Origin of the sequence: Halomonas sp. AOP7-B1-5 (genome assembly GCF_052353045.1) — a bacterium.
In the GTDB taxonomy this organism is placed as follows: domain Bacteria; phylum Pseudomonadota; class Gammaproteobacteria; order Pseudomonadales; family Halomonadaceae; genus Vreelandella; species Vreelandella colorata.
Map to the genome: position 1 here is coordinate 1 of NZ_JBQTDC010000013.1, position 95,173 is coordinate 95,173.

Annotated in this window: 83 protein-coding genes and 1 tRNA gene; 48 read left to right on the forward strand and 36 right to left on the reverse strand. The window is 57.2% G+C overall.

Annotated elements, in window-relative coordinates:
* Nucleotides 1–329: 329 nt before the first annotated feature.
* Genes ACT3XD_RS08530 through ACT3XD_RS08545 form a run of 4 tightly spaced genes read right to left on the reverse strand, consistent with a single transcriptional unit; the run spans nt 330 to nt 6,713 of the window.
* Entirely contained in the window at nt 330–1,199 is an 870-nt protein-coding gene (locus ACT3XD_RS08530; RefSeq protein ID WP_192538631.1) for a DUF7281 domain-containing protein, read from the reverse strand.
* On the reverse strand, nt 1,196–2,425 hold the full coding sequence (locus ACT3XD_RS08535; protein ID WP_192538630.1) for a hypothetical protein: 1,230 nt from the start codon (nt 2,423–2,425) through the stop codon (nt 1,196–1,198). The genes ACT3XD_RS08530 and ACT3XD_RS08535 overlap by 4 nt, the downstream gene beginning before the upstream one ends.
* Complete coding sequence (locus tag ACT3XD_RS08540) at nt 2,422–3,051, reverse strand: hypothetical protein (protein ID WP_087106585.1); 630 nt, start codon at nt 3,049–3,051, stop codon at nt 2,422–2,424. Before ACT3XD_RS08540 ends, ACT3XD_RS08535 begins: the two co-directional genes overlap by 4 nt.
* The gene (locus ACT3XD_RS08545; RefSeq protein ID WP_192538629.1) at nt 3,048–6,713 is read right to left on the reverse strand and encodes an ATP-binding protein; all 3,666 of its coding nucleotides are present in this window, start codon (nt 6,711–6,713) and stop codon (nt 3,048–3,050) included. Before ACT3XD_RS08545 ends, ACT3XD_RS08540 begins: the two co-directional genes overlap by 4 nt.
* A 192-nt stretch (nt 6,714–6,905) precedes the next feature.
* Between ACT3XD_RS08545 and ACT3XD_RS08550 the strand changes: the two genes are divergently transcribed.
* The 3 genes from ACT3XD_RS08550 to ACT3XD_RS08560 all read left to right on the forward strand — a co-directional run bounded on the left by ACT3XD_RS08550 (nt 6,906) and on the right by ACT3XD_RS08560 (nt 14,786).
* Nucleotides 6,906–8,015 (forward strand): pyridoxal phosphate-dependent aminotransferase, encoded by a 1,110-nt coding sequence (locus tag ACT3XD_RS08550; protein WP_192538628.1) that lies wholly within the window; start codon nt 6,906–6,908, stop codon nt 8,013–8,015.
* A gap of 171 nt (nt 8,016–8,186) precedes the next feature.
* Nucleotides 8,187–12,971, forward strand: a complete 4,785-nt coding sequence (locus tag ACT3XD_RS08555; protein WP_192538627.1) for a GLUG motif-containing protein — start codon at nt 8,187–8,189, stop codon at nt 12,969–12,971.
* 144 nt (nt 12,972–13,115) lie between these two features.
* Complete coding sequence (locus ACT3XD_RS08560) at nt 13,116–14,786, forward strand: ShlB/FhaC/HecB family hemolysin secretion/activation protein (protein ID WP_192538626.1); 1,671 nt, start codon at nt 13,116–13,118, stop codon at nt 14,784–14,786.
* A 35-nt stretch (nt 14,787–14,821) separates the two neighbouring features.
* On the opposite strand, the gene ACT3XD_RS08565 is transcribed toward ACT3XD_RS08560, so the two are convergent.
* The 13 genes from ACT3XD_RS08565 to ACT3XD_RS08625 all read right to left on the reverse strand — a co-directional run bounded on the left by ACT3XD_RS08565 (nt 14,822) and on the right by ACT3XD_RS08625 (nt 26,991).
* The gene (locus ACT3XD_RS08565; protein WP_192538625.1) at nt 14,822–16,702 is read right to left on the reverse strand and encodes a sensor histidine kinase; all 1,881 of its coding nucleotides are present in this window, start codon (nt 16,700–16,702) and stop codon (nt 14,822–14,824) included.
* Nucleotides 16,703–16,704: 2 nt separating this feature from the next.
* Nucleotides 16,705–17,415, reverse strand: coding sequence for a response regulator transcription factor (locus tag ACT3XD_RS08570; RefSeq protein ID WP_192538624.1), 711 nt, complete (start codon nt 17,413–17,415; stop codon nt 16,705–16,707).
* Nucleotides 17,416–17,536: 121 nt separating this feature from the next.
* Nucleotides 17,537–18,505 carry a branched-chain amino acid transaminase gene (locus ACT3XD_RS08575; RefSeq protein WP_192538623.1) on the reverse strand — a complete coding sequence of 323 codons (969 nt, stop codon included), beginning with the start codon at nt 18,503–18,505 and terminating at the stop codon, nt 17,537–17,539.
* A complete protein-coding gene (locus tag ACT3XD_RS08580) occupies nt 18,489–19,604 on the reverse strand; it encodes a class II histone deacetylase (protein WP_192538622.1) in 1,116 nt (371 codons plus the stop codon). Before ACT3XD_RS08580 ends, ACT3XD_RS08575 begins: the two co-directional genes overlap by 17 nt.
* Nucleotides 19,601–20,632: a histone deacetylase family protein gene (locus tag ACT3XD_RS08585; protein ID WP_192538621.1), complete on the reverse strand. Its 1,032-nt coding sequence runs from the start codon at nt 20,630–20,632 to the stop codon at nt 19,601–19,603. Before ACT3XD_RS08585 ends, ACT3XD_RS08580 begins: the two co-directional genes overlap by 4 nt.
* Nucleotides 20,633–20,659: 27 nt before the next feature.
* Nucleotides 20,660–21,928: a TRAP transporter large permease gene (locus tag ACT3XD_RS08590; protein WP_192538620.1), complete on the reverse strand. Its 1,269-nt coding sequence runs from the start codon at nt 21,926–21,928 to the stop codon at nt 20,660–20,662.
* Complete coding sequence (locus ACT3XD_RS08595; RefSeq protein WP_192538619.1) at nt 21,925–22,470, reverse strand: TRAP transporter small permease; 546 nt, start codon at nt 22,468–22,470, stop codon at nt 21,925–21,927. Before ACT3XD_RS08595 ends, ACT3XD_RS08590 begins: the two co-directional genes overlap by 4 nt.
* A gap of 71 nt (nt 22,471–22,541) precedes the next feature.
* Entirely contained in the window at nt 22,542–23,615 is a 1,074-nt protein-coding gene (dctP, locus tag ACT3XD_RS08600; protein WP_192538618.1) for a TRAP transporter substrate-binding protein DctP, read from the reverse strand.
* A gap of 125 nt (nt 23,616–23,740) precedes the next feature.
* Nucleotides 23,741–24,685 (reverse strand): ornithine cyclodeaminase family protein, encoded by a 945-nt coding sequence (locus ACT3XD_RS08605; protein ID WP_192538617.1) that lies wholly within the window; start codon nt 24,683–24,685, stop codon nt 23,741–23,743.
* Nucleotide 24,686: 1 nt separating this feature from the next.
* Nucleotides 24,687–25,043: a RidA family protein gene (locus tag ACT3XD_RS08610; protein ID WP_018918116.1), complete on the reverse strand. Its 357-nt coding sequence runs from the start codon at nt 25,041–25,043 to the stop codon at nt 24,687–24,689.
* A gap of 142 nt (nt 25,044–25,185) precedes the next feature.
* Entirely contained in the window at nt 25,186–25,953 is a 768-nt protein-coding gene (locus ACT3XD_RS08615; protein WP_192538616.1) for a helix-turn-helix transcriptional regulator, read from the reverse strand.
* Between the two features lie 117 nt (nt 25,954–26,070).
* A complete protein-coding gene (locus ACT3XD_RS08620) occupies nt 26,071–26,727 on the reverse strand; it encodes an exopolysaccharide biosynthesis protein (RefSeq protein ID WP_225736208.1) in 657 nt (218 codons plus the stop codon).
* Between the two features lie 177 nt (nt 26,728–26,904).
* Nucleotides 26,905–26,991: transfer RNA gene (locus ACT3XD_RS08625), tRNA-Leu, on the reverse strand.
* A 112-nt stretch (nt 26,992–27,103) separates the two neighbouring features.
* On the opposite strand from ACT3XD_RS08625, the gene queA reads away from it, so the two are divergent.
* From queA to secF, 5 genes are all read left to right on the forward strand, one after another.
* Nucleotides 27,104–28,135 (forward strand): tRNA preQ1(34) S-adenosylmethionine ribosyltransferase-isomerase QueA, encoded by a 1,032-nt coding sequence (gene queA, locus ACT3XD_RS08630; RefSeq protein WP_192538615.1) that lies wholly within the window; start codon nt 27,104–27,106, stop codon nt 28,133–28,135.
* A 79-nt stretch (nt 28,136–28,214) separates the two neighbouring features.
* On the forward strand, nt 28,215–29,333 hold the full coding sequence (gene tgt / locus ACT3XD_RS08635) for a tRNA guanosine(34) transglycosylase Tgt (RefSeq protein WP_441676193.1): 1,119 nt from the start codon (nt 28,215–28,217) through the stop codon (nt 29,331–29,333).
* A 112-nt stretch (nt 29,334–29,445) separates the two neighbouring features.
* Nucleotides 29,446–29,772 carry a preprotein translocase subunit YajC gene (yajC, locus tag ACT3XD_RS08640; RefSeq protein WP_018918121.1) on the forward strand — a complete coding sequence of 109 codons (327 nt, stop codon included), beginning with the start codon at nt 29,446–29,448 and terminating at the stop codon, nt 29,770–29,772.
* 134 nt (nt 29,773–29,906) lie between these two features.
* Nucleotides 29,907–31,760, forward strand: a complete 1,854-nt coding sequence (secD, locus tag ACT3XD_RS08645; RefSeq protein ID WP_192538613.1) for a protein translocase subunit SecD — start codon at nt 29,907–29,909, stop codon at nt 31,758–31,760.
* Between the two features lie 79 nt (nt 31,761–31,839).
* Entirely contained in the window at nt 31,840–32,766 is a 927-nt protein-coding gene (gene secF, locus ACT3XD_RS08650; protein ID WP_192538612.1) for a protein translocase subunit SecF, read from the forward strand.
* Between the two features lie 190 nt (nt 32,767–32,956).
* On the opposite strand, the gene ACT3XD_RS08655 is transcribed toward secF, so the two are convergent.
* Complete coding sequence (locus ACT3XD_RS08655) at nt 32,957–33,751, reverse strand: inositol monophosphatase family protein (protein ID WP_192538611.1); 795 nt, start codon at nt 33,749–33,751, stop codon at nt 32,957–32,959.
* A gap of 171 nt (nt 33,752–33,922) precedes the next feature.
* Here ACT3XD_RS08655 and trmJ point away from each other — a divergent pair, with 171 nt between their 5' ends.
* The 16 genes from trmJ (at nt 33,923) to ACT3XD_RS08735 (ending at nt 49,428) form a co-directional block, all read left to right on the forward strand.
* Nucleotides 33,923–34,663 (forward strand): tRNA (cytosine(32)/uridine(32)-2'-O)-methyltransferase TrmJ, encoded by a 741-nt coding sequence (gene trmJ, locus ACT3XD_RS08660; RefSeq protein ID WP_192538610.1) that lies wholly within the window; start codon nt 33,923–33,925, stop codon nt 34,661–34,663.
* A 128-nt stretch (nt 34,664–34,791) separates the two neighbouring features.
* Nucleotides 34,792–35,685, forward strand: coding sequence for a serine O-acetyltransferase (gene cysE, locus ACT3XD_RS08665; protein ID WP_263974114.1), 894 nt, complete (start codon nt 34,792–34,794; stop codon nt 35,683–35,685).
* A 78-nt stretch (nt 35,686–35,763) separates the two neighbouring features.
* The gene (iscR, locus tag ACT3XD_RS08670; protein WP_192538608.1) at nt 35,764–36,231 is read left to right on the forward strand and encodes a Fe-S cluster assembly transcriptional regulator IscR; all 468 of its coding nucleotides are present in this window, start codon (nt 35,764–35,766) and stop codon (nt 36,229–36,231) included.
* A 53-nt stretch (nt 36,232–36,284) separates the two neighbouring features.
* Complete coding sequence (locus tag ACT3XD_RS08675) at nt 36,285–37,460, forward strand: aminotransferase class V-fold PLP-dependent enzyme (RefSeq protein ID WP_192538607.1); 1,176 nt, start codon at nt 36,285–36,287, stop codon at nt 37,458–37,460.
* Nucleotides 37,461–37,491: 31 nt separating this feature from the next.
* Entirely contained in the window at nt 37,492–37,818 is a 327-nt protein-coding gene (locus tag ACT3XD_RS08680) for a HesB/IscA family protein (protein ID WP_192538606.1), read from the forward strand.
* Nucleotides 37,819–38,002: 184 nt separating this feature from the next.
* A complete protein-coding gene (gene ndk, locus ACT3XD_RS08685) occupies nt 38,003–38,428 on the forward strand; it encodes a nucleoside-diphosphate kinase (protein ID WP_018918130.1) in 426 nt (141 codons plus the stop codon).
* Between the two features lie 85 nt (nt 38,429–38,513).
* A complete protein-coding gene (gene rlmN / locus ACT3XD_RS08690; RefSeq protein WP_192538604.1) occupies nt 38,514–39,698 on the forward strand; it encodes a 23S rRNA (adenine(2503)-C(2))-methyltransferase RlmN in 1,185 nt (394 codons plus the stop codon).
* Between the two features lie 141 nt (nt 39,699–39,839).
* Entirely contained in the window at nt 39,840–40,574 is a 735-nt protein-coding gene (gene pilW, locus ACT3XD_RS08695) for a type IV pilus biogenesis/stability protein PilW (protein ID WP_192538603.1), read from the forward strand.
* Nucleotides 40,575–40,614: 40 nt separating this feature from the next.
* Nucleotides 40,615–41,580 carry a RodZ domain-containing protein gene (locus ACT3XD_RS08700; protein ID WP_192538602.1) on the forward strand — a complete coding sequence of 322 codons (966 nt, stop codon included), beginning with the start codon at nt 40,615–40,617 and terminating at the stop codon, nt 41,578–41,580.
* Nucleotides 41,581–41,588: 8 nt separating this feature from the next.
* Nucleotides 41,589–42,704 (forward strand): flavodoxin-dependent (E)-4-hydroxy-3-methylbut-2-enyl-diphosphate synthase, encoded by a 1,116-nt coding sequence (gene ispG, locus ACT3XD_RS08705; protein WP_192538601.1) that lies wholly within the window; start codon nt 41,589–41,591, stop codon nt 42,702–42,704.
* A 45-nt stretch (nt 42,705–42,749) separates the two neighbouring features.
* Nucleotides 42,750–44,045: a histidine--tRNA ligase gene (gene hisS / locus ACT3XD_RS08710; protein ID WP_192538600.1), complete on the forward strand. Its 1,296-nt coding sequence runs from the start codon at nt 42,750–42,752 to the stop codon at nt 44,043–44,045.
* Nucleotides 44,046–44,126: 81 nt separating this feature from the next.
* Nucleotides 44,127–44,783, forward strand: a complete 657-nt coding sequence (locus tag ACT3XD_RS08715; RefSeq protein ID WP_192538599.1) for a YfgM family protein — start codon at nt 44,127–44,129, stop codon at nt 44,781–44,783.
* The gene (gene bamB / locus ACT3XD_RS08720) at nt 44,780–45,949 is read left to right on the forward strand and encodes an outer membrane protein assembly factor BamB (protein ID WP_192538598.1); all 1,170 of its coding nucleotides are present in this window, start codon (nt 44,780–44,782) and stop codon (nt 45,947–45,949) included. The genes ACT3XD_RS08715 and bamB overlap by 4 nt, the downstream gene beginning before the upstream one ends.
* Nucleotides 45,946–47,349 (forward strand): ribosome biogenesis GTPase Der, encoded by a 1,404-nt coding sequence (gene der, locus ACT3XD_RS08725; RefSeq protein WP_018918138.1) that lies wholly within the window; start codon nt 45,946–45,948, stop codon nt 47,347–47,349. The genes bamB and der overlap by 4 nt, the downstream gene beginning before the upstream one ends.
* A 366-nt stretch (nt 47,350–47,715) precedes the next feature.
* A complete protein-coding gene (locus ACT3XD_RS08730; protein WP_192538597.1) occupies nt 47,716–48,330 on the forward strand; it encodes a hypothetical protein in 615 nt (204 codons plus the stop codon).
* Nucleotides 48,331–48,624: 294 nt separating this feature from the next.
* Nucleotides 48,625–49,428, forward strand: a complete 804-nt coding sequence (locus tag ACT3XD_RS08735) for a M48 family metallopeptidase (protein ID WP_192538596.1) — start codon at nt 48,625–48,627, stop codon at nt 49,426–49,428.
* Between the two features lie 70 nt (nt 49,429–49,498).
* Here ACT3XD_RS08735 and aroE read toward each other — a convergent pair whose 3' ends face one another.
* The 6 genes from aroE to ACT3XD_RS08765 form a co-directional block, all read right to left on the reverse strand.
* Complete coding sequence (gene aroE, locus ACT3XD_RS08740) at nt 49,499–50,320, reverse strand: shikimate dehydrogenase (protein ID WP_192538595.1); 822 nt, start codon at nt 50,318–50,320, stop codon at nt 49,499–49,501.
* 93 nt (nt 50,321–50,413) lie between these two features.
* Complete coding sequence (hemF, locus tag ACT3XD_RS08745) at nt 50,414–51,331, reverse strand: oxygen-dependent coproporphyrinogen oxidase (RefSeq protein ID WP_192538594.1); 918 nt, start codon at nt 51,329–51,331, stop codon at nt 50,414–50,416.
* Nucleotides 51,332–51,417: 86 nt separating this feature from the next.
* The gene (locus ACT3XD_RS08750; protein WP_192538593.1) at nt 51,418–52,260 is read right to left on the reverse strand and encodes an oxygenase MpaB family protein; all 843 of its coding nucleotides are present in this window, start codon (nt 52,258–52,260) and stop codon (nt 51,418–51,420) included.
* Between the two features lie 2 nt (nt 52,261–52,262).
* A complete protein-coding gene (locus ACT3XD_RS08755) occupies nt 52,263–52,820 on the reverse strand; it encodes an L-threonylcarbamoyladenylate synthase (RefSeq protein WP_192538592.1) in 558 nt (185 codons plus the stop codon).
* Nucleotides 52,821–52,875: 55 nt separating this feature from the next.
* Nucleotides 52,876–54,057 (reverse strand): DNA-processing protein DprA, encoded by a 1,182-nt coding sequence (gene dprA / locus ACT3XD_RS08760; protein WP_192538591.1) that lies wholly within the window; start codon nt 54,055–54,057, stop codon nt 52,876–52,878.
* Nucleotides 54,058–54,095: 38 nt separating this feature from the next.
* Nucleotides 54,096–54,989 (reverse strand): peptidoglycan-binding protein, encoded by an 894-nt coding sequence (locus ACT3XD_RS08765; RefSeq protein WP_192538590.1) that lies wholly within the window; start codon nt 54,987–54,989, stop codon nt 54,096–54,098.
* Nucleotides 54,990–55,153: 164 nt separating this feature from the next.
* On the opposite strand from ACT3XD_RS08765, the gene def reads away from it, so the two are divergent.
* From def to ACT3XD_RS08805, 8 genes are all read left to right on the forward strand, one after another.
* Entirely contained in the window at nt 55,154–55,669 is a 516-nt protein-coding gene (gene def / locus ACT3XD_RS08770; RefSeq protein WP_018918148.1) for a peptide deformylase, read from the forward strand.
* A gap of 219 nt (nt 55,670–55,888) precedes the next feature.
* A complete protein-coding gene (gene fmt, locus ACT3XD_RS08775; RefSeq protein ID WP_192538589.1) occupies nt 55,889–56,872 on the forward strand; it encodes a methionyl-tRNA formyltransferase in 984 nt (327 codons plus the stop codon).
* On the forward strand, nt 56,869–58,218 hold the full coding sequence (gene rsmB, locus ACT3XD_RS08780) for a 16S rRNA (cytosine(967)-C(5))-methyltransferase RsmB (RefSeq protein WP_192538588.1): 1,350 nt from the start codon (nt 56,869–56,871) through the stop codon (nt 58,216–58,218). Before fmt ends, rsmB begins: the two co-directional genes overlap by 4 nt.
* 38 nt (nt 58,219–58,256) lie before the next feature.
* Nucleotides 58,257–58,463 (forward strand): dodecin, encoded by a 207-nt coding sequence (locus ACT3XD_RS08785; protein ID WP_192538587.1) that lies wholly within the window; start codon nt 58,257–58,259, stop codon nt 58,461–58,463.
* 199 nt (nt 58,464–58,662) lie between these two features.
* The gene (gene trkA / locus ACT3XD_RS08790; RefSeq protein WP_444280553.1) at nt 58,663–60,036 is read left to right on the forward strand and encodes a Trk system potassium transporter TrkA; all 1,374 of its coding nucleotides are present in this window, start codon (nt 58,663–58,665) and stop codon (nt 60,034–60,036) included.
* A 15-nt stretch (nt 60,037–60,051) separates the two neighbouring features.
* On the forward strand, nt 60,052–61,500 hold the full coding sequence (locus ACT3XD_RS08795) for a TrkH family potassium uptake protein (RefSeq protein WP_018918152.1): 1,449 nt from the start codon (nt 60,052–60,054) through the stop codon (nt 61,498–61,500).
* A 36-nt stretch (nt 61,501–61,536) separates the two neighbouring features.
* The gene (locus tag ACT3XD_RS08800; protein ID WP_192539109.1) at nt 61,537–62,790 is read left to right on the forward strand and encodes a TraB/GumN family protein; all 1,254 of its coding nucleotides are present in this window, start codon (nt 61,537–61,539) and stop codon (nt 62,788–62,790) included.
* 2 nt (nt 62,791–62,792) lie between these two features.
* A complete protein-coding gene (locus ACT3XD_RS08805; protein WP_192539134.1) occupies nt 62,793–63,692 on the forward strand; it encodes a DMT family transporter in 900 nt (299 codons plus the stop codon).
* Nucleotides 63,693–63,695: 3 nt separating this feature from the next.
* On the opposite strand, the gene ACT3XD_RS08810 is transcribed toward ACT3XD_RS08805, so the two are convergent.
* Nucleotides 63,696–64,448: a tRNA-uridine aminocarboxypropyltransferase gene (locus tag ACT3XD_RS08810; protein ID WP_192539135.1), complete on the reverse strand. Its 753-nt coding sequence runs from the start codon at nt 64,446–64,448 to the stop codon at nt 63,696–63,698.
* A gap of 155 nt (nt 64,449–64,603) precedes the next feature.
* Here ACT3XD_RS08810 and bioB point away from each other — a divergent pair, with 155 nt between their 5' ends.
* From bioB to bioA, 6 genes are read left to right on the forward strand one after another with little or no spacing between them, the layout of a single operon-like run.
* Nucleotides 64,604–65,677 (forward strand): biotin synthase BioB, encoded by a 1,074-nt coding sequence (gene bioB / locus ACT3XD_RS08815; RefSeq protein ID WP_192539110.1) that lies wholly within the window; start codon nt 64,604–64,606, stop codon nt 65,675–65,677.
* Entirely contained in the window at nt 65,664–66,809 is a 1,146-nt protein-coding gene (bioF, locus tag ACT3XD_RS08820) for an 8-amino-7-oxononanoate synthase (protein ID WP_192539111.1), read from the forward strand. Before bioB ends, bioF begins: the two co-directional genes overlap by 14 nt.
* Nucleotides 66,806–67,522, forward strand: coding sequence for an alpha/beta fold hydrolase (locus tag ACT3XD_RS08825; RefSeq protein ID WP_192539112.1), 717 nt, complete (start codon nt 66,806–66,808; stop codon nt 67,520–67,522). Before bioF ends, ACT3XD_RS08825 begins: the two co-directional genes overlap by 4 nt.
* Nucleotides 67,519–68,313 (forward strand): methyltransferase domain-containing protein, encoded by a 795-nt coding sequence (locus ACT3XD_RS08830; RefSeq protein WP_192539113.1) that lies wholly within the window; start codon nt 67,519–67,521, stop codon nt 68,311–68,313. The genes ACT3XD_RS08825 and ACT3XD_RS08830 overlap by 4 nt, the downstream gene beginning before the upstream one ends.
* On the forward strand, nt 68,310–68,999 hold the full coding sequence (gene bioD, locus ACT3XD_RS08835; RefSeq protein WP_192539114.1) for a dethiobiotin synthase: 690 nt from the start codon (nt 68,310–68,312) through the stop codon (nt 68,997–68,999). The genes ACT3XD_RS08830 and bioD overlap by 4 nt, the downstream gene beginning before the upstream one ends.
* Complete coding sequence (gene bioA, locus ACT3XD_RS08840) at nt 68,996–70,267, forward strand: adenosylmethionine--8-amino-7-oxononanoate transaminase (RefSeq protein WP_192539115.1); 1,272 nt, start codon at nt 68,996–68,998, stop codon at nt 70,265–70,267. Before bioD ends, bioA begins: the two co-directional genes overlap by 4 nt.
* A gap of 37 nt (nt 70,268–70,304) precedes the next feature.
* Here the strand turns inward: bioA and ACT3XD_RS08845 are convergent, their stop codons facing one another.
* The 5 genes from ACT3XD_RS08845 to ACT3XD_RS08865 all read right to left on the reverse strand — a co-directional run bounded on the left by ACT3XD_RS08845 (nt 70,305) and on the right by ACT3XD_RS08865 (nt 76,659).
* Nucleotides 70,305–71,015, reverse strand: coding sequence for an SIR2 family NAD-dependent protein deacylase (locus tag ACT3XD_RS08845; protein ID WP_192539116.1), 711 nt, complete (start codon nt 71,013–71,015; stop codon nt 70,305–70,307).
* A 24-nt stretch (nt 71,016–71,039) separates the two neighbouring features.
* Nucleotides 71,040–72,794 (reverse strand): bifunctional isocitrate dehydrogenase kinase/phosphatase, encoded by a 1,755-nt coding sequence (aceK, locus tag ACT3XD_RS08850; protein ID WP_192539117.1) that lies wholly within the window; start codon nt 72,792–72,794, stop codon nt 71,040–71,042.
* A gap of 90 nt (nt 72,795–72,884) precedes the next feature.
* On the reverse strand, nt 72,885–74,321 hold the full coding sequence (eat, locus tag ACT3XD_RS08855; RefSeq protein ID WP_192539118.1) for an ethanolamine permease: 1,437 nt from the start codon (nt 74,319–74,321) through the stop codon (nt 72,885–72,887).
* A gap of 102 nt (nt 74,322–74,423) precedes the next feature.
* Nucleotides 74,424–75,254 carry an ethanolamine ammonia-lyase subunit EutC gene (gene eutC, locus ACT3XD_RS08860; protein WP_192539119.1) on the reverse strand — a complete coding sequence of 277 codons (831 nt, stop codon included), beginning with the start codon at nt 75,252–75,254 and terminating at the stop codon, nt 74,424–74,426.
* Entirely contained in the window at nt 75,244–76,659 is a 1,416-nt protein-coding gene (locus tag ACT3XD_RS08865; protein ID WP_192539120.1) for an ethanolamine ammonia-lyase subunit EutB, read from the reverse strand. The genes eutC and ACT3XD_RS08865 overlap by 11 nt, the downstream gene beginning before the upstream one ends.
* Before the next feature lie 241 nt (nt 76,660–76,900).
* Here ACT3XD_RS08865 and ACT3XD_RS08870 point away from each other — a divergent pair, with 241 nt between their 5' ends.
* Together ACT3XD_RS08870 and zigA are read left to right on the forward strand one after the other, a co-directional pair.
* The gene (locus ACT3XD_RS08870; RefSeq protein ID WP_192539121.1) at nt 76,901–77,176 is read left to right on the forward strand and encodes a TIGR03643 family protein; all 276 of its coding nucleotides are present in this window, start codon (nt 76,901–76,903) and stop codon (nt 77,174–77,176) included.
* Nucleotides 77,177–77,269: 93 nt separating this feature from the next.
* On the forward strand, nt 77,270–78,496 hold the full coding sequence (gene zigA / locus ACT3XD_RS08875) for a zinc metallochaperone GTPase ZigA (protein ID WP_192539122.1): 1,227 nt from the start codon (nt 77,270–77,272) through the stop codon (nt 78,494–78,496).
* A 78-nt stretch (nt 78,497–78,574) separates the two neighbouring features.
* Here zigA and ACT3XD_RS08880 read toward each other — a convergent pair whose 3' ends face one another.
* A complete protein-coding gene (locus tag ACT3XD_RS08880) occupies nt 78,575–79,969 on the reverse strand; it encodes a PepSY-associated TM helix domain-containing protein (protein ID WP_318782774.1) in 1,395 nt (464 codons plus the stop codon).
* Nucleotides 79,970–80,241: 272 nt separating this feature from the next.
* Between ACT3XD_RS08880 and ACT3XD_RS08885 the strand changes: the two genes are divergently transcribed.
* Together ACT3XD_RS08885 and ACT3XD_RS08890 are read left to right on the forward strand one after the other, a co-directional pair.
* Nucleotides 80,242–80,814: a DUF2946 domain-containing protein gene (locus tag ACT3XD_RS08885; RefSeq protein ID WP_192539123.1), complete on the forward strand. Its 573-nt coding sequence runs from the start codon at nt 80,242–80,244 to the stop codon at nt 80,812–80,814.
* A 336-nt stretch (nt 80,815–81,150) separates the two neighbouring features.
* On the forward strand, nt 81,151–82,266 hold the full coding sequence (locus tag ACT3XD_RS08890) for a metallophosphoesterase (RefSeq protein WP_192539124.1): 1,116 nt from the start codon (nt 81,151–81,153) through the stop codon (nt 82,264–82,266).
* Here ACT3XD_RS08890 and ACT3XD_RS08895 read toward each other — a convergent pair.
* The 5 genes from ACT3XD_RS08895 to ACT3XD_RS08915 all read right to left on the reverse strand — a co-directional run bounded on the left by ACT3XD_RS08895 (nt 82,247) and on the right by ACT3XD_RS08915 (nt 87,303).
* Nucleotides 82,247–84,247 carry a RecQ family ATP-dependent DNA helicase gene (locus tag ACT3XD_RS08895; RefSeq protein WP_192539125.1) on the reverse strand — a complete coding sequence of 667 codons (2,001 nt, stop codon included), beginning with the start codon at nt 84,245–84,247 and terminating at the stop codon, nt 82,247–82,249. The two genes, ACT3XD_RS08890 and ACT3XD_RS08895, sit on opposite strands and share 20 nt — an antisense overlap.
* Nucleotides 84,248–84,335: 88 nt before the next feature.
* Nucleotides 84,336–85,244 carry an MBL fold metallo-hydrolase gene (locus ACT3XD_RS08900; RefSeq protein WP_192539126.1) on the reverse strand — a complete coding sequence of 303 codons (909 nt, stop codon included), beginning with the start codon at nt 85,242–85,244 and terminating at the stop codon, nt 84,336–84,338.
* A 131-nt stretch (nt 85,245–85,375) separates the two neighbouring features.
* Nucleotides 85,376–85,594, reverse strand: coding sequence for a DUF1653 domain-containing protein (locus tag ACT3XD_RS08905; RefSeq protein WP_192539127.1), 219 nt, complete (start codon nt 85,592–85,594; stop codon nt 85,376–85,378).
* Nucleotides 85,591–86,514: a tRNA cyclic N6-threonylcarbamoyladenosine(37) synthase TcdA gene (tcdA, locus tag ACT3XD_RS08910; RefSeq protein ID WP_225736260.1), complete on the reverse strand. Its 924-nt coding sequence runs from the start codon at nt 86,512–86,514 to the stop codon at nt 85,591–85,593. The genes ACT3XD_RS08905 and tcdA overlap by 4 nt, the downstream gene beginning before the upstream one ends.
* Before the next feature lie 15 nt (nt 86,515–86,529).
* Nucleotides 86,530–87,303: a pseudouridine synthase gene (locus ACT3XD_RS08915; protein WP_018918207.1), complete on the reverse strand. Its 774-nt coding sequence runs from the start codon at nt 87,301–87,303 to the stop codon at nt 86,530–86,532.
* 194 nt (nt 87,304–87,497) lie between these two features.
* Here ACT3XD_RS08915 and sodC point away from each other — a divergent pair, with 194 nt between their 5' ends.
* From sodC to ACT3XD_RS08945, 6 genes are all read left to right on the forward strand, one after another.
* Complete coding sequence (gene sodC, locus ACT3XD_RS08920; RefSeq protein ID WP_192539128.1) at nt 87,498–88,031, forward strand: superoxide dismutase family protein; 534 nt, start codon at nt 87,498–87,500, stop codon at nt 88,029–88,031.
* Nucleotides 88,032–88,295: 264 nt separating this feature from the next.
* The gene (locus ACT3XD_RS08925) at nt 88,296–89,762 is read left to right on the forward strand and encodes a carbon starvation CstA family protein (protein ID WP_192539129.1); all 1,467 of its coding nucleotides are present in this window, start codon (nt 88,296–88,298) and stop codon (nt 89,760–89,762) included.
* 207 nt (nt 89,763–89,969) lie between these two features.
* Entirely contained in the window at nt 89,970–90,800 is an 831-nt protein-coding gene (locus ACT3XD_RS08930; protein ID WP_192539130.1) for an ATP-binding cassette domain-containing protein, read from the forward strand.
* On the forward strand, nt 90,801–91,712 hold the full coding sequence (locus tag ACT3XD_RS08935) for an ABC transporter ATP-binding protein (RefSeq protein WP_192539131.1): 912 nt from the start codon (nt 90,801–90,803) through the stop codon (nt 91,710–91,712).
* A gap of 122 nt (nt 91,713–91,834) precedes the next feature.
* Nucleotides 91,835–93,373: an ABC transporter substrate-binding protein gene (locus tag ACT3XD_RS08940; RefSeq protein ID WP_192539132.1), complete on the forward strand. Its 1,539-nt coding sequence runs from the start codon at nt 91,835–91,837 to the stop codon at nt 93,371–93,373.
* Nucleotides 93,374–93,386: 13 nt separating this feature from the next.
* A complete protein-coding gene (locus ACT3XD_RS08945) occupies nt 93,387–95,150 on the forward strand; it encodes an ABC transporter permease subunit (RefSeq protein WP_192539133.1) in 1,764 nt (587 codons plus the stop codon).
* Nucleotides 95,151–95,173 lie beyond the last annotated feature (23 nt).

Genomic DNA, 95,173 nt, shown 5'->3' on the forward strand with positions numbered 1-95,173 from the left:
CTAGGCGATCCTGCTGACTTTCCGAAATCATAAGATATCCTTAGTTTTTTATGGACTGGTACGATTTATTTCCTAAAAGTGACTATACGGAAGGCAGCATAACCTTAATAAACGCGATAACACGTTGTTTGAGGTTATGCTGCCCCCAAAAAATAGAATCTACCCCATTTTTTCTGCTGAGAGCAAAGCAAAATTTGGCTACATACCCAAAGTTCGCGTGCCTACGCGTTTTGCCGGTTTCGATCATACTGACGCATGCTCATTACCCGGCGATGCGCATGCGGTTGAAGAGCACAATAGCGTGGGCCTCGCGACAGATAGATAAACAATTACACCAGCCCCACACAAACCATCTCCCCATCTAACCACTGCTGCTTAAGCCCCCGCTGCTTCTCTAACAACAGCATTAGGTAATCACGCAAAGGATGAACGGAAGGCAGCGCGGCAAGGTGCTTACGAAGCCTGCGCTGGTAAAGAAACTGCTCAGTAGGCACATGCAGCGGCGTGGCATTCTGGGTAAGCCATTCGATAGTAGGTAGTAGCAAGTGGGTGGCGTTGCTATCAAGCGCGAGCGTGACGCCTTTAACATCGAAATCACCGGCGTAAATATGCGGGCGTTGGGTTTTATGCCATGCCTCGGCCAGTAAGGCAAAGCCGCCGCCGTAGTGGCTGTCGCCACGGTAGACGACTAGTGGGTTAACGTAGCCGCTTAGCGCTGGAATATCCGGCGAAAACTCATAGAAGCTGTCCAGGTTTTCGACCTGAATCATGGCGCTGAATGCGCTCAGCTTTAGTGTCTGTACATCCACATCGCGAATAGCGCGTGACTCGATGGCAAGCCCGGCTATTGGCTGAGGGGGAAAGCTTACGAGCACTCGCCGTGCGCGGGGGCTTTCGCGGTTGGCTTTATCTTCTTCTAAGCCCTCCTTGGCCTGGGCGCTGCTGGGCAGGCCGCGGAGTGAGCGGCCTAGCGGTGCTATGCGGGCGCTGTCTAATATATCGTTAATCTGCGCCAGCAACGCGGCATCAAAACGCAGTGTTTTACTGTTTATTCGCGTGGCCAGGTCAATGTCGTGCTGGTGGCACCAGGCCACTACATCGTCTACCCACTGGCGGCGGGGCTTCTCCACCGTGGGCTGGCGGAGCAGTTCGCGGGCTACACCATTCAGCCCATTACGCGCGCGGCTGGGTAGGTTCATACAACAAGCTGCAGTTCAACGTCGTGGATCAGGCGCAGGTGATTGAAGGCGCTCGCTTGAGACTCCTGCTGTTTAAGGCGAAACGCGCGCTGGTCGTTGCGCGGCAGGCCCTGGTATTCGGAAATCACCTGGAACAGCCAAATTTCATCCGGCCACTCCAGCGGGCTTTCGTGCAGGTAAGTAAGGGCGCTGACCGGCTCTGCCTGGGGCTGGTCGATCACGCTTAAATAGAAGTGTTCAACATCCTGCTTGAGCGCCTGCTGGCGAGCGGCGGCCAGGCTGCTCTCTTGCGCTTGGGCAGGTGCGGCGGCTTCCACTGTTTGCGTGGTGTGGCGCGGCTGAGGCAGTTGATGCAGCAGGTCGGCGAGTACCTGGCACTCCAGATTGCGGTCTAGCGCTGGGGCGGCCGCGGCGTTTAGCGGGGCGGCTTGGTTGACCAGCGCGGGCACCTCGCTGCGCCGGGCGTAGTTGCTGGGCACAAAGCCTGGGTGTTCGCGCATAAACGCAGCCATGCCGCTGATCAAGCGGCTGCGCGCCTGCTGCTTGCGAAAGCGCGCCATCAGCTCGATCAAGCGCCGCTGCACTTCGCGCAAACCGGTGTAGTGGTGGCTTAACTGCTGCTGAAGCTGGCTGATCAACAGTTTACGCAGGCTGCCGTCGCTACCTACCAGCTCTATCAGCTCGTCAAAGTTAATCAGCGCCAGGCCATCCAGCAGCCTTGCGATCTGCTTCTGGGCGCGGTCGTTTTCGCGGATTTTATCGTTGAGCTGGCTGACGAAACCGAAATCGCTATTTAACCGCTGCCAAAGGCTATCAATGGCATCGGCGAAGCGGCCGTTAAGGTCGTCAACTTCCTGGCGCAGGCGCATTAGCTGCTGCTCCAGCTTCCAGTGCTCGCCACGGCTGCGCGCCTCCCGGTAGCTATGTACCAATGAGCGAATCAGCTCCAGGGTTTCCGCTACGTCGGCGTTCACATGGCGGCGGGTTTCATCGGCGAGCATTTCGGCGATCAGTTCGCGCACCTTGGGCGAAAGCTTCACACCGCTCTGCTCGTCCGGGCGCCACAGAATGCGCGCTGCCAGCATCTTGCGTAGCGCGCTATCGCTGAGTGATTCCAGCGGCACTTCATCACGGGTGTAGGCCTGCATCAGCGCTTCAGAATGCTTACCCAATAGCGCCAAGCGCTCAGCGCCTGTTTTGAGCAGACGACTCTCCAGCTCGTTCACAAGAGGGCCTCCTGTGTGCCCTCTTCTCCTTCGGCATCAATCGGCAGGTTCTCTTCATCGCGGATAAAGCGCACCAGGTCCACCAGGTAATCAATCTTGCCAGTGATCACAAATACCTGGCGCTCGGAATGCGGCTGAAGCAGGTAGCCGTGCTCTTTCAGGCGTTTGAAGACCTGCTTTACTTGGGCATCCAACTGGTCACTTTGCGAGCCAAAAAAGCTGTCGGTGGCCAGGCGTTCCAGGCGCTCGCGCAGGCTTTGGTTGTCTTCACACTTGGCGCTGAATTCGGCCGGTTTGAGCACATCGCCGGGGGCCGCCAGGGTATCGCGGCCCAGCGCTTCTTGAACCAGCTGCAGCCATTCCAGCAGCGGCAGCAGGCTGTTGAGCGTCTCACCCAGTTGGCGCGAGAGCTGATCCCGAGCGCTGTCATTGAGCTGTCGCCAGGCCAGAAAATACACGCTGCCCTCTTCGTTGCTTGCCAGCCGCCGGTTAAGTGGGCGCAGGTAGGTGTCGATCTCCTCGCGGGTCTCTGCATTGCTCAAGTGGCGATAGCCGCTTTCATCACTCACCGGACAGACAAATTCCCCGGCGAGTAACCGCTCAAGCAGTGGGCCATGTTCGATCATACCGTCACCTCCTGCTGACGTTCCTGGAGCCGCTCGGCCAGGCGGCTTAGGCGCGGTTCAATACGTTTTAACACCCGCTTATTGGCGTTAGCGCTATCGCGGTCAATCAGGTAGCGATTGGCAAACAGCAGCAACACGTCGGACTCGGGGTTAGGGAACGCGCCGACGATGTGAATGCGGTTGCTGTCACAGGCGTCGAACAGTTTTTCGACGTTGTGGTAGGCCAGCGTGCCGATCTCATCAATCGGCCAGTGAATGGCGATATCCGCATCACCACGCAGCAGGCGGGTAAATGCGAGCAGGAATTTGCACAGAATCAGATAGGCCATGCCGTGGCTGGAGGACTCCAGCAGCTGGCGGTCGTTCTTGATCACCAGGTCCGTGCCGCCTTCGTTTAAGTGCAGCTCCAAACGCAGCAGGCTTTCAAAGCTGTACTGCTGGTCGCTGCGCAGCAAGTCGACCACGTCCGCCAGGGTGTTCAGGTAGTCGTCGCTGGGCAGTGTCTGGCCGGATTCGCGCCACTCTTTATAGCGCTGAGCGAACAGCTTCAGCGGCTCCCAGAAGCCCAGCTCATCGATGGTGGACTGAATACGCACTTCGGCTTTGGTGATGCCTTCCAGGCGCAGGTCGTCGGCGACTTCTTCCGAAAGCCGACGGCTCTGGGCGCTGATGCGGCGGTTCAAATCGCGGAATACGGTAAAGAACTTATCCAGGTCGTCGCTCAGGTTGCGGCCTTCCTGAATCAACTGCTGCTGTTGGTCTTCGAGCAGTTTGAGCATGTCGCGCAGTAGCGGCAGCTGTAGGCGCGGGTTGTCGCTTTGCAGCTTGCTGCGCTCGCTCTCTAGCGCTTCGGCAAAGCCGCTGCTGGCGTCCTTGATCAGTTGGCTTTCAACCTCCAGGCAGCCACGGCGCAGCTGTTCGATCAACTGGTGGCGATTGCCCAGCGCCTGGCGGGCGCGCTCAATGCGCTCGTCTACATCGCCAAGCGGTGCCGCCGGGGCCTGGCCGTCGGGCTCAATGGCGAGGCCTTCCAACTGTGTCAGCAGAGGCTTTAAGGCTTCCAGGCTGGCGTGTTCACTCTCGCGCTGCGTTTTAAGCGTACTTACTGTGCTTTGGTGGGTTTTGCGCGCGGCCTGAAAGTCGTTTTTCAAGCGCTCTTTATCGCGCTGAAGCTGCTGTTCAGTTTGCTCCAGCTCGGCCTCTTGGGTGACCAGCTGCGGCTTATGCTGCCCCCACTCCACGCGCATAAAGCGGGTGTATTCGGTAAGTTCATCCTGACGGGCGGCGGTAACGCGGATGCGCTCCTCCTGGCTTGCCAGCCGCGCCTTGGTATCTTTTAGCTTGGCGGGGTCAACGCCCTGTTCGGCCAGTTCCTGGCTGAAGGCCTCTTCCAGCTCCGCCCGTTGGCGCTGGTGTTCTGCGTTGGCGTCGCTTAACTGCTGCTTATACTGGCGCAGCTGAGCATCCAGGCTGTCCAGCTGGCTTTGGCCATCGGCTTTTAGCTCTAACAACTGGCTTTGATGGGTTTCACCCAGCGCGTTAAGGGCTTGCTGTTTCTCTTCACGCAGCTCAGCTTGTGCCTGCTCCTGGCGAGCTAACGCGGCCTGGTGCGTGGCACGGCGCTCCTGTTGATGCTTGGCGTGGCGCTCTTGCTGTTGGCGGCGCGCTTCAAGGGCAAACTCAACTTCCTGCTCGGCACGCTTATGGGCCATACGGCCTTTGTCTTGAGCTTCATCGGCTTTTTGGACGCGCTCGTTATGCTGTTTAAGCGCTTTCTCGGCCGCTTGGCACTCTGCCTGCACGCGCCGTTTGGCGCTATCCGCTTCTTCAATGGCGGCGAGCAGCGTGGCTTCGTCCTGGGCGTAATCGGGCAAGGCAATGGCCGAAAGATCCAGCGCCAGCCCAAACAGGTCATCGCTGCCGCCGTCGGCTAGTTGAGGTGCTAAATCGCGCCGCTCCAAAAGCTCCGGGGCAATCACTTTGCCTAACTGCTGCTCCCAACCGGGGCGGTGGTAGCGCAGAAAATGGCGCAGGCTGCCCTGTTCGGGGTCACGCTGCTGGTAGAGCGCGTAGCTGCGCTGTTCGGCGCGCTCAAGCTGTTGGCGAAGCTGAACCAGTTGCTGCTCGGCGTCGTCCCGGGCGCGGCGGTTACTTTCAAACTCGCGGCGCAGGCCGTCTAGCGTGGCGGCCGATGCGTTACGTTCTTGCTGGGCTTGATCCAGGCGCGCCTGGGCAAGCTCAGCATCAGAAGCTTCTTCAGCGGTTTGTGTTGAAAGTGAGAGCTGGGCTTTAAGCTCGGCCAGCTGCTCAACGCCCAGCTCAAGCTGGGCCTGATACTCGCCTTCCAGGCGTTGGCGCTCTTGCTGGTAGCGCTCGTTAAGCTGCTGTTCAGATTCCCACTGCTGCTCTCGGCGCAGGGCTTTCTCTTCCACCAGGGCATCAATCAGCTCTTGGGCTTCGCCGGTCTGGCGGGCCAGCGCCTCGGAAAGTTCACGCAGGCGCCCATCAAGCCGTGCCTGGCTCTCTTTTACCGCATCCTGCATCACATTTAGGTGGGCACGCAGCTGATCGCGCTGCTCGCGCCATTGGGGCAGCGCATTGATATCGCGCTCCAGGGCGGGCATATCCGCCTCGAAATAGTGCTCGTACTGGGTTTGCAGATCATTGAGGCGGCGCTGGGTCTGCTGTAAATCGCTGACCACTTCGCTGTGGCGATCGTTGAGTTTGTCCCGCGCCTGGGCGTAATCGCTTTCCCGCTGCTGAAAATCGCGCTGATGGCGGGCAAGCTCGGCGTCCACATCGGCCATGCGCCGCTCGGCCTGCTGGCGGTCATCTTCAAGCTGGGGCTTAAGCTGCCAGAGGGTGGCATCCAAATGGGCAAGCTCTCGATCAATCCCGGCAAGCCGGGCGAGCGACGCCTGCAATGGTTCCAGGCGCATGGATTGGCGCATCTGGGCAATCCATTCACGCGCCTTGGTGTTACGAATCCGTGTGACCGGCAGCTCAACGCCATCCTCTTCGAAAATCGCTGCCAGCATGGTTTTGAGGGTATCCATCTTGCCCTCTTTGGCATGCACCGCCGACACCAACTTTTCAATATGGCGAATGCGCCGCTCGGGTTTGACCAGGCTGAACTGCGCGGCGATCTGGCGCAGCTTGAGGCCATCGCGGCTATTGCCGTGCAGCTGGGTAAAGTCGTTCTGGATAACCGAGCGGAATTCAGACGTAGCACCGAGCTTAGGCGACACCGGCGTGCCGCTTCGGCGCAGGCCACTGGCCCACTGGGTGTAGTCGAGTGCGGCCACGCCCGCCTCGCTCTCCACCAGATAATCTTCCGGCTGATAAGGCCCACCCACAAAGCGATACTCCACCCCGCCTTCGGCTTTGCGGGTCAGCACCGCTTGGCAGATGTTGCCAGCCTCGCGGCGGTATTCATAAACGAGGTAGCTGTTGCGATGCGGCAGGTAAAACGCATCAAACTTCATGCGCGTTTTGGGCACCACCTTATTGGGTAGTTCGCCGTAAAACACCGGCACCAGGCGCTGAAGCGTGGTTTTACCCGAAGCGTTAGTGCCGCAAATATTGGTGTGGCCGTCCACACTGAGTTCAACCACGCCTTCCAGGTGGCCGTGAATCATCACGATGCGTAGCAGGTGGGCCATGCCGTGTCCTTGATCGATAGAAATTCGAAAGCGACTATCTTGCCAGACACGATGCAAAGCGACACCTACTGGATGACTCGACTCACCGATTCACTCTGCCAAACGCTTTATGTAATCATTAACCCACTAGCGACTTAAACGCTCAGCGATTACATTCACGCCCACGCTTCACTTTCATTGCAGGAAACCGCTATGCCCCGCTACCCCGAGCACCTTACCGGCGAAGGCCCGGTTAACCCCTTTCCGGGAATTAAAGTACTTGAACGCCGCCTGGGCCGAGCGATTCCTCATCAGTTGGGTTCCAACGAAGGGCTGGACATGCCTCATCAGGCGCTGCGCGAACACTTTGGTGATGCACTGGCGGCACACGCTTACGGCTATGGTGATGCCGAGGCGTTTGGCGTGCGTACCCGGTTAAGCGCCCAGCTGGGCACGCCTTTTGATCATTTGTTGGTTGATGCGGGTGCCGATAGCCTGATTGCGCTGGCACTACGCACTACCTGCGAGCCCGGCGCTACGGTGGTATGCACGGCGGGCACCTATCCCACGTTTGGCTACTTTGCGAAAGGCCAAGGCTGCCGCCTGATTGAACCTGGCTACCATGAAGCACCCGGCGTGCTGGCACCGGACCTGGAAGCGCTGGCCGCCGCCGCGCAACAGGAAAACGCCCGCCTCGTCTACCTGGCCAATCCGGATAACCCCAGCGGCCACCTGCACAGCGACAGCGCCATTATCAAACTGCGCAAGGCGCTGCCGGATACCTGCTGGCTGCTGTTGGATGAAGCCTATGGCGATTTTCGTGATGATGCGGGAAGCGCGTTTTCGGCTAACGCGCTGCCCGGCGTGATTCGCCTGCGCACGCTTTCCAAAGCCCATGGTTTGGCGGGGCTGCGCATTGGCTACGCCATTGCAGAACCGGCGGTGCTGGCCATGATGATGAAGGTGCGTATTCACTACGCGGTATCCGCGCTGACGCTGGCCGCCGCCGAAGTAGTGCTCGACCACCCTGAAGAAGTGAACCAGCACGTCGCTGATGTAAAAGCGCGCCGAGAGCAGTTGGCCGAGCACTTTCGCTCTTTAGGGGCCGACGTACTACCGAGCGCCACCAACTTTATCGGCATTCGCCTGCCCAGTGAGGAACTGGCCACCCACGTACATCAGCAACTTCTTTCAGAAGGTGTGTTGGTGGCACGGCTAGCGCACCCGGCGCTTTCCAACGTAATACGCATTACCGCCGTAGCGGACGCCTTGGTGCCGGGGCGGCTGGCGACACTTGAGCAGGCAATCGCCACATCGACTTGATTCAAACCTAAACCTCAATATACCTAATTACAGGGATAGCGGTAGACGAGCGCACTTGCTTAAATTCTACAGGCATGGAAGCGGAATTTATAAGTACCTCTCTTAACCGTTATCCCCGTTCTTCATACACCGCGATGATGAACCACGGGAACCCATTTGGAAGCCGTGTTTATGAATCGTTGTTATCGTATCGCCTGGAACCATCGCAAGGGTGTTTGGCAGGCCATCTCGGAGGCAGGAACGCCTCCCAAGGCACGGGGCAACGCGAGCCGCCTGGCCATTGGCACAGCACCGGCAGCAGCCGCGCTGGGGCTTTCACTTATCGTTTCCCCTGTGTACGCCGAGCTGCCCAGTGGTGGTGCGGTGGTGGCCGGCGAGGCGGCCTTCAGCCCGCAAGGCACCACGCTGACCATTGACCAAACCAGCCAGAACACGGCGATCAACTGGGAGCGTTTTTCCATTGGTGAAGGCCATCACGTTCACTTTAACCAGCCCAATGCTGATGCCGCCGCCCTAAACCGGGTCACCGGCAGCGAGGCATCCTCTATCCGCGGTGCGCTAAGCGCTAATGGCCGGGTATTTCTGGTTAACCCCAACGGCGTACATTTCTCTTCGACAGCGCGGGTGGATGTGGGGGCGCTGGTCGCCTCGACGCTGGATATTTCGACCGAAGACTTCATGGCTGGCAACTACACCTTCGAGGGCGGCAGCGGCAACGCGGTCATCAACGCCGGGAATATCACCAGCGTTGCCGGGGGCCATGTGGCGATGATCGCCGCCGAGATCATCAACACGGGCAGCATCGAAACGCCCCAGGGCAGTACCCTGATGGGCGCGGGTAGCCGCGTTACCCTGGACCTGGGCGGCCCGGTCAAGATTGAGGTGGAAGAAGCGCGCCTGGCCACCCACATCGAACAGGGCGGTGCGATTCGCGCCGACGGCGGCCTGGTGTACCTCACCGCCGGGGCGGCCAGCGACCTTACCGCCAGTGTGATTAACCACACCGGCATTACCCAGGCCCGCACCCTGGCCAGCGGCGAAGATGGCCAAATTATGCTGATGGGCGATATGCAATCAGGCCGTGTCGAAGTAGCAGGCACCCTGGACGCCTCGGCGCCGAAGGGCGGCAACGGCGGCTTTATTGAAACCTCGGCGGCCAGAATCAGTATTGCCGATGAGGTGCACGTGACAACCCACGCCGCCGATGGCGACACTGGCGAGTGGCTGATTGATCCCACCGACTTTTACGTCAACGCCGGTGGCGCCACGAAAACCGACAGCGGTATCGGCGCCGACACATTGAGCAGCAACCTGGCCACCACCAGCGTTACCCTGGCAACCGTGGCCACCGGGAGTGAGGACGGGGATATCCATATAAACGCCGCCATTAACTGGGATGCCGGCACCCGCCTCACCCTGGATGCCCACAACGATATCAATATCAACCAGTCCATTACCGCGCAAAACGGCACCTTGGCACTTTATGCTGTTGGCGATATCACCAGCGCCGGTGCCATTGACGTTGGTGTCTTCGACTTGGCCTACGGCTCCTGGCGACAAAACAGCGTCAACCTGCCCGCTTTCACAGCCCGTGACTTCCGCATTGAATACATCGCCAGTTTCCTACGCACATTGGGGGGCAGCGGCAGCGCTTCCGATCCTTATCAACTCACCGATGTCTACGGTTTGCAAGGCATGGCATCCCTTCGCCTGCTGGGCAATGACTTCGTACTAGTAAGCGATATCGATGCCAGCGGCACCGCTGGCTGGAATGCAGGAGCAGGCTTTGATCCCATTGGTGATATTAGCGGTTTTAGTAGCGGCTTCATCGGCAGCCTCGATGGCCGTGGCCATGTGGTCAGCGATCTCACCATCAAGCGGCCGAGGGAAAAGTACGTTGGCCTGTTCGGTGCCACCCACTTAGCCAGCCTGACCGGCATCGGTTTGGTCTCGGCAGATATTACAGGGGGGGAAAGAACGGGTGGCCTGGTGGGACTCCAAAGACGCAGCACCATCAGCGAAAGCCATGTCTCAGGTGACGTAACTGGCGGCGAAAATGTCGGCGGCCTCGTGGGAGAAAATCAGGATGGTTTTATCAGCCAAAGCTACGCCACCGGGGACGTAAGTGGCGCTTACGTTGTCGGCGGCCTCGTGGGAAACCTAAGCGGCACTATCAGCCAAAGCTATACTGCCAGCAATGTCGCTGGTAATGATCAGGTCGGCGGCCTAGCGGGGTCTAACAATGGTGGTTCTATCCGCCAAAGCTATGCCACCGGCGACGTGAGGGGTAATAAAGTGGTGGGCGGTCTGGTGGGGGCCAGCTGGAGCACCTTCAACACCATTGAAAACAGTTTTTTTGCCACTACCGATGCGGCAGGCGCCCCCATCAATCACGGTCTCGATCCGGTAGGTTTAAACGATCACGGCAGAAAGACCAACACCAGCGGCAAATCCCACACCGAGTTGCAACGGTTGTCAACCTTTGACAGTTGGGGCACGGATATCGACGCCGAAGGTGGCACCGGTAGCGTATGGCGTATCTATAAGGGTTTATACGATGGTTTCACCACTCCGCTGCTACGCGCTTTTCTAACACCACTGGACATGCGACCAGAATACGACGGCAGAGGTATACACCAGAGCAACATTGCCTCTGTGAATACTGAAAACTGGAACGCTGCGGATAAACACCATGTGCTGGGCGGCTCCTTGGGAACGGGCAGCACCTTGACCCTTACCGGCAGTGACACTACCGGGGAATATCTGGCGACCTCCGATGCCATCATTGGCGATTTCTTCTCCGACCAGCAGGGCTACGACCTGATCACCACCCGCGTGATCAGTGACAGTAACTTGACAACCGTTGGCGATATTGCACTGACCCATGGAGCAAGCTGGGACAACGGCACCCTTCGCATCGACACCGCTGGCGATATCATCCATATCGGCGCCATCAACGGCGGCGACAATAGTGTCTTTGACTTGGCCAGCGGCCACTGGCAGCAAACCAGCGCTAGCCTGCCCGTCTTCACCGCCAACGACTTTCGTCTTAAGGAAGACACCGCCAGTTTTCTACGCACACAAGGGGGCAGCGGCAACGCTATTGATCCTTATCAAATCATCAATGTCTACGGCTTGCAGGGCATAGCATCCCACCGCTTGCTAGGCAATGACTTCGTACTGGTGGGCGATATCGACGCCAGCGGTACCGCTGGCTGGAATGCAGGAGCAGGTTTCAATCCTATTGGTGATGCCGGCACCCCCTTCACCGGCCGCCTTGATGGCCAAGGCCAAGTGATCAGCGACCTCACCATCAACCGACCACAGGAAGATGATGTTGGACTGTTCAGTAGCACACGCTCAGCCCGCCTGACCGGTATCGGCTTGTCCGCGTCGGATATTACAGGGAGGCGAAGAACGGGTAGCTTGGTGGGATACAACAGTGGCTCTATCAGCCAAAGCTATGCCACCGGTGACGTAACGGGTGCTAGCCAAGTCGGCGCCGGAGGCCTAGTGGGGTACAACGTAGGCGGCACCATCAGCCAAAGCTATGCCACCGGCAACGTAACCAGCGCCCAGAGGGTTGGCGGCTTGGTGGGATATAACAAAGACGGTACCATCAGTCAAAGCTATGCCACTGGTGACGTAACTGGCTATTCCATGATTGGCGGTATGGTGGGATACGACGAAGGCACCATCAGCCAAAGCTACGCCACCGGCAACGTTAGCGGCACTGATGATGTCGGCGGCCTAGTGGGCTTCCTGGTTGGTTCAGGTGTTCCTAGCACTAGCGGCACCATCAATCAAAGCTATGCCACCGGGGACGTGAGCGGTGATAAAGACGTCGGCGGTCTAGCGGGAACAAATTTTACCGGCACTATCAGTCAAAGCTATGCTACTGGTGACGTGCGCGGTGATGAAAATGTCGGCGGCCTGACAGGACTCAGCGCCGGTATCATTCGTCAAAGCTATGCCACTGGCGACGTAACCGGCTCACAAAATATCGGAGGCCTGCTAGGAAAAAACGCCAGTACCGGCACCATTGAAAACAGTTTTTTTGCGACTACGGATGCAGCAGGCACCCCCATCAATCACGGTTTCAATCCGGTAGGTTTAAACGATGGAGGCCGAAAGACCAACGACAGCGGCAAAACCCTCGCCGAGCTGCAAGAGTTGGCAACCTTTGTCAGTTGGGGCACGGATATAGACGCCGAAGGCGGCACCGGTAGCGTATGGCGCCTTTACGAAGACCATAGTACCCCGTTGTTGCGCAGCTTCCTGACCACACTTGATATAAACCCAGTTGATGCCACAGTGACCTACAATGGCGCCAACCAAATCGGTCCCAGTATCTGGCGCGCAGAGGCTCACCATGATGCCAGCTTGATACTCGGCACGGGGATTGTCTCGGGCGGCGGCAGGGATGCGGGCGACCATGCAGTGGCAATGAAAGGACTGTACTCATCCCAACAAGGTTACGACCTGATTCAGAACAACGGCACCCTGACCGTCCAGCGCCGCCCCGTAACCGTTGCCGCTGACCATCACCACCTAATTGACAATAACCCTGCTCTTCGACTGACATGGCAAACGGATTGTGGAGCATTTAGCGCCCATTGCGGCCTCGTCGAAGGGGAACTTCTCGCAGGCCAGCTCGAACATGATGCGGGAAACGGAGCAGGCCAATATACGGTCCAGCAAGGCACGGTCACGGACAGCAACAATCCCAATTACGCGATCACCTTCGAGCCTGGTGAGCTAGTGATAGCACCAGAACCAATGCCTGAGATATCACTTCCTGTAAATAAGTTATCGTCCAACATGATATGGGCGATGCTGCCCCGCGACCCCCACGACAGCCGTACAAAAGAGCTGCTGACTCAGCAGCTACAGCAGCAGACAGCAACCGTTAGCGTAGAAGGTCATGGAATTCAGCTTGAGGATCAAGGGCAATAGGGTGTGCAGCAAGCAACTCGGCGGGCGCTTTTGCGGGATCAAGTAAAGCGCCTTGCCAAGTAGTCGATCAGAAATAACACGTGGAGCCCTTGGCATAAGGGGCACCCATTGATTGCCAGCGTAAAAACGTATAGGGAATACAGAATGAAACAGCATGGCTTAGGGGCTTGTACTCGCTCCCCCTTTTCACCCGCCAACCGATGGAATGAAACGCTTTTGCTTTGCACTGGCCTGCTAATGAGCAGTGGTGTTTTCGCTCAGCTACCGCCCGATGCAGGGCAGATACTGCAACAAAACGAGCCCCCCACTGCCAGCCCTCAATCTTCAACGGTGCCGTTAAACCTCCAGGGGCAACCACTTTCTGAGGTTGCCCCGGGTGGGCAACACATCAGCCTGAACGATATTCGCTTTAGCGGTAATAGTCGCTTCACCAGCAGCGAACTTCTCCTGCTCGTTCAAAACCAGATAAATCGCCCACAGGATCTGGCGGGCATCCAGGCAATGGCTAATCACATCAGCCAGTATTACCGCGATAACGGCTACCCGTTTGCACAAGCCCTTATCCCTGCGCAATCCTTGGCTAATGGCATACTTGAACTTCAGGTCGTTGAAGGGCGCTATGGCCAAGTGACGGCGACCAGCGATGACCCAACGTTAGCGGCAGCGACCACTCCTTGGTTGTCTGCTTTACGAACAGGCACTCCCATTGAGTCGGCGTCCCTGGAGCGAAGCATGCTGCTACTGGGTGATTTACCCGGTATAGCGATTACCCCCGTTATGCGGCCAGGCACCCGTCAAGGTGACGGCGATCTGGAGGTTCACGTAAATAGTCGTCAGCGTGTCATGGGGAGTATTGGAGCGGACAACCACGGTAGCCGTTTTTCCGGGGAATACCGGGGTAGAGCAAGCCTTTCAGCCTACCATTTGGCGACGATGGGCGATGAGTTAAGCCTTACCAGCCTTTATTCCAACGAGCATACCTGGCTAGGCGATTTACGTTATTCAACTCCTTTGGGCGCCCGGGGTATACGGGGTGAGCTCGGTTATGCCTATACCGATTATACGCTTGGTGAAGGCTTTGAAGGGTATACCGGCACCGCAGACGTTTATTCGGTGGGCGTCTATTATCCCCTCGTGCGCAGCCAACAATCCAATGTGTCATTAAGCGCCCGGTATCTCTATAAAGACTTGCACGATGATATTGATCTCTTTAACTATCGCCGAGCCACTAGCAGCCATGGCTTGCCGTTGGGTATACGCTTTGATCATCGGGATACGTTAGGTGCGGGGGGCGTTACCTACGGCTCCGTGGCGCTAACCCCTGGCACACTTTCCCAAACACAAACTGAGTTGGAAGATTCCGACTACGGCTTTACTTACGTCACTCTGGATGTCGCCCGAATTCAAGCGCTAGGCAGTGGTTTTGAACTATATGGCCGCATTAATGCTCAGTGGACAGACATTGACAGTATTGACGGCTCGGAACGTTTTTTCTTGGGAGGGCCGTATGGCGTGCGCGCTTACCCCGTTGGCGAAGGGTCGGATAGTCGTGGCTGGCTAGCTCAATTAGAGGGACGTTACCATGTAGGCAACGGCATGGCGCCGTATGTATTCGTAGACGGTGGACGCACTCTTGGAGGCGGTAATGATGATGACGCACGGTCGCTTGCGGGCGCCGGTATCGGGCTGCGTTACCAACATGAACGCATCAGCCTGAATGTTAGTAGCGCATGGAAGCTGGAGGGTGGCGATGCCCAGGCGGATAACCACCAGCGCACCCCTACCCTTTGGGCGTCAACCAGCTATCGTTTTTAATTATTCAACACACGATGGCAAGGCGTGGAGACTGTTTAAGCCTTGCCAGCCTGCCCCCTATTCGGCATCCGTACTACCAGGCGAGTAATACCTGGGCGCGAGAAAACCCATAACTGTCCTGACTGCCCCCTGGCACGAATCTGCATACTTTGGATACCGACGCTAAAGCCTGCATCTTTTACTAGCGACATATCAAAGCCAATGCCATCGTCTTCAATCGCCAAGAAGAGGTTATGTGTATTTTGGCGCAGGGTAATACGCGCCACTTTTGCTCGGCTATGCTTGATAATGTTGGTAAGTGCTTCTTCCATAATTCGTGCCAGCGCCATGCACCGTTCTTCAGTGGGTGGCTGGTGCCATTGGGTCGGAATACTCCAAATTAAGCGCATGTCCAGTTCATCAAATAATGTGCTGTAACGCTGCCTAATAGGGGCTATCCATGGCCCTGGCGCTGATGAGGCAGGCTGTGAAGAGGTAAACGCGTTATCAATAATATGCCGAAGATCGTTACGCAACAGCTTGAGCGTTGCGAGTGCAATTCGATGTATTTTGGTATTATCCAGGGAAGCGCTTTGATGCCTTTCCATACGCGCAATGGCACTTACCAGCGAACTTCCCAAGCCGTCGTGAAGCTCACGCCCTAATCTTAAGCGTTCGTGCAGTTTCGAGTTAGCAATACGCAAACGTTGCTGCTCATTCATTTGCGTTTGTAACGTTTGACGCGCTGCTTCTATTTCACTCTCTAACTCTGTGTTGAATGATGTTAGCCGCCGAATGGTGCGTCGGCTAAACAGCGTCATCACTATTGCCATACATAAAGCGGCAGGTAACGTAGCATAAGGAGCCCAAATGGTGGGTTCTTCGCTCCTGGCAGGGGAGAAAATAAGGGAAAGGTCATGAAGCATAATCATGACAAAAATAATTAAGGTAATACAAACAATGACCCGTTCAGTACGGGGGTTTGAAACGGTAAAGATAATAAACTGGATAAATACACTTAACAGTAGAATAGCAAACAGCAGAAACACGGCCACATCAACAATAGACCTCAATGAGGGGCTCGGCACATAGAGTAGCGCCATACTAGCGATTGCGACACATCCCCACAGGCTAAATTCCAAGCGCGGTGATCGGCGCTCGGCAAACCTCCATAGCAACATGCAAAAGCAGGCAACATAAAATACAAAGGCAATGTGGCTAATTTTTAATATGGCGAGGGTATCTGGTAATGGCCAAGGGTCCTGTAACTGTAAAACGCCATAAAAAAGCACCCAAGCTAAATTAACAGCGCCATACCAGAAAAACACACTTAGCTGCCGGTTCTTTATCCAAACGACCAAGCTTGCCAAACCAAATGCGAATGAAACCGTAATACTCATCCAGGGAATACGCAGTTTGCTCCATAGCCACGCATTATAAAGAGGCATGGCTTCATGGTAAGGCGCAATCACTACACTACCCAGCCCCGCGGGTATACGCTGCGGTATACCTTTTACATAAACATGCAGCGTATTCAGTGTATCGGCATGGCGATCAGCGTCTGTTAATATCCAATGACGCGGGGTATTGATTCCTTGGGTCAATGGTTCGCTCAAGGATACATCACGATGCAATAACTGGTTATTGACGTAGATGGCACCGGCGGTATTCAAATAGCTGACCACCAGTGTTAAAGGATCATCCAACCGCCCCCTTTGAAAACAATCCGCTCGAAACGTCACCCGATACAAGGCCCACCCCTGATAATCAGGCCAGCGCTCATACCAGCTAAAGTCGGGTAGGCGAACGTCACTCCATGCATCGTCTGGCGTATGTGTGGGAACGGGTATAGAAGAGACCTTGGCGACTTGGGCGCTAACAATAGCTTCATTACACGAGTGCGGAGCGGCAAATAGCGGTGAAGAAACCAGACTCAATATTACGAGAGTAGCCCCAAGGAACGCGCGGTAGTAACTGCAGAAACACGGTTGCATACAGTAAGCTTTTGATAAATATTTTTTATATGGCTTTCGACAGTATACTTGGAAATGCAAAGGTGCTCACTAATTTCCCTATTGCTCATGCCCTCTGAGACGAGTTGTAAAATACCTATTTGCCGTGAGGTTAGTGACTCATGGTTTTCCGGTGCGGGAATTAAGCCGTTTCCATTATGACTCTCTTTCCCTGCTCCTGGGCTTTCATCAAGGGGCAGGATGTTTTCAATGATACTTCTCGCTAGAAAAGGGTCAATCGGTGCCCCACCGCGCATTACACAGCGAATTGAAAGCATGATTTCCAGGTCATCCCGTTCTTTGAGTAAATAGCCATTGGCGCCTGCTATCAGCGCCCCCAAAATAGCGTCCTGGCTGCTCATTCCCGAAATAACCAAAATTAACATGGCAGGATTATGCTGACGAAAGCGTGAAATTACTTCAATGCCACTGCCATCAGGCAGGCCAAGATCCACAAGCGCTAAAGAGGGAATTTGATCAGAGAGATACTCCAGAGCACTTTTCACACAATCGACATGATCAATAACTGATTCATGATAGCCAATATCGCGCAAAATACGTGCTGAGCGTAAATGCATTTCTGGCTCATCTTCGACCAACAACACCGGCATGGGTAGCAACTGCTCACTGGTTGTCATGACGTGCTATCCTCGATACGCGGCGGGCAATCTGTCCCCCATTATTGCGTGATTACTTGTTCAATGCATCCCTGAAAACAGTGATTTTGAGCCCAAAGTAATGGCGCTGTAGGCGCCCCGCTCACTCTTTATATTGCACGGGCGTTAGCCAGTGCTTAAACGCTTCAAGCTCGCCCTGCACCGCTTGGCGATAGAGGTGCTGTAGCCTGCCCGTGACGCTATCAGAACTGATCGATTCACCCCGCTTCGACGCTCCTGCGCGTCCGCCGATATAACGTCCGTCCAACTCACGCAGCGGGAGTATTTCCGCGGCGGTGCCGGTTAAAAAAGCCTCATCGGCGGTATACAGCTCATCGCGAGTAATTCTGCGCTCACGCACCTCAATACCCAGTACCTGTTGCGCTAGCTGAATCACGCTATCCCGGGTAATTCCCTGCAGGCACGACGTCACCTCGGGCGTGTGCAGTACGCCGTCGCGCAGCAGGAAGACGTTAGCCGCCGAGGCTTCGGCTACATAGCCCTCGGGGTCAAGCATGATGGTTTCATCAAAACCGGCTTTCACAGCGGTATTGAGCGCCAGCATTGAGTTGACGTAGTGGCCGCTGGTCTTGGCGCGACACAGGCTGATATTCACATGATGGCGTGCCCAGGAAGACGTTAGCGCACGCAGCCCGTGGGTGGCGGCCTGGGGTGAGATATACGGGCCTAAATCCCAGGCGGCCACCATCACATGGGTGGTCAGTCCCTGGGCGCGAAGCCCCAGGCCTTCTGCGCCTGAAAACACGGTGGGTTTCAAGTAGGCATTGCTCAAGCCGTTTTTACTCAGACACTCGCGCTGGGCGGTGATTATTTCCGCTTCGCTAAACGGCAGTGGGACATCCAGCGCATGGGCGCTTTCCGCCAGGCGGCGCGTGTGTTCTGCCACCCGAAAAAGATGCGTACCGGTCGCGCCAGCGTAGGCGCGCACACCTTCAAAACAGCCCATGCCGTAATGCAGGGTATGGGTAAACAAATGCACCTTGGCCTCGCGCCATTCACGCCATTCACCGTCCTGCCAAATCCAGCCGTCGCGATCATAAAGCGGTGTCATGCATGCTCTCCCATTGTTGGCGCCAGCCATCGATCAGAACCTGCTGGTGCGGCTGCAAGGCCTGATAGCCCCAGGCAGCGATTTCATCATTCTGCGGATCGGGTACGCCAAGCGCGCTGCCCGCCAGGGTTTGGATAACGGCATGGCCACATAGCGGAACGTAGCCTTCTGAATAGCCGCCTTCGTGCACAAAGACGAGCTTACCTGCGCAGCAGCGCTCGGCAAGCACTTTAAGCTGGGCCGTCATGCGCGCGAAGGCGGCGCTGTTGAGCAGCATTTTGCCCAGCGGGTCCTTGGCGCAGGCGTCATAGCCACAGGCCACTACGATTAAATCCGGCGCGAAGACTTCGAGCGCTGGCAAAATAAGCCTTTCCATCGCGTATTCATAAGCCCCCAGGCCACAGCCGGGAGGCAGCGGCAGATTGAGGTTGGCACCCACACCGGCCCCTTCGCCCTGCTCCGCAAAGTGGCCGGTTTCCAGCGGATAATTTGCCGCCTGGTGAACTGAGACTGTTAACACGTCAGGCTCGGTATAAAACGCCGCCTGCTGGCCATTGCCGTGATGAACATCCCAGTCAAGAATTGCCACCCGCTGCGCCTGGCCTAGGGTACGTGCGCGCATGACCGCAACCGGAATATTGCCTAATAGGCAGAACCCCCGCCCCTGATCCGCTTCCGCGTGATGCCCCGGCGGGCGGCACAACGCATAGGCATTGTTGACCTGCCCTAGCGCCACGGCTTCTACCGCTGCGATAGCCAGCCCCGCCGATTGGCGAGCGGCGGCCCAACTGCCCGGCATAAACGGGGCACAGTCTCCGCCGTTACCGCCCTGCGCCTGGTCGCCTGCCTGCAGTGCCTCTAAATAGCGCGGGGTGTGAAAACGCAGCAGGTCATCCAGGCTGGCCGCCGGCGGTTTGACCACGTGGAGTTCGTCGATCAAACCGCTGACTTCCAGAATGTTTTTAAGCCGCCGCTTGCTCTCCGGGCTTTCCGAGGCGGCCTGGGGCTGCAAAAACTCACCGGGGGCAGAAAACACCCCAATCGCGCCCTGGTCATGCCAAAAGCAGCGCTCATGCCAGTAAAAGCCAGTTGTGCTCATGACGCAAAGCCCTGCATAAAGGCAGCCAGGTTGGCGCTGAGATGCTCGGTCGGATAGCCACCTTCCTGAATAATCACCGTGGGCAGCGCCAGCGCCGCCAAACGCTTGCCGACCTCAATAAACACGTCGGTCTCCACCTTCAGCCCCGCTAGCGGGTCATCCTTATGGGCATCCAGACCTAGCGCGACGACCACGGCTTCGGGCTCATAGCGCTGCAGGTGATCTATCAAGACGGCGAGGGCGTCTAGATACACCTCGCCATCGCTGCCAACAGGCAACGGTAAATTGACGTTGGCATCGACACCCTCATCGCTGCCCTCTTCATCAGTACCACCCCAGAAGAACGGATAGAAGTCGCTGGGGTCAGCGTGTAGCGAACCGGTCCATACATCGCTTCTTGAGTAAAAGATATCCTGGGTGCCGTTTCCGTGATGGAGATCCACATCAATGATGGCCACTTTGGCATAGCGCTCGCGCAGTACGGTAGCGGCAAGCCCGGCATTGTTTAACAGACAAAACCCACCAGCGCGCTCCGGCCCTGCATGATGGCCTGGCGGGCGGCACAACGCGTACGCGCTGGGCGCGCCGTTCAGCACTTCTTCTGCCGCGGCTTCAGCGGTGGCCGCCGAGGCCAGCGCGCCACGAAAGCTGGTCGCGCTTAGCGGGCAGGCCATATCGTGCAGGTGCCACCCTGCCTGGCCAATCGGGTGGCGCGGGTAGTGATGACCACCGCCGCAAGGATGAATATTGGGGGCGACGAACTCTGCGGCATTGGGAAGCTCCTGCCAGCGCGCGTAGATAGTATCGAGAAAGTGCAGATAGCGCGGCGTATGAATCTGCTCCAGGCGCTTGCGCAAAGTGGGCGAATCGGCATCAAAAGGTTCGCTCAGCGTAAGGCCTACGCTTGCCAAGCCCTGGGTAAGCAGCTCGGCACGCACCGGGCCTTCCGGTGAAGGCACAGGCTGGCCGCGTAGCAGAAAGGTCGGCGGCGCATGGTAGGCCTGATCGGGGTGGTAAAAGCATTTCATAATGAGTTCGCAATCCTTGGCAGCCCGTTAGAGTAAAGAAGGAATCCAGGTGGATAGCGCTGGAAAAGCGGCAAGCAGCACGATCACCACAATAAACGATACGTAAAACGGCAGTGACGCCACGATAGCCCGCTCATAGGGCACTTCGGCTATGCGTGCAGCGGTCATCAGGGTCATGCCTACCGGCGGCGTCACGTTGGAGATATTGAGTACCACAATCATTAGAATCGCGAAGTGCAGTGGGTCAAAACCTAACTGCAGCATGGCAGGTACCAACACCGGAGCAATCACTACCAGCGCGGGCAGCACATCCATTACCGTACCAATTATCAAGAGTAGCAGGCAGACCAGCATCAGCTGCACAAAGGCGACATCGCTAAAGGTAGTAATCATGCTGGCAGCGTCTCGGGCAATCCCCGATCGGGTGACGAACCAGCCCAGCACGGCGGAGGTCGCGAGTAGAAAAAACACCACGCCAGAGAAGCGCACCGTGGTCACCAGGGCGTCCCATATCTTGCGCCAGGTAAGATTGCGGTAGAACACCACGCCAATCACGATGGCATACACTGCCGCAAAGCCGGATGCTTCGGTAATCGTGGTGAGCCCCGAAAGAATACCGCCCAGAATAATCAGCGGCACCACCATCGCCGGTAGCGCGACCAGCAGCGCCACTATCGCGGCCTTAAAGGGAGTGGGCGCCTGTTTAGGGTAGCCGCGTTTCCAGGCCAGAAAAAAGCTCACCCCAAGTAGCGCCAACGCCATCAATAGGCCGGGGATAATGCCGCCCGCAAACAGGTCGATCACCGATATATCGCGCAGCAGCGTGGCGTAAACCACCATGACCACACTCGGCGGAATGATCGGCCCGATAATTGATGAGCAGGCGGTAACCGCGGCGGCATACTCGGCGTCGTAGCCTTGCTTTTTCATCTCGGGGATCATGATTTTGCCGATCGCGACGGTATCGGTTACGGCCGCGCCCGTGAGGCCTGCAAAAAACACCGATACCGAAATATTGACGTGGGAAAGCGATCCACGCACCCGGCCAAACAGCGCATTGTTAAAGGCGATCAGCTTATGGGTGAGCCCGCCCTGGTTCATCAGCTCAGCGGTAAAGATAAAGTACGGCACGGCAATCAGCAGAAAGCCGGAAACGCCGGAGAACATACGGTCCGCGATAATTCCCAGCATGCGCTCGCCACCCAGCGCAAAGCCGCCCGCCAAGCCCGACATCGCCATGACCACCGCCACCCCAATAAACAACAGCAGCACGAAGACTAAAATTGCAGGGGTCATGAGCGGCTCTCCCCGTCATTGGTTTCAATGAGCTCATCAATCATGGCGCGCTCATCTATAAAGTGCTCCAACAAGGCAAAGCCGTGCACCAGGTGCAAGAGCATAATGACGCCGCTGATAGGCACTACGACGGCGGTGAACTTACTCGGAATGCGAATCTGGTCGGAGACCATGTACACCTGAGTCGCGTTGGTGAAGTAGCCCCAGCCATACCAGACCAACATCAGCGCAAACAAGCCGATAACGGCCAGACAAAGCCCCGCCGCCACCTGCACCATGATTTTGGGCAAACTACGTACCAGCAGCGTCATTGCCACGTGTTCGCCATAGCGCAGTGAGATGGTCATGGAGAGAAAACCTATCCACGGCAAAAACAGCCGCGCCAGCGAATATGTCCAGCTCAGCGTGCTGCCGGTGAATAGCTTGTAAACAAACGCGGTAAAAGAGATGCCCAGCATGGCGAGAATACAGCCAATGCACAGCACGATCGCCACCTGATTGACGCTATCGCTTAGGCGGCGCAACGAGTGTAAAACGCCCATGATGATTCCTCACGCTGGGGCATACCCGCTCCCCAGCGTTTATCCGTCGCTAACCGTTATTGGGCCTGGTTTTATTGACCATAAACGCGCATATCGTCACTCGCCAGCTGCTGGCCGACCTGCTCGACTTCATCAAGCAGCCCCTGCACGCGGGCGCTATCCATGCCGAAATCATCAACAATCCACGCCTGCCAAGCCGGGCGGGCAATCTCGGCCATACGTTCGCGTTCGGCATCGGGCATCAGGTAGCAGGCTTCAAAGCGCTCACAGGATTCCACCCAGCTGGCCGTTGCCAAAGCACCCGACATGCCATGGCTTAGCTGAATCGCTTCGCGGGCAGAGCTGATCAGCGCCTGTTGATGGCTTTCCGGCAGCGTCTGGTACCAGGACTCACTAACCATCCAGGGCGCGCTGTTATACACATGCCCGGTGAGCGTGGTGTAGTCCGTTACGGCATCGAAGTTGAAGGTGGTATTGAGCACAGGCGCGTTGAACTGGCCATCGGCAAGGCCGGTTTCGAGCGCAGTAATCAGTTCGCCCCAGGGCAAAGGCGTTGCGGAAGCGCCTAGTGAACGCATGATCGCCACGTGAGCGGGGTTCTCTTCGGTGCGAATATTCAGCCCTTCCAGGTCTTCAAGCGTTTCGATCAAATGGACGTTATTAGTAAACGCAACGAAACCGCCGCCGTCATCAAAGGTTCCCAGATAGCGCATGTTGGCCGCATCGACGGTGCCGGACATGAAGTCGGCAAACCACTCGCTGTCAAAGAAGGTCCACGCCTGACGCCAGCTGGTAAACAAAAACGGGGCGGTGACCGCTTGATAGTCACCATAAAAAGAGGACATGGCCCCGGCTGACATGATGGTCGACTGAAGCGTGCGGCCCGCCTGCACTTCAGAGCCGTTTTCCACTTCAGAACCCAGCTGCCCACCGCCGAAAATGGTGACTTCCAGATCGCCGTCGGTACGTGCTTCCACAAGGTTTTTGAAGTGCACCAGCGCCGGATAAATTTCGTTATTACTCATATCCTCCGGGATCTGGGTGGCAATCACCATTTCATACGATTGGGCTTGAGCGTTGGCACTGGCAATCGCCAACGGAAGTGCTGCCAGAGCAGCCAAGAGCAAAGATTGATTAGCGTTCATAACACACCTCGTTTTGATTATTGGTTGGTCTTCGTTATGAGTGACGTCTTAAGTTATTTTTTAGTGATGGCATGATTGTATTTATTTTTGCCATCTCTGCTTGCCCGCCTGTTTACGTTGTCTTTTTAGCCTGTCTGGTCAGGCAGCGACTCCCATACCTCAATAGCGGCGGCCAGGTCTTCAAGCGATGCGCCGACCGATTTAAACAGCGTGATGGTGTCATCAGAGGCTCGACCGGACTTAGCACCAGAGAGCACCTCGGCTAACTCAGCCTGAATATCTTCAAAGCGGAAGGCCCCCTCATCAATGGCCTGAAGAATATCGCCCGCTTCGCCCTGGGCACCGGCGTAGGTGTCCACAAACACCGCCGCACGGCGCAGGCATTCGGCATCCGTTTCGCGCATTTGCGGCCGGAAGGCGCCAATCAAATCCAGATGCGTACCGGGGGTTAACCATTCGCCTTTAATCAACGGCTGGGTTGAAAGCATCACGCAGCTGACGATATCGGCTTGCGCTACGGCCACGGCCAAGTCGTCAACCACTTCGGTGGTAAAGCGCGTGGCGTACGCCTGGGCGATCGCTTCGGCCTTGCTGGCGTTACGCCCCCAGATCATTACCCGCTTAATAGGCCTGACGCTGGCGTGGGCTTCGATCACCATGGGCGCCAGCTTGCCCGTGCCTACCACCAGCAGCGTTTCGGCAGACTCTTTGGCTAACGCCTGAGCCGCTAATGCGGAAGCGGCCGCCGTACGTCGCCGCGTGAGCTCGCTACCATCGATACAGGCAAGCGGCTGGCCGTGTTTGCCTTCGCTGAGAAGATAAAGCCCTGAAATCGCCGGTACGCCATGGTCTGCGTTTTGCGGAAACACATTGACCATTTTGACGCCAATATAGCCAGCGGCTTCCCAGGCAGGCATCAGCAGCATGGTGGCTTCGCCATCGGGCCGGTGCATAGCGTGGTGATGGCGCGGCGGTGACTCAACCCCCTTCACAAACGTTGCATGCAGTCGACTAATCAGCCCTTCCCAAGAGAGGTGGCAAGCCACCTCTTCAGCAGAAACAACCCGCATATCAAGCCTCCGGCAGTGCGGCGACCACCATGATTTCGACTTTCCATTCAGGCTTGGCAAGCTTTGCTTCAAGCGCGGCACGCACGGGTGGACGTCCTGGCACGACCCAGGCATCCCAGGCAGCGTTCATTTGGTCAAATTCCGCCATGCTGGTGACCCAGACTTGCGCTGAAATAAGGTGCTGCTTGGAAGTACCCGCCTGCTCCAGCAGCTGATCGATACGCGTTAGCACCTGTTCGGTCTGGCCACGCATATCGGCGCTGGCATCGCCCGGCACCTGGCCCGCGAGATACACGGTACCGTTATGAATAGCCACTTGGCTCATACGCGCATTGCTGTCTTGATAGGTAACGCTCATAGAGTTTCTCCAGAAAATAATAGGATCCATTTGAGACTACGATGTTGCCAGGCAACTCGCTTGCCCCAAACTCCGACAGTTTTGCCCGTAAATCAGGTAAGTCACAAGAAGTGATAAACAAGAGATAAAAGAAGGGGGAAGCCTAGCGGTCTGATGAAGGGGCAATATCAAAGTGGCGGCGATAAGCGCGCGAAAAACTGCCTTGATCACGAAAGCCCACCAGCATAGCGATGTGGCCCAGGCTCAAGACGCTGTGCCTTGCCAGGGTGCGGGCATGCTCCAAACGCCGCCGCTGCACGTAGGTCAAGGGCGTAACGCCGGTCAGCTCGCGAAAGCAGGCGTGAAAATGCCCAGGGCTCAGCGCACACAGGGCGGCCAGCTGCTCGACCCGAATATCATCGGCTAAATGCTGGTCCAGCCAGGCGTCAAGGCGCTCCAAATCAAGTCGTTCACTGACACACCGCGTGCCTAACTGGGCAACGGCTGAGACGGGTTCATCCTGCAAATACATGGTCAGCGCGCGCAGTAGCAAAATGGCGATTTCATTTTGCAGCCCAGGACACTGCTCAAGCTGATTTGCCAGCGCGTGGGTAAGCTGGTTTAAAGCCGGCGGGATGGTGAAGAAGCGCGGTTTATCAAATAGCCGCTCGATGTCATCGCCCTTTTCAAGGCTAGCTAATTGGGCAACCGGAATATCCAGCACCAGGGTACGGTTACTGCCATCGCCTTCATATTCATGATGTCGTGAAGAAGGAATCAAACAGCCACGGCGTGCGGTAACACGCTCTCCCTGCCCTTCCATGGCAAGCTCTGTCACCCCGCTGGTTGCCAGAATCAGCTGATGAAAATCATGCGAGTGAGCCACATGCTCAGATGCCAGGTTTCGGCTTTGCAGCTCAAAACGGGTCATGGCAATCGCCTTTCTTATTGGAATCTATCTTTGCACTATAAAACGACCAGCAGCGAAAAAGCGAGCCAGCGAAGATGGCGCTAAAGGGCGGCACTGGGTCATTGAGGCCGCCTTGGCCTAACCACTAAACCCTACATACCAGATCACGAAAGGCACCGCCGCCAGAAATAGCGTAGATATCATGGCGAGCAGCCCGTCCCTGGTCAGAAGCCCGGCCGCGAAGCAGGCGATGGCGGCGGAGGCTATCGAACCGGATGTGGGGATGACTTCCATAAACGGCATAAAGGGCGTCACGGCCAAAATAACGGCGAGCGGCAGATATAACCAAGGCGGCTTGACGAAAAACACTAGGCGCGGCTTGAGAAAACGCTCGACGAAATGAACCGGCTTGCGCAGCCAGTTAATCCCCTTGCAGAGCTTGCTGGTCGACAGGTTTTTACGTGAAACGAAACTTGGCAGCCAGAGACAATCCCGCCCCAGAATTAACTGTGCCACGAGGATAAACTCGATGGCCGCAACGATCGCAGTGACTCCCGGTATAGAACTTGCCGGAGACGTCGAAATAAGGGCAAACATTAGCATCAGTGATGCAAAGGAGTGTGGGCCGAGTTCTTCCACAAGCGACCCGATCGTTACTTTTTTCCCTTGAACCGAGTGTTCTAAGTGATCAAGCACCTCGCTGAGCGCCCGCGTTGTGTTTTCGGCCATTATTTGAGCTCCCTGCTCGCCATAAAGCCTTTCAGGCAATAAATAAAGCACCTGCATCCATGGCATCTGAATAGCCGCCTGAAACACCTGTGCCGACACTGTCGAGTGTAGTCCAGATTGGTGTATTCAAATATTGAGTGCCGCACTAATGCTAATGCGAGCCAATACCGCAAAGCGCTATGGAGACGTTGGGAACGCCAAAACCAAAAAAGGGCCTAGCGATGAACGCTAAGCCCTAAAATTTGGTGCCGGTGGCCAGACTCGAACTGGCACACCCGTAAAGGCGGCGGATTTTGAATCCGCTGCGTCTACCAATTCCGCCACACCGGCAATGGATGCGCATTATACGGAGATAACCCTTGAGGTCAATCACATTGACTGACTTTATCTAGCGAAGGGGGTATCCTATGCCGCCTGTTTGACCACTGTTAAGAGCCAACCCATGCAGCGCGCGGACTTTTATTTCGAGCTACCCGATGAGCTGATTGCTCGCTACCCTTCTGAGCAGCGCAGCGACTGCCGTTTGCTGTGCGTGGATGGTCAGAGCGGCGCGCTTGAGCATCGCCAGTTTACGGATCTTCTTGAGCGCCTAAATCCCGGCGATTTGCTGGTATTTAACGATACCCGGGTGATCCCCGCCCGCCTGCACGGCCATAAAGCCAGCGGCGGCAAGGTAGAGATGCTGCTTGAGCGCCCGCTGGATAGCCATCGGGGCCTGGCGCATATCCGCTCGAGCAAATCGCCCAAGCCCGGCACCGAGCTGATTTTTGAAGGTGATATTCACGCCGTGGTAGAAGGCCGCCGCGATGCGCTGTTTGAGCTACGCTTTTTGGGTGATACGCCGATGATCGCGCTATTAGAGCAGCACGGCCATATGCCGTTGCCGCCCTATATCACCCGGGAAGACGAGCTCAGCGACCGCGAGCGTTACCAAACCGTTTACGCCCGCCGCGATGGCGCCGTGGCCGCCCCCACGGCGGGCCTGCATTTTGATCAGCCGCTGCTGGATGCCCTGGCTGAAAAAGGCATCAACAGCGCGTTTGTCACTCTGCACGTGGGCGCGGGCACCTTTCAGCCGGTGCGGGTGGACAATATTCTTGAACACCATATGCACAGCGAGTGGATTGAGGTGTCGGAAGCCACCTGTCAGCAGGTGCGCGAGACGCAGGCCGCGGGCAACCGGGTGATTGCGGTGGGCACCACCAGCGTGCGCTGTCTGGAAAGCGCCTGCCAGAAAAGCGACGACGGGCAGATAGCGCCCTACAGCGGGGATACGGATATCTTCATCTACCCAGGCTACGAGTGGCGCTGTGTGGATGCGTTGATTACCAACTTCCACCTGCCGGAATCGACGCTTTTGATGCTGGTGTCCGCATTTGTCGGCTATGACACGATGATGAATGCCTACCGTGAGGCGGTTGCCGAACGCTACGCTTTCTTTAGTTATGGCGATGCGATGCTGCTTATCCGTTAGCGGCTACCCTGTAAAAGCCGCCACTACTGCTTTATCGATGATTACTTAACGAGTTACGACAATGCGAAACGAATGCTTTATGCGCTTTGAGCGCCTGGCCGACGATGGCCGCGCTCGGCGCGGTCGCCTTCACTTCCCCCGTGGCACAGTTGAAACCCCTGCGTTTATGCCGGTGGGTACTTACGGCACCGTAAAAGGCATGACGCCGGATTCTATCAAGGAAATCGGCGCTGAAATCATTCTGGGCAACACCTTTCACCTGTGGCTGCGCCCGGGTACCGAGGTCATTGAAGCCCACGGCGACCTGCACGACTTCGCCCAGTGGGATAAGCCGATCCTCACCGATTCCGGCGGTTTCCAGGTATTTTCGCTGGGCGAGATGCGTAAAATCACCGAGCAGGGCGTGCATTTCCGCTCGCCGGTAGATGGCAGCAAGGTCTTTATGGGGCCCGAAGAGTCCATGGCCGTGCAGCGCTCGCTGGGCTCTGATGTAGTAATGATCTTTGACGAGTGCACGCCCTACCCGGCCACGTATGAGGAAGCTGAGAAATCCATGGAGCTGTCGCTACGTTGGGCCAAACGCTCACGCGACGCTCACGGCGACTCGCCTTCAGCGCTTTTCGGCATCATCCAAGGCGGCATGCACCCCGAGCTTCGCGAGCGCTCGCTCAAAGGACTCATGGAGATCGGCTTTGACGGCCTGGCGATTGGCGGGCTTTCCGTTGGCGAGCCCAAGGAAGAGATGATCAAGGTACTGGATTACCTGCCCACCTGGATGCCGGATGAAAAGCCACGCTACCTGATGGGCGTAGGTAAACCTGAGGATCTGGTGGAAGGCGTGCGCCGCGGTGTGGATATGTTTGACTGCGTGATGCCGACCCGCAACGCGCGTAACGGCCACTTGTTCACCGCTGACGGTACGGTCAAGATTCGTAACGCCAAGCATCGCCATGACACCAGCCCCCTTGAAGAGGGTTGTGACTGCTATACCTGCAAGAATTTCTCGCGCGGCTATTTGCACCACCTGGACCGCTGCAACGAAATGCTCGGATCGATGCTCAATACCATCCACAACCTGCGCTACTACCAGCGTGTAATGGCTGATTTGCGCGCGGCAATCGAAGCGGGTACATTGACGACCTTTGTGGAAGGCTTTTATGCCCGGCGCGGCCTACCGGTGCCTCCCCTAGCCGAATAGAGTTCACCCGCTTTGGCGGGTGAGTAAAGGGGCGCTTATCAACATAATAGTTAATCAGCGCCTCTTCTAACCCTTTCACCCATTTAGGGTATTAACCCAGGAGTTCTCTGCAATGCTGGATTTCTTCATCTCACCAGCCCACGCCCAAGAAGCGGCCGCTGGCGGTGGTATCGCGCAAATCGTCATGCTGGTCGGTTTTGTGCTGATTTTCTACTTCCTGTTGTGGCGCCCCCAAGCCAAGCGTGCCAAGCAGCACAAGCAGCTGGTCACTAGCTTGGACAAAGGCGATGAAGTCGTCATTGGCGGTGGTCTGGTAGGCCGCGTCACAAAGGTCAGCGATGAGTTCCTGACCCTTGAAGTGTCTGAAGGCACCGAAGTTAACGTGCAGAAGAATGCCGTTGCCGCCGTACTGCCGAAGGGCACCATTAAGTCCATCTAACGCCCGCAACTCCCCCTGCCGATCCAGTGCCAGCCACCCCGGCAGGGGTGCCATGGTAGGTACGATGGTAAATTTTGCTGTGCATGGAATCCCCATGCACAGCAATTCCGTTTGTAATTGAAGGCAGGGCTTGCATGCTCAACCGTTACCCCCTGTGGAAGTATCTACTGATACTGGTCGTCCTGGTGGTTGGCCTTATCTATTCGCTTCCCAACTTATTCCCCGCAGATCCCGCTATTCAGCTCAGCAGCGCCCAGGGTGACACGCTGGAATTGCGTCAAATCCAACGCGTTGAAAGCGCACTTGAAGAAAACGACATCGTCGTCAAAGCCTCTGAGCAAGAAAACGGCCAGTGGCTGATTCGCTTGCGCAACAATGATGACCAGCTAAGCGCTCGCGATATTGCCGCTGACCTCTTAGGCAGCGATGCAACCGTGGCACTTAACCTTGCAGACGCCACGCCTCCATGGCTGCAGGCGTTTTCCGCCTCCCCCATGACACTGGGTCTTGATCTGCGCGGTGGCGTTCACTTCCTGCTGGAAGTGGATATGGAAGCGGCACTCACCCAGCGCCTGGAAGTCAATGCCAGCGCCATGCGTGAACTGTTGCGCAGCGAACGTATTCGTTATCGCAACACCGAGGTTGAAGACCGTACGCTGTCGATCGACTTTGCAAGCTCTGAAGACCGCGACAGCGCACGCCGCTTGATTAGCCGTGACTTCCCCAATTTCGAATACAGCACGCAAGGCAGTGGTCGGTCTTCTTCGCTGGTGATGACGCTGAGCGATCAGACCGTCAACGAAATTCAGGACTACGCGATCAACCAAAACTTAACCACCCTGCGTAATCGGGTGAATGAGCTGGGTGTTGCCGAGCCAATGGTTCAACGCCAAGGGCCGAACCAGATTGTGGTCGAGCTACCCGGCGTACAGGACACCGTAGCGGCCAAGCGGATCGTGGGCGCGACGGCGAACCTTGAGTTCCGCCTGGAAGCACGCAACGACACGCCTAATGCAGAAACCGAAACCCTCTCATTCCGTAATGATTCAGCACGCTCGGCCGAGCTGATGCGCGACGTAATCATTACCGGCGACAGCGTTTCCAGCGCCAGCAATAGCTTCGATGAAAACGGTCGTCCGCAGGTAAATATCAATTTGGATGGCACCGGCGGCACGCTGATGAACCGCGCCACGCGCACCAATATCGGCCGCAACATGGCGGTGCTGTTCATCGAGCATAAGAGCGAAGACACGGTGGTCACCGACCCGGATACCGGCGAAGAAACCATTGAGCGCGAGCCTTATGTTGAGCGCGGCCTAATCAGCTTAGCGACCATTCAAAGCGCACTGGGTAACAGCTTCCGGATTACCGGCCTGGACTCGCCGACAGAAGCCGCTGAGCTTGCGCTGCTGCTACGTTCCGGTTCGCTGGCCGCGCCGATTTACTTCGTGCAGGAGCGCACCATTGGCCCAAGCCTGGGTGCGGAAAACATCGAACGCGGCCTGCTGTCGGTGCAAATCGGCTTGCTGCTGCTAGTGCTGTTTATGCTGGCGCGCTACAAAGTGTTCGGTATTTTTGCCAACGTTGCTCTCGCCCTCAACCTGACGATTCTGGTCGCGGTAATGTCGATGCTGGGCGCCACACTCACCCTGCCGGGTATCGCCGGTATCGTACTGACGCTGGGTATGGCGGTGGATGCCAACGTGCTGATCTTTGAGCGCATACGTGAAGAACTGCGTAACGGGCTATCGATTCAGCAGGCCATTCATGCAGGCTACGAGCGCGCCTTTACCTCGATTGTCGATGCCAACATCACCACGCTGTTAGTCGCGGTGATCCTGTTCTCGATTGGTACCGGCCCGGTCAAAGGATTTGCGGTCACGCTCTCTATCGGCATTTTGACGTCCATGTTCACCGCGCTAATGGTGACACGCGCCATGGTCAACCTGACCTACGGCAGCAAACCCGTCAAAAAGCTGTGGATCTGAAGAACATGGATCTGAAGAGCATGGACCTGAAGAGCATGAACCTGAACCACGCGCTCAGCCCAGAATTTAAGAGGTGGTAATGAAACCCCTATCAAACCTGCAAATCGACTTTATGGGACGGCGCAACCTGGCGTTCATCGTCTCTGCTGTAATGCTGATTGTGTCGATTGGCGCCCTGGTGTTCCAACAGCTCAATCTGGGGCTCGACTTCACCGGGGGCACGCTGATTGAGGTTCGCTATGGCGCAGCACCCTCTTTGGATGCTATCCGCCAGCTGATGGTGGATAGCGGCTTTAGGGATGTCTCGGTACAAACCTTCGGCGCCTCAACCGAGGTTCTGATCCGTTTGCAGCAAGCGTTTGACCCTGATGTGGGCAGCGATGTCGTCAACCTGCTGCGCACCAGCGGTGAAAACGTCAACCTGGTGCGTGCCGAGTTCGTCGGCGCCCAAGTAGGTGACCAACTGCGTGATCAAAGCGGCCTGGGCCTGCTGGTCGCACTCGGCGTGGTAATGCTGTATGTCGCTTTCCGCTTCCAGTACAAGTTTGCCATCGGGGCGCTTTTAGCCCTGCTTCACGATGTAATGATCGTGGTGGGCATCTTCGCGCTGTTCCAGCTGGAGTTCGACCTGACGGTACTGGCGGCTATTCTGGCGGTTATCGGCTACTCACTGAACGATACGATCGTGGTGTATGACCGCATTCGTGAAACAATCCGCACCTCGCGTATCGATGATATGCCGCAGATCTTTAACGAAGCGATCAATGCCACCCTGTCGCGTACGCTAGCCACCTCCGGCACCACAATGCTGGTGTTGATTGCCCTGCTGATCCTCGGCGGCGATATGATCGAGAATTTTGCGATCGCTCTGCTGATCGGCATCGGCGTGGGTACGTTCTCCTCCATCTACATCTCGGGTGCCCTGCTGCTTCCGCTCAAACTTTCGCGTGAGGACCTGATCCCCACCAAGAAAGCCATTGATGAAGAGGAAGAAGAGCTGCCCTGAAAGAAAGCGGTGTTCCAACACTGATAAGCAGCCAACAAAAAGGCCCTGCCGAAATAACCCGGCAGGGCCTTTTTAGTACGTAAATAATAAATAGCTATTCATTACCCACTATTCACAACTCACCATTCACCAACTCACTATTCACCATTCACAACTCACCAATTACTATTTACCACTTACCATTCACTACTTAAAAATGCGGCGCCAGCTGCTTGATCAGCGCTTTATACAGACGTGGGCCTGCGGCCATCAGCTGCCCTTCTACCTTGACGCTGGGCTGGCCATCGGGCGTGCCCATCAGCGCACCCGCTTCTTTAAGAATCAGGCTGCCTACCTGCATATCCTGCTCTTCCATACCCAGCACAAACGCGCTATCAACACGACCGCTAGCCAGTTCGCACATATCCAGCAGGCCGCTACCGGTTGCCAACAGTGTTTCTACCTGGGGGGCAAGCTGTTGGGTCACGGAAAGATAGGCAGGGAGGTTACGAGGGCGCAGCCAGGCTTCGGGAAGGCTCATGGCCAGGCGCGTGCCGGTAATCGCAGTAGGTTTACTAACCCGCATACGTTTACCATTGTGCTGAGCGCCGCGGCCGCGGCTGGCGATATATTCATCATCACCAAACGGCGAAATGACCACCGCGTGTTCCGGACGGCCTTTAACAAGACACACCACTGAGAGAGCAAAGCCTTTACCCGCCACCGCTAAATTAGAGTAGCCATGCATGGGTTCAATCTTCCAGACGGTATCAGCACCCTCGCCTTCACCTGATTTGTGTGAAGTATAACGGCCAACGTAGCCGTGCAGGGGGTAGCCGCGCTCCAATTGATGCACAATAGTCGCTTCAGCCTTGCGCGCCGTATCTTCTAGCAGGCGGTCAAGATTGGACTCTTCATGGGCGTTTTCGATACGTTCACGGACACGTAAAAATTGTTCAACCGCGCTGCGCGCTGCGCGCAACGTAAATTGGACCATCGGATTCATGATCGGGCCTTGTCGCAGTGATGTTAAAGAACAGTAGGCAGGGGGTTGCCTTTGGCGCGCAATTCTAGCAGACCACTCGCAGGCATGCTATCGACTCGTGCTAAACTGGCCGTTTTCCGCTTTTGATCATCAAGCCCGCTTACCGAGCCCTATCCACCGAGCCCCATCACTATGCTTGAATGTATTCGTATTGTTTTAATCGGCACCAGTCATCCCGGCAATATAGGCGGCGTTGCCCGCGCCATGCACAATATGGGCTTGGCCGATTTAGCTCTGGTCGCTCCTCGCTGTGAAATCATTACCCAAGACAGTATTTCCCGCGCCTCCGGTGCTGACCACCTTTTGCATCAGGCAAGCGTACACGCGACGCTTGAAGAGGCCGTGACCGACTGCACGCTAGCGGTGGGCGCCAGCGCCCGTTCGCGCACCCTCCCCTGGCCCATGCTAACCCCTCGTGAAGTGGCGGATCGTCTGCCTGGCGAGTGCCAAACGCCTGATTCACGCGTAGCGCTGGTCTTTGGTCGTGAAGATAGCGGCCTGACCAACGCCGAGCTTCAGCGCTGCCATGCCCATGTGCATATTCCCACCAACGCAGATTTTAGCTCGCTGAACCTGGCCGCCGCGGTGCAGGTGCTGGCCTATGAGTGCCGCATGGCCTGGCTAAGCCAGCAAGATGCCGCGCCTGCGCCTGATGCGGATGATGAATTAGCCCTAGTAACTCATGAAGAGTTAGAGCGCTATTTTGAACACCTGGAACGCACGCTGATCACGATTGAGTTTCACGACCCAGCACAACCTCGCCAACTGATGGCGCGGCTGCGCCGGCTCTATTTGCGCGCGCGTCCAGAGAAAATGGAAATGAATATTTTACGCGGCATTTTATCTGCCACTGAAAAAGCGGCAGGCAAGTAATAACCGAACCACTTTAATAGGCAGGGCAGGCGTAAACTTGAAGTTACTGTCAGGCGCCCCAACCTCGCTACCCTGCTAACGGTATTTTAATTGCTTAACTGGCCGTTTTATTGACCGTCGTGCCTGAGCTGACCCAAGGATCCTCCATGTTCCAACGCCTACGTGAAGATATTAACAGCGTATTTGACCGCGACCCGGCGGCCCGTAACTTTTTAGAGGTTCTGACCAACTACCCAGGCCTCCACGCGCTGCTGATTCACCGTTGCGGTCACTGGCTATGGAAAAAAAATCTAAAATGGCTGGCCCGAACGCTCTCCACGTTTTCCCGCTGGCTGACCGGTATTGAAATTCACCCTGGCGCCACCATAGGGCGGCGCTTTTTTATCGATCATGGAATGGGCGTGGTGATCGGTGAAACGGCGCTGGTGGGCGATAACGTCACGCTTTACCAAGGCGTGACGCTTGGCGGCACCAGTTGGAATAAAGGCAAACGTCACCCCACCCTTGAAGACGGCGTGATTGTCGGGGCGGGTGCTAAAATACTCGGCCCCTTTACCGTAGGTGCAGGTGCTAAAATCGGCTCTAACGCAGTGGTCACTAAAGAAGTCCCCCCCGGTGCCACCGTTGTCGGCATACCCGGCAAAATCGTTAAGCGCGCCGACCCAGATGTAGAAGAGGCGCTGGATGTGGACCCGATCCGCCGCGAAGCGATTTGCCAGAAATTCGGCTTTGATGCCTACGGGGTAAGTCAGGATATGCCCGACCCTGTCGCCCGCTCCATGCAGGCGATGCTCGATCATATGCACGCCGTGGACGAGCGCATTGAGCGTATGTGCTCAACGCTAAGCAAGCTGGACGCCAACTACCACGATGGGCACCTACCGAAACTGCGTGATGAAGACTTTGCTGGCGTGCTGGATGAACACGACACTGGCTGTGCCGCCCCGGAAAAGCCCGCCACACAGCCAGGCAAGCCCGAGATAGGCCTTAACGATGATAGCCTGCCGCCGCGTAATGGTTGACCAAACTACTCGGGCTTTCCCATAATGGCAGCACATTTGTCGGGAGCACGCTGAAGGTTCAGCGTCGAGGTGCCTGTCATGCGTTTAACTACCAAAGGCCGTTACGCGGTTACCGCCATGCTTGATCTGGCCCTGAATGATCAATACGGCCCGACCAGCCTGGGGGATATTTCGCAGCGTCAGGAGATATCACTCTCCTACCTTGAGCAGCTGTTTGCCCGGCTTCGCCGCTCAGGGCTTGTGCGTAGCGTTCGCGGTCCAGGCGGTGGTTATCTGCTGAGCAAGCCGGCAAGCGATATCAGCGTCTCAGCGGTGATTGACGCCGTGGATGAAACGGTAGACGCCACGCGCTGCCAAGGGTTATCCGACTGCCAACAGGGCAACACGTGCTTAACACATCATCTGTGGTGCGAACTATCCGGCCAGATTCGGCACTTTTTAGATGACATCACGCTTGCCCAATTGATGCAGCGCCCCGATGTACTACGTATTGCCTCGCGGCAAAGAAATCGTGTTGAAGCGGGTATTCTCGCCTCATCACCGTAATGGCCAAGCGGCACACTATCGCTATCTGGCGCTTTTGAATTAAGCGGGTTCCCATGACGACGACAACCACACCTTTGCTACCGATTTATCTGGATTACGCCGCCACCGCGCCGGTAGACGCCCGCGTGGCCGAGGTTATGCAGCGCTACCTGACGGTTGATCAGCTGTTTGCCAACCCCGCTTCGCGCAGCCATATGCTGGGCTGGCAGGCCGAACAGGTAGTCGAGCAGGCACGTCGTCAGGTAGCCGACACGATTGGTGCTGACCCGCGCGAAATCGTCTGGACCAGCGGCGCGACAGAGGCCAATAACCTGGCGCTGATTGGCTACATGCGGGCCAACCGCGAACGCGGCATGCATTTGGTGACCTCGACCATTGAGCATAAAGCAGTCGTGGACACTGCCCTTGCGCTGGAAAGTGAAGGTTTTGAAATCACCTGGCTAACGCCTGGGCAGGATGGCACCGTCACAACCGAGCAGCTACGCGCCGCCATGCGCGATGATACCGCGCTGGTTTCGTTAATGGCGGTGAACAACGAACTGGGCAGCATTAACGACATTGCCGCGCTCGCCGCCATCGCCCACGAATTCGGCGCCGTTTTTCATACCGACGCCGCCCAGGCCGTGGGCCGAATTCCGCTGAATGTAGTTGCTCAGGAAATCGATCTGATGTCGCTTTCCGGGCATAAATCCTACGGACCCAAAGGGGTTGGCGCGCTGTATGTTAAGCGCCACCCCGACATCCGCCTTGAAGCGCTAATCCATGGCGGTGGGCACGAGCGCGGTATGCGCTCAGGCACCCTGCCCACCCATCAAATTGCCGGGATGGGTGAAGCCTTTGCACTCATCCATAAAGAATACGCCGAGGATCAGGCGCATATTGCCAACCTGCAACAGCGCTTTTTGGCTGGGCTTGCCGATCTTGACGGGGTGGTAGCCAATACACCGCTTGACCGGGCGGTACCCAACATCCTGAACCTTGCGTTTGAAGGTATCGATGGTGAGTCGCTGCTGATGGCCCTGCGCGATGTCGCCGTGTCCACCGGCTCGGCCTGCAACTCGGCAAGCGTTGACCCGTCTTATGTATTATTGGGGGTAGGCGTTCCGCGCGGCCTGGCGCTCTCCTCGCTACGTTTTAGCTTTGGGCGCTTCACCACCCAAAACGATATTGACCATGCTTTAACCCTCATTCGCCATGCGGTGAGCGGTTTACGAACACTGCCACGCTAAGCGGCTGGCGCATTTTTTAGGAGGACGCCCCATGGCAACACTCAACATTACCTCAGCTGCCGCACAACAGATCCGCCATGTGCTTGATGAGCGCGGTCAGGGTTTAGGCCTGCGCGTATCGGTCAAACCCAGCGGCTGCTCGGGCTATAGCTATGTGCTGGATTTTGCAGATGAAGTCGGCGATGACGAAATTCACTTTGAAGATCATGGTGCCAGCGTGTATGTAGCGCCCGATGCGCTTGAGATGCTCGACGGCAGCGAAGTGGACTATGTCAGCGAAGGATTGAACCGCTTTTTCAAGTTCAATAACCCGAATGTAAAAGACGAATGCGGCTGCGGCGAAAGCTTTACGGTGTAATACGCAGGCGCCCATGTCATCATCGGTATTCAATGCTGGCTTGAGGCGCTATAATCGCGCCCACTCGGTAAACGGTGAACACGACCGTACGCTTGCCGAAACGATTTTCCTTCGCCGCCCCGGCTTGCCGAGGCGGCAATTTCTGCTTTATCCCTTTTTTTAAAGGCCTCAAGGAGATATTTACATGGCTACTGAACGCACTCTGTCTATCATCAAGCCCGATGCCGTTGCTAAAAATGCGATCGGCGACATCATCGCTCGCTTTGAAAAAGCCGGCCTGCAGGTCGTTGCCGCTAAAATGACCCACCTTTCTGAAGAGAAAGCGGGCGGCTTCTACGCTGAGCACAAAGAGCGTCCGTTCTTTAAAGACCTGGTTGGCTTCATGACGTCAGGCCCGGTGGTTGTTCAAGTACTGGAAGGCGAAGGCGCCATTGCCAAAAACCGTGATCTGATGGGTGCAACCAACCCGAAAGAAGCGGCACCGGGTACTATCCGTGCTGACTTTGCGGAAACAATCGACGCCAACGCTGTCCATGGTTCCGATTCTCCTGAAAGTGCTGAGCGTGAAATTAGTTACTTCTTCGGTAACGATGAAATCTGCCCGCGCTAATTAATTAGCGGCGCCGTTTCAACGTTCGTTGCCGGCCATTTTCGCGGGGGCTTTGCCCCCGCCCCTTTCCAGAACGCTGACCGCCATGACCACCACCGTAGCCCAACATACGCCCGCTCCCCAATCCACGTCTGACAGTGTAACGCCAGCGGAAAAAGCGCCTGAGCGCCAGAACCTGCTGGGCCTGTCGTGCGAACAGATGGAAGCGTTCTTTTTGTCGATTGGCGAGAAGAAGTTTCGCGCCGCCCAACTGATGAAATGGATCCACCAGGAAGGTAGCGACGACTTTACCGCCATGACTAACCTGTCTAAGCCGCTGCGGGAAAAGCTGGCGAAGGTGGCAGAGATTCGTGGCCCCAGCGTTATTTATGAAGGCACTTCAAGCGACGGTACGCGCAAGTGGGTGCTTGAAGTCGAAGACGGAAGCTACGTTGAGACAGTCCTAATTCCGGCCGAGAACGGTAAGCGCCGCACGCTGTGCGTGTCTTCCCAGGTTGGCTGTTCACTGGACTGTAGCTTTTGCTCTACCGGCAAACAGGGTTTTCAGCGCAATTTAACCGCTGCCGAAATCATTGGCCAGGTATGGGTTGCCCAGCGCAGCGTAGGTCCGCGCCGTGACACCGCCAACCGCCCGGTCACCAACGTGGTCATGATGGGCATGGGTGAACCCCTGCTCAACTTCGACAACGTGCTGCCCGCTATGAAGCTGATGCTGGACGATAACGGCTATGGCTTGTCCAAACGCCGCGTCACGCTGTCGACCTCCGGCGTTGTCCCCATGATCGACAAACTGGGCGACGAAATTGACGTCAGTCTGGCCATTTCTCTACACGCCTCGACCGACGAGCTGCGTAACGAGCTGGTGCCGATCAACCGCAAGTACAACATCCGCATGCTGCTGGATGCTTGTCATCGCTATTTATCCAAATGCCCGGATAATCGCCAAGTCACGATCGAGTACACCTTGATCAAAGACGTGAATGACCAGCAGGAGCACGCCGAACAGCTAGCCGCTCTGCTTAAAGAGCTGCCTTGTAAGATTAATCTGATACCGTTTAACCCGTTCCCCAATTCAGGGTATGAGAAGCCTTCACGCAATCAGGTGATGCGTTTTCAACAGTGGCTTTACGATCTGGAGTACAACGCCACGGTACGTGTCACCCGCGGTGATGATATCGATGCCGCCTGTGGTCAGTTGGTGGGCCGCGTAAAAGACCGCACTAAACGCAGCGCACGCTATATCCAATCCGTGCAGCTTGACGCTGACTAAACGGTGCTTATCTTGACTTCCGACGAGCACGGCGCTTTGATGGACACGTTTTTATGCGTCGTGTCGGCGGTCAGTTGGCGATTTACACCACGAGAGCAACTATGATTTCTCAAGGGCGATTATGATTGGTCAAAGGCAATTATGATTGGTCACTGCAGGCGTTTTAACCCGTTGAGGGTGCCCATACTTGCTGCTTTTCTCAGCAGTGTGTGGCTAGTCGGCTGTGCCACATCAAACAATTTGCCAGCCACAGCCAACACCGACGCCAAGGACGCCTACACCCAACTGGGCGTCGCGTACCTGGAACGTGATAACCTGCCTAGGGCACGTGCTGCTTTAGGGCGTGCTTTGGAAATTGCCCCCAACCACGGAGAAGCATTGCAGGCTCTAGCGCTGGTTTATCAACAGCAGGGCGACGTTGAACTGGCTAATACGTATTTTCAACAGGCCATTGATGTCGCACCCATGTTTACTCGTGCCCGTAATAACTACGCGGCATTTTTGTATCAGCAGGGGCATATTGCCGCCGCCTGCGAACAGTTGGAACACGCATCCCAAGATGCCCAGTATGCCAATCGCGCCCAGCTTTTCACTAACCTGGGCCAATGTTATCTGGCGCTGGAAGAATTTGATAAAGCGCGCGGACGTTTAGCCCGCGCGCAACGTATCGACCCGCAAAGTCCGCGGGGTTATTTTTTATTAGCCGAATTGGAAGTTTCCCAGGGCAATTACCGTAATGCCTGGTCGCCGCTGCAAACCTACCTGCAGTTGGCCGGACCAGACCAAGCAGCGCTGGAAATGGCGATAGATATCGCCCGCGCCCAAGGCGACCACGCGACGGCAGCTGACTACCAGCGCAGGCTTGGCACTTATTAATTGACGCCCTGATCACCTAATTATTTAAGGATGCTCAGCCATGAGCGACACACAGTTACAAGATAGCGTCACTACTTCCCGCACAGCCGCCTCACCCGGCGAGATTTTGTTACGCCAGCGTGAACAGCTAGGCGTACCGCTGGGCGAAGCTGCCCGAGCGCTCAATTTGCGCCCAGCCGTTGTCGAAGGCCTTGAGCAGGACCGCTATGACGAAATTCCGGTTACCGCCTATCGCCGAGGCTACCTGCGCTCCTACGCTAAATACCTGGGCCTTAACGAGCACCTGGTTTTAGATGCTTATCAGGAGCGCTATGGCGTTGCGGATACCGAACGTAAAGTAGCCCCCGTATCGGTTAGCCGCCCGCCCTCAAAGCTTGGTGCCTGGCTTTTTAGGCTGGTCACGGTACTGGTGATTGCAGGTCTGATCGGCGTGACCGTCATGTGGTGGCAAAGCCGCGGTGGCAGCGAGCCGCCCAGCTTTGGTGATAACCCTCCCGTAGAGGAAGGCGGCGAACCTATGTCCGCAGCCGATGAAGGTGCCGAACCCACACCGCCCACGACGCCTGCTCTCTCTTCAGAGCAGGTCAGCCAGCCTGACAGCGCTGGCGATGCGGCTGATGCGACTGAAAGCAATGCTGCAGCGCAGGAAACTTCAAACGACGAACAAGCCCCCACAGTGAGCGATGTCGCGGCCTTGGATATTGCCGCCTCCACCGAAGCGGATGCCGCTGACGAAGAGGAAACGACACCTCCGGCGGGCAATGCCAACCGGATGGAGCTTACGTTTAACGAGCAGTCCTGGACCGAAATTTTCGATGCCAATAACCAACGCGTGTTTGTTGGCCTACAAACGCCCGGCACCACCGCAACCGTTGAAGGTGAGCCGCCGTTTCGCTTAACCGTAGGAAACGCCACTGGCGTCGTGCTGCGCTATCAAGGTGAGCAGGTCGATCTTGCACAGCGCGCCGGCGCCAATAATGTCGCCCGATTTACCCTGGGAGAGTGACCCGTCCTATGCACGCCCCTTCTCCGATAAAACGCCGCCAGTCCCGCCAGATTTACGTAGGTAATGTGGCGGTAGGCGGAAATGCGCCTATTTCTGTACAGAGCATGACCAACACCAACACGCTGGACGTGGCGGCTACTGTTGGGCAAATTCAGCAGCTGGAAAAGGCTGGTGCTGACATTGTGCGCGTTTCCGTACCAGACATGGATGCCGCCGAAGCCTTTGGCAAAATCAAGAAGCTGGTTGACGTACCGCTGGTCGCGGACATTCACTTCGACTACAAGATCGCTCTGCGCGTCGCCGAACTGGGCGTTGACTGTCTGCGCATCAACCCCGGCAATATTGGCCGTGAAGACCGTGTACGCGCCGTAGTGAGTGCGGCGCGCGATAACGGTATTCCTATCCGCATTGGCGTTAACGCCGGTTCGCTGGAAAAAGATCTTCAGAAGAAGTACGGCGAGCCCACGCCTGCCGCGCTGGTGGAATCCGCCATGCGTCATATCGACCACCTGGATCGGCTCGATTTTCAAGAGTTCAAGGTCAGCGTCAAAGCCTCGGATGTATTTATGGCCGTCGCGGCTTACCGTGATCTTGCCAACCGCATCGAGCAGCCGCTTCATTTGGGAATCACCGAAGCTGGCGGGCTACGCTCGGGCACCGTTAAATCATCTATTGGTCTCGGTATGCTGCTGATGGACGGTATCGGCGACACGATTCGTGTGTCACTTGCCGCCGACCCGGTGGAAGAGATCAAGGTCGGCTTTGATATGCTCAAAAGCCTGCGCCTGCGCGCCAAGGGGATCAACTTTATTGCCTGCCCCAGCTGCTCGCGGCAGAACTTTGACGTTATCAGCACCATGAACCAGCTTGAAGAGCGCCTGGAAGACGTAATGACACCGCTTGATGTCTCAGTCATCGGCTGTGTCGTTAACGGCCCGGGTGAAGCAAAAGAGACCGATATCGGCCTGACCGGCGGCAGCCCCGCGAACCTGGTGTATATCGACGGCAAACCGGCCAGCAAGCTGCGCAACGACCACTTAGTGGATGACTTGGAGCGGCTGATCCGCGAAAAAGTGCGCCAAAAACAGCAGCAAGAAGATGACATGATTGCCCGCAGCGTTTAACGCCGGGCCCATGCATCAGCCAGGATGCAGAATAAGGAGTTTTCATTGAGCAAGTCCGCCGCTAAAAAGATTCAAGCCATCCGTGGTATGAACGACCTGTTGCCCAGCGATAGCCCTCGCTGGCAATTTTTTGAGTCTAAAGTGCGTCATTTGATGCACCGCTATGGCTTCGATGAAATTCGCACGCCCATTGTTGAACAAACCGCCCTGTTCGCTCGCTCTATCGGCGAAGTAACCGATATCGTCGAAAAAGAGATGTACACCTTTGACGATCGCAATGGCGATAGCCTGACGCTGCGTCCAGAAGGTACGGCCAGCTGCGTACGTGCGGCGATGGAGCACGGCCTGTTACACAACCAGACCCAACGGCTCTGGTACCAGGGTCCGATGTTCCGTCATGAACGTCCTCAAAAAGGCCGCTACCGTCAGTTTCACCAGGTGGGTGTTGAAACGTACGGCTTTGAAGGGCCGGATATCGATGCCGAAGTGATTCTGCTCTCGGCGCGCCTATGGAAAGAGCTGGGCCTGTTTGAGCATGTCACGCTTGAGCTTAACTCACTGGGTTCTGCCGAGGCGCGTGTGGCCTACCGTGAGAAGCTGGTGGCCTATTTTGAGCAGCACCGTGAGATTCTCGACGAGGATTCTCAGCGTCGCCTGATCAGCAACCCGCTGCGCATTCTGGATTCCAAAAATCCGGCCATGGCCGACATGCTCAACGGCGCGCCGCAGCTGATGGATCACCTTGATGATGCATCGCGTGAGCACTTCGAGCAGCTCAAAACCATGCTCGATGCGGCCGGCATTCCCTTTGTGATCAACCCTCGCCTGGTGCGTGGTCTCGACTACTACTGCCGCACGGTGTTCGAATGGACCACGAGCGCGCTGGGTAGCCAGGGTACGGTATGTGCCGGCGGGCGTTACGATGGCATGGTCGAACAGCTGGGCGGCAAGCCGACCCCGGCGGTGGGTTTCGCAATGGGTATCGAGCGGCTGATTCTGCTGCTTGAGACGCTAAATCTGGTTCCCGATGAAGCGCTGGGTGGCTGTGATGTCTATCTTGTGCCCATGGACGATAGCGCAACGATTGCCGCGCTAACGCTTGCCGAGCAGCTTCGCAGCGACCTCCCCGATTTACGCCTGCAGCTTCATTGCGGCGGCGGCAGCTTCAAAAGTCGCATGAAAAAAGCCGATAAAAGCGCGGCGCCCGTGGCCATTTTGCTCGGCGAGACAGAACTTGCCGAACAGGCGGTCACGCTCAAGTTCTTGCGTGATGATCGCGAGCAGCAGCGCGTGAGTCAGGCAACGCTTTCTTCTGCGCTAGACGAGCTGCTGGTCCGCTAAGCTAAACAGGCACGCGCTGCGTGCTGATAAATAACTAATCGTCGCTATGCTGCGGCGGTTTTAGGTAATAGGAGACCGCCCGTGGCGGATCGAAGCGAAGAAGAACAGCTGGAAGTCGTTAAGCGTTGGTGGAAAGAGAATGGTACTTCGCTGATTGCAGGTGCCGCTCTTGCCGCTGCGGGCGTGTTTGGCTGGCATACCTGGCAAGACTATCAGGAAGGTCAGTCGGAAGCCGCCTCGGTTCGCTACCAGCAGCTGGTCAATATTGCCATGGCAAGCGAACTCGACGAACAGCAAACCGCCAGCGCGCGTGAGCTGATCAGCGAACTCACCGACGATTACGGCAAAACGCTTTATGCCGAACTTGCCCTCCTGATGGATGCCCGTTTAGCCGTTCAGCAGGACAACCTGGACGAGGCCAAAGCGTCGCTTGAGCAGGTAGCCAACGACTCTTCGCGTCGCTATGTGCAAAGTCTGGCCTGGCTGCGCTTGGCGCGTATCGAAGTCGCCAATGGCAACCCTGAAGCAGCACTGAGCCTGCTTGATGAGCCTATCAGCGAAGCGCTGGCTGCTCAGCAAGCCGATGTGCGCGGCGATGCCTACGCAGCCCTTGGCCAAGCCGAACAAGCCCGTAGCGCCTGGCAAAATGCGTTAGAGCTTGCTGAAAATCAGAACCAGACGCTTTACGGCGTGCAATTCAAGCTTGACGATCTTGGCGCCGAGGAGGCGACTCAATGATGAATCTGCGTCTATCCAAACAGCTCATGCGCGTAACGTTCGGAGCAGTTGCCCTTGCCTTGTTGGCCGGTTGCGCCAGCAAGGGTGAGCCCGCCTATACGCCAAAAGAGCTGCAAAGCTTTAATGAATCCGCCACGCTTGAAACCCAGTGGCGCCACAATGTGGGCGACGGCCTGGGCCGGGCACGCAACCCCATTGCACCAGCACGTGAAGGCGACACGGTGTTTGCCGCTGACGCTCAAGGCCTGGTGATGGCGTTTAACGCCGCAAGCGGTGAGCGTGAGTGGCGGGTAGAGCTTAACGCACCGGTTTCCAGCGCACTGAATGCGATTGCCGGTCACGTGTATCTGGGTACGAGCAACGGTGAAGTCATTGCGCTTGACCAGCGTGACGGCAGCGTAAGCTGGCGCTCCAGCGTTTCCAGCGAAGTACTCGCGGCTCCTCAGGCCAACCAGCAGCTGCTGATCGTGCAGAGTGTGGATGGCCAGGTAACGGCGCTTGACCGCCTCAGCGGTGAAGAGCGTTGGGTTTACACCAGCTCCCAGCCAGCCCTTACCCTGCGCGGTACGGGTACGCCCATGGTGATCGAGCCGGTTACGTTTGTCGGCATGGCCAACGGTCGCTTAGCAACGCTTGATAACCGTAACGGTCAACCGCTTTGGGATATGCAGATCGCAACCCCCAGTGGACGTAGCGAAGTAGAGCGCCTGGTCGATCTTTCTGGTCAGCCGCTGATCACCCCTGACGGCCGCCTGTTTGTGACCAGTTATAACGGCCGGGTCGTGGGGCTGGAAGCCACTCGCGGCAATGTACTCTGGGAAAGCAACATCTCTAGCCGCCACACGCCGATCCTGGTGGGCGATTACCTGATCGTGGTTACCGACGACAGCCAAGTGGTTGCCCTTGATGCCAGTAATGGTCAGGAAGTCTGGCGTAATGATAAGTTTGAAGATCGCTGGTTAACCGCCCCGGCCTTTGCCAGTGGCAACATCGTGGTGGGCGATTTTGAAGGTTATCTCCACCTGATCGACGTGCGTGAAGGTAGCGTCGTGGGACGCACCCGGGTTCATAGCTCTGGCATTAGCGTCGTCCCGGTTACCGAAGGCAGCACCATTCATGTCCAGGCCAACAATGGTCGCCTGGAAACCCTGGAAGTTACTCCATGACACCCGTCATTGCTTTGGTCGGCCGCCCCAATGTGGGCAAATCGACTCTGTTTAACCGACTAACGCGCTCGCGTGATGCGTTAGTCGCTGATTTTCCCGGCCTGACCCGCGACCGTAAGTACGGTAACGGCATGCTGGGGGGCAAGACCTACACCGTGATTGATACCGGCGGTATCAGCGGTGATGAAGAAGGCATCGATGCAGCCATGGCCGAACAGTCATTGGCGGCGATTGATGAAGCCGATATTGTCCTGTTCCTGGTCGATGCCCGCGCTGGATTGAACGTGGCCGATGAAGCCATTGCCAACCACCTGCGCGTCAACCAGAAGAAAACCTGGCTGGTGGTCAACAAGATCGACGGCCTGGAAGAGCATTCGGCCATGGCTGACTTCTGGAAGCTGGGGCTGGGCGACCCTTGGCCGATTGCAGCGGCACACGGGCGCAACGTTTCCACGCTGATCGATGTTGTGCTTGAACCGTTTCCCGAGCGGGATGCCAGCATTCCTGCCGACACCGGCAGCAAAGGCATTCGCATTGGCGTCATTGGCCGCCCGAACGTGGGTAAATCCACGCTGGTCAATCGGATGCTCGGCGAAGAACGGGTCGTGGTGTTTGATGAAGCGGGCACCACGCGCGATGCTATCGAAATCCCCTTCGAGCGGCGCGGCAAGCCTTACGTTTTGATCGACACCGCGGGTATTCGGCGGCGTAAGAACGTCAGCGAGATTGCTGAAAAGTTTTCCATTATCAAAACCCTGGATGCGATCAAAGAGTCTCACGTCGCGGTGATGGTACTGGATGCCCGCAGCGGCCTGGTGGAACAGGATTTACACCTACTGGACTACGTATTGACGACCGGGCGCGCGCTGGTGCTTGCCATCAATAAATGGGACGGTGTGGAAAGCGAAGCGAAAGAAAAAATGCGCTCGGATATCAAGCGCCGCCTGGGCTTTGCCGACTACGCCGAAATGCACTTTATTTCGGCCCTGCACGGCACGGCGGTGGGTGATTTGTACCCATCGATTGAGCGGGCGTTTAACGCCGCTAACGCGCACTGGTCCACCAACCGCTTGACCACCTTGCTGCAAGACGCAGTCAGCCAGCATCCACCGCCGATGGTCAATGGGCGGCGTATCAAGCTGCGTATGGCCCACCAGGGCGGCAGCAATCCGCCGATCATCGTGGTGCACGGTAACCAGACCGCGTCGGTGCCCGAAGCGTATCGCCGCTACCTGATCAATACGTTCCGTAAGGTTCTTAAAGTACGCGGCACGCCGATGCGCTTTGAGTTCCGTTCGGGCGATAACCCGTTTGATCATATGGCGGGAGCCAGCGATAAAGAGAAGGCCAAGAAACGCGAGCTTAACCGCACCAAAGAGGCGCGCCAGAAGCGCCGCTAGACGCCTATAGCACTAATCATCAAACGCCTGCTGAATAACTCAGCAGGCGTTTTTTATTACACTCTCTATCCGTTGACTCAACCTATCCGTAGACTCAACGTGGGAGCCGAATTCATTCGGCGATGGCGGCGACAGCCGCCCTTACTCGACGAATGGCAATATCGCGCCACCGCCACGAACCCCAGCAGCGCTTCGCGCTGCATCGCTGGCTAAAGCCTGCTCCCACCAAAGCTTCTTCCAAGGGTTAAAGCAGGGGCCAAATCCCTACTTCTTCCAAAAATCTATTGACAAAAAGCGCCGCCCTACCTCAAATAGCCTCGCTTTGGGCACTTCCGCTCACCTTTCGCCCTTCTTAGGAGGGAACTTATGCGTTATGCGGTTCGTCACTGGCGCTGGCTTGTGACACTTAGTTTGGCCAGCTTACTCACCGGCTGTCTGGCGCTTCCTCAAACGAGCCTGTTTGCGTTTCGTTTGGCAGTCACATCGCTTGGCGTTGAAGACGTGCGCATTGGCCCCTACAGCATCAATGCGGGCCTGGACACCAGCGACCTAACCAGTCTCTTAGCCTCAAGCCTGGGCGCTGGTAGCCTGCCGGTACAGGCAACGCTTGCGTTGGGGCTGGGCCTGCCTGCAGGCATGCCGGCGGTGGCCATGTCAGGTTTTGATTGGACGCTGAACATGCCGGGCGTAGAGCCTGTGCAAGGCGAGTACAACCAGGATGAGTCATTGACCCCGGGCGACGGCGCTAACCTGCGTCTGCCGGTGGCTTTTGATGTTTTAGGCACAGACACCCAGAAGATGGCGCCGATGCTGAACTTAGCCCGGCAGCTCGCCGCTCAGGGTGAGCTCCCGGCGGGCAGTCAACTGGCCATCACGCCAGGCGACCTGCGCGGGCTGGGCATGACGCTGCCTGCCGGGCTGTTAACGCCGACTATCCGCCTGAATGTGGGCGAAGATGGTCAGCTAACGCCTCAGCGTTAACGTTTTTCCGCCAGACGTTTGCGGCCTACCCAGTGGGCCGCAAACTGCCGCATAGCCACCCATGGATATTTCAATGGTTCTTCCGGTGGCAATCATTGACCGACATGATCAAGTAGCTTGGTTAAAGGTTGGCTCAATTCCGCGTCCATACCTATCCTCACAGACCGACCCTCACAGAGCTATCCTCCCATACCTATCCTCAAGTAAAGTCAGTTATGATGGCGGTATTGCTTGACCGCTCTCAATGGTTATCTTGTGAGTAGAGAACCTATTCGTCCAGAAGGAAACTATCTTATGCGTTGGCTTCGTCCATTGGCTGTTACCGCGCTATGCGCTTCGCTCGCGGCTTGTTCTACCTCACCCACCGGGCGCTCGCAATTATTGCTGCTTTCCGACGACCAGCTTAACGAGATGGGCCAGCAGGCATTTGCTCAGTACCAGAAGGATATTCCCACCGCTGACCAGGCCAGCCTGCGCTATGTGCAATGCATCACCGATGCGATTGTTGACGTGCTACCTGGCGATCAGCGCAGCCTGGATTGGCAGGTGCGTGTGTTCAAGGCCGAGCAGCCTAACGCCTTCGCTCTCCCTGGCGGCTACATGGGCGTAAACACCGGCATGTTGAATGTTGCTACCACTCAAGACCAGCTGGCAGCCGTCGTCGGCCATGAGATTGGCCACGTACTCGCCCGCCACGCCAATGAGCGCGCCTCGACCCAAAGCGCTACTTCGCTGGGGCTGTCGGTGATTTCCAGCGCCTCGGGTATGCAGAGCCCCGGTGGACAACAGTTGATGGGCGTACTGGGTATGGGCGCGCAGTACGGCATTGCGCTACCCTTCTCACGCCGCCACGAAAGCGAAGCGGACGTTATTGGCCTGGATCTGATGGCCCAAGCAGGTTTTGATCCACGTCAAAGTGTAACGCTTTGGGAAAATATGCAGGCAGCCTCAGGCGGCAGCGCTCCCCCAGCGTGGATGTCAACCCACCCCAATCAAGGCCAGCGTATTGAAGGCCTGCAGGCCAATATGGATAGAGCGCTTGCGACCTATGAACAGGCACGCAGCAATGGGCAGACGCCTAGCTGCAAGCGCCCTTGAGCAGTTAGGGCGTACGGATGTATTCGCCAAGATGAGACACCGCCCTCATCTTGGCGTAATGATTTAGACGTTAGGCGGCGTTCAGCATCTGGCGTATCATCTGGCGTACCTGGGTCGTATCAGGGCGTACATTGCGCCATAAAAAGAACGCTTCTGCCGCCTGTTCAACCAGCATTCCCAGGCCATCCAATCGCTTAGCACCATGAGTACCCGCCCATTTCAAGAACACCGTTTGTACTGCGCCATACATCATGTCGTAGGCCCAGGCACCTTCTGTAAATAAGTTACCCGGCAGCGGTGGCAACTCACCGTTTAAGCTTGCGCTACTGCCATTGATCACGACATCAAACGGGCCTTTAATCTCCTTGAACCCTCCACTGTGCAGCTCGCCAAGGTCAGCAAAATCATCTGCCAGCTGCTGGGCTTTTTCAGCGGTACGGTTAACCAGGACGACCTCGCCGGGCTGCTCGGCAAGCAGTGGCTCCAGAGCGCCCCGCACGGCGCCACCCGCACCAATCACCAGCACACGTTTATCGGTGAGGGGCACCCGGTGATAGTTCAGATCACGTATCAAGCCCACGCCATCCGTGTTATCACCATACGTCAGCCCATTGCCACCTACCGTTAGTGTATTAACCGCTTTGGCTCGCTGGGCACGTTTACTTAAAGTGTCGCATAGCGCAAAGGCGTCGCCTTTAAAAGGCACGGTTACGTTGGCACCACGCCCGCCTTTCTCAACAAACGATCGCCAAGTTTCGGCAAAGCCATCCAGAGGCGCCCGTTCCTTCGTATATTCAATGTCCTGCTTGGTTTGCTGGGCAAACTCGGTGTGAATCAGTGGCGATTTTGAGTGCTCTATGGGATTACCAAACACGCAGTAACGGTCACTCATTGGCTCGCTCCTATGCATTCTTTCATATTCCAAAGATCCCCTTACGTAGTTATGTGTGCATTGTCAGTAAGCGTTCGTTGGATTGCTTATTTATTACCTGCTAATCCCCAGCCAGTCACGAGGCACCAGATAACTATTAAGCTTGGCTTCGGCGCTGTCGGCGTCGGGTGTGTAAGCATATTCCCAGCGCGCAAGTGGCGGCATGGACATTAAAATCGACTCGGTACGCCCGCCGCTTTGCAGGCCAAATAGCGTGCCCCGGTCCCACACCAGATTAAACTCTACATAGCGGCCACGCCGATAAAGCTGGAATTCACGCTCACGCTCGCCCCAGGCATCGGTTTTACGTCGCTCCACAATAGGCAGATAAGCATCCAAAAAGCTATCGCCTACGGCGCGCTGAAAGGCAAAGCACTCATCAAAGCTGCCCGCATTGAGATCATCAAAAAACAGCCCCCCCACGCCACGAGTTTCGTCGCGATGCTTTAGGTAGAAGTAGTCGTCACACCAGGCCTTATAGCGGGCGTATACGTCATCGCCAAAGGGGTCGCAGGCGGCTTTGGCAACCCGATGCCAATGCACAACATCATCGAGCACCGGGTAGTAGGGGGTTAAATCAAACCCACCGCCAAACCACCACACCGGTGGCTCACCCTCTTTCTCGGCGATAAAGAAGCGCACGTTGCCATGGCTAGTGGGGATATGCGGATTTTCAGGATGCAGCACCCAGGAAACCCCGACCGCATGAAAACTGCGTCCGGCAAGCTCCGGGCGGGCAGCGGTGGCAGAAGGCGGTAGCTTAGCACCGTAGACATGGGAAAAATTGACGCCGCCTTTTTCGAACACGCCGCCCTGCTCAATGACCCGAGAACGACCGCCGCCGCCCTCTTCACGCTGCCAGCTGTCCTCGCGGAATGTACCACGGCCATCGGCGGCGGCCAGGCCCTCGCAGAGCCGCTCCTGCAGGTCCAGCAGGTACGTTTTAACATTATTCAGGTGCTCTTGGGCCACGGTGTCTCCAAGATGGTGTCAAAAGGGTTAATAGTAATGGTAAGGGGTGAAGGGCGAATCGGCAAAAATAGACGAGTTCTAAAGCGTTACGATCGTGATTGGAAACGCGTGAGCGCTCGGCGATAGGCACCGCTTCGCACCGCACGGCTGATCATAGGCATGGCGCTTTTGATCCCGGCCCGTACCAGGCGGCGCTGAATCCGTGGCATGTTCAGTTCAAGCTGATTTGCGGCCCATTCGGGAAGTAGATCGATTCCTGCACGCATGAAAAGCGCACCGGCCGGGCCAAAGATCACATGGCGCGGCGGGGCATCTAGCAATACCTGCACGACTTCCCGGGTGCGCTCGTCACAAATGAGTTCACGCCGTTTAGCGTCCAGGTATGCATCAATCGCAGCGCGACTATCGGGTACGTTGCTTGCGCCCAACGCCTCGGCAATACAGGCGGTCTCGAAAAAGTAACGATCCTGGCTTTCGCGCTCAAGCTGAGGATTACGATAACGCAGATGCGCAGCCATGAAGCGGCTCATCTCAGCGACATGCACCCAGGTAAGAAGATCCGGATCGTCGGCAGAATAAGGACGGCCATCGGCGGCGTGGCCGCGTACCTTGGCATGCACCCGGCGCACCCGGGCAATCGCCTCTTCGGCCTGCTCGAAAGTACCGAAGCTGGTGGTGGCGATAAAGTCGCTGGTGCGTCTTAGCCGCCCGACCATATCATGACGAAAGCTTGAGTGATCCCATACGCCAGCCAGCGCCAGCGGATGCAGCATCTGCAAGAGCAGCGCGCTGATGCCGCCGCACATCATGGGCGTAAAGTCGCCATGAATATTGCGCACCAGGCCATCCAGAGGAAAGGGGCCGGGATTTTGCGCAGCGCGTGCCTCACCCAGGCGCGCCGCCATGGCGTCATACAGAAAAGTGGCCACGGCTAGGCGCGCATCACCTGACCCGTGGCAAGGTCGCGGATAGTGCTGGGCCGCGAGTTACCGCCAAGCTCACCAGCAACCATTGCGGCGATCTCCTGACCAAAAATGCTGACAATTTCGTCACTGCTCATGGCCGGCGGCTCTCCGGCGCGATTGGCCGAGGTAGACACCAGCGGCCCGCCAAACGCTTCGCATAATGCTTTCATCAACGGGTGATCGGTCACCCGCAAGGCTACGCGCTGGTGAGCACCGCGCACCAAGGGATGGCTGCGGCCATTATCCGGCACTAACCAGGTATTGGGGCCGGGCCAGCTGGCAGCCAGCGGTGCGTGTAGTGCGAGCGGCAGTTGGCTTAGCCAGGGTTGGAACTGCTTGATGCTGGCAGCGACCAAAATAACGCCCTTGGCGGGGTCACGTGCCTTCATGCGCATCAGGTGCGTCAGTGCTTCGCCGTTATCCGGGTCGCAGCTAAGCCCCCACACCGCTTCGGTGGGGCAGGCAATCACGCCACCTGCATGTAACGCATTAACGGCAGTTTCGAGGTTGGTGGCCGGTTTCATGGCAACTCCTGCTCTACTAGAGGCGACGGGCGATAATGAGAATACGCATATTTTATCATGGCCTGGGCAAACGCACCCAGCCACCCGCCTGCTGGGCCACCCATCCATCAAGTTCCAGCATCAGTAGCCGCTGCTGACAACCGCTGACGGTTTCGCCGGTATTGTGTACCAGCACATCAAGGGGCACGGGTGTTGCGGATAAAGCGTTAAGCAGCGTATCCGGCAGCGGCTCGCTTTCGCGCGGGGGTAGTGAAGATGGTAGTGAAGATGAAGATGCAGCCGCTAGCTGATCACGCCCTGCTTGTTGATGGCCTGTCTGATCATAGTCTGCCTGGCCATGACTTGCTTGGGGTAGAAAGTGGCCTGCCCACTGCTGCAATTCCTCAACAATATCGTCAACGTGGCGCACCAGCGTTGCCCCGTTACGTAAGAGATGCAGGCAGCCTTGTGCCTGTACGTTATGCAGCGAACCCGGCACCGCAAATAGCTCTTTGCCCTGCTCCAGTGCCAGGCGCGCACTAACCAACGAGCCGCTTTTCTCCGTGGCCTCCACTACTAACGTGCCCAGGGAAAGCCCGGTCACAATCCGGTTGCGGCGCGGGAAGAACGCTGGGCGCGCCGTTGTGCCCGGCGGGTGTTCCGATAACAGCAGCCCTCCGGGGGCGTTACTTAGCTGCTCGTGAAGGTCGCGGTGTCTGGCAGGATAAATAACGTCCACGCCACAGCCCAGTACTGCGATACTGCTACCTCCGGCATTGAGCGCCGCGCGCTGGGCAATGCCGTCGATCCCCAATGCCATACCACTAACGATGCACCACCCCCGACAAGCCAGCTCCCGTGCAAACCCCTGCGCATTGGCGCTGCCTTCGGAAGTAGGTTTGCGCGTCCCCACCATGGCAAGCGTCGGCCCGTTAAGCGCCGCAAGATCCCCCTGCGCCCATAAGATGGCGGGTGGGTCCGGCAACTCGTTTAACAGCTCAGGCCAGGCAGGATGATGACGATGCAAAATATGCCGATGATGTCCACCCTGCTGCCATGCCAAGGCATCGTCTACACACTGCTGAAGCGGGCTGCGCTCTGGATGTTCAAGCCATAGCCTTAACGCGCTGGCGGCATTACTGGGCAGCGCGGCAAGCCAGCCTTCCGGCCAGCGTGGCTTGCGGGCCACCAGTTGGCTAATCCGCAAGGCGCCCATTCCCGGCAAGGCGTTAACGACTAACCACTCGCTGGCATCCATTGGCTCTCCTTAAAGTGCATGTCCGATTTAAAAGTATCCTATTGATTCGGGAACACTACCTGATCCCCGACTTCCAGCACGTTGGATGTCTGCATCACCAGCGCGAAGCTCACCTGCTGATAAGGCTTAATGACCATTAATTTGCCCGAGGGCGTCGGCGGCAGCTGGGTCACTGGCGGGTCATCAAACGTTTCGCCTGGCTGGTTAACCTGAAGGACATGCCCGGCTTGCAAGCCATCCTGAGTACCCAGATCGATGCTCACGATCTGCAGGCGGCCTATAAAACGCAGCCCGTCTGGCACATCAAGAATACGTCCACTCACGTTGCGGGGAGGCAGTTGCGGCTGTAGCGCAGAGGGCGGCGGGTGCTGTTCCCGAACAAGGATAAGATCATTACGCCGCACCTCCTGATGGGCGCGGAGTATTTCCAGTGCCAGCATATCGCCAGCGGTGCGCAAGTGGCGCGCCTCGCCAATGTTAGTGAGCGCTTGGCCCAGCGGCGTGCCGTCGTCAGCGGTATAGGTTTGCGTCGGGCGGTAAATACCTAGCGTGGCACTCTTCTGCGCAATATCCTGTGCATTCTTTTGTACATTCTCCTGTACGTTGCCTCGCGCAAAAATCGTATCGCCCGGCGCATGGAGCAGGCGCTGATTCTCGCCGCCAATGACGTAAGCTGGCGCTTGCACAGCTTCGCCCGGCTCCACTACGCGGTATTCACGCCAGAAGGCATCCAGGCTTTCAGGCGATAGCGGGTTTAATTCGTTAAGCCGCGCATCATTCTGATCACTACCTGCCGCGGACATGCTTACCCACAGCGATAGGCTGATTAGCGCGGCGCTTTTCAGGCCCAATGCTAAGTAGAGTGACCGTTTACGCAGTACGCGTGGGGCGCGCTGCATGGCCGTGACATCGCTAAAGGCTAGTATCGTCATCCCACGCTCCTTGAGGATGTTGCGATCGACTTTCACCGCGCTGCTGGCCCTGCGCCCATGCCCAGGAGTGCTGTCAGCGTGATATAATAGTTATTAGAACAGTGTGAGGCCGCAACGACCCGGCCTGATTATCAAAGATTCAGCATAACGGTGATTGTAAACTCATGGCCAAACTTCCTATTCTCGAATTCCCCGATGAGCGCCTGCGCACCAAGGCGGTACCGGTGGAAACCGTTGACGATGAGATCCGCCAACTTGTCGACGATATGTTAGAGACCATGTACGACGCTCGCGGCATTGGTCTTGCGGCCACCCAGATCGATGTCCATCGGCGCGTCGTCGTCATGGATGTCAGCGAAGACAATTCGCAGCCGCTTGTCTTGATCAACCCCCGCTACACGCCTATCGGCGAAGAGCAGGAACCGCTTTCAGAAGGCTGCCTATCGATTCCTGAGCACTACGCCGAAGTGCCGCGTTACCTGAAGGTCCAACTCAACGCCCTTGACCGCAACGGCGATGCTTACGAAATTGAGGCTGACGGCCTGCTGGCACACTGTATTCAGCACGAGTACGACCACCTGGAAGGCGTACTGTTTGTTGATTACCTGTCGCCGCTTAAACGTGATCGCATTATGAAAAAAATGCAGAAACGCCATAAGCTGATGCAGGACAACGGCTAGCTCTGTTTTATTACAGCTACGTTTTGCATAGCCTCGTTTTATCATAGTTTACTTCGGTTTTCGCAAGAAAGTTTTGCTGAAACGTTTGCGACAAGCGTGATGACAACGCTTAAGGCCGAGAAGCCCGGTGATCACAACAGTTGTTGTATGCCTTCGCTTCTCGGCCTTTATTGTTGGTCTGGGCTTTCTCTTTTTCCCTGTTATTAGGTAGCTATTGTCATGTCACAGTTGCGCGTTGTTTTTGCTGGCACGCCTGATTTCGCAGCCTCAAGCCTTGCGGCTCTACTGGATGGCAACCATGAAGTGGTGGCGGTGTATACCCAGCCTGACCGCCCAGCGGGGCGCGGACGCAAACTCACGCCCAGCCCTGTGAAAAAGCTTGCCCTTGAACACGATCTGCCGGTTTACCAGCCCCAGACGTTTAAAGATACCGACGCCCAGGCCGAATTGGCGGCACTTAACGCGGATATCATGGTGGTCGTTGCTTACGGATTATTGCTCCCCCAAGTAGTGCTCGATACGCCGCGCCTGGGCTGCATTAACGTGCATGCATCGCTACTGCCCCGCTGGCGCGGCGCGGCACCCATTCAGCGCGCAATTGAGGCGGGCGACTCCGCCTCGGGCGTAACCATCATGCAAATGGATGCGGGGCTGGATACTGGGGCGATGCTGCACGAAGTACGCACGCCGATTACTGAGCGCACCACCGGCGGTGACCTTCACGACCGCCTGGCTATTCAAGGCGCCGGTGCGTTAATGAGCGTGTTGGACGATATCGCCCAAGGCAAGGCGAGCGCCACACCTCAGCCTGCCGAAGGCGTCACCTACGCCACCAAACTCAGCAAGGCCGAAGCCGAGCTGGACTTTACCCGGCCCGCTGAGGAGCTTGCGCGTAAAATTCGCGCCTTCAACCCCTGGCCGGTTGCCTGGTGCCAATTGGGCGATGACCGCCTGCGCCTGCTGATGGCAAGCATTGAGAGCGGCGAGCACGCCCCGCAGCTTCCCGGCATGCTTTTGGAGCATGGCGAAGATCACCTGCGCATCGCCTGCGGCGCTGAAGGCCGCGAGGTCCTCTGCATCAGCAGCGCCCAACTGCCGGGCGGCAAAGCCATGGCGGTGCGCGACTTACTCAATGCCCGCCACGCACGCCTTACCACCGGCACCCGCCTTGGTCAGCAATCCCAGCAAGGAGACTCTTTATGAGCCAACAACGTTCTGCGCAACGCGGGCGCCCGTCAGCCAACAGCGGCCAAGACGTTCGCGCCGCCGCCGCTCGCGCCCTGGCGCCGGTCATCAGCCAGCAAGGCTCACTTTCAAGCCTGGATGAACACAGCGTGGTTGCCCGCGACCGAGGGCTTCTAAAAGAGCTCTGCTTTGGCACCTGCCGCCGTCTTCCACGCCTGGAGGCTCTTGCCGTCACGTTGCTGAAACAGCCTTTTAAAAAGCGTGACAGCGATATCCATGCCCTGCTGCTGGTGGGTATTTATCAGCTGCTGTATATGCGCATTCCCGCCCACGCGGCGGTAGGTGAAACGGCGGGCGCCGCGCGTTTGCTGGGTAAAGAGTGGGCAACCCGCGTGTTAAATGGCTGCCTGCGCCGCCTGCAGCGAGAATCCGATGCGCTTCAGGAAGCGGTCGACCGCGATGAAAGCGTCGCGCTGTCCCACCCCCGCTGGTTGCTGGATACGCTGCGCAACGCCTGGCCCGAGCAGTGGCGTGCCATCGTCGAAGCCAATAATGAGCCCGGCCCCATGACTCTGCGGGTTAACCAGCGCTATAACGACCGTGAAGCGTACCTGGAAAAGCTCGTTGAGGCCGGCTTAAACGGCGAGCTATGCACCCACTCGCCGGATGGCATTACGCTGCATACCCCGTGCGATGTTACGACCCTGCCGGGGTTTGCCGAAGGCCACGTCAGCGTGCAGGATGAGGCGGCTCAGCTTAGCGCCGCACTGCTGGGCCCAGCGCTTGCTCCCCGAGCAGGCGCCCATGTGCTGGATGCGTGTAGCGCGCCCGGCGGTAAAACCGCTCACTTGCTTGAGCAGTTCGATATTGCCCTGACCGCTCTGGATAGCGACAACCACCGTCTATCGCGCGTTGAAGACACCCTCAACCGGCTAGGCTTATCCGCTGAATTGCAGCATGCCGATGCCGCCGAGCGTGACTGGTGGAACGGCACGCCGTTTGAAGCTATTCTTCTGGATGCCCCTTGCTCCAGTACCGGGGTTATCCGGCGCCATCCAGATATCAAGGCGCTGCGCCGTAAAGAGGACATCCGCCAGTTAGCCAAGCTGCAACAGCAGCTACTGGATAACTTGTGGCCTCTGCTACGCGAAGGCGGCACGCTGCTCTACGCCACCTGTTCAGTACTGCCTGAAGAGAACGCCAAGCAGATCGATGCGTTTTTAGCCCGGACACCGGATGCCAAGGTGACCACGCCCAATGACGTTGCCTGGGGAGTGCCGAGCGGCCAAGGTCGTCAGCTGTTTCCCGAACAGGGACGTCACGATGGCTTTTTTTATGCCAGACTAGAGAAGCATACTGCTTAAACGTAAGTAGTGAATTCATGACTAAGGATGGAGATAACATGACGCAACATACCTACAAGCACGTAGAAATCACCGGCTCTTCCGAAAAAGGTATTGAGGACGCCGTGCAGAACGCACTTGCTAAAGCCTCAGAATCCATTCAGCACATGCGCTGGTTGGAAGTGACCGATACCCGTGGTCATATCGAAGATGGTCGCGTTGCTCACTGGCAGGTCACTGTCAAAGTTGGCTTCACGCTGGAATAAATCCTACCTGCTTTTCGACGGCGGCTGGTTTACACTGGCCGCCGTCTTTGTTGCAGCGCATTACGTTAGAGCTATTTATAAGAACTGTATATAAGAACTGTGTATAAGAACTTTATATCAGCACTTTATATCAGCACTTTATATTAGGACTTCACGTTAGACATTGCGCTGGCGCTTTTAATGGAACCGATGCTCAGTAATGAAAATCATCATTCTCGGCGCTGGCCAGGTCGGCGGTACCCTGGCGGAGCACCTCGCCCGCGAGGAAAACGACATCACCGTGGTCGATACCGACACCAATAAACTGCGCGAGCTGCACACCAAGCTCGATATTCGCACTGTGATCGGCGCGGCTTCCTACCCCAACGTTCTGCGCCAAGCCGGCTGTGAAGATGCCGATATGTTGATTGCGGTCACCAACTCCGATGAAGTCAACATGATCGCCTGCCAGGTTGCGCATACCCTGTTTCGTACGCCCACCAAAATTGCCCGGGTGCGCGCCACGCCGTATCTCACCCGCAAGGGGCTATTCGCCCACGAAGCGATCCCGATTGATGTGTTGATCAGCCCCGAGCAGGTGGTCACGGATCACGTACGCCGTTTGATCGAACATCCGGGTGCCCTACAGGTGCTGGATTTTGCCGGGGGGCTGGTACAGCTGGTAGCAGTAAAAGCGGTGTTTGGTGGCCCGCTGGTGGGCCAGGATCTCGCGTTTTTGCGCCATCATATGCCCAACGTGGATACCCGCGTGGCGGCGATTTATCGGCGCAACCGGCCGATTATCCCGCGCGGCGATACGGTCATTGAAGCCGACGACGAGGTGTTCTTCCTCGCCGCCCGGCGCGATATTCGCGCGGTGATGAGTGAGCTCAGGCGTATCGAACGCGGCTTTCGCCGAGTGGTAATTGCCGGGGGCGGGAATATCGGCGAGCGCCTGGCCGAACACCTGGAGCATAGCCACCAGGTCAAGATCATCGAGCATAGCCTTGAGCGCTGCACCACGCTGTCCGAGCGGCTGAACCGCACGGTGGTGCTACACGGCAGCGCCACCAGCAAGCGGCTGCTTGAAGAAGAGAACATTGAAGACTGCGATATCTTCTGCGCGCTGACCAACGACGACGAGGTCAATATCATGTCGTCGCTGCTCGCCAAACGCCTGGGGGCCAAAAAGGTTCTGACGCTGATCAACAACGCCGCCTATGTGGATCTGGTGCAGGGCGGCGATATCGATATCGCGATTTCTCCCCAGCAGGCGACTATCGGCAGCCTCTTAACCCACGTGCGCCGCGGCGATATCGTCAACGTGCACTCGCTGCGCCGTGGGGCGGCGGAAGCCATTGAGGCTATCGCCCACGGCGACAAGCAGTCTTCCAAGGTGGTGGGCCGTACCATCCGCGAGATCAATCTGCCGGACGGCACCACCATCGGCGCGATTGTGCGCGGCAAGGAAGTCATTATCGCCCACGGCGATGTTTTGGTGGAAAGCGGTGACCACGTGATTCTGTTTGTGATCGACAAGCGCCGCATCCGTGATGTGGAACGCCTATTCCAAGTCGGTTTGACGTTCTTTTAGGAGCATGCAACAACCATGAGTCTGCGGGTCATTTCACGCATTTTAGGGCTACTGCTGATGCTGTTTAGCCTGACCATGCTCCCCCCCATGTTAATTTCCCTATGGTTTCGCGATGGGGTCTGGCACGCCTTCATGATTGGTCTCGCCATTACGGTGGTGACCGGCTTGATCATTTATCTGCCTAACCGAAAAGCCCGTAAAGAGCTGCGCATCCGCGATGGGTTTTTAATTGCGGCCATGTTCTGGACGGTACTGGCCCTGTTCGGTTCGCTGCCCTTGATGCTGTTTGGCGATACCGCGCTGAGCATTACCGATGCAGTGTTTGAATCGTTTTCCGGCTTGACCACGACGGGTGCCACGGTGATTACCGGGATCGATTTTCTACCCGAATCGATTCGCTACTATCGTCAGCAGCTCCAGTGGCTAGGCGGAATGGGGATCGTGGTACTGGCCGTGGCGATTCTCCCCATGCTAGGCGTCGGCGGGATGGCACTCTACCGCACCGAGATCCCGGGGCCGCTAAAGGATTCCAAGCTGACCCCCAGAATCACCGAAACGGCCAAGGCGCTGTGGTATATCTATGCCACGCTGACTATTGCCTGCATGGTGGCCTATATGCTCGCGGGCATGAACTGGTTCGATGCGCTCGGGCACAGCTTCTCGACCGTGGCGATTGGCGGCTTCTCGACCCACGATGCCAGCATCGGCTACTTCAATAGCCCGTCTATCGAGCTGATCTGCGTGGGCTTTATGCTGATTTCAGCATTCAGCTTCAGCCTGCACTTTATAGCCTGGCGCGAAAAGCGCTTGCTGCATTACTTCCAGGACCCTGAAGCGCGCTTCTTAATGCTATTTCTGGCGGGACTGGTCACCATTGCCGTGATCACCCTATGGCTGACGCAAACCTACGATACGATGAGCGGCTTGCGCTACGGTCTTTTCGAAGTGGTCTCGGTTGCCACTACGGCGGGCTTTTCCGTGGCCGATTTCTCGGCCTGGCCCGGCGCCCTGCCCTTCTTACTTTTCATTGCAGCGTTTGTGGGTGGCTGTTCAGGGTCAACCGCGGGTGGCATGAAGGTTATCCGTATTATCCTGATCCTCAAGCAGGGCATGCGTGAAGTCATGCGCCTAATTCATCCCAACGCGGTGATTGCGGTCAAGGTCGGCAAAGTGAGCGTCCCCGATAGCATTGCCCAGGCGGTTTGGGGTTTTTTCTCCGCCTACGTCATGCTGTTCTTTTTAATGATGGTCGGCGTGATGGCCACCGGTGTCGATCAGATCACGGCCTGGTCATCGGTGGGTTCCGCGCTTAATAACCTGGGCCCGGCGCTCGGCGAAGCCAGCAGCCACTACGGCGAGCTACCTGATCTTGCGAAATGGATACTGGTACTTGCAATGCTCTTGGGCCGCCTGGAAATTTTTACCGTGTTAGTGTTGTTTACCCCGGCCTTCTGGCGACGCTAGCACTTTGATGCCGCTTCATATTTGAGTTGAGATATCATGAATCACGATGAAACCACCCCGCTGAGCGCGGCACCTGCCGCCTTGCCGGCTACCAGCGGGCCGCTGAAAACGGTTGCCGTTGGCGACACCACCTATACGCTATTGGGTACGGCACATGTTTCGGCGCAAAGTGCTGATGACGTGCGCAGCCTTGCCGATAGCGGCCAGTTTGACGCTATCGCCATCGAGCTCTGCGATGCCCGCCACCACAGCATGAATAACCCTGACGCTATGGGCGAGCAGGACCTGTTCCAGGTATTCAAGCAGGGTAAGGCCGGTATGGTAGCGGCAAGCTTGGCGCTGGGCGCTTTTCAGCAGCGCATCGCCGAGCAGTCGGGTATAGAGCCGGGCGCAGAGATGCGTGCAGCCCTTGAAGAGTGCCGCAGCCGCAACCTACCGTTGCTGCTGGTCGACCGCGATGTGGGCGTAACGCTCAAGCGCATCTACCGTAACGTTCCCTGGTGGCAGCGGTTTTCGCTTTTTTCCGGTTTGATTGGCAGCGTGCTATCACGCCAGGACGTATCCAAGGAAGAGATCGAAAAGCTTAAAGAAGGCGACATGCTGGAAGCCACGTTCAGCGAGTTTGCCGCCGAGTCGGAAGCGCTTTATACCCCGCTGATTCGCGAACGCGACCGCTATATGGCCCTGCGCCTTGCGGAACAGGCCCCACCCGGGCGCTTTAAAAACGTATTGGTGGTGCTGGGTGCCGGGCACCTCAAAGGTACCGTCGAGCACTTGGAGGCCCCGCTTCCGGAAAATCCCACGGTTGAGCGCGAAGCCCTGGAAGCAACACCACCGCCCTCTAAGCTGTGGAAGGCTCTGCCCTGGCTGATTACCATTCTGGTGATTACCGGCTTTGCGATTGGCTTTTCACGCAATACGGATCTCGGCTGGCAGCTGGTGCTGGAGTGGTTTTTGATCAACGGCATCTTATCCGGCGGTGCGACCATTATTGCGCTTGCCCACCCGGTCACGGTCATCGCCACCTTCTTTGCCGCTCCACTGACCTCGCTAAACCCGACCATTGGCGCAGGCTTTGTCGCCGCTGGGGTCGAGCTTTACATGCGCAAGCCCAAAGTGCGTGACTTCTCATCGCTGCGTAAAGACGTCACCCACCTTAAAGGCTGGTGGAAAAATCGTGTATCGCGCACGCTGCTGGTGTTTATCCTGGCAACGCTGGGCTCGGCGATAGGCACCTGGGTCGCGGGTTTCAGAATTGCCGGCGCTCTGTTTGGTGGCGACGCCGCGTGAGTATGCACCGGCGCGCACCCTGGCAGGCGGATGCCCTGCTGCTGCTGGTAACCATACTGGCGGCGGGCGGTTGGATTTTCTCCAAAGAAGCCCTTGCCGGAATGCCGCCACTGCTGTTTATTGGCACGCGTTTTTTGCTGGCCGGGCTAATCCTGCTGGGGTTTGCCTGGCCTGCGCTAAGCCGTATGCCCGCCCGCCGTATTCGGCGCGGTATTTTTGTAGGCCTGCTGTTTAGCGTCGCGATTGGCTTCTGGATCATGGGGCTTAAAACGTCCAACCACCTGGGCGAAAGCGCGTTTATCAATAGCCTGGGGATACTGCTGGTTCCTGTGGTCGCCAAGCTACTGTTTGGCGACCGCCCGCCACGCACCACCTGGATAGCCCTGCCCGTTGCCCTGCTGGGTTTTGCCCTACTCTCGCTCAATGCGGGCTTTAGAGTAGAAACCAGCCAGCTTTTAATGGTATGCGCAGCGCTCTGCTTTGCGTTCCTGATTAATGTTAATACCCGCGTGGTGCGTAATGTACCCGCCCTGCCGCTGACCACGCTGCAGCTATTATCGGTGGGTACCGTGTTAACCATCGTGTCGTTTACGTTTGAACGTCAGCCCGTGGCGCTTAATACGTCTATTCTGGGCTGGTTTATCGCCAGTGTGCTGCTCGCAAGCTCTGCGCGGTTTTTCCTGCAGATCACCGCCCAGGGAATGACCACGCCCAGCCATGCCTCGGTCGTTTTGATGCTGGAAGCGGTATGGACGGCGTTATTCGCCGCCTGGTGGTTTGGCGAAACCATGGCACCGCTTCAGCTGCTCGGCTGTGGGCTGATTTTTACCGCCCTGCTGATTAACCGCTGGTATTGGGTGCGGAAAATACTGCTGCGCTGGTTACCCGGCGCTGCCCGCTAGGCTTTAGTCTTCCAACACTTCCTGACGTGCCAACAGGCGCGTCATTGCCTCGGTGGGTTCGGCAATTTTCTTGTAGAACCGGCTGGCGGCGTAGCTATCGTTAAATACATCAAAGTAGTCATCCAGCACCGCCGCCGCGTTCTCATCCCCGCCCTGGCGCAGCAACTCAATAGCCACTTCTGCCGTGCATAAATGCGCTTTAGAAGCAGGCTTGCGCAGCCGGTAACGGGTTTCGCGCTCGGTACGTAAAGGCAGTACCGGCAAGCTATCCAGGTAAGCGCTTTTGCGGAACATGCGCCGCGCCTGACGCCAGGTGCCATCCAGAATGATAAACACCGGGATGCGTGAATCCTGCTTGACACTATGTACCGCATCCATCCCCACCACGCGATCCGCATAGTCCGGCTGATCATCGGGGAAAATCAAAAACGGCGCATAGCGCGGGTCTGCCAGCAGAGCGGTCAACTGCGCATCGGGCGCCGTGCGGTACCAGGTAAACACCTGGGTTTGCGCCAGCACATCACCAATCAACCGGCCGGTATTGGTCGGTTTATAGTGCTCCAGCGAGTGAGTAATCAGCCATACCTGGGCGTAGCTTTCCGCCTTTACCTGATACGGGCACAGGCAGTTCAGCTTGGGTAGATTGCAGCCTTCGCAGCGTATGACAAAACTGCCCCGCGCCTTGAACTCTCGCCGCGGCGGGCGCGGATGGCCGGTAGCCGGATCACACTCAGGGGAAGTATCAGAGGCAGACATCCGCGCTCCAGACAGAAGAAAAGGGCGCAGAGTATAAAGCAGGGCATCCCGAATGACGAACCCAACCATGTAAACCAGAAAAATTCTTGAAGTTGACATAACACTCTTGGCGCCGATAAAGTCTAGTCAACTTATTAAATCAAAATGGTTTACCGATGACTGCGACTGCCGCCCCCCGCCATGACTGGACGTTAGACGAAATCAATGCGCTTTTTGCGCTGCCGTTCAATGATCTGCTGTTTCAGGCCCAGCAGGTTCACCGGGCGCACTTTGATGCCAATGCCGTGCAGATATCCACGCTACTATCGATAAAAACCGGTGCCTGCCCGGAAGACTGCAAGTACTGTCCACAGTCCGGCCACTACAACACGCAGCTCGAAAAAGAGAAGCTGCTGGAGATCGAAAAGGTCGTCGAGCAAGCTCAGGCGGCAAAAGCGGCAGGCGCCAGCCGTTTCTGCATGGGCGCTGCATGGCGCAGCCCGCGCGAAAAGGATTTAGTGCTGGTTGAAGAGATGGTGCGTCAGGTAAAAGCCTTGGGGCTTGAAACCTGCATGACGCTGGGCATGGTGGACAATCTTCAGGCCAGCCGCCTGGCGGCCGCAGGGCTTGATTATTACAACCACAACCTGGATACATCGCCCGACTACTACGGCGAGATCATCACCACACGCACCTATAGCGACCGCCTGGAGACCCTGGCCACGGTGCGCGACGCGGGCATGAAGGTATGTTCGGGTGGCATTCTGGGCATGGGCGAAGACGCCCAGGATAGAAGCGCCCTGCTGCAACAGCTGGCGAAACTCACTCCCCACCCAGAATCAGTGCCGATCAATATGCTGGTAAAAGTGCCCGGTACGCCGCTGGAAAATGCAGACGACATGGACCCTCTCGAATTTATCCGCGCCATCGCCGTTGCCCGTATCATGATGCCGCAAAGCCACGTGCGCCTGTCAGCCGGGCGCGAGCAGATGAGCGAATCTACCCAGGCGCTGGCGTTTCTGGCGGGCGCCAACTCGATCTTCTACGGTGACAAGCTGCTGACCACCGGCAATCCCCAGGCTGACCGCGACCGTGCCCTGTTTGCCAAGCTGGGCCTGCACCCTGAAAAGCGCGAGACCTGTGAAAGCGAAGACACCCAGGCCGCACGCCTTGCCCAGCAGGCGCAGCAGGCGCAGCAGCAACAGCTTAATGAACGCGCCGCCGAGCTTGCGGTGGATGCCAGTGTCTAAAGCGTGGCGTGAGCGACTAGGCAATGCTCATGATACTCGCCAGCATGCTCGGCAGTGGCGCGCTCGGCGCATCAGGCAGCCGGCGTTGCTGGATTTCGCAGGCAATGACTACCTCGGCCTGGCGAAAGACCCGCGGGTCCAGAACGCCCAGGCCGAAGGTGCCCGCCGGTTTGGCGCGGGTGCTGGCGCATCGCATCTGGTAAACGGTCATCTGGCGATTCATGAAGCCTTGGAAGAGGCATTGGCCACCTGGACGGGGCGCGAGCGCGCGCTGCTGTTCTCCACCGGCTATATGGCGAATCTGGGCGTACTCCAAGCGCTTGCCGATACTGATACGGCCATCTTTCATGATCGACTCAATCACGCCTCGCTGCTGGACGGCAGTGCGCTAAGCGGCGCTCGCTCGCGGCGCTACCACCATAACGATATTGACGATTTGACCCGCCTGATGGCGCGCAGCGCCTGTACGCACAAGTTGGTGGTAAGCGACGGTGTCTTCAGCATGGACGGCGACGTGGCCGATATTGCCGCTCTGGCGCAGGTAAGCCAACAGCATGACGCCTGGCTGATGATCGATGATGCCCATGGCATGGGCGTTATGGGCGTTAACGGTAGCGGTTGCGTCGGGCCTCGCTGGAATAGCCAGCAAGTGCCCATTCTGGTGGGCACGCTAGGCAAGGCGCTAGGTACTGGCGGTGCGTTCGTCGCGGGTGATGCGCTACTCATTGACCACCTGACCCAGTTCGCCAGAAGCTATGTTTACACCACCGCGCAGCCGCCCAGCGTTGCCGCCGCGACGCTTCAAGCGCTCACCATTGTTCAGCGTGAACCCGAGCACCGCGAGCGTCTTGCGCGGCATATCAGTTACTTCCGTGAGGAGGCCTTGCGGCTCAACCTGCCGCTAGGCGAATCACGCACGCCCATTCAGCCGCTGTTGCTGGGAAGCGAATCGCACTTAATGCTGTGGGCCGAACGCCTGCACCACGCGGGCATCGATGTTGGCGCGATTCGTCCACCGACAGTGCCCAAGGGTGAGTCGCGCCTACGGATCACGCTGAGCGCCCGCCATTCGCGCGGCGATATTGATCAGTTGCTTGAGACATTGGACGCCTGCCGTCGGGAGATTTCATGACACGCCTGGTACTGCTTTCCGGCTGGGGAATTGACCAGCGCATCTGGCAGCCGCTTGAGCCCCACTGGCCAGACAACGTTGATGTCGTCACCGTTGACTGGCCAGGCTACGGCAAGACGCCCTCTCTACCTGGCAACGCCACCATGGAGACGCTTGCCGCGGCCATGGCGAACCGTCTGCCAAGCGATGCCGTTTGGGTGGGGTGGTCGTTGGGCGGCCTGCTGGCAACCGCCCTGCTTGATTACCTGCCCGCGCCGCGGGGGCTAGTGCTGCTGGGAGCAGGCGCCCGGTTCTGTGCGCCGGGCAGCACGCTTGCCGCAGAGCTTGCCGACTTCCAGGCAGTGTTTGCGCACCGCCCTGATGCCGCCTGGCGGCACTTCCTGCACTGGCAGTCCCAGGGTGAGCCCACGCCCCATCACGCTCATACGCAGCTTCGCGAGTTATTGGGCAAGACGCCTGTTGCAGATCACACGACCCTGGCCACGGGCCTTCACTGGCTGGCCACGCTGGATAACCGCCGGCGCCTCAAAACACCTCCCTGCCCGGTAGTTCATCTAGTTGGCGAGCACGACCCGTTGGCAAGCCAAACTGCACGCCACGAGGCGCTGACGCTTGAGCACTGTGGCCATGGTCCCATGCTTTCGCAGCCAGCGCATTTGGCCTCCCTGCTCGCCGCTAAGGCCACTGCGTTATCCGTAGAGGAGATAGCATGAGTCTTAGTACCGCTCAACCGCTGCTACCGCCCGAGGCTGACTGGCCGGCCAAAGTAGCCCGCGCCTTCTCTCGGGCGGCGTCTCGTTATGACACTCTGGCCAGCGCCCAGCGGCATATCGGCGAGTCGCTGTGGCGCGGCCTGCCAGGCACCGCCCAGCACATACTCGACCTAGGGTGCGGCACCGGCTACTGGTCGCAGCGGCTGGCCGCTCGTTACCCCACCGCGCACGTGACGGGGCTGGATATTGCACCGGGTATGCTGGAACACGCCCAGGCGCGCCATGGAGATACGATTACCTGGCAACTGGGCAGTGCCGAATCGTTACCCCTGCCCGCAGAATCGTTGGACCTGGTATTTTCCAATCTGGCGATCCAGTGGTGCCGCGACAGCCTGGCTGTCATGGAGGCGCTTTATCGCGTGCTGGCCCCGGGCGGCCAGGCGTTCATTACTACACTGCTGCCCGGCACGCTCAGCGAAATTGCCTTCGCCTGGCAGCGGCCAGACGCTGTGCTGAAAACACCAGCATGTTGCGTGCTTGAAGCCGCTATCAGCAAAAGTGGCCTGCTCTCATTGAAGCAGTCGACTTGGATGGAGACGTTTTTTTACCCTGATTTCAAGGCGGTCATGGCCTCCATCAAGGGGGTGGGCGCCCAAGTGGCCAGACCCAATGCTACGCTCACCCGGGCTGACTTGGCAGCGGCAGCAGCGCGCTTTGAGCAGTTTCGCGAGCCACGGGGGCTGCCGGTCAGCTATCACTGCCTAAGCTTGCAGCTGGAGAAACCTCGATGACGTGTTTCTTCGTCACCGGCACCGATACCGATGCGGGCAAAACGCTCGTTACCGGCGCGCTGCTCCATGCGGCTCAACGCCAACAGCTAAGTACGCTGGGGCTCAAACCCATCGCCTCTGGCAGCATGCGAACGCCTGATGGGCTGCGCAATAGTGATGCCCTGGCGCTGCAACGCCAATGCGAACCACCGGTCGACTACGCCACGGTTAACCCGCTCGCCTTTGAACCTGCCATCGCGCCTCATCTGGCCGCGCTGGAAGCGGGCAAGTCACTAAGTGTGAGTGATATCACCCGCCAGCTGCACGAAACGCTTAGCCGGACGGCCCGGGACTTCATGTTGATCGAGGGCGCAGGCGGCTGGCGCGTACCGCTAAACGAGCAGGAGGACTTTGCTGACATCGCCATCGCGTTGAGGCTCCCAGTCATCCTGGTGGTTGGTTTAAAACTCGGCTGCCTGAATCACGCGCGTTTAACAGCCGAAGCTATTCGCGCCGATGGCCTGACGCTTGCGGGCTGGGCAGGCAGCGTGGTTGATCCTGCCTTTGAGGCTCAGCCTGCTCGCTTTGCGAGTAATATCGCCCATCTTGAGGCCAAGCTGACGGCGCCCTGCCTGGGCATCATCCCTCATTTGGCAAACCCCGATGCCGCTACCGCCCATCGCTATCTCTCTCTGGAGGCCTTATGAGTTCGCCGGTCTGGCATCCCTATGCGCATATTAAAACCCAGACGCCTGCCCCTAGAGTGGTCGGCGGCAGCGGCGCTCATTTTGAGCTTGAAAGCGGCGAGCGCCTGCTGGACGCCACCTGTTCCTGGTGGTGCATGATTCACGGTTACAGCCATCCACGCCTGGTGGCGGCTATTCGCGAGCAGGCGGGCACGCTGTGCCATGTGATGCTGGGCGGCCTGACCCACGAGCCCGCCGACCAGTTGGCCCGTGAGCTGGTACGCATCACCCCCGCTGGGCTTAATCACGTTTTCTACTCCGACAGCGGCTCGGTGGGCATGGAAGTGGCAATGAAGATGGCGCTTCAATACCAGGTGCTGACCGGCCAACCCGGTAAATGCAAGATGCTGTCGCTGATGAAGGCGTACCACGGCGATACCACTGGCTGCATGGCGGTCTGCGACCCGGAAGAGGGCATGCACAGCCTGTTTGCCAGCCTGTTGCCAAAGCATCACTTTGCACTCGCGCCTACGGCCCCTTTTGATGCCTCGCCTGAGCAGGTCGAAGCGGACCTTGACGCCTTGCGCAGCATTCTTGAGCGCCACCATGCCGAGATCGCCGCTCTGCTGATGGAGCCGCTGCTGCAAGCCGCCGGCGGGCTTAACATGACCTCACCTGCGTACCTGCGCGGTGCGCGAGCGTTGTGCGATGAGTTTGGTGTACTGCTGGTGTTTGACGAGGTAGCCACCGGTTTCGGGCGCACCGGCAAGCTGTTTGCCGCCGACCATGCAGGCGTCACGCCGGATATCATGGTGCTTTCTAAAGGTCTGACCGGCGGCTACCTGGGTCATGCGGCAACGCTTGCCACGGATCGCGTCCACGCCGCCTTTATCGGCGACAGCGCGCAGCACGCCTTTATGCACGGCCCTACCTTTATGGGAAACCCGCTGGCCTGCCGCGTCGCACTCGAGAGCTTGCGGGTATTTGAAGAAGAGGATTATCTAGGCAAAATCGCCACGCTCAACCAGACGCTAAAACGCGAGCTACTCGATGACCGCGTGTTAAACGCTCACCCGGCGGTGGCCGACGTGCGTGTTCTTGGCGCCACGGCAGTCATCGAAACACACACCGCTGAAGCGCTTGTCAATGTGGCGAGCTTTGCCCGCCAGCGCGGCGTATGGCTGCGCCCGTTTGGCCGCTGGCTTTACACCATGCCTGCCTATATCACATCGCCTGCGGAGATGGCCCAAATTACTGATGTCATGAAGGCCTGGTTTACAGAGGATTAGCGTCTCTTAATTACCTAAACCGATGGATCACCTGAACTTACCGTAGCATCAGCTTACCGCGTGCTTTCCATTGTTCCACCAAGGCAGGCACGCCCTCCCCGGCGGTGGCGTTGATGGCCGCCACGCCAGGCGGACTTAAGGCATCGGCATCAGGATCAACCAGCGCGCAGGGCGTATCGTAGTCGATATACGACAGCAGCGAAGCTGCGGGCATCACCGCAAGCGACGTGCCCACCACCAGCAAGAAATCCGCCTGGGTAGCAATCTCGCAGGCCTCCTCAAACAGCGGTACGGCTTCGCCAAACCAGACCACATCCGGGCGCAGCTGGCTGCCTTTATCGCACACATCGCCCAGCGCGATATTGCCTTTCAGCGGATAGCGCATGCGCTCATCTACGCTTGAACGGGCATTGAGTATTTCTCCATGCAGGTGAATCACCTGGCTGGAGCCTGCCCGCTCGTGCAGGTCATCGATGTTCTGGGTAATGATGGTGACCTTGAAGCCTGCCTGCTCAAGACTTGCCAGCGCACAGTGCGCCGCGTTGGGCTTGGCCTTGCGGATCTGGTCGCGGCGCTGGTTATAAAAGCCTAATACGCGCTCGGGGTCACGCTGCCAGCCTTGCGGCGTGGCTACCTCTTCAACCGGATGGTCTTCCCACAGCCCGTCGCTTGCGCGAAACGTCTTGATACCACTTTCGGCGCTGATCCCCGAGCCGGTAAATACCACCAGATGGCGCGCTGTCGTCATGATTACCTCGCTGCATTACCGCGGTTACTGTTCAGCGTCTACAAAGCGCTGCTCGTTTCCATAAGGGTACACGTCAATGATACGGCCATCGACAATGGCCTGCTGCAGGCCCTGCCAGTAGCTGACCTCGAAGAGCTCGGGATGGAAGGTCTGGAAAATCCGCAGCCGCTCCGCGTTGGCAAACATGAACGGGCCAAACTCCTCGGGAAAGATATCGTTCGGGCCAATGGAGAAGCTTTCATTTCCACCGCTCAGGTAATCGCCATCGCTTGAGACAGGAATGGCGCGAAAGTGGCATTCGGTGAGATAGCATACTTCATCGTAATCATAGAAGATCACCCGCCCCTGACGGGTAACGCCAAAGTTTTTAAGCAGCATATCGCCGGGAAAAATATTGGCCGCCGCCATTTGCTTGATAGCATCGCCGTAGTCCTTGAGCACGGCCAGCTGCGCATCATGACTGCACTGTTCAAGATAAATATTCAGCGGCGTCATCATGCGCTCGGTATAGCAGTGCTTGATGATGACCTTCTCGCCTTTTAAATAAACCGCAGAGGGCGCAACGTCCAGCAGGTGTGCCAAACACTCGGGGTCGAAATGATCTTTGCGGACCGTAAAGTTGGAGAACTCCTGGGTATCGGCCATGCGCCCCACCCGGTCGTGGCGTTTTACCAGGCGGTACTTTTCACGCACGATGTTATGCGTGACGTCCTTGGCGGGGTCGAACTTATCCTTAATGATTTTAAACACCGTACGCGCGCTGGGCAGCACAAACACCGCCATCACCATGCCGTGCACGCCCGGGGCAATCACGAACTGGTCTTCGCGCTTGGCGACCTGGCGGTTCAGGGCACGAAAGAACTCGGTTTTGCCGTGCTTGAAAAAACCAATGGCTGCATACAGCTCACCGGCCGGTTTATGGGGCATCAGCGTCTGGAGGTAATCGACAAACTCGCCGGGCACCGCTACATCTACCTGAAAGTAGGCGCGGGTGAACGAGAAAATTATCGCCACATCGTCGGGGTCAATCAGCACGGTATCCAGATGCAGCCCGGGGTCCGCGCCCGCCTGTTCATCAAAGCGTTCGCTGTGGCGGATAGGCAGTACCAGCGGTACGTGCTGGCCACCGCCGCTTATCCGCCCCACCAGATAGGCGCCCTTGTTGCGGTAGAAAATGCTGTTGAGCAGCTCAAGCTCGGCGTCTTCGGCGTGAGCGATGGCGTCTGGTAGAAGCTCTGCCAGCCGCGTCGCGCCCAGGCGTGTATCGCGTGCTATATCGGCGAAGGGGTTTTCAAGCCCGGCGCCTTCCAGTGCCCAGCTCAAGGCATTCTGCCAGTCGCCCTCTACCTTGCGGCGGCGGCATAGTTCGATTCCCGAACGGTGCGCGGCGTCGGTGCGCGAGCTTTCTACAAACATCCAATCGTTGCGGATATGGCGATGCTTGAACACGGCGCAAAACAGCGAATTGAAAAACGTCTCGGCCAGCTCGTAATCCAGCCGCTGACTGATCCGCTCGGCATACCGATCGCGCGCCTCGCGCCACAGGTCGCAGTGGGCCAACGTGTCTTCTGAAAACGCCTGTTTGAGGCTCGCCAGCCCCTCCTGAACCTTCTGCTGATAGAGGTTAATGCGATCAACCGAGGCCTGCTGCCCTTCCCGCCAAGCGCCCTCGCGAAACCGCCGATGGGCATCTTGGGTAATGGCTTTAAAGCGCGTTCGGTAGGCTTCAAAACCGTGCAGAATGGTGGCGGCCAGGCGGTCGGCGGGCGTGGTTTTCACAGGAGAATCTCTTGGCGTTTTCCCCCAGCCTATACGATGAAAAGCCCCCGGGCTATTGAGCGCGGGGGCTTTATCAGCAAGACGGCCGCGTTACGGTTTTGCGCCAGATATTGCCGGCTCTGGCGTGGCGGGAGTTACGTCCGGTTCGGCGATGACCAGCGCAAACTCCTCCTCGGCGGTTTTCGCCACCAGCTTGTTCTTGCTGTACAGGAAGTAATACGCCGCACCGATGATAAACAGCACGATGGTGTAATTAAATGCACGCGGATCAAACGCGTAAACGCCGGTGAGGGCGACTAGCGCCAGCACCAGTGCGATGGACGACGTGACGATACCACCAGGTGTTTTATAGGGGCGCGGCAGGTCGGGGCGCTTAAGGCGCAGCAGAATATGGCTAAGCGCCATCAGCGCATAGGAAAGCGTGGCGCCCACCACGGCCATCGCCAGGATCAGATCGCCCTCGCCACTTAGCGAAGCCAAAAAGCCGAAGATACCGGGCACGATCAGCGCCAGATAAGGCACTTTACGGCGACTGGTCAGCGACAGTTTTTTCGGTAGGTAACCCGCGCGGGAAAGCGCAAACACCAGGCGGCTATAGCCATAAATAATCGAGAAGAACGAGGCAATCAGGCCCGCCAGCCCCAGCACGTTCACCAGCGTAGCAAGCGTTGGGTTACCCGTCGCGTTAAGTGCATCCACCAGCGGCACACCACTTTGGCCGATCATTTCAGCTCCGGCGGCCCCGGCCAGCAATACCACGACCAGCAAGGCCGTGAAGAGCAAAAACAGCATCGCAACAATAATCCCCCTGGGCATATCGCGGGCGGGGTCTTTGGCCTCTTCTGCGGCAAGCGGTACGCCTTCCACGGCTAAAAAAAGCCACATGCCAAACGGCAGCGCCGCCCAGATACCGTACCAGCCATAGGGCATAAAGGTGCTGGCGCCGGCCGCGTCAGTGGGCGCAATATCGAATAGATTGTCCGCATCGAAACTGCCGATCAGCGCTACCGCCGTGGCCAAAATGGCAAACACGGCCAAGCCGCTGATCACCATCATCACCTTTAGCGCTTCCCCAACCCCTGCCAGGTGAATGCCGATAAAGGCCGCATAAAACAGCAGATACACCAGCGGCCCATCCAGGCCGGTGAGGGCTTCCACCGCGGAGCCAATAAAAATCACGATCGCGGCGGGCGCCAGCGCGTACTCGATGAGTACCGCCAGCCCGGTTAAATAGCCCCCGGCCGGCCCCATCGCCTGGCGGGCAAAGCTGTAGCCACCACCAGCCGCGGGAATCGCTGCGGACATCTCGGCAAGCGATAGCACCAACGCCAGATACATCAAGGCCATTAAACAGGCGGCAATCGCAAACCCGCCCCACCCGGCCTCGGCGATGCCAAAGTTCCACCCCGCGAAATCACCCGATATAACGTAGGACACCCCAAGCCCTGCCAGAAGTAGCCAGCCAGCGGTGCCTTTACGCAGCTGGCGCTTGGCCAGGTACGCCTGATCAACAGAAGATTGTGTCATTGTCTTGCCCTTTTAGTGAGGAACGAAGCGAATGTCAGCGGCGTGCTGTCAGGCTGTTATGCCAAGTCCTCTATTATTGTTAGTAGTGATACGTCATTGAGTTTAATCAGCAACCAAAAAATTCTGCGTTGAGCCCGGCGCAGCGGAGTCGCCTTCCAGCACGTTATCCTCGCTACGGTCTTTGAGTTTGACGCCGGAAAGCTTTTTCTGACGCGCCTCTTTCAAGAGCAGAAATAGCCGTCTGGCAGCTTCATCCATTTGCAGCCCGGCGGGGCGCACGTTGGAAATACAGTTGCGCCGGTCATCCTTGAGCCCGGGCTCCGGCGCCCAGGTCATATAAAGCCCCAGGCTGTCCGGCGAGCTAAGCCCCGGGCGCTCGCCAATCATTACCAATACCGCATCGGCATTGAGCAGTGCGCCAATTTCATCGCCAATCGCCACCCGGCCCTGCTCGATAATAGTGAGCGGTGCCAGCTGCCACTCAGCGCTATCCTGCTCAAACTGTTGATAAAGCGCTTTTAAAAACGGCTGGCTGTTCTGCTGGACTGCCAACGCGGAAAGCCCATCCACGACCACCACAGCCAAGTCCACGCGGGACTGCGAAGCTACGGCTTCCAAACGCTCGCGCGACTCATCATTCAGCTTGCGGCCAAAATCGGGGCGTTGGAGATACATGGCGCGATCCTCCACTTGGCTGTGCAAGCGAAGCGGCTCATGTTCAAGCGCAAAGGCTTCTTGCAACTGCTGAGCCAGCGCCTCAACATTCAGCGGGCAATGCACCGCGTCCTGTGCCTGGGCGTGGGCCAGCTGGAACTCCAGCAGCTTGCCGGTGGGCAGGCTGACACCTGCCCGGCCCAAGCCAATGCGCGCATCGGTAAACGCACGCAACCGCTCCCAGGGGTTTTCAACCACGATAGGCTTGCTAGACGTCATGACGCGGCTCCTTGGGCAGGTGGCGCAGGCTGTTGGCAAACGCGGCGGGCAACTGGTCGTTTAGTTGATGCGTTTTCACATCTTGGAAAATCTGCATCTCGGTAAGCCAGCGCTCGAATTCGGGCGCGGCGTTGAGCCCGAGCACCCGACGGGCGTAGAGCGCATCGTGAAACGAGGTGGTCTGGTAATTGAGCATGATGTCGTCAGAACCCGGAATGCCCATCACGAAATTGCAGCCCGCCACGCCCAACAGGGTCAGCAGGTTATCCATATCGTTCTGGTCGGCTTCGGCGTGGTTGGTATAGCAGACATCACAGCCCATAGGCACGCCCAGAAGCTTGCCGCAGAAGTGATCCTCAAGCCCGGCTCGAGTGATCTCTTTACCATCGAATAAGTACTCGGGGCCGATAAAACCGACGACCGTATTGACCAGCAGCGGGTTGAATTTACGCGCAACCGCATAGGCGCGGGCCTCGCAGGTCTGCTGGTCAAGCCCGTGATGAGCATCGGCAGAAAGCGCGCTACCCTGGCCGGTTTCAAAGTACATGACGTTGCGCCCCACCGTACCCCGGTTCAGCGACTGAGCCGCTGCTTCAGCCTCGGCCAGAATGCTTAAATCGAATCCAAAGCTGCGGTTAGTCGCTTCGGTACCGCCAATCGACTGAAACACCAGGTCCACCGGGGCGCCCTGCCCGATAGCCTCCAACGTATTGGTCACATGGGTAAGCACGCAGGACTGGGTGGGAATCTGATACTTCTGAATCACGTCATCCATCAGGCGCATCAGCTTCACGCTCTGGGCGACGTTATCGGTCGCGGGATTGATCCCGATCACCGCGTCGCCGCTGCCGTATAAAAGACCATCCAGAATACTCGCGGCAATGCCGGTAACATCATCCGTCGGATGATTGGGCTGTAGTCGAGTAGAAAGCCGCCCCGGCAGGCCGATAGTGTTACGAAACGCCGTAACGACCCGGCATTTCTTGCCCACCAGAATCAAATCCTGATTGCGCATCAACTTACTTACCGCCGCAGCCATTTCCGGGGTAATGCCAGGGCGAACGTCGGTGAGGGCTTCTGAAGTTGCCTGGTCCGAGAGCAGCCAGTTACGAAAATCCCCTACCGTTAAGTGCCGGATGGGCGCGAAGGCCTCGGCGTCATGGTCGTCGATAATTAGCCGGGTGATTTCATCTTGCTCATAAGGCACCAGCGCTTCGTTTAGAAACGTGGTGAGCGGCAGATCTGCCAGTACCATCTGCGCGACCACGCGCTCTTCCGCGCTTTCGGCGATCACACCCGCCAGCCGGTCGCCGGAGCGAGCCGGGGTCGCTTTGGCCATCAGTTCGGCCAGGCTTTTAAAGCGATAATGGCGGCTACCTAGCGTCGTTTGAAAGCTCTGGGCCATGGTGTTTCCTTGTATTTATTTTCCTAACGCCTAGGCGATACGAAATAGAAAGTTATTGGGTTTAACCATAGCGCTTTTACGCTAGCTACGCCCGGTGTGCATAGGCTGCCGCCCTAACACCCAATATTCTATAAGCACATTTCGTACCAATTTTAAGCTCACCTGAACCACTGGCCGATTTTGATGCCCTATAATGGCCTCGTTACGTCGCCTCTCATTTATTTCCCTGTAAGGTGCCAATATGCCCAACGCATCGGTAAAACATTTTCGCCGCCTGCCGGATGATGAGCAGTCCCGCGTGATTGAAATGGCTTGGGAAGACCGCACGCCGTTTGAAGCCATCGAAACGCTGTTTGGTCTTTCAGAACCCGATGTTATTGATGTAATGCGCCAACAGCTAAAGCCCGCCTCGTTTCGGCTTTGGCGCAAGCGCGTCACCGGCCGCACTACCAAGCATCGCGCTTTGCGCTCGCCAAATGTGCTGCGCGGCTACTGCCCTACCCAATATAAGCGTTGAGATTTTTCCTGTCTGACGCAACACACGCTTTTTAATCGCCTCTTAATTGTTATACTATTACATAACATAAACCCGTTTAGAGGCGTGCTAGCAATGACTGCGTTTTCTCCCCTGCCCGTTACCGTGCTGTCGGGCTTTCTGGGTGCCGGTAAAACTACCGTGCTCAATCATATTCTCGCCAACCGCGAAGGCCTGCGTGTGGCGGTGATCGTCAACGATATGAGCGAGGTGAATATTGACGCCGCGCTGGTGCGTGGTGGCCCCGGTGAGTCGACGCTTGAGAGCGAAGTGGCGCTCAACCGATCTGAAGAGCGCCTGGTGGAGATGAGCAACGGCTGCATTTGCTGCACCTTGCGTGAAGATTTGCTTATCGAGGTCAATCAGCTCGCCAAAGAGGGCAAGTTTGATTATCTGGTAATTGAATCCACCGGGGTTTCCGAGCCGCTGCCCGTGGCTGAGACGTTTACCTTTGAGGATGAAAGCGGCCAGAGCCTTTCTCACGTGGCCCGGCTGGATACGCTGGTAACAGTGGTGGATGGCGCCAACTTCCTTAAGCAGTACCGCGAAGCGCAAAGCCTGGAAGAGGCTGGCGAGAGCCTGAATGATGAAGACGAGCGTAACGTGGCCGACCTGCTGGTCGATCAGATCGAGTTTTGCGATGTGCTGTTAATCAGTAAAACGGACCTGATCAGCGATAAGGAGCTTGCCTCACTAAAGGCTATTCTGCGCTCGCTTAACCCGGATGCCGAACTGGTACCGATTAGCCGGGGCGGCGTGCCGCTGGATAAAGTGCTGAATACCGGCAGGTTCGACTTTGAGCGCGCCCAGCAGGCACCCGGCTGGTTGAAAGAGATGCGCGGCGAGCACGTGCCCGAAACCGAGGAGTACGGCATTGGCAGCTTCGCTTATCATGCCCGGCGCCCATTTCATCCAGCGAAGTTTCACGATCTGCTGCATTCCGAGTGGTTCGGCGAAGGTCTTTTGCGCTCCAAAGGCTTTTTCTGGCTAGCTACTCGCCCCCAGTGGGCCGGACAGTGGAGCCAGGCAGGCGGCATTGCCCACCATGGTGTGGCGGGCATGTTCTGGAAAGCCATTCCGGAAGAGCGCTGGCCGGAGGATGCCGAATACCGCGCGTTTATTCACGAAAAATGGCAGGAGCCGTTTGGCGATATGCGCCAGGAGCTGGTGTTTATCGGCCAGGGGCTGGATCAAGCGCGGATGCGCCAAGCGCTGGATGATTGCCTGCTTAGCGAAGCCGAGCTATTGGAAGGCATGGACGTTTGGAAAACGCTGCCTGACCCCTTCCCCACGTGGGAATAAGCCCGCTTTTGAGTCAGCCAAAAGCCTCAGGTATCGACCTGAGGCTTTTCAGTTAAAGCGTAATAGCAGCGCTTGTGCCTAGACCTTTTGAGCTTTCTTCGAGATCAACCAGCGTAGCGTATCAATTATTGCAATGACGATCAGGCTGCCGCCCAGTACCGGCAAGGCGAATCCTAGCCCCACCATAATGGCAATCAAGCCCAGCTGAGTGGATAGGGGCAACATGATAAACAGTGCCGTCATGGTCTGCGCCTGGTTAACCGTGGTGCTTTTGATGCGCTGCCACCACATCCGATAACCCCACACAATCAGGAAAACCAGGGCGGCGGCAAACAGAGCCAACACCAGTTGATTGATCAGCCCAAAGAGGACACCCATGTGTAAATCGATGCCCCAACGGGTCAGCTTTGCCGCCAGAGGGAAGGTAGAAAAATCCGTTTGATCGAGAATCTGCATATCGCCGGGGTTCAGGGCGACCTGATCTACCTGGGTTGGCCAGCGGCGATCAATTTCAGCTACACGCCATGCTCGGCCTTCACTGGCAGGTGGCTCTATCTGAATCCTATCCGCCATTAACCCGGCACCTCTAGCCACCGACAGCGCCTGATCAAACCCTTCAGAGCTTGCGTACTCACCCACTTCGGGGGCACTACTCACGCCGTGGTCGGCATGCGTATCGTGATGGGCATGAGAGTTATCACTCGCCGAATTGTCAGGCGCCTGGAGCACAGTAGATACACTCGGCGTACCCCATCCCCAGGCTTGCCTTAGCTCGCCGATATTGCCTCCAGCCCACTGCGACCAGGTAAGCCCGGTGGCTGAAAAGAACAGCAGTCCGACAAGTGCCAGCGCACCCACGGTGGCGTGGTGGCGCCTGGGTTTCATGCGCGGGCTTTGACCGCTCAGCGCTTTACGGCGCGCGATCCACAGCATTAGCCCCAGCAGGGCAATAATCCATAGCCACGAGGCGGCCAGCTCGCTGTAAAGTCGTCCCGTATCGCCTAGCAGCAGGCTTCGATGAAATTGATCAATGGCGGTACGAAAAGGCAATATGCCGCTGGTGCCGTAAACCGTCATATCGCCTTTCACTTCAAGCGTTGCCGGGTCAACAAAAATAGCCCGATGCTCAGAAGGGCCAAGCGCTGAGTCGGCAAACATGACCCGTGTGGTGCTGTACGCATCCGGCGCGGGGCGAACTGCTGCCGGTAGTGTATCTTGCCCGGCAGCTAGTTGGGCGGTCTCAATTTGCCGAGCCAGTGGCTGCGCGGTGCCCGGCGTAGTCGCGGTTAACGCATCACGGTAAAGCCATGTTTCTACCGAAGGTGTTAACACGTATACGATGCCGGTCAAGGCCGCTACCAGTATAAAAGGTCCTATCAGTAAGCCTACGTAGAAGTGCATTCGCATTAATAGTGCAAAGAGAATTTTTCCACTTCGCCTAGGCGGTGCTGGGTGGGATTCTTTCTTTAACATCTTTTAACTTTCCCTAAGGGTTTAGAGCAGGTTTCTATAAATACACAGTGTGCAAAATTCTTAGCCATTTAAAATCTGCCTAAATAACTATAAGCAGCACGTTAAACAGCTTTTTTCAAACGCCGGGCTTAAAGTATGTGGTGCTATGTCGCATAAGATTCAGCACTTGTAGACTTATAAACCAGCCAATCATTTATTTCATAATGTAATAGCGGCCACCCACAGGACTGCTACAATAACGCCACTTATTAATGCCCTGAGGGCTGGATTGGATGGCGCTGTCTCGCTCAGCACGCTTACTCTACTACCGCTTTACGTTAGCGATGGCGTGGGTAGCCATGTGTCTGTTATTTGCGGGCCCGCTCATTTCTCAGTTGCAGGCCAGTCATAACGCCCACGGCCACCATGGTCATACTCATATTCAGCATGCCCACAGCCATGGGCACCCGGCTAGCGACGAACATTATGGCCACTCTGCCGATGAGCATGCCGGGCATCCTGTAGCCCACCAAGCCGAGCGTCCGCTGGTTAAGGCTATTGGCCTATCCCCGTCAAACGCCTTATCGGATTGGCACAATCAGTGCGGCTACTGTGAACTGTGGCAACACAGCCCGTCGCTTTCAATCGCGTTACCTGCCATTGCCAGTGGCGCTTTTTTGGCACTTGGTAGTGAGTTTCTTGCGCCTAAAGCTGGGGCGCTTTTTCAGTATAACTACCCGCATGCATTAACCCGCGGGCCGCCCTCTTTTATCTATGGCTGCTTAAAACATTATACGCGAGCAGTGTTGATAGTAACGCGAAACAGTAAAAAAGAAATAGGGCTGTTAAGCTTTTTTAAAGCATAACAAGGCTCGGCTTTAGTGCGCTTTTAACTATTTAAATAAACGACCAAATTATTTTCACTATTGTTTATTAAGATCAGTAATAATAGTTTTTCTTTATTGATCACCTTCCGCTTAAATTATCACTACCATCCCATTCTAGGGTTAAGACGATCCAACAAAATAAGGCAGCCACGACCCAGGGTCGGCATCCGAGTGCCACCAGGAAGCCAGTACTTAGAGCCAGTACTTAGAGCCAGGACGTAGCGTCGGTGCAAGCAACCACAAAATTTTTACCGAATAGCTAATGTAGCCTTTTATCTATATAACTACGCCCATCCCTTTACGCGAGCGCCATTGATGTTTCACTTCGTCGTTGCCATACCCTGCCTGATTGTTATCGCCCGCTACCTGGCGCCGCTCCGCTGGCCTCTCTGGTTCAAGATTGCACTCAGCGCCTTACTCCTGCTCATCTCACAGCACCACTTGCTGACGTATCTGGCCTTCGGCAGCATGTTTTCTCCCGAGGTTCCCAGAAGTATGGTGATGGCCATTAATTGGCTGTTCGGCACCATGCTTTTTCTGGCCGTGTTACAGCTCGTCGTTGACTTGATGGCGGTTCTCTTGATGGCGGTAAAGAGACGACGAATCGCAATTCCTGCCTTTCTACGTTACGCCATCGGGGTATTCGCGCTGGGAGTCGCGGCCTTTGCGGTCAATCAGGCGGCGCGCGTCCCGCCCATGAAGGAAGTCGAGGTGACCATTGGTGGGTTGCCCGCCCAGTTTGAGGGTTATCAAATTATTCATTTAACCGACCTGCATATCAGCCGGCTATTCGAGGCGCCCTGGGTTGAAGCCGTGGTCGCCAAAACCAACGCTTTGGCACCTGATTTGATCGTGATTACCGGTGACCTGATCGACGGCGACCTTGAAACCCGGCGGATGGATGTAGCGCCGCTTCAAGCGCTTTCAGCACCGGATGGCGTTTATGCAAGCCCCGGCAATCACGAATACTACTTTGGCTACGAGCAGTGGATGGCGCACTACCAATCATTAGGCATGCAGACGCTGGCTAACCAGCATGCCGTAATCACGCGAGACGGCGCCGATTTAGTGCTTGCTGGGATCACCGATTTACGCGCACCGCGTACCGGCTGGCCCGCACCGGATGTAGATGAGGCAATCGCTGGCGCCCCCGCCAACGCACCAATTATCCTGCTTGACCACCAGCCGTTTGATGCCGCCAGGGCAGCCGCCGCCGGGGTCGATTTGCAGCTTTCCGGCCACACCCACGGCGGCATGATTTGGGGGTTTGATCGTATTGTGGCCTTGGCCAATAACGGCTTTGTCTCGGGCTTTTACGATGTTGACGGAATGACGCTTTACGTCAACAACGGCACCGGCCTCTGGCCTGGGTTTGCACTGCGCCTGGGCAAGCCTTCAGAGCTCACTCGTATTACGCTGCGCCAGGGTTAAGGCACTGCTCGGCCCACTGTCGCACTTTTGGGTAGGCGCGCTGCTCGAACACGCCAAAGCCACCAAGGCTGCGCGCCTTGAGCGGGGTAAACACCGGCATACTCAAGCCGCACAAAAAGTGGGCTAGCCGCTGGCTGTTGGGTGGCTGGCCTACTTGTGTCGTATGGCGTTCGATAAAGGGCGCGGCGTAACGGGTAAAATCGGTGCCTTCCAGTGCCGGTAAAGGTGGCGCAGCAGGTAGCTGAACGCTATGCCCATAGCAGACCGAGCAGTGCCCGCATCGGCTATCTTCGTTGGCACTTAACGTGGTGTCGCCAAAGTGCTCGGCTAAACGCCGGGTCAGGCAGGTATCAGACTCAAACAGCGCCAGCATGGCTTGCAGCCGCTCGATCTCGCCCCGCTCTCGCGTTAAACACTCGTCATACAGCTGGCTCGCCAGCATCTCAAGGTTGAGTTCCGGTTGGCGGACGTCATATACGTCGGTCATCCGTTTGCCTTCCAGCGTCAGCCAGCCCTTATCCTGAAAGTACTCAAGGGCAGTGATCACACGGGCCCGCGAGGCATCGATGTGTTGCGCCTGGCCTGCCGACTGTAGCCGTTCAAAGTCCACGCTCCCCCAGGTGCGGGCAATCGGAATGTTATCGACCAGCAGGCGAACAAAGGCCGCCCGCTCGCCTTGAAAGCGTGCAACAAGCGCTTCGGAATCAGTGTGGTAGCGCAGCCGGTATTCTGCCAGAAAGGCAAAGCGTGGTGCGATGATGCCGTGTATTTCCAGGCGTACGAGCAGGGTTTTCAACGGCAGCAGCCGAATATTGGTATCGCGCGACAGCACATTGAGCAGCACTTCCCATTGGCGTTCTGGCGTGGCACCGGCAGCAGCGATCTCTTCAAGCAGGCGCACGATGCCCGCGTACTCCGGCGTATCGCCGTACACAAAGTTTTCCAGCACGCGCAAGCCATCGCGCCCTGCCATGGTTAAGCAAGTGGAAGGCAGGCCATCGCGCCCTGCCCGGCCGATTTCCTGGCTATAATTCTCGATGGATTTGGGCAGATCAAAGTGCACGACATTGCGAATATTGCCTTTATCGATGCCCATGCCAAACGCGATGGTGGCCACAATGCACGGCGACTCCCCATTCATAAACTGGCGCTGAATTTCATCCCGGCGGGCTGAATCAAGCCCCGCGTGATATGCCTGGGCGTTGATTCCCTGGGCAGCCAAGGCATTGGCTACCTGTTCGGCGGTTTGCTGCAAGGTGACATATATGATGCTGGGCGCTTCATTGCCCGGCTGCATTTGGGGTTTTAGCCAATCGATCAAATGTTGCTGGCGGTTACCCATCACCGGGTGCACCAGCAATTCAAGGTTGGGCCGATAGAAGCCCGTGGTAATCACATAGTTTGGATCAATGGCAAACTTCTCGCCCATATCAGCAATAACCGCAGGTGTGGCCGTAGCGGTCAGCAGCAATACCTGAGGGATCGCAAACTCGCGCTGGTACTCTGGCAACTTGAGATAGTCGGGGCGAAAGTTATGCCCCCATTCAGACAGGCAGTGAGCTTCATCGACCACTAACAGCGAAATATTCACCTGGCGCAGAAAGTTCCGGAAACGCTCGTTCTTGAGCCGCTCCACAGAGACCATCAGGATTTTCAGCTCGCCGCTTCTGGCGCGCTCCATTACATCACGCACGGTATCGCGGTCCTGAGTGGAATCGATACTTGCCGCCGCCACGCCGTGGCGGGTTAAAAAGGCGAGCTGATCCTGCATCAGCGCCAGTAGCGGCGACACCACCAGCGTCAAGTGCGGTAGATGCAGCGCGGGCAGCTGATAACACAGCGACTTCCCCGCACCGGTCGCGAAGATAGCCGCCGTGGAGTGGCCCTCCAACACCCGGGAGACCACGGCCTGCTGGCCGCCGCGAAAATCATCGAAACCGAATACTGATTGCAGCGTCTGTCGCGGAGAAGTTGAAGTCATGCGCCGTCCTAAAGTGGGGTTACGTCCTGAGCTAACACGCTACCGGTTTCAGGACGTTTTCACCAATCAAAGACGTACGACAGTAACGCTAGCCCCACTTCGCCCCTTTCAAGGCATCCAGGGGGATTTTCAGATAGCGCTTGCCGTTGGCTTCGGGCTCTGGCAAGCGCCCGCCTTGAGTGTTGACCTGCAGCGCGTGAAGCATCAGTTTCGGTATGGGCAGCTCGCTATCGCGCGTTTCGCGCAGGGCAATGTAATCTGCGGCACTGTTTCCCACTAAGTGCGGATTGGTGTCCCGCTGTTCAGCCACGCTGCTTTCCCATTTTGGCTCGCGGCCATCCGGCATATAGTCGTGGCCGGTAAACAGGCGGGTAGCCGCTGGCAGCGCAAGAATCGCCTGGATGGAATTCCATAACGCCTGGGCATCGCCACCGGGAAAGTCAGCCCGCGCGGTGCCGAAATCCGGCTGAAACAGAGTGTCATGCACAAACGCCGTATCGCCTATTACATAGGTAATTGAGGCCAACGTATGGCCTGGGGAATGCAATACTTTGGCGCTTAACTCCCCAATATTGAACGTATCGCCTGCCGCAAACAGCCTATCCCACTGACGGCCATCAGCGGGCATGTCTGGCCAGTGGTAAATCTCCTTCCACAGCGCCTGTACTTTCGTAATGTGCTCGCCAATCGCGGTGGGTGCGCCAGTTTTGTCTTTCAGATACTGCGCGGCAGAGAAGTGATCCGCATGCGGATGGGTATCCAGAATCCACTCTACCTTCAGATCGTGCTTTGCCACATAGGCAAGCAGTTCGTCGGCATGATGGGTGGCGGTGGCGCCGGACTTCTCGTCGAAATCCAGCACCGGGTCGATAATCGCGCATGCTCGCGAAACAGGGTCACTGACGATGTATTGAACGCTAAACGTACGCGGATCAAAAAAGCCTGCCACCACAGGCATCCCCTCACCCGTACTTGCTGAACGCGCAAACGTCTTCATGCTGTCTCCTGACGGATCAATAAGTGATAGTGCAATAGCCTACCACTTAGGCCAACAGGGTTATAACCATAGCCGTATAAAGAATATAAGGGCTATGGGTGGCTGCACGAATGTTTGCAGTAAAGCGTCGATTAAAACGCCTTTACCAGCGCAAAGCGCGGCTGAGTGTGGCCTTCTTTAGTGACAGTCTCGGTAAACATTTCAAGCGGACGCACCCACAGCCCGTACTCCCCATAAAGGGCGCGGTAGACCACTAGCGGTTCTTCGGTTTCGCTGTGCTGGGCGGTGCCGAGCACTTCGTAAAGTGCGCCTTTATAGTGGCGATAAATACCGGGAATGGGGGCGGTCATTGGCTTTCCTTTTGAGTGGCTGGCTGATTGGCTTTTTTGGCCAGGCGTTCGAGCACTTTGGAGGCCGCTACAAAGCCAAACGTGCCGGTGACGAAGGTAGCCGCGCCGAAGCCCGAGGCGCAGTCCAGGCGGGTGGCATTGCCGCTGCCGGGCTTTTGCAGGCACACTTCACCGTCGCTGCCGGGATACACCAGCTGCTCATCGGAGTAGACGCACTCGACCGAGAAGCGCCGCTTGGGATTACGCGAGAAGTTGTAATCCCGGCGCAGGCGCGAGCGCACTTTGGATAACAGCGGGTCGTGTTCGGTACGGGTTAAATCGGCCACCTGAATACGCGTAGGGTCGGTCTGACCACCGGCGGCACCGGTCACGGTAATCGGGATCTTGCGCCGCTTGCACCAGGCGATCAGCGCGGCCTTGGCGATAACGCTGTCGATGGCGTCCACCACATGATCGGCGTCATCGGGAATGCGCTCGGCCAGGTTAGTGGGCGTGACAAACGCCGTGTCGGCGACGATGTCGATTTCCGGCGCGATCAGGCGGCAGCGTTCGGCCAGCACGTCTACCTTGGGTTGGCCGATAGTGCCGTCCAGAGCGTGCAGCTGGCGGTTAACGTTGGACACACACACATCGTCCAGATCAATCAACGTGAGCTTGCCGATACCCGAGCGCGCCAGCGACTCAACTGCCCAGCTACCTACCCCGCCGACACCGACCACCACTACATGAGCATGACGAAACGCGGTGGCCGCGCGCTGCCCATAAAGGCGCCGAATGCCGCCAAAGCGAAATTCATAATCCTGCGAAGCTGGGCTTCCAGAGACAGAGTCGTTCGCAACTGAGCTAATAGCGGTTGAACCGGCAGAGGCCGGGTCAACATCTGGTGTTGCAGCGGAATTAACCGGAGGCGTAGAAGACATAGCAAACTCAATCTTTTAAGGCATTGGTAAGGCTGATGGCGCGCTTAGCGGCGGCGTACGAACGCTATCCAGCGGCAGGTGCCCCGCCCAACCCAAATGATGAAACAAGGTGGTCATAGTGTCATCGAGTGCACAGCTCACCTGTATCCGATTGGCCAGCACCGGATGGTCAAACGCCAGATAGGTGGCGGCCAATAACAGCCGTGGCGCGCTCAGCTTTTCAGCAAAAAACCGGTTGTGGATACTTTTGCCGTGCTTGGCATCGCCAATAATCGGGTAGCCGCGCCGCGATAGATGACGGCGAATTTGATGCCGCCGCCCGGTCAGCGGTTTCGCTTCTACCAGGGAATAGCGCGCAACCGGATAGCGGTCTACCTGAACGGGGAGCTCGACGCTATCCAGGCGGCGAATATCGGTCATGGCGGGCATCGCCGGCATTTCTGCCTTGGGCCGCGTGCCGTCCTCTTCGCGCAGCGGGTAATCCAGCCGGTCCTGCTCGGGCGCCTTGCCGCGCACGACCGCCAGGTAGCCCTTCTCGACATGCCGTTCACTAAACGCTTCGCTTAAAAGCCCTGCAACGGTTGAAGACAGCGCAAACACAATGGCGCCTGACGTGGGTCTATCCAACCGGTGCACAGGATAAACGCGCTGCCCTAACTGGTCGCGCAGCTGCTGTAGTAAAAACTGGGTTTCCCCACGCGCCAGCGCCGAGCGGTGTACCAAAAGCCCGGAGGGCTTATGCACCACAACAAGGTGCTCATCCTGGTAGAGGATTCTGAGGGGCAACATAGCGCGTCCTGGGGCAAAAACGAGCCGCTATTGTCGCGGCTTGGCCGACAGATGTCATCAACTGCCCGCTTATTATCCAGCCAATCGGCAGGGCAGTTTATCAAAAGCGGGATTGGCGGACTCGCTTTGAGACAGCTACCTTGAATAACAGCGCTTACATAGCGTTTCCATGGAACAGGAAAGGAGAAGTGCACATGCGTCTTGCAACCACACTAACCGGTATCGCGGCTTCATTACTGCTGGCATCAGCGGCTCATGCCAATGAGACCCTTGAGGTCGATATGCACAAGGTGAGCACCGATGGCGTTGAAGAGTCAATCGGTAGCGTATCGCTGGAAACCACCGACCATGGCTTACTGCTCACACCCTCGCTAAGTGGCCTGGAACCCGGTGTCTATGGTTTTCACGTTCACCAGAATGCCAGCTGTGAACCGGCTGAAAACGATGAAGGCGAAATGACCGCGGCACAAGCAGCCGGTGGCCACTATGATCCGGAAGAAACCGGCACGCACCAAGGCCCTTATGGCGACGGTCACCTGGGTGATTTACCCGTCTTAACCGTAAATGAAGATGGCGAAGCTAACCTACCCGTCCTCGCGCCGCGTTTGAGCATGGAAGACATGCCGGGCCGGGCGTTAATGATTCATGAAGGTGGCGACACCTATTCCGACGAGCCCCACCTGGGCGGTGGCGGCGGTCGTATGGCCTGTGGCGTCGTGGAGTCATAATAGTTGAGTCGTAATAGTAGAATCCTGAGGGTTCTGTCATAGCGCTTGATCAATAGCGGCGTCATTAAGTGGTGTATCAGCGGGCAGCCAATGGGCTGCTCGTTTTTTTGGATTAACGATAGGGTACTTATAGCCCACTAAAGTCTAGCAGCGCATCGGTTTATGACTCTGTACATTCTGCAAGGCTAAATAAGGCTCTGCCAGCGTATGCCAGAACCTACCTGTCACGTTAACTCCATCCTTCTGACCACTTTGGTGCCCTAAATGATTACATTTATTGTATCGATCCTGCTGCTGATCGTGGGCTATTTTACGTATGGCAAATTTGTCGAACGCGTTTTTGTAACTAATAGAAAGCGTCAGACACCCGCGTTTAGCATGCGGGATAACATCGATTACGTACCGATGAACACCACGCGTAACTCATTAATTCAATTACTTAATATTGCAGGTGTCGGGCCTATCTTCGGGCCAATCCTGGGTGCTCTGTATGGTCCGATAGCGTTTGTGTGGATCGTGATCGGCTGCATTTTTGCAGGCGCGGTGCACGACTACCTGACCGGTATGATCTCGATTCGTAACCACGGCGCTCACTTGCCCCAATTAGCCGGTAAGTTTTTGGGTAAGGCCATGAAGCATGTGGTGAACGGTTTTGCCATTTTGCTGCTGCTGTTGGTGGGTACAGTGTTTGTTACCTCGCCGGCAGCGCTGTTAAACAACATGACGCCGATCTCCCTTACTCTGATTATTCTGGCGATTTTTGCCTACTACTTGATTGCCACGCTGCTGCCTATTGATAAAGTGATTGGCCGCATCTACCCCTATTTCGGGGCGCTGTTGCTGTTCAGCGCTGCCGGTATCGGCATTGGTCTGGTGGTTACCGGCGCCCCGATTCCTGAGCTTTCGTTCCAGAATATGCATCCGGAAGGCGCCCCTATCTTCCCACTGCTGTTCTTGACCATTTCCTGCGGTGCGCTTTCGGGTTTTCACGCCACGCAAACACCGATTATTTCGCGCACCACTGAGAACGAAACTAACGGGCGCAAAATCTTTTACGGCATGATGATCACCGAAGGCGTTATCGCCATGATCTGGGCCGCGGCCGCGATGAGCCTGTTCCATGGTGACCAAAACCTTTCTGCGGTGCTGGCAGCTGGCGGCCCTGCTGCCGTGGTTAACGAAGTTGCCACCACCATGCTGGGCGCTGTCGGCGGTACACTGGCAGTATTGGGTGTTATCGTGCTACCGATCACCTCGGGCGACACCGCATTTCGTAGCGCACGCATGATTATTGCCGACTATCTGAAAATTGACCAACGCCCGATTATTAAGCGTCTGTTAATTGCCCTTCCGCTATTTGCGATGTCGTACATTCTGACCCATATGGACTTCACCCTGCTGTGGCGCTACTTCTCCTGGGCGAACCAGACTACAGCCGTGATTGCGCTATGGGTCGCGACAATGTATCTAGTGCTTTCGCGTAAGCCTTACCTGATCACATCGATTCCCGCGGTGTTTATGACCATGGCCACCTTTACCTATATCGCCTACGCGCCGATTGGATTTGGGCTTCCGCTTCAGTGGAGCTACGCCGCCGCTGCACTCGGCACGCTGGTGTGTATTGCGCTGTTTATGAAACGCGTACGCCGCTTAAGCCGTGCGACCTTTAAAGTTGATGAGGCTGCCGCTAACTTTACCGATGACGAAGTGTTAGCTTTTTCGTCTAAATAAGGCGTCCTCCACCTGACAGTAGACACTGCCAAGGAATTAATTAAGCGCTGATTTTTCAGCGCTTTTTTTATGCCTGTTGATTGCCGCGCGTTAATTCCCCTTTTATGTCGCTGTTCGTTTTGCTTACGTGCATATTGCCGCCCCGCCAAAAAACGTTATATCATAACGATTATTAACGATTTAGTGGCGCCGTAAGCGATGTTATCAATGTGCAGCGATCCTGTTTTATCCGTGCGTGACCTGCGCATAAAAATCGGCCGACAAACGGTTGTCGACGGCCTTTCTTTCGACGTGCTGCCTGACGAGCGCGTTTGCCTGCTAGGCGCGTCCGGGTCGGGTAAATCGTTCACCGCTAAAGCGGTGCTGGGGCTTTTACCCCCCAATGCCCAGGTGCAAGGCAGCATTCGTATTCAGGGACGCGAAGTCATTCGAACGCCCGCCGCACGACGCCGAAACGATGCCCGGGTGTCGATGGTCTTTCAAGATTCTCTCGCGGCGCTCAATCCCCTGGTCACGGTAGGCTCTCAGCTACGCGAGCCGTTTTCGCGCCACCATGGTTTATCACGCAAGGCCGCCGACCAGGCTGCCATGGCTCTACTTGAAGCCATGGTCCTGGATGATTGCCAACGATTGATAAGGCGAACTCCGGCGGAGCTTTCCGGCGGGCAACGCCAGCGTGTCTGCATTGCGCTGGCGATGGCCTGTAAAACCGCCTTGATGGTCGCTGATGAGCCCACCACCGCGTTGGACGTGGTCACTCAGGCCCAGGTATTACGCGCCTTGCGTGAACATACAGGCACCTCGAACACCGCGTTGCTGTTTATTACCCACGACCTTCACGCGGCAGCGCAGCTCTGCCAGCGGGCCGTGATTATTGAACGTGGCGTGATGATTGAAAGCGGCGCGCTGGACACCCTGATTACTACTCCCCAGCATCGTTTCACCCAAGAGCTGGTGGCTGCCGCACACAGCGTACAGCCCACAGAACTAACCAATGCTGCCGAGCCAATGCCCGTTGACTACCTAAAGAGTGCCTAGATGCAGCGCGCGATCCCCTTTAATAGCCGATCCGTTTTTAATGGCCGACCCATTTCTAATAGCCTGGCAGTGGTGAGCGGAAAAGCCGCTTTCCTCTCGGCACGCGGACTCAACAAGAGCGTCTCGCTACCCCGCGAGGTGTTTTGGCGTGCAGGCGAGCGCAAGCAGGTAATGAACGATATTGATCTCACGCTTTATCCTGGCGAACGCGTGGGGTTAGTGGGCTTATCAGGCTCGGGTAAAACTACCCTGTTGCGCTCGCTTTTAGCGATTGAAGCGCCGGATAGCGGCTCGATTACCTGTGAACAGAAAGATGTGCGCCCTGCTTCGACAGCCAAGCTCCGCTGGTACCGCCAAGCGGTTCAGTACATCCCTCAGGACCCGGCTTCCTCGCTGGACCCACGAATGAGCGTTCGCGCCCTGGTCGCCGAGCCGCTGATTCGCCTCAAGGTAGATTGCGACCCGGTTGAGCGGGCTTGCGAAGCGTTAGAGAACGTTGGCCTGGATGCGTGTTTTTTGGATCGCAAGCCTCATGAGCTTTCCGGCGGCCAGGCACAGCGGGTGGCTATTGCGCGTGCCATTGCCACCCGCCCGCGCTATTTATTGGCCGATGAGCCGCTCAGCGGTCTCGACTTGCCGGTTCGCACCCAGGTAATCAACGTACTCAGAAAGCTGTGTGATGAGAATGGCACCGGGCTTTTGATGGTGTCGCATGACTTATCAGTGGTCGCCAAGCTATGCCAGCGCACGCTGGTGATGGATAACGGCAATATCGTCGAAGACCGCCCCACTGCTGAGCTATGGCGTAACCCTCGCCATACGGTCACGCGGGATTTAATTAACGCCGTCTCCCAACTGCCTACCTGTGCTTATCCGGACTGCAACGCCGCTGAGGTAGACACGCTTTTATAAACGTTCACGATCAACCGCCAGGCACTTTTCACCCCCTTCGCCCAGTGAAGCGCTTAGGTATTGTCCTACCGCGCCTGGGCAATCGCTTGCCTGTTAATCACTTTCCCCTAGGAGATTTTTCGATGTTCCGCCACCCACGACGCCATTCCCCACGCCTCTCCCTGCGCCTTTCTCTTCCAATTGCCCTAGCTGCCCCGTTGCTGCTTGCCGGTTGTTTTGAAGAACAGCGCGACACCAACTCATCCGAAGTTGGCACGCGTATTAACGTGGCCATGCTTCAGCCACCGCGCTCTGGGTTAACGCCGCTGTCTGACGATGCCTTCAAGCTTTCGCGATGGAGCAATGCTGAAACCTTGATTCGACTCGATGCCAACAGCGACCCTCAGCCGTTTCTGGCGACCGAGTGGGAACAGCTTGATTCGAAAACCTGGCGGTTTGTGATTCGCGATGGCGTCGTGTTCCATGATGGTACAGCGCTAACGGCGGGAGACGTGGTGAACTCTCTCAAGGCGGCAACTCAGGCAACGCCCAAGCCGCGTATTCTAGATGGGGTCAATATGACCATCGAAGCCGATGGCGATAACGCGGTGATTGTGCGTACAGAAAAAGACGACCCGCTGATCCCTAACCGCCTTTCCAGCCCGCAGCTGGCGATTTTAGCCGCCAAGGCGTATGGCGATGATGGTCGGGTCAACCCTATCGAAGCGGGCACCGGCCCGTTCGTCTTAACAGAGATCAACGGCACCACCAGCGCCAAGCTTGACCGCTTTGACGATTACTGGGGCGAACCTGCGGCGGTGGCCGGTATTGATGCCGACTATGTGCCCGATGGTACCGCACGAGCAGCCTCCTTAAGAACCGGTGTGGCTGATGTGGTTGAGGCCATTCCAGTCTCCCAAGTCGCCCTTCTTGATCCTGAGCGTGTACACGAAGTGCCAATGCCGCGCACCAATACGCTGTACCTCAATACTCAGACTGGCCCGCTGGCCGACCCAGCCCTGCGCGCAGCGATTCGTGAAGCGATTGACCGCCCGTCAATTGTAAACACCGTCTACGAAGGTCGTGCCGATATTGCCGAGGGCTTGCTTGGCCCGGCACTTGCCTGGGCAAACGGCATCCGCCAACCGATCGAGAATCGCGCCGCGCCCGCCGAGCCGAACGGTGCTGAGATCACCCTAGCCACCTTTACCGACCGCGCTGAGCTTCCCGAAGTCGCCGTTCTACTCGAACAGCAGCTAACCCGCGCGGGCTTTAACGTTAGCCAGGAAGTGCGTGAGTACGCTCATATTGAAGCTGATGCGCTGGCAGGTGAATTCGATGCGTTTATTCTCTCCCGAGCGACGGTACTCGACTCTGGCGACCCGGTTGCCTATATGTTTAGCGACTTCGCCTGCGCAGGCTCGTTTAATATCGCTCAGCTATGCGACTCTGCTGTGGATGAAGCGCTAGCAACTGCCTCCGAGCTACCCACAGGGGATGCGCGACGCCAGGCTATTATCGATGTAGAAGCGGCTATTTTGCGCACCGATGCAGCGATTCCCATGCTGCATGAGCGCGTTATTCAGGGCGAGTCGGCACGCGTTGCCAATGCCGAACGCGACCCGCGCGAGCGTACGCTAATCACGGAAAAAACCACACTCGATATTGATAGCGAGTCCTAAGGGCACACCACGTATGACTATCGCGACACCGCGGCGCCTTTGGCGCCGCCTGCGCCTCGAGCCTTTTATCCCGCTGGTCTCACGGTTGGTAACGCTTGGAGGAGTGGTGGTTTTGGTTGGGCTCTTGCCGTGGCTCTCAGGGCGGGATCCGGCGCTGAGCATTTTGCGGGCGCGCTCGGCCGAACAGGAAGCCACGCCCGAAGCCCTGGCCGCCATTCGCGCCCAGCTTGGCCTGGAGCTTGGTCCGTTTGAAAAGCTGCAAAGCTGGCTGATGGGGTTGATGCATGGCGATGCGGGCAACTCCTGGATCTCCGGCGCGCCCGTCCTGCCTGGTATGTTGAAAAGCGCGCAGGTATCGATCACCTTGATGGCGTTTGGCATGCTGGTAGCGGTCATCACGGCCATCCTTATCTGCGTGCCGGTGGTTCACCGAGGCCTTAACGGCCGGGTACGCCGCTCATCCGGCGCAATGGGTGCGACGTTGACCGCCCTGCCTGAATTTTTGCTTGCGTCTGTGCTGCTGGTCATTTTTGCCGCCTGGCTTAACTGGCTACCGCCTTACGGCTGGCGAGGTTTAAGCTATGTAGTACTGCCCGCTTTTGCGCTGGGTTTACCGGCAGGGGGGTTATTGGGCAGGCTGTTTAGTGATGGCCTGGCGGTTACGTTTACCGAGCGCTGGGTGGCAACCTGGAGCGTGGCGGGATTTTCACGCAGCCGGATTACGTTGGCAGCATTAAGGCGAACCCTGCCCAGCCTGATGCCCCAGGTAGGTATGGTGATGGTGGCCTTGACCGGCGGCGCGATTGCCGTCGAGCAAGTGTTTTCCATTCCAGGGCTTGGCCGGGCAACCCTCGGGGCGGCTTCAGCACAGGACTTGCCGGCACTGCAAACCGGGATCCTTATTCTGCTGGTGATTGCGATTATGCTGGGCAGCTTGGCCAATATTGCCCGCGCGCTGCTGCTGGGTCGTGCATTTCGCCTTGGCGCGCTACCGGTGGCACATAGCGAGCATCACGCCCAGCGAGGCGCGTGGGCAGTACCTGCGGTGGCTATTACTCTGCTGTGCGTGCTGGTAGTTACCGGTATTACCCGCGACCCGTTCAGCTCGGCATTTATGCGTCTTGAGCCGCCAAGCTGGGCGCTGCCTTTAGGCGCGGACGGCACCGGGCACGATATTCTGGCACGCGTTGCCCACGGAGCACTTTCCACCATGGGCATGGCCGTAGTGGTTGTCTGTTTGTCGCTGCTGCTCGGGCTTCTCATTGGGCTGGCGCCAAGGTTTGCAACCGGCCCGATTGAAATCACCAAGGCCACTCCGCCCACTATTGCGGGGCTTATTGTGGCGGGTTTGGCGGGGCCTAGCGCCGGCGGCGCCATTATTGCCGTCACTGCCGTTGCCTGGGCACCATTGGCGGCACACACGGCGGCGCTGGTAGCAGAAGTCAAAGCTCAGCCCCACGTGCGGATTACGCCTATTTTAGGTGTCGGGCATTTTCGCTTGATGAGCCGGTATGTTCTGCCGGCCGTTCTGGGCCCGGTGTTCCGCCACGCCATGCTGCGCTTACCGGGCGTGGCCCTTGCCCTTGCTGCACTGGGGTTTCTGGGCCTAGGCCCACGCCCTCCCTCACCTGAGTGGGGATTAATCCTGGCGGAAGGCATGCCGTATATAGAGCGAGCGCCCTGGGCGGTGCTGATCCCTGCGCTGGCGCTGATTCTGCTTTCTATCCTCGCCGTATCGCTTTCAAGCATTGTCGGTGTCAGGAAATCACTTCGCTAGATCACTTCGCCACAGGTTTCAGG

What these genes read in the sequence shown, in the direction of transcription:
- pilW (WP_192538603.1), top strand. Translation starts at nt 39,840, where the DNA reads ATGATTGGTCACTGCAGGCGTTTTAACCCGTTGAGGGTGCCCATACTT.
- ACT3XD_RS08880 (WP_318782774.1), bottom strand. Translation starts at nt 79,969, where the DNA reads ATGTTAAAGAAAGAATCCCACCCAGCACCGCCTAGGCGAAGTGGAAAA.
- yajC (WP_018918121.1), top strand. Translation starts at nt 29,446, where the DNA reads ATGCTGGATTTCTTCATCTCACCAGCCCACGCCCAAGAAGCGGCCGCT.
- dprA (WP_192538591.1), bottom strand. Translation starts at nt 54,057, where the DNA reads ATGGATGCCAGCGAGTGGTTAGTCGTTAACGCCTTGCCGGGAATGGGC.
- ACT3XD_RS08545 (WP_192538629.1), bottom strand. Translation starts at nt 6,713, where the DNA reads ATGGCCCACCTGCTACGCATCGTGATGATTCACGGCCACCTGGAAGGC.
- ACT3XD_RS08935 (WP_192539131.1), top strand. Translation starts at nt 90,801, where the DNA reads ATGCAGCGCGCGATCCCCTTTAATAGCCGATCCGTTTTTAATGGCCGA.
- ACT3XD_RS08895 (WP_192539125.1), bottom strand. Translation starts at nt 84,247, where the DNA reads ATGACTTCAACTTCTCCGCGACAGACGCTGCAATCAGTATTCGGTTTC.
- ACT3XD_RS08735 (WP_192538596.1), top strand. Translation starts at nt 48,625, where the DNA reads ATGCGTTGGCTTCGTCCATTGGCTGTTACCGCGCTATGCGCTTCGCTC.
- ACT3XD_RS08890 (WP_192539124.1), top strand. Translation starts at nt 81,151, where the DNA reads ATGTTTCACTTCGTCGTTGCCATACCCTGCCTGATTGTTATCGCCCGC.
- ACT3XD_RS08915 (WP_018918207.1), bottom strand. Translation starts at nt 87,303, where the DNA reads ATGTTGCCCCTCAGAATCCTCTACCAGGATGAGCACCTTGTTGTGGTG.
- ispG (WP_192538601.1), top strand. Translation starts at nt 41,589, where the DNA reads ATGCACGCCCCTTCTCCGATAAAACGCCGCCAGTCCCGCCAGATTTAC.
- ACT3XD_RS08870 (WP_192539121.1), top strand. Translation starts at nt 76,901, where the DNA reads ATGCCCAACGCATCGGTAAAACATTTTCGCCGCCTGCCGGATGATGAG.
- ACT3XD_RS08675 (WP_192538607.1), top strand. Translation starts at nt 36,285, where the DNA reads ATGACGACGACAACCACACCTTTGCTACCGATTTATCTGGATTACGCC.
- ACT3XD_RS08845 (WP_192539116.1), bottom strand. Translation starts at nt 71,015, where the DNA reads ATGACGACAGCGCGCCATCTGGTGGTATTTACCGGCTCGGGGATCAGC.
- ACT3XD_RS08595 (WP_192538619.1), bottom strand. Translation starts at nt 22,470, where the DNA reads ATGGGCGTTTTACACTCGTTGCGCCGCCTAAGCGATAGCGTCAATCAG.
- rlmN (WP_192538604.1), top strand. Translation starts at nt 38,514, where the DNA reads ATGACCACCACCGTAGCCCAACATACGCCCGCTCCCCAATCCACGTCT.
- ACT3XD_RS08590 (WP_192538620.1), bottom strand. Translation starts at nt 21,928, where the DNA reads ATGACCCCTGCAATTTTAGTCTTCGTGCTGCTGTTGTTTATTGGGGTG.
- ACT3XD_RS08825 (WP_192539112.1), top strand. Translation starts at nt 66,806, where the DNA reads ATGACACGCCTGGTACTGCTTTCCGGCTGGGGAATTGACCAGCGCATC.
- ACT3XD_RS08785 (WP_192538587.1), top strand. Translation starts at nt 58,257, where the DNA reads ATGACGCAACATACCTACAAGCACGTAGAAATCACCGGCTCTTCCGAA.
- ACT3XD_RS08570 (WP_192538624.1), bottom strand. Translation starts at nt 17,415, where the DNA reads ATGACAACCAGTGAGCAGTTGCTACCCATGCCGGTGTTGTTGGTCGAA.
- ACT3XD_RS08905 (WP_192539127.1), bottom strand. Translation starts at nt 85,594, where the DNA reads ATGACCGCCCCCATTCCCGGTATTTATCGCCACTATAAAGGCGCACTT.
- ACT3XD_RS08795 (WP_018918152.1), top strand. Translation starts at nt 60,052, where the DNA reads ATGAGTCTGCGGGTCATTTCACGCATTTTAGGGCTACTGCTGATGCTG.
- ACT3XD_RS08605 (WP_192538617.1), bottom strand. Translation starts at nt 24,685, where the DNA reads ATGCGGGTTGTTTCTGCTGAAGAGGTGGCTTGCCACCTCTCTTGGGAA.
- aroE (WP_192538595.1), bottom strand. Translation starts at nt 50,320, where the DNA reads ATGAGTGACCGTTACTGCGTGTTTGGTAATCCCATAGAGCACTCAAAA.
- sodC (WP_192539128.1), top strand. Translation starts at nt 87,498, where the DNA reads ATGCGTCTTGCAACCACACTAACCGGTATCGCGGCTTCATTACTGCTG.
- rsmB (WP_192538588.1), top strand. Translation starts at nt 56,869, where the DNA reads ATGAGCCAACAACGTTCTGCGCAACGCGGGCGCCCGTCAGCCAACAGC.
- eutC (WP_192539119.1), bottom strand. Translation starts at nt 75,254, where the DNA reads ATGACGTCTAGCAAGCCTATCGTGGTTGAAAACCCCTGGGAGCGGTTG.
- ACT3XD_RS08805 (WP_192539134.1), top strand. Translation starts at nt 62,793, where the DNA reads ATGCACCGGCGCGCACCCTGGCAGGCGGATGCCCTGCTGCTGCTGGTA.
- bioD (WP_192539114.1), top strand. Translation starts at nt 68,310, where the DNA reads ATGACGTGTTTCTTCGTCACCGGCACCGATACCGATGCGGGCAAAACG.
- ACT3XD_RS08620 (WP_225736208.1), bottom strand. Translation starts at nt 26,727, where the DNA reads ATGCCATGGATGCAGGTGCTTTATTTATTGCCTGAAAGGCTTTATGGC.
- ACT3XD_RS08830 (WP_192539113.1), top strand. Translation starts at nt 67,519, where the DNA reads ATGAGTCTTAGTACCGCTCAACCGCTGCTACCGCCCGAGGCTGACTGG.
- ACT3XD_RS08655 (WP_192538611.1), bottom strand. Translation starts at nt 33,751, where the DNA reads ATGAATCCGATGGTCCAATTTACGTTGCGCGCAGCGCGCAGCGCGGTT.
- secD (WP_192538613.1), top strand. Translation starts at nt 29,907, where the DNA reads ATGCTCAACCGTTACCCCCTGTGGAAGTATCTACTGATACTGGTCGTC.
- bamB (WP_192538598.1), top strand. Translation starts at nt 44,780, where the DNA reads ATGATGAATCTGCGTCTATCCAAACAGCTCATGCGCGTAACGTTCGGA.
- ACT3XD_RS08885 (WP_192539123.1), top strand. Translation starts at nt 80,242, where the DNA reads ATGGCGCTGTCTCGCTCAGCACGCTTACTCTACTACCGCTTTACGTTA.
- ACT3XD_RS08800 (WP_192539109.1), top strand. Translation starts at nt 61,537, where the DNA reads ATGAATCACGATGAAACCACCCCGCTGAGCGCGGCACCTGCCGCCTTG.
- ACT3XD_RS08575 (WP_192538623.1), bottom strand. Translation starts at nt 18,505, where the DNA reads ATGACACCGCTTTATGATCGCGACGGCTGGATTTGGCAGGACGGTGAA.
- iscR (WP_192538608.1), top strand. Translation starts at nt 35,764, where the DNA reads ATGCGTTTAACTACCAAAGGCCGTTACGCGGTTACCGCCATGCTTGAT.
- ACT3XD_RS08530 (WP_192538631.1), bottom strand. Translation starts at nt 1,199, where the DNA reads ATGAACCTACCCAGCCGCGCGCGTAATGGGCTGAATGGTGTAGCCCGC.
- def (WP_018918148.1), top strand. Translation starts at nt 55,154, where the DNA reads ATGGCCAAACTTCCTATTCTCGAATTCCCCGATGAGCGCCTGCGCACC.
- bioA (WP_192539115.1), top strand. Translation starts at nt 68,996, where the DNA reads ATGAGTTCGCCGGTCTGGCATCCCTATGCGCATATTAAAACCCAGACG.
- zigA (WP_192539122.1), top strand. Translation starts at nt 77,270, where the DNA reads ATGACTGCGTTTTCTCCCCTGCCCGTTACCGTGCTGTCGGGCTTTCTG.
- ACT3XD_RS08615 (WP_192538616.1), bottom strand. Translation starts at nt 25,953, where the DNA reads ATGACCCGTTTTGAGCTGCAAAGCCGAAACCTGGCATCTGAGCATGTG.
- ACT3XD_RS08730 (WP_192538597.1), top strand. Translation starts at nt 47,716, where the DNA reads ATGCGTTATGCGGTTCGTCACTGGCGCTGGCTTGTGACACTTAGTTTG.
- ACT3XD_RS08945 (WP_192539133.1), top strand. Translation starts at nt 93,387, where the DNA reads ATGACTATCGCGACACCGCGGCGCCTTTGGCGCCGCCTGCGCCTCGAG.
- ndk (WP_018918130.1), top strand. Translation starts at nt 38,003, where the DNA reads ATGGCTACTGAACGCACTCTGTCTATCATCAAGCCCGATGCCGTTGCT.
- eat (WP_192539118.1), bottom strand. Translation starts at nt 74,321, where the DNA reads ATGACACAATCTTCTGTTGATCAGGCGTACCTGGCCAAGCGCCAGCTG.
- ACT3XD_RS08755 (WP_192538592.1), bottom strand. Translation starts at nt 52,820, where the DNA reads ATGAAACCGGCCACCAACCTCGAAACTGCCGTTAATGCGTTACATGCA.
- fmt (WP_192538589.1), top strand. Translation starts at nt 55,889, where the DNA reads ATGTCACAGTTGCGCGTTGTTTTTGCTGGCACGCCTGATTTCGCAGCC.
- ACT3XD_RS08610 (WP_018918116.1), bottom strand. Translation starts at nt 25,043, where the DNA reads ATGAGCGTTACCTATCAAGACAGCAATGCGCGTATGAGCCAAGTGGCT.
- ACT3XD_RS08810 (WP_192539135.1), bottom strand. Translation starts at nt 64,448, where the DNA reads ATGTCTGCCTCTGATACTTCCCCTGAGTGTGATCCGGCTACCGGCCAT.
- ACT3XD_RS08700 (WP_192538602.1), top strand. Translation starts at nt 40,615, where the DNA reads ATGAGCGACACACAGTTACAAGATAGCGTCACTACTTCCCGCACAGCC.
- trkA (WP_444280553.1), top strand. Translation starts at nt 58,663, where the DNA reads ATGAAAATCATCATTCTCGGCGCTGGCCAGGTCGGCGGTACCCTGGCG.
- tcdA (WP_225736260.1), bottom strand. Translation starts at nt 86,514, where the DNA reads ATGTCTTCTACGCCTCCGGTTAATTCCGCTGCAACACCAGATGTTGAC.
- ACT3XD_RS08585 (WP_192538621.1), bottom strand. Translation starts at nt 20,632, where the DNA reads ATGAAATGCTTTTACCACCCCGATCAGGCCTACCATGCGCCGCCGACC.
- queA (WP_192538615.1), top strand. Translation starts at nt 27,104, where the DNA reads ATGCAGCGCGCGGACTTTTATTTCGAGCTACCCGATGAGCTGATTGCT.
- der (WP_018918138.1), top strand. Translation starts at nt 45,946, where the DNA reads ATGACACCCGTCATTGCTTTGGTCGGCCGCCCCAATGTGGGCAAATCG.
- ACT3XD_RS08540 (WP_087106585.1), bottom strand. Translation starts at nt 3,051, where the DNA reads ATGATCGAACATGGCCCACTGCTTGAGCGGTTACTCGCCGGGGAATTT.
- ACT3XD_RS08680 (WP_192538606.1), top strand. Translation starts at nt 37,492, where the DNA reads ATGGCAACACTCAACATTACCTCAGCTGCCGCACAACAGATCCGCCAT.
- ACT3XD_RS08925 (WP_192539129.1), top strand. Translation starts at nt 88,296, where the DNA reads ATGATTACATTTATTGTATCGATCCTGCTGCTGATCGTGGGCTATTTT.
- secF (WP_192538612.1), top strand. Translation starts at nt 31,840, where the DNA reads ATGAAACCCCTATCAAACCTGCAAATCGACTTTATGGGACGGCGCAAC.
- ACT3XD_RS08865 (WP_192539120.1), bottom strand. Translation starts at nt 76,659, where the DNA reads ATGGCCCAGAGCTTTCAAACGACGCTAGGTAGCCGCCATTATCGCTTT.
- bioF (WP_192539111.1), top strand. Translation starts at nt 65,664, where the DNA reads ATGCCAGTGTCTAAAGCGTGGCGTGAGCGACTAGGCAATGCTCATGAT.
- trmJ (WP_192538610.1), top strand. Translation starts at nt 33,923, where the DNA reads ATGCTTGAATGTATTCGTATTGTTTTAATCGGCACCAGTCATCCCGGC.
- ACT3XD_RS08580 (WP_192538622.1), bottom strand. Translation starts at nt 19,604, where the DNA reads ATGAGCACAACTGGCTTTTACTGGCATGAGCGCTGCTTTTGGCATGAC.
- tgt (WP_441676193.1), top strand. Translation starts at nt 28,215, where the DNA reads ATGCGCTTTGAGCGCCTGGCCGACGATGGCCGCGCTCGGCGCGGTCGC.
- ACT3XD_RS08930 (WP_192539130.1), top strand. Translation starts at nt 89,970, where the DNA reads ATGTGCAGCGATCCTGTTTTATCCGTGCGTGACCTGCGCATAAAAATC.
- ACT3XD_RS08940 (WP_192539132.1), top strand. Translation starts at nt 91,835, where the DNA reads ATGTTCCGCCACCCACGACGCCATTCCCCACGCCTCTCCCTGCGCCTT.
- ACT3XD_RS08560 (WP_192538626.1), top strand. Translation starts at nt 13,116, where the DNA reads ATGAAACAGCATGGCTTAGGGGCTTGTACTCGCTCCCCCTTTTCACCC.
- ACT3XD_RS08765 (WP_192538590.1), bottom strand. Translation starts at nt 54,989, where the DNA reads ATGACGATACTAGCCTTTAGCGATGTCACGGCCATGCAGCGCGCCCCA.
- dctP (WP_192538618.1), bottom strand. Translation starts at nt 23,615, where the DNA reads ATGAACGCTAATCAATCTTTGCTCTTGGCTGCTCTGGCAGCACTTCCG.
- bioB (WP_192539110.1), top strand. Translation starts at nt 64,604, where the DNA reads ATGACTGCGACTGCCGCCCCCCGCCATGACTGGACGTTAGACGAAATC.
- ACT3XD_RS08900 (WP_192539126.1), bottom strand. Translation starts at nt 85,244, where the DNA reads ATGAAGACGTTTGCGCGTTCAGCAAGTACGGGTGAGGGGATGCCTGTG.
- ACT3XD_RS08555 (WP_192538627.1), top strand. Translation starts at nt 8,187, where the DNA reads ATGAATCGTTGTTATCGTATCGCCTGGAACCATCGCAAGGGTGTTTGG.
- ACT3XD_RS08550 (WP_192538628.1), top strand. Translation starts at nt 6,906, where the DNA reads ATGCCCCGCTACCCCGAGCACCTTACCGGCGAAGGCCCGGTTAACCCC.